102 protein-coding genes and 5 tRNA genes (2 of these 107 running past the window's edge) are annotated in these 114,543 nt (G+C 59.9%); 64 read left to right on the forward strand and 43 right to left on the reverse strand.

The genetic code is table 11. The annotated features are described in order from the left end of the window. Positions 1-168, reverse strand: partial view of a 30S ribosomal protein S20 gene (rpsT, locus tag U367_RS0123235; protein ID WP_016976313.1) — the 5' portion only. Its footprint begins 111 nt before the window's first position; 168 of the gene's 279 nt are visible here — the first part of the coding sequence; the start codon lies at positions 166-168; the stop codon falls past the left edge of the window. A gap of 253 nt (positions 169-421) precedes the next feature. On the opposite strand from rpsT, the gene murJ reads away from it, so the two are divergent. From murJ to ispH, 6 genes are all read left to right on the forward strand, one after another. Continuing rightward, on the forward strand, positions 422-1,960 hold the full coding sequence (murJ, locus tag U367_RS0123240; RefSeq protein ID WP_028618777.1) for a murein biosynthesis integral membrane protein MurJ: 1,539 nt from the start codon (positions 422-424) through the stop codon (positions 1,958-1,960). 119 nt (positions 1,961-2,079) lie between these two features. After that, the gene (gene ribF / locus U367_RS0123245) at positions 2,080-3,018 is read left to right on the forward strand and encodes a bifunctional riboflavin kinase/FAD synthetase (protein ID WP_010213269.1); all 939 of its coding nucleotides are present in this window, start codon (positions 2,080-2,082) and stop codon (positions 3,016-3,018) included. Positions 3,019-3,032: 14 nt separating this feature from the next. Then, the gene (gene ileS, locus U367_RS0123250; protein WP_028618778.1) at positions 3,033-5,864 is read left to right on the forward strand and encodes an isoleucine--tRNA ligase; all 2,832 of its coding nucleotides are present in this window, start codon (positions 3,033-3,035) and stop codon (positions 5,862-5,864) included. Continuing rightward, positions 5,857-6,366: a signal peptidase II gene (lspA, locus tag U367_RS0123255; RefSeq protein WP_028618779.1), complete on the forward strand. Its 510-nt coding sequence runs from the start codon at positions 5,857-5,859 to the stop codon at positions 6,364-6,366. Before ileS ends, lspA begins: the two co-directional genes overlap by 8 nt. 7 nt (positions 6,367-6,373) lie before the next feature. Continuing rightward, positions 6,374-6,811, forward strand: coding sequence for an FKBP-type peptidyl-prolyl cis-trans isomerase (gene fkpB, locus U367_RS0123260; protein ID WP_173390393.1), 438 nt, complete (start codon positions 6,374-6,376; stop codon positions 6,809-6,811). Between the two features lie 185 nt (positions 6,812-6,996). After that, positions 6,997-7,944, forward strand: a complete 948-nt coding sequence (gene ispH, locus U367_RS0123265) for a 4-hydroxy-3-methylbut-2-enyl diphosphate reductase (RefSeq protein ID WP_016976308.1) — start codon at positions 6,997-6,999, stop codon at positions 7,942-7,944. Here the strand turns inward: ispH and U367_RS0123270 are convergent. Beyond that, positions 7,898-8,479 (reverse strand): GspH/FimT family pseudopilin, encoded by a 582-nt coding sequence (locus tag U367_RS0123270; protein WP_028618780.1) that lies wholly within the window; start codon positions 8,477-8,479, stop codon positions 7,898-7,900. The two genes, ispH and U367_RS0123270, sit on opposite strands and share 47 nt — an antisense overlap. A gap of 192 nt (positions 8,480-8,671) precedes the next feature. Here U367_RS0123270 and pilV point away from each other — a divergent pair, with 192 nt between their 5' ends. From pilV to thiO, 5 genes are all read left to right on the forward strand, one after another. Further along, a complete protein-coding gene (gene pilV / locus U367_RS0123275; protein WP_028618781.1) occupies positions 8,672-9,157 on the forward strand; it encodes a type IV pilus modification protein PilV in 486 nt (161 codons plus the stop codon). Then, positions 9,154-9,861 carry a PilW family protein gene (locus U367_RS0123280; protein ID WP_028618782.1) on the forward strand — a complete coding sequence of 236 codons (708 nt, stop codon included), beginning with the start codon at positions 9,154-9,156 and terminating at the stop codon, positions 9,859-9,861. The genes pilV and U367_RS0123280 overlap by 4 nt, the downstream gene beginning before the upstream one ends. Positions 9,862-9,868: 7 nt before the next feature. Then, complete coding sequence (locus U367_RS0123285) at positions 9,869-10,399, forward strand: pilus assembly PilX family protein (protein WP_028618783.1); 531 nt, start codon at positions 9,869-9,871, stop codon at positions 10,397-10,399. A gap of 11 nt (positions 10,400-10,410) precedes the next feature. Next, complete coding sequence (locus U367_RS0123290) at positions 10,411-10,812, forward strand: type IV pilin protein (protein WP_028618784.1); 402 nt, start codon at positions 10,411-10,413, stop codon at positions 10,810-10,812. A gap of 62 nt (positions 10,813-10,874) precedes the next feature. Then, entirely contained in the window at positions 10,875-11,984 is a 1,110-nt protein-coding gene (gene thiO, locus U367_RS0123295; protein WP_028618785.1) for a glycine oxidase ThiO, read from the forward strand. On the opposite strand, the gene U367_RS0123300 is transcribed toward thiO, so the two are convergent. Together U367_RS0123300 and U367_RS0123305 are read right to left on the reverse strand one after the other, a co-directional pair. Next, positions 11,971-12,204, reverse strand: coding sequence for a PP0621 family protein (locus U367_RS0123300; RefSeq protein WP_028618786.1), 234 nt, complete (start codon positions 12,202-12,204; stop codon positions 11,971-11,973). The genes thiO and U367_RS0123300 overlap by 14 nt on opposite strands. 125 nt (positions 12,205-12,329) lie before the next feature. Then, positions 12,330-13,355, reverse strand: coding sequence for an outer membrane protein assembly factor BamD (locus tag U367_RS0123305; RefSeq protein WP_028618787.1), 1,026 nt, complete (start codon positions 13,353-13,355; stop codon positions 12,330-12,332). A 149-nt stretch (positions 13,356-13,504) separates the two neighbouring features. Between U367_RS0123305 and rluD the strand changes: the two genes are divergently transcribed. The 7 genes from rluD to U367_RS0123340 all read left to right on the forward strand — a co-directional run bounded on the left by rluD (position 13,505) and on the right by U367_RS0123340 (position 18,600). Beyond that, a complete protein-coding gene (gene rluD, locus U367_RS0123310; RefSeq protein ID WP_016976299.1) occupies positions 13,505-14,467 on the forward strand; it encodes a 23S rRNA pseudouridine(1911/1915/1917) synthase RluD in 963 nt (320 codons plus the stop codon). Continuing rightward, on the forward strand, positions 14,464-15,189 hold the full coding sequence (pgeF, locus tag U367_RS0123315) for a peptidoglycan editing factor PgeF (RefSeq protein WP_028618788.1): 726 nt from the start codon (positions 14,464-14,466) through the stop codon (positions 15,187-15,189). The genes rluD and pgeF overlap by 4 nt, the downstream gene beginning before the upstream one ends. Before the next feature lie 130 nt (positions 15,190-15,319). Beyond that, positions 15,320-17,884: an ATP-dependent chaperone ClpB gene (gene clpB / locus U367_RS0123320; RefSeq protein ID WP_028618789.1), complete on the forward strand. Its 2,565-nt coding sequence runs from the start codon at positions 15,320-15,322 to the stop codon at positions 17,882-17,884. Positions 17,885-18,185: 301 nt separating this feature from the next. Continuing rightward, a tRNA-Asn gene (locus U367_RS0123325) sits at positions 18,186-18,261 on the forward strand. A 10-nt stretch (positions 18,262-18,271) separates the two neighbouring features. Continuing rightward, positions 18,272-18,348 (forward strand) — tRNA-Pro (locus U367_RS0123330). Positions 18,349-18,353: 5 nt separating this feature from the next. Beyond that, a tRNA-Lys gene (locus U367_RS0123335) sits at positions 18,354-18,429 on the forward strand. Between the two features lie 94 nt (positions 18,430-18,523). Then, positions 18,524-18,600: transfer RNA gene (locus U367_RS0123340), tRNA-Pro, on the forward strand. Positions 18,601-18,791: 191 nt separating this feature from the next. Here the strand turns inward: U367_RS0123340 and U367_RS0123345 are convergent. Genes U367_RS0123345 through U367_RS0123355 form a run of 3 tightly spaced genes read right to left on the reverse strand, consistent with a single transcriptional unit; the run spans position 18,792 to position 21,008 of the window. Next, positions 18,792-20,090 carry an NAD(P)/FAD-dependent oxidoreductase gene (locus U367_RS0123345; RefSeq protein WP_028618790.1) on the reverse strand — a complete coding sequence of 433 codons (1,299 nt, stop codon included), beginning with the start codon at positions 20,088-20,090 and terminating at the stop codon, positions 18,792-18,794. Between the two features lie 60 nt (positions 20,091-20,150). Beyond that, positions 20,151-20,324: a DUF3094 family protein gene (locus tag U367_RS01000000130270; RefSeq protein WP_016976295.1), complete on the reverse strand. Its 174-nt coding sequence runs from the start codon at positions 20,322-20,324 to the stop codon at positions 20,151-20,153. 54 nt (positions 20,325-20,378) lie between these two features. Beyond that, on the reverse strand, positions 20,379-21,008 hold the full coding sequence (locus tag U367_RS0123355) for a DUF1780 domain-containing protein (RefSeq protein ID WP_010213242.1): 630 nt from the start codon (positions 21,006-21,008) through the stop codon (positions 20,379-20,381). 103 nt (positions 21,009-21,111) lie between these two features. On the opposite strand from U367_RS0123355, the gene U367_RS0123360 reads away from it, so the two are divergent. Both U367_RS0123360 and U367_RS0123365 read left to right on the forward strand, forming a co-directional pair. Beyond that, positions 21,112-21,801: an energy-coupling factor ABC transporter permease gene (locus U367_RS0123360; protein ID WP_028618791.1), complete on the forward strand. Its 690-nt coding sequence runs from the start codon at positions 21,112-21,114 to the stop codon at positions 21,799-21,801. Between the two features lie 65 nt (positions 21,802-21,866). Continuing rightward, positions 21,867-22,082 carry a hypothetical protein gene (locus tag U367_RS0123365; RefSeq protein WP_003171680.1) on the forward strand — a complete coding sequence of 72 codons (216 nt, stop codon included), beginning with the start codon at positions 21,867-21,869 and terminating at the stop codon, positions 22,080-22,082. On the opposite strand, the gene yacG is transcribed toward U367_RS0123365, so the two are convergent. From yacG to U367_RS0123385, 4 genes are read right to left on the reverse strand one after another with little or no spacing between them, the layout of a single operon-like run. Then, positions 22,079-22,279 (reverse strand): DNA gyrase inhibitor YacG, encoded by a 201-nt coding sequence (gene yacG, locus U367_RS0123370; protein ID WP_028618792.1) that lies wholly within the window; start codon positions 22,277-22,279, stop codon positions 22,079-22,081. The genes U367_RS0123365 and yacG overlap by 4 nt on opposite strands. After that, entirely contained in the window at positions 22,276-22,899 is a 624-nt protein-coding gene (gene coaE / locus U367_RS0123375) for a dephospho-CoA kinase (protein ID WP_028618793.1), read from the reverse strand. Before coaE ends, yacG begins: the two co-directional genes overlap by 4 nt. Beyond that, on the reverse strand, positions 22,896-23,762 hold the full coding sequence (locus U367_RS0123380) for a prepilin peptidase (protein WP_028618794.1): 867 nt from the start codon (positions 23,760-23,762) through the stop codon (positions 22,896-22,898). The genes coaE and U367_RS0123380 overlap by 4 nt, the downstream gene beginning before the upstream one ends. Continuing rightward, entirely contained in the window at positions 23,759-24,967 is a 1,209-nt protein-coding gene (locus tag U367_RS0123385) for a type II secretion system F family protein (RefSeq protein WP_028618795.1), read from the reverse strand. Before U367_RS0123385 ends, U367_RS0123380 begins: the two co-directional genes overlap by 4 nt. Before the next feature lie 202 nt (positions 24,968-25,169). Here U367_RS0123385 and U367_RS0123390 point away from each other — a divergent pair, with 202 nt between their 5' ends. The 4 genes from U367_RS0123390 to U367_RS0123405 all read left to right on the forward strand — a co-directional run bounded on the left by U367_RS0123390 (position 25,170) and on the right by U367_RS0123405 (position 27,591). Beyond that, the gene (locus U367_RS0123390) at positions 25,170-25,583 is read left to right on the forward strand and encodes a pilin (protein WP_028618796.1); all 414 of its coding nucleotides are present in this window, start codon (positions 25,170-25,172) and stop codon (positions 25,581-25,583) included. 35 nt (positions 25,584-25,618) lie between these two features. Continuing rightward, entirely contained in the window at positions 25,619-27,019 is a 1,401-nt protein-coding gene (locus tag U367_RS0123395; protein ID WP_028618797.1) for an O-antigen ligase family protein, read from the forward strand. A 48-nt stretch (positions 27,020-27,067) separates the two neighbouring features. After that, positions 27,068-27,140: transfer RNA gene (locus tag U367_RS0123400), tRNA-Thr, on the forward strand. Positions 27,141-27,285: 145 nt separating this feature from the next. Continuing rightward, on the forward strand, positions 27,286-27,591 hold the full coding sequence (locus tag U367_RS0123405) for a DUF6388 family protein (RefSeq protein ID WP_028618798.1): 306 nt from the start codon (positions 27,286-27,288) through the stop codon (positions 27,589-27,591). A 150-nt stretch (positions 27,592-27,741) separates the two neighbouring features. On the opposite strand, the gene nadC is transcribed toward U367_RS0123405, so the two are convergent. Next, positions 27,742-28,590, reverse strand: coding sequence for a carboxylating nicotinate-nucleotide diphosphorylase (nadC, locus tag U367_RS0123410; RefSeq protein ID WP_028618799.1), 849 nt, complete (start codon positions 28,588-28,590; stop codon positions 27,742-27,744). 191 nt (positions 28,591-28,781) lie between these two features. Between nadC and U367_RS0123415 the strand changes: the two genes are divergently transcribed. The 5 genes from U367_RS0123415 (at position 28,782) to U367_RS0123435 (ending at position 35,062) form a co-directional block, all read left to right on the forward strand. Beyond that, positions 28,782-30,905 (forward strand): DUF1631 domain-containing protein, encoded by a 2,124-nt coding sequence (locus U367_RS0123415; protein WP_028618800.1) that lies wholly within the window; start codon positions 28,782-28,784, stop codon positions 30,903-30,905. A 61-nt stretch (positions 30,906-30,966) separates the two neighbouring features. Further along, on the forward strand, positions 30,967-31,530 hold the full coding sequence (ampD, locus tag U367_RS0123420) for a 1,6-anhydro-N-acetylmuramyl-L-alanine amidase AmpD (RefSeq protein WP_028618801.1): 564 nt from the start codon (positions 30,967-30,969) through the stop codon (positions 31,528-31,530). Further along, complete coding sequence (ampE, locus tag U367_RS0123425; protein ID WP_028618802.1) at positions 31,527-32,363, forward strand: regulatory signaling modulator protein AmpE; 837 nt, start codon at positions 31,527-31,529, stop codon at positions 32,361-32,363. The genes ampD and ampE overlap by 4 nt, the downstream gene beginning before the upstream one ends. Before the next feature lie 1,439 nt (positions 32,364-33,802). Continuing rightward, positions 33,803-34,507, forward strand: a complete 705-nt coding sequence (locus tag U367_RS1000000132810) for a methyl-accepting chemotaxis protein (RefSeq protein WP_370468605.1) — start codon at positions 33,803-33,805, stop codon at positions 34,505-34,507. A 126-nt stretch (positions 34,508-34,633) separates the two neighbouring features. Then, complete coding sequence (locus U367_RS0123435) at positions 34,634-35,062, forward strand: hypothetical protein (RefSeq protein ID WP_028618804.1); 429 nt, start codon at positions 34,634-34,636, stop codon at positions 35,060-35,062. Here U367_RS0123435 and U367_RS0123440 read toward each other — a convergent pair. Together U367_RS0123440 and cra are read right to left on the reverse strand one after the other, a co-directional pair. Beyond that, on the reverse strand, positions 35,012-35,788 hold the full coding sequence (locus tag U367_RS0123440) for a TatD family hydrolase (RefSeq protein ID WP_028618805.1): 777 nt from the start codon (positions 35,786-35,788) through the stop codon (positions 35,012-35,014). The genes U367_RS0123435 and U367_RS0123440 overlap by 51 nt on opposite strands. Positions 35,789-35,790: 2 nt before the next feature. Next, positions 35,791-36,786: a catabolite repressor/activator gene (gene cra / locus U367_RS0123445; RefSeq protein WP_028618806.1), complete on the reverse strand. Its 996-nt coding sequence runs from the start codon at positions 36,784-36,786 to the stop codon at positions 35,791-35,793. Positions 36,787-37,079: 293 nt separating this feature from the next. On the opposite strand from cra, the gene ptsP reads away from it, so the two are divergent. The 4 genes from ptsP to U367_RS0123465 all read left to right on the forward strand — a co-directional run bounded on the left by ptsP (position 37,080) and on the right by U367_RS0123465 (position 44,218). After that, positions 37,080-39,938: a phosphoenolpyruvate--protein phosphotransferase gene (gene ptsP, locus U367_RS0123450; RefSeq protein ID WP_028618807.1), complete on the forward strand. Its 2,859-nt coding sequence runs from the start codon at positions 37,080-37,082 to the stop codon at positions 39,936-39,938. Then, positions 39,939-40,859: a 1-phosphofructokinase gene (gene pfkB, locus U367_RS0123455; protein WP_028618808.1), complete on the forward strand. Its 921-nt coding sequence runs from the start codon at positions 39,939-39,941 to the stop codon at positions 40,857-40,859. A gap of 11 nt (positions 40,860-40,870) precedes the next feature. Then, positions 40,871-42,577: a PTS fructose-like transporter subunit IIB gene (locus U367_RS0123460; protein ID WP_028618809.1), complete on the forward strand. Its 1,707-nt coding sequence runs from the start codon at positions 40,871-40,873 to the stop codon at positions 42,575-42,577. A gap of 99 nt (positions 42,578-42,676) precedes the next feature. Further along, positions 42,677-44,218 (forward strand): alkaline phosphatase D family protein, encoded by a 1,542-nt coding sequence (locus U367_RS0123465; RefSeq protein WP_028618810.1) that lies wholly within the window; start codon positions 42,677-42,679, stop codon positions 44,216-44,218. A gap of 53 nt (positions 44,219-44,271) precedes the next feature. Here U367_RS0123465 and U367_RS0123470 read toward each other — a convergent pair whose 3' ends face one another. Both U367_RS0123470 and U367_RS0123475 read right to left on the reverse strand, forming a co-directional pair. Further along, entirely contained in the window at positions 44,272-46,797 is a 2,526-nt protein-coding gene (locus tag U367_RS0123470; RefSeq protein WP_028618811.1) for a PepSY domain-containing protein, read from the reverse strand. 136 nt (positions 46,798-46,933) lie between these two features. Continuing rightward, entirely contained in the window at positions 46,934-49,219 is a 2,286-nt protein-coding gene (locus U367_RS0123475; RefSeq protein WP_028618812.1) for a TonB-dependent receptor, read from the reverse strand. A 205-nt stretch (positions 49,220-49,424) separates the two neighbouring features. Here U367_RS0123475 and U367_RS0123480 point away from each other — a divergent pair, with 205 nt between their 5' ends. Next, complete coding sequence (locus tag U367_RS0123480) at positions 49,425-50,105, forward strand: Fe2+-dependent dioxygenase (protein ID WP_028618813.1); 681 nt, start codon at positions 49,425-49,427, stop codon at positions 50,103-50,105. A gap of 1 nt (position 50,106) precedes the next feature. Continuing rightward, positions 50,107-50,859: a tetratricopeptide repeat protein gene (locus U367_RS0123485; protein WP_028618814.1), complete on the forward strand. Its 753-nt coding sequence runs from the start codon at positions 50,107-50,109 to the stop codon at positions 50,857-50,859. An 88-nt stretch (positions 50,860-50,947) separates the two neighbouring features. Here the strand turns inward: U367_RS0123485 and U367_RS0123490 are convergent, their stop codons facing one another. The 5 genes from U367_RS0123490 to U367_RS0123510 all read right to left on the reverse strand — a co-directional run bounded on the left by U367_RS0123490 (position 50,948) and on the right by U367_RS0123510 (position 55,976). Then, positions 50,948-52,111: a type III PLP-dependent enzyme gene (locus U367_RS0123490; RefSeq protein ID WP_010213203.1), complete on the reverse strand. Its 1,164-nt coding sequence runs from the start codon at positions 52,109-52,111 to the stop codon at positions 50,948-50,950. A gap of 412 nt (positions 52,112-52,523) precedes the next feature. Then, the gene (locus U367_RS0123495) at positions 52,524-53,681 is read right to left on the reverse strand and encodes an osmoprotectant ABC transporter ATP-binding protein OsmV (RefSeq protein ID WP_028618815.1); all 1,158 of its coding nucleotides are present in this window, start codon (positions 53,679-53,681) and stop codon (positions 52,524-52,526) included. Next, the gene (locus U367_RS0123500) at positions 53,678-54,331 is read right to left on the reverse strand and encodes an ABC transporter permease (RefSeq protein WP_010213201.1); all 654 of its coding nucleotides are present in this window, start codon (positions 54,329-54,331) and stop codon (positions 53,678-53,680) included. Before U367_RS0123500 ends, U367_RS0123495 begins: the two co-directional genes overlap by 4 nt. Positions 54,332-54,345: 14 nt before the next feature. Next, complete coding sequence (locus U367_RS0123505; RefSeq protein ID WP_028618816.1) at positions 54,346-55,239, reverse strand: glycine betaine ABC transporter substrate-binding protein; 894 nt, start codon at positions 55,237-55,239, stop codon at positions 54,346-54,348. A gap of 20 nt (positions 55,240-55,259) precedes the next feature. Then, positions 55,260-55,976, reverse strand: a complete 717-nt coding sequence (locus tag U367_RS0123510) for an ABC transporter permease (RefSeq protein ID WP_028618817.1) — start codon at positions 55,974-55,976, stop codon at positions 55,260-55,262. A 331-nt stretch (positions 55,977-56,307) separates the two neighbouring features. On the opposite strand from U367_RS0123510, the gene U367_RS0123515 reads away from it, so the two are divergent. The 3 genes from U367_RS0123515 (at position 56,308) to U367_RS0123525 (ending at position 58,611) form a co-directional block, all read left to right on the forward strand. Beyond that, on the forward strand, positions 56,308-57,891 hold the full coding sequence (locus U367_RS0123515; protein WP_010213196.1) for a peptide chain release factor 3: 1,584 nt from the start codon (positions 56,308-56,310) through the stop codon (positions 57,889-57,891). A gap of 123 nt (positions 57,892-58,014) precedes the next feature. Continuing rightward, on the forward strand, positions 58,015-58,260 hold the full coding sequence (locus U367_RS0123520; RefSeq protein WP_028618818.1) for a hypothetical protein: 246 nt from the start codon (positions 58,015-58,017) through the stop codon (positions 58,258-58,260). A 96-nt stretch (positions 58,261-58,356) separates the two neighbouring features. Next, entirely contained in the window at positions 58,357-58,611 is a 255-nt protein-coding gene (locus tag U367_RS0123525; RefSeq protein ID WP_028618819.1) for a hypothetical protein, read from the forward strand. Positions 58,612-58,677: 66 nt separating this feature from the next. Here the strand turns inward: U367_RS0123525 and U367_RS0123530 are convergent, their stop codons facing one another. The 12 genes from U367_RS0123530 to U367_RS0123585 form a co-directional block, all read right to left on the reverse strand. Continuing rightward, positions 58,678-60,936, reverse strand: coding sequence for a TonB-dependent siderophore receptor (locus tag U367_RS0123530; protein WP_028618820.1), 2,259 nt, complete (start codon positions 60,934-60,936; stop codon positions 58,678-58,680). Positions 60,937-61,294: 358 nt separating this feature from the next. Continuing rightward, complete coding sequence (locus U367_RS0123535; protein ID WP_028618821.1) at positions 61,295-62,266, reverse strand: peptide ABC transporter ATP-binding protein; 972 nt, start codon at positions 62,264-62,266, stop codon at positions 61,295-61,297. Further along, positions 62,266-63,234, reverse strand: coding sequence for an ABC transporter ATP-binding protein (locus U367_RS0123540; protein WP_028618822.1), 969 nt, complete (start codon positions 63,232-63,234; stop codon positions 62,266-62,268). The genes U367_RS0123535 and U367_RS0123540 overlap by 1 nt, the downstream gene beginning before the upstream one ends. A 10-nt stretch (positions 63,235-63,244) precedes the next feature. Next, positions 63,245-64,156, reverse strand: coding sequence for an ABC transporter permease subunit (locus U367_RS0123545; RefSeq protein WP_003188486.1), 912 nt, complete (start codon positions 64,154-64,156; stop codon positions 63,245-63,247). A 10-nt stretch (positions 64,157-64,166) separates the two neighbouring features. Next, entirely contained in the window at positions 64,167-65,177 is a 1,011-nt protein-coding gene (locus U367_RS0123550) for an ABC transporter permease subunit (RefSeq protein WP_017739471.1), read from the reverse strand. Between the two features lie 76 nt (positions 65,178-65,253). Further along, positions 65,254-66,852, reverse strand: coding sequence for an ABC transporter substrate-binding protein (locus tag U367_RS0123555; protein WP_028618823.1), 1,599 nt, complete (start codon positions 66,850-66,852; stop codon positions 65,254-65,256). Positions 66,853-66,932: 80 nt separating this feature from the next. After that, the gene (locus tag U367_RS0123560) at positions 66,933-68,327 is read right to left on the reverse strand and encodes an OprD family outer membrane porin (protein ID WP_028618824.1); all 1,395 of its coding nucleotides are present in this window, start codon (positions 68,325-68,327) and stop codon (positions 66,933-66,935) included. A 170-nt stretch (positions 68,328-68,497) separates the two neighbouring features. Beyond that, a complete protein-coding gene (locus tag U367_RS0123565) occupies positions 68,498-70,102 on the reverse strand; it encodes an ABC transporter substrate-binding protein (protein WP_028618825.1) in 1,605 nt (534 codons plus the stop codon). A gap of 304 nt (positions 70,103-70,406) precedes the next feature. Next, positions 70,407-72,035, reverse strand: a complete 1,629-nt coding sequence (locus U367_RS0123570; RefSeq protein WP_028618826.1) for an ABC transporter substrate-binding protein — start codon at positions 72,033-72,035, stop codon at positions 70,407-70,409. A gap of 258 nt (positions 72,036-72,293) precedes the next feature. After that, positions 72,294-73,895 (reverse strand): ABC transporter substrate-binding protein, encoded by a 1,602-nt coding sequence (locus tag U367_RS0123575; RefSeq protein WP_028618827.1) that lies wholly within the window; start codon positions 73,893-73,895, stop codon positions 72,294-72,296. 145 nt (positions 73,896-74,040) lie between these two features. Beyond that, complete coding sequence (locus U367_RS0123580; RefSeq protein WP_236639989.1) at positions 74,041-76,737, reverse strand: hypothetical protein; 2,697 nt, start codon at positions 76,735-76,737, stop codon at positions 74,041-74,043. 1,145 nt (positions 76,738-77,882) lie between these two features. Beyond that, positions 77,883-78,593 carry an SIMPL domain-containing protein gene (locus tag U367_RS0123585; RefSeq protein ID WP_028618829.1) on the reverse strand — a complete coding sequence of 237 codons (711 nt, stop codon included), beginning with the start codon at positions 78,591-78,593 and terminating at the stop codon, positions 77,883-77,885. Between the two features lie 205 nt (positions 78,594-78,798). Between U367_RS0123585 and U367_RS0123590 the strand changes: the two genes are divergently transcribed. The 3 genes from U367_RS0123590 (at position 78,799) to U367_RS0123600 (ending at position 82,449) form a co-directional block, all read left to right on the forward strand. Beyond that, on the forward strand, positions 78,799-80,061 hold the full coding sequence (locus tag U367_RS0123590) for an ATP-binding protein (protein ID WP_016976240.1): 1,263 nt from the start codon (positions 78,799-78,801) through the stop codon (positions 80,059-80,061). Continuing rightward, positions 80,054-80,614 carry a response regulator transcription factor gene (locus U367_RS0123595; RefSeq protein ID WP_003171731.1) on the forward strand — a complete coding sequence of 187 codons (561 nt, stop codon included), beginning with the start codon at positions 80,054-80,056 and terminating at the stop codon, positions 80,612-80,614. Before U367_RS0123590 ends, U367_RS0123595 begins: the two co-directional genes overlap by 8 nt. 110 nt (positions 80,615-80,724) lie before the next feature. Further along, positions 80,725-82,449, forward strand: a complete 1,725-nt coding sequence (locus tag U367_RS0123600) for an ABC transporter ATP-binding protein/permease (protein WP_028618830.1) — start codon at positions 80,725-80,727, stop codon at positions 82,447-82,449. A gap of 104 nt (positions 82,450-82,553) precedes the next feature. Here U367_RS0123600 and U367_RS0123605 read toward each other — a convergent pair whose 3' ends face one another. After that, positions 82,554-82,991, reverse strand: coding sequence for a YhcB family protein (locus U367_RS0123605; protein ID WP_003171734.1), 438 nt, complete (start codon positions 82,989-82,991; stop codon positions 82,554-82,556). Positions 82,992-83,138: 147 nt separating this feature from the next. Here U367_RS0123605 and U367_RS0123610 point away from each other — a divergent pair, with 147 nt between their 5' ends. The 3 genes from U367_RS0123610 (at position 83,139) to zapE (ending at position 86,322) form a co-directional block, all read left to right on the forward strand. Continuing rightward, complete coding sequence (locus U367_RS0123610; RefSeq protein WP_028618831.1) at positions 83,139-83,768, forward strand: alpha/beta hydrolase; 630 nt, start codon at positions 83,139-83,141, stop codon at positions 83,766-83,768. Between the two features lie 24 nt (positions 83,769-83,792). Then, the gene (locus U367_RS0123615) at positions 83,793-85,148 is read left to right on the forward strand and encodes a tryptophan--tRNA ligase (RefSeq protein ID WP_028618832.1); all 1,356 of its coding nucleotides are present in this window, start codon (positions 83,793-83,795) and stop codon (positions 85,146-85,148) included. 79 nt (positions 85,149-85,227) lie between these two features. Continuing rightward, positions 85,228-86,322 carry a cell division protein ZapE gene (gene zapE, locus U367_RS0123620; RefSeq protein ID WP_016976236.1) on the forward strand — a complete coding sequence of 365 codons (1,095 nt, stop codon included), beginning with the start codon at positions 85,228-85,230 and terminating at the stop codon, positions 86,320-86,322. Between the two features lie 68 nt (positions 86,323-86,390). Here the strand turns inward: zapE and U367_RS0123625 are convergent, their stop codons facing one another. Then, a complete protein-coding gene (locus U367_RS0123625) occupies positions 86,391-87,311 on the reverse strand; it encodes a GlxA family transcriptional regulator (RefSeq protein WP_174890977.1) in 921 nt (306 codons plus the stop codon). 220 nt (positions 87,312-87,531) lie between these two features. Here U367_RS0123625 and U367_RS0123630 point away from each other — a divergent pair, with 220 nt between their 5' ends. Then, positions 87,532-88,668 carry an acyl-CoA dehydrogenase family protein gene (locus U367_RS0123630; RefSeq protein ID WP_028618834.1) on the forward strand — a complete coding sequence of 379 codons (1,137 nt, stop codon included), beginning with the start codon at positions 87,532-87,534 and terminating at the stop codon, positions 88,666-88,668. 123 nt (positions 88,669-88,791) lie between these two features. Here the strand turns inward: U367_RS0123630 and U367_RS0123635 are convergent, their stop codons facing one another. Beyond that, complete coding sequence (locus U367_RS0123635; protein WP_028618835.1) at positions 88,792-89,832, reverse strand: NADP(H)-dependent aldo-keto reductase; 1,041 nt, start codon at positions 89,830-89,832, stop codon at positions 88,792-88,794. 248 nt (positions 89,833-90,080) lie between these two features. Between U367_RS0123635 and rplM the strand changes: the two genes are divergently transcribed. The 8 genes from rplM to U367_RS0123675 all read left to right on the forward strand — a co-directional run bounded on the left by rplM (position 90,081) and on the right by U367_RS0123675 (position 95,878). After that, on the forward strand, positions 90,081-90,509 hold the full coding sequence (gene rplM, locus U367_RS0123640) for a 50S ribosomal protein L13 (RefSeq protein WP_003188508.1): 429 nt from the start codon (positions 90,081-90,083) through the stop codon (positions 90,507-90,509). 14 nt (positions 90,510-90,523) lie between these two features. Next, on the forward strand, positions 90,524-90,916 hold the full coding sequence (gene rpsI, locus U367_RS0123645) for a 30S ribosomal protein S9 (RefSeq protein WP_002555064.1): 393 nt from the start codon (positions 90,524-90,526) through the stop codon (positions 90,914-90,916). Positions 90,917-91,182: 266 nt separating this feature from the next. Continuing rightward, a complete protein-coding gene (gene petA / locus U367_RS0123650) occupies positions 91,183-91,776 on the forward strand; it encodes a ubiquinol-cytochrome c reductase iron-sulfur subunit (RefSeq protein ID WP_016976232.1) in 594 nt (197 codons plus the stop codon). After that, a complete protein-coding gene (locus tag U367_RS0123655) occupies positions 91,776-92,987 on the forward strand; it encodes a cytochrome b (RefSeq protein WP_003171746.1) in 1,212 nt (403 codons plus the stop codon). Before petA ends, U367_RS0123655 begins: the two co-directional genes overlap by 1 nt. Further along, the gene (locus U367_RS0123660; protein WP_010213166.1) at positions 92,987-93,766 is read left to right on the forward strand and encodes a cytochrome c1; all 780 of its coding nucleotides are present in this window, start codon (positions 92,987-92,989) and stop codon (positions 93,764-93,766) included. Before U367_RS0123655 ends, U367_RS0123660 begins: the two co-directional genes overlap by 1 nt. 149 nt (positions 93,767-93,915) lie before the next feature. Further along, entirely contained in the window at positions 93,916-94,533 is a 618-nt protein-coding gene (locus tag U367_RS0123665; RefSeq protein ID WP_016971566.1) for a glutathione S-transferase N-terminal domain-containing protein, read from the forward strand. Positions 94,534-94,550: 17 nt separating this feature from the next. Further along, positions 94,551-94,970, forward strand: a complete 420-nt coding sequence (locus tag U367_RS0123670; protein ID WP_016976231.1) for a ClpXP protease specificity-enhancing factor — start codon at positions 94,551-94,553, stop codon at positions 94,968-94,970. A gap of 158 nt (positions 94,971-95,128) precedes the next feature. Continuing rightward, complete coding sequence (locus tag U367_RS0123675) at positions 95,129-95,878, forward strand: FadR/GntR family transcriptional regulator (RefSeq protein ID WP_016976230.1); 750 nt, start codon at positions 95,129-95,131, stop codon at positions 95,876-95,878. An 86-nt stretch (positions 95,879-95,964) separates the two neighbouring features. Here the strand turns inward: U367_RS0123675 and U367_RS0123680 are convergent, their stop codons facing one another. Then, positions 95,965-97,122, reverse strand: a complete 1,158-nt coding sequence (locus U367_RS0123680) for a phosphatidylcholine-hydrolyzing phospholipase (protein ID WP_028618836.1) — start codon at positions 97,120-97,122, stop codon at positions 95,965-95,967. A gap of 234 nt (positions 97,123-97,356) precedes the next feature. On the opposite strand from U367_RS0123680, the gene kdgD reads away from it, so the two are divergent. The 5 genes from kdgD to U367_RS0123705 all read left to right on the forward strand — a co-directional run bounded on the left by kdgD (position 97,357) and on the right by U367_RS0123705 (position 103,958). Next, complete coding sequence (kdgD, locus tag U367_RS0123685; RefSeq protein ID WP_016976228.1) at positions 97,357-98,268, forward strand: 5-dehydro-4-deoxyglucarate dehydratase; 912 nt, start codon at positions 97,357-97,359, stop codon at positions 98,266-98,268. Positions 98,269-98,322: 54 nt separating this feature from the next. Further along, on the forward strand, positions 98,323-99,768 hold the full coding sequence (locus U367_RS0123690) for an aldehyde dehydrogenase family protein (protein WP_028618837.1): 1,446 nt from the start codon (positions 98,323-98,325) through the stop codon (positions 99,766-99,768). A 167-nt stretch (positions 99,769-99,935) separates the two neighbouring features. Further along, the gene (locus tag U367_RS0123695) at positions 99,936-101,300 is read left to right on the forward strand and encodes an MFS transporter (protein ID WP_028618838.1); all 1,365 of its coding nucleotides are present in this window, start codon (positions 99,936-99,938) and stop codon (positions 101,298-101,300) included. Positions 101,301-101,311: 11 nt separating this feature from the next. Then, on the forward strand, positions 101,312-102,865 hold the full coding sequence (garD, locus tag U367_RS0123700; protein ID WP_028618839.1) for a galactarate dehydratase: 1,554 nt from the start codon (positions 101,312-101,314) through the stop codon (positions 102,863-102,865). Positions 102,866-103,016: 151 nt separating this feature from the next. After that, complete coding sequence (locus U367_RS0123705) at positions 103,017-103,958, forward strand: AEC family transporter (RefSeq protein WP_028618840.1); 942 nt, start codon at positions 103,017-103,019, stop codon at positions 103,956-103,958. Between the two features lie 43 nt (positions 103,959-104,001). Here U367_RS0123705 and U367_RS0123710 read toward each other — a convergent pair whose 3' ends face one another. From U367_RS0123710 to gatC, 6 genes are all read right to left on the reverse strand, one after another. Then, positions 104,002-104,379: a carboxymuconolactone decarboxylase family protein gene (locus U367_RS0123710; protein WP_028618841.1), complete on the reverse strand. Its 378-nt coding sequence runs from the start codon at positions 104,377-104,379 to the stop codon at positions 104,002-104,004. Continuing rightward, the gene (locus tag U367_RS0123715) at positions 104,376-105,422 is read right to left on the reverse strand and encodes a calcium/sodium antiporter (protein ID WP_028618842.1); all 1,047 of its coding nucleotides are present in this window, start codon (positions 105,420-105,422) and stop codon (positions 104,376-104,378) included. The genes U367_RS0123710 and U367_RS0123715 overlap by 4 nt, the downstream gene beginning before the upstream one ends. A gap of 58 nt (positions 105,423-105,480) precedes the next feature. After that, positions 105,481-105,852 (reverse strand): septal ring lytic transglycosylase RlpA family protein, encoded by a 372-nt coding sequence (locus tag U367_RS0123720; protein ID WP_028618843.1) that lies wholly within the window; start codon positions 105,850-105,852, stop codon positions 105,481-105,483. 144 nt (positions 105,853-105,996) lie between these two features. Then, positions 105,997-107,442 carry an Asp-tRNA(Asn)/Glu-tRNA(Gln) amidotransferase subunit GatB gene (gene gatB / locus U367_RS0123725; RefSeq protein ID WP_028618844.1) on the reverse strand — a complete coding sequence of 482 codons (1,446 nt, stop codon included), beginning with the start codon at positions 107,440-107,442 and terminating at the stop codon, positions 105,997-105,999. 10 nt (positions 107,443-107,452) lie between these two features. Further along, the gene (gene gatA / locus U367_RS0123730) at positions 107,453-108,904 is read right to left on the reverse strand and encodes an Asp-tRNA(Asn)/Glu-tRNA(Gln) amidotransferase subunit GatA (protein WP_028618845.1); all 1,452 of its coding nucleotides are present in this window, start codon (positions 108,902-108,904) and stop codon (positions 107,453-107,455) included. Positions 108,905-108,920: 16 nt separating this feature from the next. After that, positions 108,921-109,208: an Asp-tRNA(Asn)/Glu-tRNA(Gln) amidotransferase subunit GatC gene (gatC, locus tag U367_RS0123735; RefSeq protein ID WP_010213142.1), complete on the reverse strand. Its 288-nt coding sequence runs from the start codon at positions 109,206-109,208 to the stop codon at positions 108,921-108,923. Positions 109,209-109,418: 210 nt separating this feature from the next. Between gatC and mreB the strand changes: the two genes are divergently transcribed. The 6 genes from mreB to U367_RS0123765 form a co-directional block, all read left to right on the forward strand. Next, positions 109,419-110,456: a rod shape-determining protein MreB gene (mreB, locus tag U367_RS0123740; RefSeq protein WP_002555108.1), complete on the forward strand. Its 1,038-nt coding sequence runs from the start codon at positions 109,419-109,421 to the stop codon at positions 110,454-110,456. Positions 110,457-110,596: 140 nt separating this feature from the next. Further along, positions 110,597-111,697, forward strand: a complete 1,101-nt coding sequence (gene mreC / locus U367_RS0123745; RefSeq protein WP_073860064.1) for a rod shape-determining protein MreC — start codon at positions 110,597-110,599, stop codon at positions 111,695-111,697. Next, positions 111,697-112,185: a rod shape-determining protein MreD gene (mreD, locus tag U367_RS0123750; protein WP_016976217.1), complete on the forward strand. Its 489-nt coding sequence runs from the start codon at positions 111,697-111,699 to the stop codon at positions 112,183-112,185. Before mreC ends, mreD begins: the two co-directional genes overlap by 1 nt. A 50-nt stretch (positions 112,186-112,235) precedes the next feature. After that, on the forward strand, positions 112,236-112,832 hold the full coding sequence (locus U367_RS0123755) for a Maf family protein (RefSeq protein ID WP_028618847.1): 597 nt from the start codon (positions 112,236-112,238) through the stop codon (positions 112,830-112,832). Positions 112,833-112,902: 70 nt separating this feature from the next. Beyond that, positions 112,903-114,360, forward strand: coding sequence for a ribonuclease G (gene rng, locus U367_RS0123760; RefSeq protein ID WP_010213134.1), 1,458 nt, complete (start codon positions 112,903-112,905; stop codon positions 114,358-114,360). Positions 114,361-114,436: 76 nt separating this feature from the next. Beyond that, positions 114,437-114,543 carry the start of a YhdP family protein gene (locus U367_RS0123765; RefSeq protein WP_028618848.1) on the forward strand. It continues 3,709 nt past the right edge of the window, so 107 of the gene's 3,816 nt are visible here — the first part of the coding sequence; the start codon lies at positions 114,437-114,439; its stop codon lies beyond the right edge, outside the window.

A 114,543-nucleotide genomic window follows, 5' to 3' on the forward strand; every position in this document is an offset into this window, starting at 1 on the left:
TGGCACAGCCAGAACGTAAGCTGCTTGAGCTTTTTCAGCGTCTTTGGTGTCGATGGCTTTAACTACATTCTTGATGTAGGTACGAACCATGGAACGCAGGCTGGCGTTGTGGCTGCGACGCTTCTCAGCCTGTTTTGCACGTTTTTTGGCGGAAGGTGTGTTGGCCACCGTCGAGCTCCTCGAAAGACTTTTTAGGAAATAGCAAACAAAATAGGCCGCGAATCATGCCGATGACTTGACGTGTTGTCAAGGGCGGCTGATGCGAACTGCTGAGTGGTCGATCTGAAGAGGCGGGTGATTTATTTCCGGCGCTTGACCTGTAAACTCGCGAGCTTTGGCTCTGTGCTGTTGCAGGCGCGCAGTATCGCATAAGTAGGCGCTTTGTTCGCCTGCTCTTTATCTAAAGGCGCAAACTCTTTCAATGAATCTGCTCAAATCGTTGGCCGCCGTCAGCTCTATCACAATGATCTCCCGGGTTCTGGGGTTTGTACGCGACACGCTGCTGGCGCGCATTTTCGGCGCCAGCATGGCCACGGATGCCTTCTTTATCGCCTTTAAACTGCCCAACCTGCTGCGGCGGATCTTTGCCGAAGGTGCGTTTTCCCAGGCCTTCGTGCCGATCCTGGCCGAATACAAGACCCAGCAGGGCGAGGAAGCCACCCGCACCTTTATTGCCTATGTTTCGGGCCTGTTGACCCTGGTGTTGATGTTGGTGACCGTGCTCGGCATGCTCGCCGCCCCCTGGGTGATCTGGGCCACGGCGCCCGGTTTTGCCAATACCCCGGAAAAATTCGCGCTGACCACCGACCTGTTGCGCGTGACCTTTCCTTATATATTGCTGATCTCCCTCTCATCCCTGGCCGGGGCGATCCTCAATACCTGGAACCGTTTCTCGGTGCCGGCCTTCGTGCCGACCCTGCTGAACGTCAGCATGATTATTTTCGCGCTGTTCCTTACGCCATACTTTGATCCACCGGTGATGGCCCTGGGCTGGGCGGTACTGGCCGGCGGCCTGGCGCAATTGCTCTATCAACTACCGCACCTGAAAAAGATTGGCATGCTTGTCTTGCCGCGCCTGAACCTCAAGGACACCGGCGTATGGCGCGTGATGCGCAATATGCTGCCAGCGATCCTCGGTGTGTCGGTCAGTCAGATTTCCCTGATCATCAATACCGCGTTCGCCTCGCTGCTGGTCTCAGGCTCGGTGTCGTGGATGTACTACGCCGACCGCCTCATGGAATTGCCGTCCGGCGTGCTGGGCGTGGCGCTGGGCACGATTCTGCTGCCAACCCTGGCGCGCACTTACGCCAGCAAGGATCGCCAGGAGTATTCGCGCATCCTCGATTGGGGGTTGCGCCTGTGCTTTGTGCTGGTGCTGCCATGTGCGCTGGCGCTGGGGATCCTGGCCGAACCGTTGACCGTGTCGCTGTTTCAATACGGTCAGTTCGATGCCCATGACGCCTTGATGACCCAGCACGCGCTGGTCGCCTATTCCGTCGGGCTGCTCGGCATCATCGTGATCAAAGTGCTGGCTCCCGGCTTCTATGCCCAGCAAAACATCCGTACGCCGGTGAAAATCGCGATATTCACGCTAATCGTCACGCAACTGCTCAACCTGGTGTTTATCGGCCCGCTGGCCCACGCCGGCCTTGCCCTGGCGATCAGTGCCGGTGCTTGCATCAACGCCGGGCTGTTGTTTTACCAATTGCGTAAGCAGCAGATGTTCCAGCCGCAGCCAGGCTGGGGCCTGTTTGCCCTCAAGTTGCTGGTGGCGGTGGCCATGATGTCGGCCGTGCTGTTGGGCCTGATGCACTTCATGCCGGCGTGGGAGGAAGGTCATATGCTGGAGCGCTTCATGCGTCTTGGCGTGTTGGTCGTCGCGGGTGTGGTGGTGTACTTCGGGATGTTGCTGCTGCAAGGCTTCCGCCTGAGGGATTTCAATCGCAAGTCCCTGGGTTAGAGAGTTTGCCGCGATAAAACGGTTGTTTTATCGATTCGATCCATTTGGCCTGTGCTGTTGCCTGTCGTCCGGGGCCGGGTGTGGTTATAATCGACCACTTTATGAGCAAGAAGCGCGTTATGCAGCTGGTTCGAGGTCTCCACAACCTGCGCCCCGAGCATCGGGGCTGCGTCGCCACTATTGGCAACTTTGACGGTGTTCACCGTGGCCACCAGGCTATCCTGGCTCGGCTGCGCGAACGCGCGGTCGAGTTGGGCGTGCCCAGCTGCGTGGTGATTTTCGAGCCACAGCCGCGGGAATACTTTACCCCCGAGACCGCGCCGGCCCGCCTGGCCCGCCTGCGGGACAAGCTGCAATTGCTGGCAGAAGAGGGCGTGGACCGTGTCCTCTGCCTGGCCTTCAACCAGCGTTTGCAAAGCCTGAGCGCCGCCGAGTTCGTCGACCGCATCCTGGTTGATGGCCTGGGCGTGCAGCATTTGGAGGTCGGTGACGACTTCCGCTTTGGTTGCGACCGCGTCGGGGATTTCGATTTCCTGCAGCATGCGGGCGTCAACCAGGGGTTTACCGTCGAAGCCGCACAAACCGTCGAACTGGACGGCCTGCGCGTGAGCAGTACCCAGGTGCGTAATGCCCTGGCCGCTGCCGACTTCGCCTTGGCCGAGCGTTTGCTCGGTCGCCCGTTCCGCATTGCCGGAAGGGTCCTGCACGGCCAGAAGCTGGCGCGCCAATTGGGCACGCCAACCGCCAACGTGCAACTCAAGCGCCGTCGTGTGCCGCTGACCGGGGTTTACCTCGTCAGCGTCGACATCGACGGCCAATCGTGGCCCGGAGTCGCCAACATAGGCGTCAGGCCCACGGTTGCAGGTGATGGCAAGGCCCACCTGGAAGTACATCTGTTGGATTTTGCCGGTGATCTGTATGACCGGCGTTTGACGGTGGTTTTCCACCAGAAGCTGCGTGAAGAGCAGCGTTTCGCCTCCCTTGAGGCGTTGAAAACGGCGATCAATGCGGATGTCGCCGCCGCCCGTGCACTAGCCGCACCTAGCGCCCATCGCTAACCGAAGAGCCTTAAATGACCGACTATAAAGCCACGCTAAACCTTCCGGACACCGCCTTCCCAATGAAGGCCGGCCTGCCACAGCGCGAACCGCAGATCCTGCAGCGCTGGGACAGTATTGGCCTGTACGGAAAGTTGCGCGAGATTGGCAAGGATCGTCCGAAATTCGTCCTGCACGACGGCCCTCCTTATGCCAATGGCACGATTCACATCGGTCATGCGCTGAACAAGATTCTCAAGGACATGATCCTGCGCTCGAAAACCCTATCGGGCTTCGACGCGCCGTATGTTCCGGGTTGGGACTGCCACGGCCTGCCGATCGAACACAAAGTCGAAGTGACCTACGGCAAGAACCTGGGCGCGGATAAAACCCGCGAACTGTGCCGTGCCTACGCCACGGAGCAAATCGAAGGGCAGAAGTCCGAATTCATCCGCCTGGGCGTGCTCGGCGAGTGGGACAACCCGTACAAGACCATGAACTTCAAGAACGAGGCCGGGGAAATCCGTGCCTTGGCCGAAATCGTCAAGGGCGGTTTCGTGTTCAAGGGCCTCAAGCCCGTGAACTGGTGCTTCGACTGTGGTTCGGCCCTGGCCGAAGCGGAAGTCGAGTACGAAGACAAGAAGTCCTCGACCATCGACGTGGCCTTCCCGATCGCCGACGAGGCCAAGCTGGCCGAGGCCTTTGGCCTGGCTTCGCTGGCCAAGCCAGCCGCCATCGTGATCTGGACCACCACCCCGTGGACCATCCCGGCCAACCAGGCGCTGAACGTGCACCCGGAATTCACCTACGCCCTGGTGGACGTCGGTGACCGCCTATTGGTGCTGGCCGAGGAAATGGTCGAGGCCTGCCTGGCCCGCTACGAGCTGCAAGGTTCGGTCATCGCCACCACCACCGGCTCCGCGCTGGAACTGATCAACTTCCGCCACCCGTTCTATGACCGTCTGTCGCCGGTGTACCTGGCTGACTACGTTGAACTGGGCTCGGGCACCGGTATCGTTCACTGCTCGCCTGCCTATGGCGTAGACGACTTTGTGATCTGCAAGAAGTACGGCCTGGTCAACGACGACATCATCAACCCGGTGCAAAGCAACGGTGTTTACGTGCCGTCGCTGGAGTTCTTCGGCGGCCAGTTCATCTTCAAGGCCGATCAGCCGATCATCGAAAAACTGCGCGAAGTCGGTGCGCTGATGCAAACCGCCACCATCCAGCACAGCTACATGCACTGCTGGCGCCACAAGACCCCGCTGATCTACCGCGCCACCGCGCAGTGGTTCATCGGCATGGACAAAGAGCCAACCAGCGGCGACACGCTGCGTGTCCGCTCGCTCAAAGCCATCGAAGACACCCAGTTCGTCCCGGCCTGGGGCCAGGCGCGCCTGCACTCGATGATCGCCAACCGTCCGGACTGGTGCATCTCCCGCCAGCGTAACTGGGGCGTGCCGATCCCGTTCTTCCTGAACAAGGAAAGCGGCGAGCTGCACCCACGTACCGTCGAACTGATGGAGCAGGTGGCCCAACGCGTTGAACAGGAAGGCATCGAGGCCTGGTTCAAGCTGGACGCCGCCGAACTGCTGGGCGACGAAGCGCCGCAGTACGACAAGATCAGCGACACCCTGGACGTGTGGTTCGACTCCGGCACCACTCACTGGCACGTGCTGCGCGGCTCGCACCCGATGGGTCACGAAACCGGTCCGCGTGCCGACCTGTACCTGGAAGGCTCGGACCAACACCGTGGCTGGTTCCACTCGTCGTTGCTGACCGGTTGCGCCATCGACAACCACGCGCCGTACCGCGAACTGCTGACTCACGGTTTTACCGTCGACGAGACGGGCCGCAAAATGTCCAAGTCGCTGAAGAACGTGATCGAGCCGAAGAAGATCAACGACACCCTGGGCGCCGACATCATGCGTCTGTGGGTTGCGTCGACCGACTATTCGGGCGAAATCGCCGTGTCGGACCAGATCCTGGCCCGCAGCGCCGATGCCTACCGCCGTATCCGCAATACCGCACGTTTCCTGCTGTCGAACCTGACCGGTTTCAACCCGGCCACCGACATCCTGGCGGCTGAGGACATGCTCGCCCTCGACCGTTGGGCCGTGGACCGTACCCTGTTGCTGCAACGCGAGTTGCAGGAAAACTACGGCGAGTATCGCTTCTGGAACGTGTACTCGAAGATCCACAACTTCTGCGTGCAGGAACTGGGTGGTTTCTACCTCGACATCATCAAGGACCGCCAGTACACCACCGGCGCCAACAGCAAGGCGCGCCGCTCGGCGCAGACCGCGCTGTTCCACATCTCCGAAGCGCTGGTGCGCTGGATCGCGCCGATCCTGGCCTTCACCGCCGACGAACTGTGGGAATACCTGCCGGGCGAGCGCAACGAGTCCGTGATGCTCAACACCTGGTACGAAGGCCTGACCGAACTGCCGGCCGACTTCGAACTGGGCCGCGAGTACTGGGAAGGCGTGATGGCCGTGAAGGTTGCGGTGAACAAGGAGCTGGAAGTGCAACGTGCGGCCAAGGCCGTCGGTGGCAACCTGCAAGCCGAAGTCACCCTGTTTGCCGAGGAAGGCCTGACCGCCGACCTGGCCAAGCTGAGCAACGAACTGCGCTTCGTGCTGATCACCTCTACCGCGAGCCTGGCGCCATTCGCCCAGGCCCCGGCGGACGCGGTCGCCACCGAAGTGCCGGGCCTCAAGCTCAAAGTGGTCAAGTCGGCCTTCCCTAAATGCGCCCGTTGCTGGCACTGCCGTGAAGATGTTGGCGTGAACCCTGAGCATCCGGAAATCTGTGGTCGTTGCGTCGACAACATCTCGGGTGCTGGTGAGGTTCGCCACTATGCCTGATACCAGTCGTTTCGGACGTCTGGGCTGGCTCGTACTGAGTCTGCTGGTCCTGGTCATCGACCAGGTCAGCAAGGCTCATTTCGAAGGCTCCCTGCAGATGTTCCAGCAGATCGTGGTGATCCCGGATTACTTCAGCTGGACCCTGGCCTACAACACTGGCGCCGCGTTCAGCTTTTTGGCGGATAGCGGCGGCTGGCAGCGCTGGCTGTTCGCCTTGATCGCCGTGGTCGTCAGTGCGGTGCTGGTGGTGTGGCTCAAGCGTCTTGGCCGTGATGACACCTGGCTGGCGATCGCCTTGGCGCTGGTATTGGGCGGTGCGCTGGGCAATCTTTACGACCGCATTGCCCTCGGCCATGTGATCGACTTTATCCTGGTGCATTGGCAGAACCGCTGGTACTTCCCGGCGTTCAACTTTGCCGACAGCGCCATCACCGTCGGTGCAATCATGCTGGCGTTGGACATGTTCAAAAGTAAGAAAACCGGAGAGACCGTCAATGACTGATCAGGTATTGGCTGAGCAACGCATCGGCCAGAACACGGAAGTCACCTTGCATTTCGCACTGCGCCTGGAGAATGGCGATACGGTCGACAGCACGTTCGACAAAGCCCCGGCCACCTTCAAGGTCGGCGATGGCAACCTGCTGCCGGGTTTCGAAGCGGCCCTGTTCGGCTTCAAGGCTGGCGACAAGCGCACCCTGCAGATCCTGCCGGAAAACGCCTTTGGCCAGCCCAACCCGCAAAACGTGCAGATCATCCCGCGTTCGCAGTTCCAGGACATGGACCTGTCGGAAGGCTTGTTGGTGATCTTCAACGATGCGGCGAATACCGAACTGCCTGGTGTGGTAAAAACCTTCGATGACGCGCAAGTGACCATCGACTTCAACCACCCGTTGGCCGGTAAAACCTTGACCTTTGATGTTGAAATCATCGACGTTAAAGCGATCTAACAGATGAAACCGGCGCCTGCGAGCGCTGGCCTGTGTAGGAGCCGGCTTGCCGGCGATGCAGACGCCTCGGTGTATCGTCGACACCGCGGTGATGTTATCGCCGGCAAGCCGGCTCCTACAGGACTCGGCGCTCGCAAGGGCCCGAGTTGATCCATTTTCTTGCCCTGCAAGACACGAGGCACAGCATGCAAATCAAACTCGCCAACCCCCGTGGCTTCTGCGCCGGCGTGGACCGGGCGATCGAAATCGTCAACCGCGCCCTGGAAGTCTTCGGGCCGCCGATTTACGTGCGTCATGAAGTCGTCCACAACAAATTCGTGGTCGAAGACCTGCGCGCGCGCGGCGCCATCTTTGTCGAAGAGCTGGACCAGGTGCCGGACGACGTCATTGTCATCTTCAGCGCCCACGGTGTTTCCCAGGCCGTGCGTACCGAAGCGGCAGGCCGTGGCCTCAAAGTCTTCGATGCGACCTGCCCGCTGGTCACCAAGGTGCATATCGAAGTGGCGCGCTACAGCCGTGACGGTCGAGAGTGCATCCTGATTGGCCATGCCGGCCACCCGGAAGTCGAAGGCACCATGGGCCAGTATGACGCCAGCAATGGCGGGGCGATTTACCTGGTGGAAGACGAAAAAGATGTCGCCAGCCTGCAGGTGCACAACCCCGAGCGCCTGGCATTCGTGACCCAGACTACCTTGTCCATGGATGACACCAGCCGCGTGATCGACGCGCTGCGCAGCCGCTTCCCGGCGATTGGCGGCCCACGCAAGGACGACATCTGCTACGCCACTCAAAACCGGCAGGACGCGGTCAAGCAACTGGCCGATGAATGCGATGTGGTTTTGGTTGTCGGCAGCCCTAACAGCTCAAACTCCAACCGCCTGCGTGAGTTGGCTGAACGCATGGCAACGCCGGCGTACCTGATCGATGGCGCCGAAGACATGCAACGCAGCTGGTTCGATGGCGTCGAGCGTATCGGTATCACGGCGGGCGCTTCGGCCCCGGAAGTGCTGGTGCGCGGCGTTATCCAGCAGTTGCATGCCTGGGGCGCCACTGGTGCCGATGAGCTGGCTGGCCGTGAAGAGAACATCACCTTCTCCATGCCCAAGGAGCTGCGGGTTCGCTCGCTGCTCTGAGTACCTGTGTGCCGGAGTAGCTCCGGCACAACGCCTGCTCGGCACGCTCGCTGCGCAGGCTGATGCGCCCGCTGGGCGCCAGTACGACCTGATACAGGCTCTGCGCCTGATCTGTGGCGCATACGTGCACGGTGCCAGCGCGAAAACCTCCTCCTGAAAACACCGGTTCGCCTAGTCCGCTGAAGCGCACCTGATTCTTGACAGGCCCATTGCCAACGATCGCCACGCCGCCATTGTCCTGGTGCTCCAGCAGTACTGGGTTGTCGTCATCCAGATAGCCGCGTCCGCTCACATCCACAATGACCCGCCAGCCCTGGCTCCAGTCGTCTTTCCGCGCATGAATCACCACCGGTTGGTTACGGGCGATGGCTTCAGTCCGGGCGTAGCGCAGGCCTGTGGCCAAGGATTGCGCGACGCCCTGTCGCTGCTGTGATTCCAGCAAACCCTTGAAGCTGGGGGTGGCCAGGCTGGCCAGGATGCCGCTCACGATCAGCCCGAGCAGCAGTTCGATCAGGGTGAAGCCTTGTTGGCGCATGTCTCGTCCGTCCTTGGATTCAGGTGAAGCACTAGGTATAGCGCCCAGTACGTTGCGCCGAATGATGGCCTTCATGTCCAAAGTATTTCCCTTTGTTCCGGGAGCAGCGCGAGCGAAAAACCGACGCTAGTCTTGGGTCGTACAGCAGATTTCTCCTGCTTTTTTCGGACCTCGACACGGATGACGACGGTAATGCTTGCTTGCCCCAACAGCGGTTTCCCCGAGGATTTTTCTAGGCGCCAAATCGGCATGACGCTGATCGAGGTGCTGGTTGCAGTGTTGATTCTCGCCATTGGCCTGCTGGGTGCGGCGGTGATCCAGCTCAATGCGCTCAAGTACACCGACAGTTCCAGGATGACCAGCCAGGCGAGTTTCATTGCCTACGACATGCTCGACCGAATCCGTGCCAATTCCGCTGTCGACTACTCCTGGGGGCGGGCCGAGCGTGATCCTGCCAGCAGTGCGTCAGCCAGCGTGCGCGACCTGGATTTGCATGATTTCGAGGCCAATATCCTCGGTTTTGCCGGGGCGAGCGCCAAAGGCTCGGTGTCGGTCAGTGCAGGCGAGGTGACGGTCAGCATCAGTTGGGACGATAGCCGGGGCGCAAACAGACCGGGTGCCCGGGAAACATTCACCCTGACCAGCCGCATCGATGATGAGTCGAGGGGCGCGCAATGAGGTGGAGTGTTAGGGGATTCAGCTTGGTGGAATTGCTACTGGCGTTGGCCATGGGCTTGGTAGTGGTGCTTGGGGTCACCCAAGTGCTGATCAGTTCCAGAGCCACTCACGCCAGCCAGCAGGCCGCCATGTTGCTGCAGGACGATGCACGGTTCTCACTGGGCAAGATGACCCAGGATATTCGCCAGGCGGGCATGTTTGGCTGTTTGGCCACGGCGTCTATCGACAATGCCCCATCCGCTTTTGATCAGCCTGTCAGTTGGAAGGCCGAGGCGGGGGTGAAGTCGCTGTCGCTGGTGACAACTGATGTCGGTCTGGAAAGTGGCAAGCCTGACTGGACCGTATTGTCCGACTGCACGGGGACCGCCCAAGCGTATGTTGGCAGTGCGCCAGCGCCTGCCCCCGGACAGATCCGCTTTGCGCTGCGCCAGATCACCTACACCTTCGAAGCCGGCCAATTGAAAGTCAGTACGCCTGCGGCGCCTGCCAAGGCCGTGCTGGTGGATAACGTGCAGGCTTTCGATATCAGCTTTGGCGTGGCTGCCAAACCTTCGTCGACGGAGGTGGCGCGTTACGACGCGAGTCCGGCGGACCTTGCCTTGATACGCAGTGTGCGCATCCTGATGACGCTGCAAGACCCAGCCGGGCGCGTGAAGGATCAAACCTACAGCGTCGTGGCGGCGCTGCGAAACCGGCTGGGGTAGGGGGGCCATGATGCTTAAAGAGCCTATTCGTCTGCGGCAGGCGGGCATGGTGCTGCTGATCAGCCTGGTGTTGTTGTTGCTGTTGTCGCTGATCGGGCTGTCATCCCAGCAAGGGGCGGTGAGCCAGCAAAAGGTCACCGCTAGCCTCTGGCACCGCAATCAGTCGCTGCAAAGCGCCGAGAGTGGCTTGCGGCGTGGTGAGTCAGTCGTAAAGCGATCATTTGCGATGCTGCCGCCTTGCCGGTCGGTTGTCACCTGCGCACCGCCGGCCGCCGCCTATTCGGTGGCTGGGGCGGGGCTGGACCCTGTTTCGGGGATCACTTGGACTGCACTGGACGGCGGTCTATACGGCATTCAATCCCTGGGACCCTCGGTGGGGCTGGCGCATTTGCCACCACGCACCGTGGCCGACGCGTATCGAGTGACGGCTGTCGGGTTGAGCGGCCAATTGCGCACGGTGCTGGAGAGCGTCTATGCGCATGTAGAAGAGGAGGGCGGCTTGCGTTTCCGGCGGGTGGCCTGGCGGCAACTTCAATAAGGAGCGTTGAAATGGGCATGGACAGCCAGGGCTTTACCCTGATTGAGTTACTGATCGCCGTGGCGATCATTGCGGTGCTGGCCGGGATTGCTTACCCCGGCTACACCAGCCATATGAAAAAAGTCTATCGCGTGGAAATCGTCGCGTTATTGACCGATCAGGCTCAGCATCTGGAGCGTTTTTATACAAGGAACGGTACTTTTATTGATGCAAGCGGCGTCAGCGAGGGCAATGATCGCTATAGAATCACCGCAGCATTGAACCCTCAGGATTTCCAGCTGGTGGCTACGCCTGGCGTCCGCTCGGTGATGACCGGCGATCTTTGCGGCGACTTCAGCCTGGCCAGTACCGGTGCGCGGACCAATCCGGGCGCGGCACCTGAAATGTCGCGCAAGCTGTGCTGGGGGCAATGATGAGGGTGCTGGATGACTGGGCGCCAAGTGCGCGTGTTCCTATTTATCGGCTGGATCAAATGATGGCAGAGCAACAGCAGGTAGTGATTGTCGGTGGCGGGGTCATCGGCTTGTTGACAGCGTTCAACCTGGCGACCCAAGGGCAAGCCGTAGTGCTGCTGGAGCGCGCGGGGTTGGGGCGGGAGTCCTCCTGGGCGGGCGGCGGTATTGTCTCGCCGCTGTATCCCTGGCGCTACAGCCCGGCCGTCACCGCACTGGCCCATTGGTCCCAAGACTTTTATCCTCAGTTGGCACAGCGCCTGTTTGCCCAGACCGGTGTCGACCCGGAGGTGCATACCACGGGCCTGTACTGGCTGGACCTGGACGACGAAGCCGAAGCCCTGGCCTGGGCTGCGCGAGAAGGCCGCCCCTTGAGCAAAGTGGATGTCTCGGCTGCCCATGATGCCGTTCCGGTGCTGGGCGGCGGGTACTCCAGCGCGGTCTACATGGCTGACGTCGCCAATGTGCGCAACCCGCGCCTGGTCAAATCCCTCAAGGCGGCACTGCTCGCGTTGCCCGGCGTGACCCTCCACGAGCAGTGTGAAGTGACCGGATTTGTTCTGGATGCGGGCAATGTCGTGGGTGTGAACACAGCTGGTGGGCCGATCTTCGGTGATCAGGTTGTACTGGCGGCCGGGGCGTGGAGTGGTGAACTGCTGGGTACTTTGGGCCTGTCGCTGCCGGTCGAGCCGGTCAAAGGCCAGATGATCCTGTACAAATGCGCCTCGGACTTCCTGTCGAGCATGGTCCTGGCCAAGGGGCGTTATGCGATCCCGCGGCGTGACGGGCACATCTTGATCGGCAGTACCCTGGAGCATGAAGGCTTCGACAAGACCCCTACCGACACGGCGCTGCAAAGCCTCAAGGCATCAGCGGTGGAGTTGATTCCCGCCTTGGCGGACGCCGAGGTGGTTGGGCACTGGGCCGGATTGCGCCCTGGTTCGCCGGAAGGCATCCCCTATATTGGCCAAGTGCCGGGCTTCAAAGGCTTGTGGCTCAACTGCGGCCATTACCGCAATGGCCTGGTGCTTGCGCCGGCATCCTGCCAGTTGTTTACCGACTTGCTGCTGGCGCGTACGCCGATCATCGACCCCGCGCCTTATGCGCCCGAAGGTCGGATCAACGCTGGATAGACTTCGGTCCTTGTTCCAGATGCGCCTGGGTGCAATACCACTCCTGGCGCGAGCTCAGGGCGCGATCCTGTGGCAGGTGTACGCCGCAGTGGGCGCAGCGCACCATCAGGGCAGCGTCAGGCTCGCTGGTACGTTGCTGCTTGGCGGCCGGGCTTTTGAATTTGCGCCAGAACCATACTGCGGCGGCAATGACGGCAATCCAGAACAATAGACGAAGCATGATGGGCAGTTTCTCGACAAGGAATGCGCCAGTTTAGCCAAGGACGTGCCAGGCGCACAGCGCAATAAATATCACCCACAAAAAAGGAGCCTCGAAAGGCTCCTTCTTGATGACGCCGGGTGCAATCAGTCGAACACACCGAAGGTCATGTAGCTGAACCACGAACGGTCCTGGTTGTTGCCCAGGGCCTGCGGCTCTTCTTCTTCGATCACGTCGCCGTTCTCGTCATGCGGCTTGAGCTCCGAAGGAATGGCGTCCTTGGCGTCCTGGTACTGCTTGATCACGTCCTGGTTGGCGCGGGTTTCGCCCGGCGGCAGCGGTGGACGGGATTCGATCAGGCCCAGGGTGTACTTGCTCAGCCACGAACGGTTGTCCGCTTCAGCAACCTGAGGCACGAACTGGCCGTCTTTCAGGCTTGGGTGATCCGGGTAGTTGAGCTTCAGGGTTTCCAGGCTGGTGCTGGCCAGCTCGTCCAGGTGCAGACGCTGGTAAGCCTCGGTCATCACCGCCAGGCCGTCACCCACAGAAGGGGTTTCCTGGAAGTTTTCTACCACATAACGACCACGGTTGGCGGCGGCTACGTAGGCCTGACGGGTCAGGTAGTAATGCGCCACGTGGATCTCGTAGGACGCCAGCAGGTTGCGCAGGTAGATCATGCGCTGCTTGGCATCCGGTGCGTAGCGGCTATTGGGGTAGCGGCTGGTCAACTGGGCGAACTCGTTGTAGGAGTCGCGGGCAGCACCCGGGTCACGCTTGGTCATGTCCAGCGGGAGGAAGCGCGCCAGCAGGCCGACGTCCTGGTCGAACGAGGTCAGGCCCTTCATGTAGTAGGCGTAGTCGACGTTCGGGTGCTGCGGATGCAGGCGGATGAAACGCTCGGCGGCGGACTTGGCAGCTTCCGGCTCGGCGTTCTTGTAGTTGGCGTAGATCAACTCGAGCTGGGCCTGGTCGGCATAGCGCCCGAACGGATAACGCGACTCCAGTGCCTTCAGCTTCGCTGTGGCGCTGGTGAAGCTATTATTGTCCAAGTCTTTCTGAGCCAGTTGGTACAACTCGACTTCGCTCAGGTTTTCGTCGACGACTTCCTTTGTTGACGAGCAAGCAGCAGTCATGGCGAGGATGGCGATCAGCAGCAGGTGTTTCACTTGCATGGCGGCTTGCGTCCCTATGACGGCCGCTGTCTTGGGCGGGGCCGTCCTGTTATGATGAGCGCCCCGTTGAAAGCCTCGGGGCAAAAGACGCCGTATTTAACCACAAGCGCGCAGCCGAAACCAAAGGCTACGCCACGCCTAGTCTGAGCATGTCCGATAAAATTGAACTTCGCGCAGAGGTGCCGTCCGAATTGGGCGGCCAACGCCTCGATCAAGTCGCCGCACAATTATTCGCTGAGCACTCGCGCTCGCGCCTTTCCGCCTGGATCAAAGACGGCCGCCTGACTGTGGATGGAGCGGTTATCCGCCCGCGAGACATAGTCCATGGCGGTGCGATTCTTGAGCTGACTGCCGAGCAGGAAGCCCAGGGAGAATGGGTCGCCCAGGACATCGAGCTGGATATCGTCTATGAAGACGACGACATCCTGGTCATCAACAAACCCGCAGGCCTGGTGGTTCACCCGGCGGCCGGGCACGCTGATGGCACCTTGCTCAATGCCCTGCTGCACCACGTGCCGGACATCATCAATGTCCCGCGCTGCGGCATCGTGCACCGTCTGGACAAGGACACCACCGGTTTGATGGTGGTGGCCAAGACCATTCAGGCGCAGACGCAGTTGGTCACACAATTGCAAAGCCGCAGCGTCAGCCGGATCTACGAGTGCATCGTGATCGGCGTGGTGGTAGCGGGTGGCAAGATCAACGCCCCAATCGGTCGCCACGGCCAGCAGCGCCAGCGTATGGCGGTGATGGAAGGCGGCAAGCAGGCCGTTAGCCACTATCGTGTGCTGGAGCGTTTCCGTTCCCACACTCACGTGCGGGTCAAGCTGGAAACCGGCCGTACCCACCAGATTCGCGTGCACATGGCGCACATCAACTTCCCGTTGGTCGGAGATCCGGCCTACGGCGGTCGCTTCCGTATTCCGCCTGCGGCCAGCCAGACCATGGTTGAATCGTTGAAAACCTTCCCGCGCCAGGCCTTGCACGCACGTTTCCTGGAGCTGGACCATCCGACGAGCGGTAAACGGATGAGCTGGGAATCGCCGCTGCCGGACGATCTGGTCTGGCTGCTGTCGCTGCTCAAGCAGGATCGCGAGGCGTTTATCGGATGAGTGACTGGCTGATTCCTGACTGGCCTGCGCCGGCTCAGGTGAAAGCCTGCGTCACCACCCGTGCGGGCGGCGTCAGCCTGACGCCGTTCGACAGCCTCAACCTGGGCGATCACGTCGAGGACAGCCTGGAGGCCGTCCTTGAGAATCGCCGTCGTCTTAGCGATGCCTTCAATATTCAGCCGGCTTGGCTGCGTCAGGTTCATGGTGTGACTGTGGTCGAAGCCGACCCAAATCGCACCGCCGAAGCGGATGGCAGTTGGACCAGCACCCCTGGCATTGCCTGCACCTCCATGACCGCCGATTGCCTGCCTGCGTTGTTCTGCAATCGCGCCGGCACCCATGTGGCGGCGGCCCATGCCGGTTGGCGTGGACTGGCGGCGGGCGTGCTGGAAGCTGCCTTTGAAAGCCTGGATACCGATCCGTGTGAAGTGCTGGTCTGGCTTGGCCCGGCGATTGGTCCGCAAGCCTTTGAAGTCGGCCCGGAAGTGCGTGAAGCCTTCATGCAGCAATTGCCGATCACCGCTGAAGCCTTCGTGCCCAGCCGTAATCCTGGCAAGTTCATGGCCGACATCTATAAGCTGGCCCGTTTGCGCCTGGCCGCACGTGGCGTCACTGCTGTTTATGGTGGGGGGTTCTGCACCGTGACCGACCCGCGCTTCTTTTCTTACCGCCGTAGCCCACGCACCGGTCGGTTTGCCTCCCTTATCTGGCTGGAACGCTAGACTCATCTGATCTGCGTCAACTGTCCGTAGCTTGAATCTCCCAGAATCCACCCCATCTATAAGGGTATCTGGCAGGTTTCTTCATTCAGGATGTTTTATAGCTCCGGCCTGCTCAAAAGGAAGGTGACTAATGCGTATAGATCGTTTAACCAGCAAATTGCAGTTGGCGTTATCTGATTCTCAATCCCTGGCGGTGGGCCTCGACCACCCAGCCATCGAGCCTGCACACTTGATGCAGGCGCTCCTGGAACAGCAAGGTGGTTCTATCAAGCCCTTGCTGATGCAGGTGGGCTTCGACGTCAACAGCCTGCGCAAGGAGTTGAGCAAGGAGCTCGACCAACTGCCGAAAATCCAAAACCCTACCGGCGACGTGAATATGTCCCAGGACTTGGCGCGCCTGCTTAACCAAGCGGACCGCTTGGCCCAGCAAAAGGGCGACCAGTTCATCTCCAGCGAACTGGTGCTGCTCGCTGCCATGGACGAAAACAGCAAGCTCGGCAAGTTGTTGCTGGGCCAGGGCGTGAGCAAGAAAGCCCTGGAAAACGCCATCAACAACCTGCGTGGCGGCGACGCGGTGAACGACCCCAACCATGAGGAGTCGCGCCAAGCCCTTGATAAATACACCGTCGACCTGACCAAGCGCGCTGAAGAAGGCAAGCTTGATCCGGTGATCGGCCGTGACGATGAAATCCGTCGCACCATCCAGGTCCTGCAACGTCGCACCAAGAACAACCCGGTGCTTATCGGTGAGCCTGGCGTGGGTAAAACCGCGATTGCCGAGGGCCTGGCCCAGCGCATCATCAATGGTGAAGTGCCGGACGGCCTCAAAGGCAAACGCCTGCTGTCCTTGGACATGGGGTCGCTGATTGCCGGCGCCAAGTTCCGTGGCGAGTTCGAAGAACGCCTGAAATCCCTGCTTAATGAACTGTCGAAGCAGGAAGGGCAGATCATTCTGTTTATAGACGAACTGCACACCATGGTCGGCGCCGGTAAAGGCGAAGGCTCCATGGATGCGGGCAACATGCTCAAGCCAGCCTTGGCGCGGGGCGAGTTGCATTGCGTCGGTGCCACGACGCTCAACGAATATCGCCAGTACATTGAAAAGGACGCGGCCCTTGAGCGTCGCTTCCAGAAAGTGCTGGTGGAAGAGCCGAGCGAAGAGGACACCATTGCGATCCTGCGTGGCCTGAAAGAGCGTTATGAGGTCCACCATAAGGTGGCGATCACTGACGGTGCGATCATTGCGGCGGCGAAATTGAGCCACCGCTATATCACTGATCGTCAGTTGCCTGACAAGGCCATCGACTTGATCGACGAAGCGGCCAGCCGCATCCGCATGGAGATCGACTCCAAGCCGGAAGTGCTCGACCGTCTGGATCGGCGCCTGATTCAACTGAAAGTTGAGTCCCAGGCCCTGAAGAAAGAAGAAGACGACGCGGCGAAAAAACGCCTGGAAAAACTCCAGGAAGAAATCGTCCGTCTGGAGCGCGAGTATTCGGACCTGGAAGAAATCTGGACCTCGGAAAAAGCCGAAGTGCAGGGCTCTGCGCAGATCCAGCAAAAGATCGAGCAGTCCCGCCAGGAGCTGGAAGCCGCGCGCCGTAAAGGCGACCTGAACCGCATGGCCGAGTTGCAGTACGGGGTGATCCCCGACCTGGAGCGCAGCCTGCAGATGGTCGACCAGCACGGCAAGCCTGAAAACCAGTTGCTGCGCAGCAAGGTGACCGAGGAAGAAATCGCCGAAGTCGTCTCGAAGTGGACCGGCATTCCGGTGTCGAAAATGCTCGAAGGCGAGCGCGACAAGCTGCTGAAGATGGAAAGCCTGTTGCACCAACGTGTGATTGGCCAGGAAGAGGCCGTGGTCGCGGTGTCCAACGCGGTACGGCGTTCGCGGGCCGGTTTGTCCGACCCGAACCGTCCGAGCGGCTCGTTCATGTTCCTCGGCCCGACCGGTGTGGGTAAGACCGAACTGTGCAAGGCCTTGGCCGAGTTCCTCTTTGATACCGAAGAGGCCATGGTGCGGATCGATATGTCCGAATTCATGGAGAAACACTCGGTGGCTCGCTTGATCGGTGCACCACCAGGCTATGTGGGCTACGAAGAGGGTGGTTACCTGACAGAAGCCGTGCGGCGCAAGCCTTACTCGGTGATCCTGCTGGATGAGGTCGAGAAGGCGCACCCGGATGTGTTCAACATCCTGCTGCAAGTGCTGGAAGATGGACGCCTGACGGACAGCCACGGGCGTACCGTGGACTTCCGCAACACGGTGATCGTGATGACCTCCAACCTGGGCTCGGCACAGATCCAGGAGTTGGTGGGTGATCGTGAAGGCCAGCGCGCTGCCGTGATGGATGCGCTGACCAGCCACTTCCGTCCGGAGTTCATCAACCGGGTCGACGAAGTGGTGATCTTCGAGCCTCTGGCACGGGATCAGATCGCCGGCATCACTGAGATCCAGTTGGGCCGCCTACGTGGGCGCCTGGCAGAGCGCGAGCTGGACCTGGTGTTGAGCGGCGAGGCGTTGGACAAGCTGATCGCGGTCGGTTACGACCCGGTGTATGGCGCACGGCCTCTGAAACGTGCGATCCAGCGCTGGATCGAGAACCCGCTGGCCCAGCTGATCCTGTCCGGCAGCTTCATGCCGGGCACCAGCGTCGAGGCGACGGTGGAAAACGACGAAATTGTCTTCCACTGATCCCCGTCTGTTGGGTAATAAGAGAAGGCCCCGCATTGCGGGGCCTTTTTTTTTCGATAGGGCGTTGAACTGTAAGGCAAAGGCTTGTAAAGTGCGCCCCGCAGCAACGTCAGCCCACGGGTTTCTTCTCCCCAAGAAGAAATCAGAAACAAGCGCAAATCATTGTCTTAAAAGCAATTTAAAGGGTTGACAGGGGTTTTTAAGATTGTAGAATAGCGCGCCTCAGAGACATGAACGTAGCGATACGGACAAGTCGAAGAGAAGGTAGTAAGCAACAACGCAGTACTTTGAAATATGTAGTTCCGTGATAGCTCAGTCGGTAGAGCAAATGACTGTTAATCATTGGGTCCCAGGTTCGAGTCCTGGTCACGGAGCCAATTTCAATATCGGGGTATAGCGCAGTCCGGTAGCGCGCCTGCTTTGGGAGCAGGATGTCGGGAGTTCGAATCCCCCTACCCCGACCATATTTGGGTCGTTAGCTCAGTTGGTAGAGCAGTTGGCTTTTAACCAATTGGTCGTAGGTTCGAATCCCACACGACCCACCATTTTTGAGACCAGTTAACGCTGGAATCGAATCTTAAGATCAGAGGCCAAAAGCGCTGATCGAAGAAGGCGACTGAAAGGTCGCCTTTTTTTTACCGGGGTATAGCGCAGTCCGGTAGCGCGCCTGCTTTGGGAGCAGGATGTCAGGAGTTCGAATCCCCTTACCCCGACCATATTAAAAATCCCCGTATCGAAAGATACGGGGATTTTTTTTGTGCACGCAAATCTGACTCACCGCAAAACGAATGTGGGAGCGGGCTTGCTCGCGAAAGCGGTGGTTCAGTGCCAGATGTACTGACTGATACACCGCTTTCGCGAGCAAGCCCGCTCCCACATTGACCAAGTCCCCTCCGGGACCTTGTTGTTAGTGCAGTTTCAGGCGCGGCTCGGTTCCACGCCCAATCTTGCTCCCCAGCATCAACATCGCCGTGCGGAAGACCCCATACAGCGCCATCTGGTGCATGCGGTACAGCGACACATAGAACATCCGCGCGAGCCAGCCTTCGAGCATCACACTGCCGGTGAGGTTGCCCATCAAGTTACCCACCGCCGAGAAGCGCGACAGCGAGATCAGCGAGCCATAGTCGGTGTACTTGTAGCTCGGCAGGTCCTTGCCCTCGATACGCAGCTTCAGCGACTTGGCCAGCAGCGATGCTTGCTGGTGAGCGGCCTGGGCCCGTGGCGGTACATTGCGGTCGGTGCCCGGTTGCGGGCAGGCGGCGCAGTCGCCAAAGGCGAAGATGTTTTCGTCGCGGGTGGTTTGCAGTGTCGGCAGTACTTGCAGTTGATTGATGCGGTTGGTTTCCAGGCCGTCGATGTCCTTGAGGAAACCAGGCGCGCGAATCCCCGCGGCCCAGACCTTGAGGCTGGCGGGAATCACCTGGCCACTGCTGGTGATCAGCGCATCGGCCGTCACTTCGCTGACCGCCGAATTGGTCAGCACCGTCACCCCAAGTTTCTCCAGGGTTTTATGCACAGGCCCGCCGATACGCTCCGGCAGGGCTGGCAGCACCCGTGGGCCGGCTTCGATCAGGGTGATGTGCATGTTTTCCGGCTTGATGCGGTCCAGGCCGTAGGCGGCCAGCTCGTGGGCGGCGTTGTGCAGTTCGGCGGCCAGCTCGACCCCGGTTGCCCCCGCGCCGACGATGGCGACGCTGATCTTTTCCACCACATCCGTCTGCCCGGCATGGGCGCGCAGGTAGTGGTTGAGCAGTTGCTGGTGGAAGCGCTCGGCCTGCTTGCGGGTGTCGAGGAACAGGCAGTGTTGCGCCGCGCCTTCGGTGCCGAAGTCATTGGTGGTGCTGCCAACAGCAATCACCAGGCTGTCGTAGCCCAGCACGCGCGCGGGCACCAGCTCACGACCTTCTTCGTCGAGGGTGGCGGCCAGCTGGATCTTCTTCTGTTCACGGTCGAGCCCGCTCATGCGCCCCAGTTGGAACTCGAAGTGGTTCCATTTGGCTTGGGCGACATAATTGAGTTCGTCTTCCGAAGAGTTCAGCGAACCGGCGGCCACTTCGTGCAGCAAGGGCTTCCAGATGTGGGTCAGGTTGGCGTCTACCAGCGTGATGCTGGCGGTGCCGCGCTTGCCCAGAGTCTTACCCAGGCGGGTAGCCAACTCCAGGCCGCCGGCGCCGCCGCCGACGATAATAATACGATGGGTCATGGGGATATCTCGCAAGGCTAAAAGAAATCGGAGCAGTTACCCCCGCGAGCGCCAGGCAGCTCATAGCGTCAGGTAACTCAAAAGTCGGCTCAGCAAGCCCAGGCCGATCACCACAACAAGCACCACACCCAGGAGCAGCCACGGCCGGAAAGGCTTGCGCTCGACTCGGTTTTGGGAGAGTTGCAGGTACTCTTCGACATGCTGTTGGTCATCGGGGTTCAGGCGGCTGGTCATAAAGGCCTCGTCAGGTAGACGTTGCAAAAGGGCGCCACGTTACAGTCCGGGGGATCAGAGGCTGATGCCCACATCGAACACTATGCTGCGGCCCAGGTTGTTGCGCAAGAAATCCGGTGCGTCGGGGTGAGCGAACAAAACCCGTGCAAAGGTCGGCCCCACCAGCGACAACGAGCGCCAGCCCTGGCGCAGGTATTCGGTCGGCGGCGGAAAATGACTGTTGAGGTCGAGTACTTCGCGCTTGAGGCTGGTGAAGGCGACGATATCCAGCTCCCCCAGGTCCATCCCGCGTTCTTTATAGTTATGCGCCTTCTTGCGCAGTGTAGGTGCCAGGCGCAATAAAAATTCGTGGGCCGGAATGCGCCGCGGCTTGGCTTCGCGCCGCACCAATTGGCTCAGGGAGAAGGCGCTGCGCCGACGCAGCAACTCGTCGCGCCATTCGTCGTTCAGGCGGCGGCCCTCATCCAGTACGAAAAACACCTCGAAGCTGGCATCGCGAAACAGTACGTCCGGCGGCTCTTGCCCGGCGGCATGAAACTCTTCGGCTCGGTAGGGCACGTTCAAGCCTTGCAGCAGGCGCTGGCAGACCCAACGCTCACGCTCCCATTTGCGGGCATTGGACAGGAACGCGTTGGCTTGTTCGGCTGCTACGGTGAGCAGGCGCAAGTAATCTGAGTCATCCATAGCTAGCAGCTTAGCGCTCAAATGATGACCGCAGGAAGTCCCGCTATAAAACGTCGGTGTAGACTGACAATCCGACTGATTTTCCAACATGGAGCGTGCTGCCGTGATCAGTGCCGCGATGCTGGCGCCGACAACCCTGGGCGTCGGCTGGCTGTTGTATGCCCCCGTTGTGCTATGGGCGGTCATACGGTCACCTTGGGTCGAATTGTTTGCCGACCGTCGACGCCAACATTTGCTGTTCGGCACCGTGTTCGCGTTGTTCATACTGTGGCTGGTGCGGCGGGATTTTGATACCGGCGTGTCCTACCACTTCATCGGCATGACCGCCGTGACCCTGCTGCTGGATTGGCCCCTCGCAATCGTCGGCGGCTTTGCCGCCCAGGTTGGCTTGATGGTGTTGGGTCGCCAGGACTTGGCCGCCCTTGGCATCAACGGCCTGTTGCTGATCGGGCTGCCGGTGCTGGTCACCGAGGCCTGCGCGTTGCTGGTGGAGCGAGCGCAACCGCGCAATCCCTTTGTGTATATCTTCTGTTCCGGTTTTTTTGCTGCTGCTCTGTCGGCGCTGCTTTGCCTGCTGTTCGGGCTTGGGCTGCTCTGGTTCGACGGTCGTTTCGCCATGCCGGAATGGCTGGAAGATTTCATCGGCTACCTGTGGCTGATCATTTTCCCCGAAGCCTTTATCAACGGCATGGTCATCAGCGCCCTGGTGGTGTTTTGCCCTGAATGGCTGGAGACCTTCAACCGCACGCGCTACCTCTCGGCACCTTGGAAGGATGAAGATTCGCAGCGTTGACCCAGATCAAATCCAGCGCACGCAGCCAGGCCCATGCTCTGCAGAATTTTTCAGGAGCATGAAACATGAGTGTGTACGAGTGGGCACGGCAGGAGTTGCGCAGAAGCCAGGATGCGGCACAGGAAATCGGTTTTGACCCAGGCCTGACCCTGCGCGCCATGCTCAGCGCAGTGGTGCAGCAGAGCAAGGGTGTGCGCAGTTTCGAAGACCTGGCCGACGAGCTGCAATACCTTGCAGAGAACCTCGACGACCAGCAGGAATACGCCTTTATGCGCCCTTAGTGGCGTGGCGGCAGGTCTTCGGAAAACAGCTCGTCTTCGGCCTCCGGGGCCACGGGGATCTTGTGTTCCTCAGCGGCCCAGGCGCCCAGGTCAATGAGTTTGCAGCGGTCCGAGCAGAACGGCCGGTTGAGGTTGGTCGCTTTCCATTCCACGGGTGCGCCGCAGGTTGGGCAGTCGACGGTCAAGGGTTGGCTCATGATCGGCCTCCACGCAAAGTAAGGTAAAAGTGGTGCAGTCGCTCGACCTCGCTGTGCAGCCAGGCGAGGTCCTGGTCATTGACCAGTACGTCATCGGCATGTTTCAGGCGGTCTTCACGGCTGGACTGCGCCTTGAGAATCGCCTGCACCTGCTGTTCGTTGATGCCGTCGCGTTGCAGGGTACGCTGAATCTGCAGCGATTGCGGCACGTCGATCACCAGGATGCGCTGGGTCATGCTGTACTGGCCCGACTCGATCAGCAGTGGCGACACCAGAATCGCGTAAGGTGACGTCGCGCGCGCCAGGTGGCTGCGGATCTCTTCGCCAATCAACGGGTGCAGCAGGGCTTCGAGCCAGCGGCGCTCTTCGGGGACTTCAAAGATCAGCGTGCGCAAGGCGGCGCGGTCCAACTGGCCGTCAGGTTGCAACACGCCGGCACCAAAGTGCTCAGCGATGCGTACCAATGCCGGGCGGCCAGGCTCGACCACCCAGCGGGCGGCGTGATCAGCGTCCACCAGGTCGATACCCAGGTCGATAAAGTGCTGCGCCGCCGCGCTTTTGCCGCTGCCGATACCGCCGGTGAGGCCGAGAATCCAGGGTGTTGCAACAGAAGTGGTCATCTGAAACCGACAGACTGCAAATAGAAGTCGGTTATTTGACCACCCCAGAGCAATGCAATCCAGCCGGCAATTGCCAGATACGGACCAAACGGCATTGGTGCCGACGCCTGGGCCTTGCGCAGGCGCATCAGGATCAAGCCGACGAACACGCCGACCAACGACGACATCAACAGCGTCATCGGCAGGATCTGCCAGCCGCCCCAGGCACCGAGCAGTGCGAGTAACTTGAAGTCGCCGTGGCCCATACCGTCCTTGCCGGTAGCCAGCTTGAACAGCCAGAACACGCTCCACAGGCTCATGTACCCGAACACCGCGCCCCACAGGGCGTCGGGCAATGTCGTCAGCAGGCCGAACCCGTTGACGATCAGCCCCAGCCACAGCAGTGGCATCACCAGCACATCCGGCAACAGTTGATGGTCGGCATCGATCAGGCTCATCGCCAACAAACCCCAGCTCAGCACCAGCACTGCGCCCGCTTGCCAGCCAAAGCCGAAATGCCAGGCGACCCAGGCCGAGATCAGTCCACACGCCAGTTCAGTAAGCGGATAGCGGGCGCTGATGGCACCTTGGCAATGGGCACAGCGACCTCGCAGGAACAGGTAGCTGAGCAGTGGGATATTTTCCCACGGCCGTATCGGATGGTTGCAGTGCGGGCAGCAGGAATTGGGGTGCATCAGGTTGTAGGTCGGCCCAGCGGGATCGGCGGGTAGACCGAGGACTTCATGGGCCTGGGCGCGCCATTCCCGTTCGAGCATTTTTGGCAGGCGCCATGCCAGCACGTTAAGGAAACTGCCGACGATCAGCCCCAGTACACCCGCCATCACGACAAAAGCCCACGGATGCGCAACCAGTAACAGGCTCAAAACGCGCTCCCCAGCTGGAAGACCGGCAAGTACATGGCGATTACCAGCGCACCGACAATGCTCCCCAGGATCACCATGATCAGCGGCTCCATCAGGCTGGTGAGGTTGTCGACCAGGTTGTCCACGTCGGCCTCGTAATGGTTGGCGACCTTTTCCAGCATGCGGTCCAGTGTGCCTGACTCCTCGCCGATGGCAGTCATCTGGATTGCCATACGAGGAAACAGACCGCTGGCGACCATGGATTGATTCAATGCCATGCCGGTGGATACGTCATGTCGCATATGTTCGATTGCCTGTTTGAACGGCCCTGAACCAACGGCGCCGGCCACTGAATCCAATGCCTGAGCCAATGGAACACCCGCTGCGAAGGTCGTGGACAGTGTGCGTGCGTAGCGGGCCACGGCCGATTTTGTCAGCAGTTTGCCTGCGAGTGGGGTTTTCAACAAACCGGCGTCCAGCCAGCGTCGAAATGCAGGGACGGCGCGATAGAAGTGGCGCAATCCCATGCCTCCCGCGAGAACGCCAAGCGCTACGATCCACCAGGCCTTCTGCATGAGCTCGGACAGAGCGATCACCTGCAAGGTAAAGCCGGGCAGCGTGCCGTCGACGCCGGCAAACAGATTCTGGAATTGCGGCACGACGTGGATCAACAAGACGCCAGTGACAAGACAGGCCACCGCCAGCACCGCGATCGGATAGGTCATGGCTTTTTTGATCCTGGCCCTTAACTGCTCACTCTTTTCCCGATGAATCGCCACGCGCTCCAGCAGGGTTTCCAGTGCTCCGGCCTGTTCGCCAGCGGCCACCAGGTTGCAAAACAGCTCATCGAAGCAGCGAGGCTTTTTGCGCAAGGCGTCGGACAGGCTGGAACCTGCGGCAATCGCTTGTTTCAGTCCTTGCACCAGCTCACGCACAGCGCGGTGTTCGAAGCCTTCGCCGATGATGTCGAAGGCTTGCAGCAGGGGAATTCCGGCCTTCAGCAGCGTCGCAAGTTGGCGAGTGAGCAGGGTGATATCCGTCGATTTGATCGGCGGTGTGAGTCCCCGTAGAGCGGAGGATTTCTTGCGCACATGGCCTGGGCTGATGCCCTGTTGGCGCAACTGGGCCCTGACCCAGGCAAGATTGTGCCCCGTGGTTTGCCCACACACCCTGCGTCCTTTGCGATTGATGCCTTCCCAGGCGTACAGCGTTAAAGCGTCGTCCATGTCAGCGTTCCGCACAGAGGTCGTCGAAGATTTATAGCTTAGTCAGGTGACGGATTCGGGCTGGCGGGTGCAGCAGGATAAAATGTCAGAATGTGCGACTTGTACGCGATTGAGCGGCTGCGCATGAGTACACTGGCGCCGCTGCACAACACGGGGCGCAGGACGCGCCTTGTCATGAGTTCTATCCTGGAGAGTGAATGTGATACGTCAAAAAGGTTTTACCCTGATCGAGTTGTTGATCGTCGTGGCAATCATCGGCATTTTGGCCACCATCGGCCTGCCCATGTACACCACCCACCAGGCCAAGGCCAAATTCACCGCCGGCCTGGCTGAAATCACCGCGTTGAAGCCAGGGTATGAAGACACCCTCAACCAGGGCACGGTTCCTACGCTGGCATTGATCGGCGGCACCAGCCCGACAGCCAACTGCAAGATTGGCGTGGCTGGGGACGTTGCCACAGGCGCAGGCTCGATCAGTTGCGAAATAATTGATGCGCCGGCACCGGTGCTGGGCAAGACCATTAGCCTGACGCGCGATGCCACCGCCGGTTGGAAATGCACCACCACCGCTGACGCAAAATATGTCGCCAAAGGCTGCGGCGCCGACGGCGCTTAACTGCTAAACCCTCCACAGGGAAGTTGAGGTGGCCGATGGTGTTATCCCTAGAGCAGCGTGGCAGTATTTTCCTGGTGGCGGTGGTGTGCCTGCTGGTTGTCGGGATCTGTGCTCCCTTCAGTGGACATGATCTGCAGCGGGTGATGCAGATTGCCATCGGTGCTTGCGCGGTGCTGTATGGGCTGTCGGTCACCCGCGTTGAACGGCTGGTTGACCGGCCCACAGCCTTGGGCCTGATGCTCATCATCGGGTTGGGACTGGTGTCTTCAATGCGGGCTCGCCAACCGCTGTGGGCACTTGTCGAAGTGGCATTATTCATCAGCTGCGGCGCGATTGCCGTAGCATTTGCCTTGGCGCGGCGTCAGGGCGGTCAGTCTTTGGATCGCGCCTTGATTGTGTTCGTGGTGCTGCTGTGCCTGATCAAGTCGATTCAATACACCTACGCCGGTGCTCTAGCGTTCATCAGCGCGGAGGGGAGGCTGGATCCCGACTTGTTGCTGTCTGGCTTTTCCAACAAGCGTTTCTACGGCCAGTTCCAGACACTTACCTTGCCGCTGCTGGCGCTTCCTTTGTTGATCCCCACGCTTTCTCGCCCACTCAAGGCCGCGGTGTTTGCGCTGCTGTGCGTATGGTGGCTGATTGCAGTGGGTGGCGGCACGCGTGGCACCTGGCTTGGCATGGGCGCGACGGGCGTGGTGCTGGCGGTGCTAGGACCATGGGGCCGGCGCTGGCTGGGTTGGCAATTGGCCGCAATGCTGGGGGGACTGTTGTTGTATTGGCTGGTGTTCAAGGTGTTGGCGGATTACCTGGGGATCGAAATCGCCAATGCCGCCAGCGATCGCCTCACAACCACGTTGTCGGGACGTGGTCCGATTTGGTGGCAGGCCTGGCATATGCTCGTCGAACGGCCTTTGCTGGGGTTCGGGCCAATGCAGTTCGCCGATATCGCCAACAGTATTGCCGCTCACCCTCATCAGGCCATTTTGCAATGGGCCAGTGAGTGGGGTGTGCCATCGGCGTTGTGCGTCGCCGTGTTGGCATGGCGTGCAGGTTGGGCCACGCTCGGTGTATTGCGTGAGCGTGCACAGAGCACGGAGTGGGCAGACCTGCTGCGGCTCTGTCTGTTTGCGGCGTTGGTCGGTGCATTAGTGCAGTCCATGGTCGACGGCGTGATCGTGATGCCCAACTCCCAGGTCTGGCTGGCGTTGGTGGTGGGCTGGCTGATGGCGCTGCATGTCTGGCGAACTCCGCAAACCGGCCAACTGCCATTGGCCTGGGGCGCTTGGAAAACCCTGGGGCTGCTGGCCGTTGGTCTGTTGATCGTTATCGCCGTGCGTGACGTGCCTCACATCGCGCGCGCCCAGCAGCAGTACCTGAGCAGCCATGACAACATGCTGCAACCACGCTTTTGGGCTCAAGGCGTGATTGCCCGCTGACGGCGGCAAGTTGCCGGACTCCCGATGCGGTGCTAGCTTTAGCCCACCGCCCGTGTAGCTCAGCCGGTAGAGCAGCGCACTCGTAACGCGAAGGTCGCAGGTTCGATTCCTGTCTCGGGCAAAAAGGCAACATCGGCAGCACTGTTTTCCGTTGATCCCAGAATGGTTCTGAAGGCCAGACGAGCTGGCATTTGCGCCCGCTCTTTTGTATCTGCGCAACCTTGATGACCCAGATGCATCCCCATTCCTCGATCTAAGAGAACGACATGACCACGACTGAAATGACCCAGGACGCTCGGCACGAAGAAGCACTCAAGAAGTACCTTGAGGACACGCCGCAGCTTAAAGAAGAGATCAAGGACCTGAGCGCCGATGATCAGCGCGACCAGATCCAGTGGGCATTTGAGGACGAGGCCGAGAGCCAGGGCTACCAGCCTTGGGAGCTGACCCTCAAGTACACCTCGACCCCGGAAGAGTTCGAAGCGGCGCGGCTGGCCTTGCACAAAGAGGCGGCCGAGGTGCTGGGTGTCGAATGGGAAGAGTACTGCGAGATGAACGCCCTGGTCGTCTGAAGTTTGTAGTGAGCGGGCTTGCCCCGCGCTGGGTGGCGTAGCCGCCCAAAAATCTACCGCCGCGTTCTAATTGATATAACGCTGTGGTTTTATTGGGGCGGCTACGCCACCCAGCGCGGGGCAAGCCCGCTCACTACTGCTTGCAACGGTTTAGATGCTCAGGCGCATCGACAGATCCACCGCCTTCACATCCTTGGTCATCGCACCAATCGAGATGTAATCCACCCCGGTCTCAGCGATGGGCAGCAGGGTGCTTTCATTGATCCCGCCGCTGGCCTCCAGCTTCGCTTTGCCGCCGTTCAGGCGCACGGCTTCACGCATATCGTCCAGGCTCAGCTCATCGAGCATGATGATGTCCGCGCCCGCCGCCAAGGCTTCGCGCAGTTCATCCAGGCTTTCCACTTCGATTTCCACCGGCTTGCCGGGCGCGATCTTGTGGGCGGCGGTGATCGCCTGAGCAATGCCGCCACAGGCAGCGATATGGTTTTCCTTGATCAGGAACGCGTCATACAAACCGATACGGTGGTTGTGGCATCCGCCGCAGGTCACGGCGTACTTCTGCGCCAGGCGCAGCCCCGGCAAGGTTTTGCGGGTGTCCAGCAGCTTGACCTGGGTACTGGCGACAAAATCCGCCAGGAATTGCGCGCGCGTAGCGACCCCGGACAGCAGTTGCAGGAAATTCAACGCACAGCGTTCGCCGCTCAGCAGCGAGCGTGCCGGGCCTTCAAGGTGGAACAGCACCTGGTTGGGGCTGACGCGTTCACCGTCGGCCACCTGCCAATGCACCGCGACCCGTGGGTCCAACTGGCGGAACACCGCATCCACCCATGCCGTACCGGCGATAACAGCCGTGTCACGGGTAATGATGGTGGCCGTGGCCAGCCGTTCGGCCGGTATCAATTGCGCAGTAATGTCGCCGCTGCCGATGTCTTCCAGCAGTGCGCGGCGCACGTTGGCTTCGATTTCGGCGGTGAGGTCGGCAAGACGGAGATTCGGCATAACAGGCTCCACAGACAAAGTGCCCCGATTATAGGGGCAGCGAGCGTTCGAACCCAGGCTCACCACTCATTTACCGCGCAAAGTCAGAGTTTGCTGGCGCAACCCCCCTCATTTGCAAGATAATCTCGCGCCTTGCAATTGGCGTCATAGCTTTGACGTTCAGACCAATACCGCCGTTTCAGGAGGCCAGGATGCACAATGACGGAAAGGTGGTGCCCTTCAACAAGGCGCCCGCCACGCCATCGCCGCTCGCCCGACTGCCGGTGGTGTTACTGCAGGTCCGCGACAAGGCGGCGCAACAGTTGCAGCAAGGGCTGCAGGACTTGTTCGATAACGCCGACGACACCTTGTTCGAAATGGCCGACAAGGCGCGTAACAACCTGGATCACCATATTTTCTTCGAGGCCATGCGCGACCTGCGCCTCAAGCGCAAGAATTTCGAGCGTGTGTTCATGGAACGCCTGTTTGAAGCCTTCGCCAGCCTGGGTCAGGCAGGGCGCGGGGAATTGCAGTTGGTGCCGGTGGTTTCCTACGACGCAGCACCAGGTTCATCCAAGGATGACCTGGAAAAAGCCGTGGCGCTTGAAGCCATGCTGGGTCGGGTGCGGCACCGTGATGGCTTGGCCTTGGCGCAACTCACGGCGCGCTTGAGCGCGTTGCTCGGCAATCGCCTGGATGATCGTGAAAACCCACTGGGGCCTGCACTGTTGTGTGAGTTCTTCCTGCGGGCGGGGCGCAGCCTGGGCGTGGAAATTCGCGTCAAACTGATCATGCTCAAGTTGTTTGAAAAGTACGTGCTCAGTGACGCCGACCAACTGTACGGCGAAGCCAATCAATTGCTGGTCGCGACGGGTGTTTTGCCTGAGCTGAAGGCCGTACCGTCCCGTCGGATCGAGGCGCGTGAGTCCCGTGAACTTGCGCGCGAGGAAACCTTGCCGCCTGTCGACGAAAATGGCCAGGAAGCCTTCGCCGCGCTCCAGCCGTTGCTCACCGCAGTCCGCGGTAGCGTGGCGCCGACCCTTGAAGCCAGCGCCGAAACCTTGCCCATTGCTACCCGTGACCTGCTGCGCTTGCTCTCCCATTTGCAGCAGTACGTGCCGGAGCCTGAGGTCGAGGATGATTTTGACCTGCGCAACCAGCTTGAGCAGTTGCTCACTCGCGTCAGCGTCAAGAGTGGTAAATCGCGTGTGGTTGAGGATGCGGACGAAGATGTGATCAACCTGATCGCGCTGCTGTTTGAGTTCATCCTCAACGACCGCGCTGTGCCCGATGCCTTCAAGGCCTTGATCGGTCGCCTGCAGATTCCGATGCTGAAAGTGGCGGTGCTGGACAAGAGCCTCTTCAGTCGCACCAGCCACCCGGCGCGGCGTCTGCTCAATGAAATTGCGGCGGCTGGCATGGGCGGCGGCCAGCGCGACCATCTGTACCTGCGCATTGAACAGGTGGTGCAGCGCTTGCTTAACGAGTTTGTCGAAGACCCGACGATTTTTTCCCAGTTACTTACTGAGTTCAGTGCGTTTACCGCGGATGAGCGGCGGCGCAGCGACTTGCTTGAACAACACACCCGCGATGCCGAGGCCGGGCGCGTGCGCACTGAAGCGGCCCGCCAGCGCGTGGCCGATGTGCTGAACAAGCGGTTGTTGGGCAAGACCCTGCCGCGTCCGGTCGTGCAGTTCCTGCAGCAGGCCTGGAGCCAGGTACTGTTGCTGGCCAGTCTCAAGCATGGCGAGCAGTCGGTGCAGTGGCAGGCGGGGCTGCGCACCATGGACGAACTGATCTGGAGCGTCGGCCTGCAGCAAGACACCGAAGCCGGGCGTCATTTGCTGGAGCAACTGCCGGGCTTGCTCAAGGCCTTGCGTGACGGGTTGACCAGTGCCGCGTTCGACCCCTTCAGCACCCGCGAATTCTTCGTGCGTTTGCAGGCCCTGCATGTCCAGGCAGCTGAGGGTGTCGACGAGTGGATCGAAGTGCTTGAACCCTTTGTGTTGACCTCGGCCTCACTCGATCCGGTCCACGACCTCCCGGACAACGACCCCGACCTGCTGAAAGCCCGACAACTCAAGGTGGGTGGCTGGGTGGTATTCGAGGAAGACGAAGCCACTACGCTGCGCTGCCGGCTGACGGCGATCATGGCGCCGGCCGACACCTATATCTTCACCAGTCGCACAGGGCTCAAGGTGTTGGAGAGAAGCGCGGGCCAACTGGCGTTGGCGTTCAAGGGGGGGGCGCTGCATACCCTGGAGGACGGCCCCTTGTTCGAGCGCGCCTTGACCGCCGTGGTGGGCAAGCTGCGTCAACTCAATCGCGGCAAGTGATCGCAACCGGAGGGTCGAACGCGGCATACTGGTCAAACGTTGTCTCGTTCAAGGAACCGGTATGCAGTTGGACCCCATCAGCGGTTGGTGCAAGGGCATTCGTCATTGCCCTTCGCCCAACTTCAACGAGCGCCCCGCAGGCGAAATCTCACTGTTGGTGGTGCATAACATCAGCTTGCCACCGGCGCAGTTCGCCACCGGAAAAGTGCAGGAATTTTTCCAGAACCGCTTGGATGTCACGGAACATCCCTACTTTGCAGGGATCGCTGACCTACGGGTGTCTGCGCATTTTCTGATTGAGCGCGATGGTGCGGTGACGCAGTTTGTGTCCTGTCTCGACCGGGCCTGGCATGCCGGGATCTCGCAATTCGAGGGTCGGGAAACCTGCAATGACTTTTCCCTGGGGGTGGAGCTTGAAGGTACGGATGACCAGCCGTTCACTGACGCTCAATATGTGTCATTGATCGATCTGACCCGCCAGTTGCTGGTGGCTTACCCCGGCATTACGCCCCAGCGTATTTGTGGTCACAGCGATATCGCTCCGGGTCGCAAGACCGATCCCGGCCCGGCTTTTGATTGGACGCGCTTTCGCAGCGCCCTGCAGGATGGAGGACACGCACGATGAGTTTCCTGGTGTTGGTGTTGGCCGTATGGATCGAGAAGTTCTCGGCCCTGCGCCAGCGGTTGCAGCGTGATGGCGGTTGGCTGCGTGAACTGGCCAAGCTGGAATCGAGCCCGCGCATGGGCAAGCAACCCTGGCTGATCCTGGCATTGCTGGTGTTGTTGCCGGTGGCATTGCTGGCGTTGCTGCTGCTGGTGTTGGAGCCGGTGGCTTACGGGCTGTTGGCACTGCCGGTGCACCTGCTGGTGGTGATCTACAGCCTGGGCCGTGGTGATCTGCTCGCCGGACTCGGCCCCTTCCGCGATGCCTGGCGACGTGGCGATCTGCAAGCCGCCGAGCATGTGGCCGAGCGTGACCTGAACCTGAGCGCCGACAGTGGCGAACAACTGCTCGAACGCGTCCAGGGCCATCTGTTGTGGCAGGCCTACCAGAGCTTTTTCGCGGTGATTTTCTGGTACTTCCTGTTGGGCCCGGTTGCCGCGCTGGCTTATCGCCTGCTCGCACTGGCCAGTGAACATAGCAAGAACCCTTTGGTGGCTGAGCGGGCCGGGCAACTGCGCCACGCATTTGACTGGCTTCCGGTGCGTCTGCTGGCGGCCAGTTTTGCCCTGGTGGGCAACTTCGTCGCCGTTGGCCGTGTGATGCTGCACGAACTGCTGAGTTGGGACATCAGCGCTGCCCAACTGGTGGAGAAAGTCGGCCTGGTTGCCGCGGAAATCCCGCCACCGGCGGTCGGTCCCGATGGTATCAACAGCCTGGACCGGCTGTGGGAACTGCTGCTGCGCGCAGCGGTGCTGTGGTATGCCGGGTTTGCGATCTGGACGGTGCTGCCCTAACGCCTCAACTCATTAACCTTAAGTTACAAAACTCCCTTTCAAATTGAGCTATACAGATGCTGGCTAACTGCCGCCCTGCGCCTCAATAAAAATAAAAGAAAGGGAGTTCACCTGTGAAGAGCTTGCTCTATCCCGCCGTCGCGCTGATGAATCGCCTGAGCTTCGGCATGAAGTTCAGCTTGATCAGCGTGTTGTTCCTGCTGCCGATGCTGGCGACCAACTATTACCTGGTGCGTGATTCGTGGCGTGAATTCCAGGGCACACGCGTGGAGCTGCAAAGCCTCGACTTGCTTGGGAGCAGCCTGGCCCTGCGCCGCGATCTGGAAACCCTCAACAACCAGGTGCAGATCAACGCCACGCTAGGCCAGTCCGGTAAGGCGGGCGACCTTGAGGGCAAGATCAGCGCCTTGGAACAAAGCGTGTTGAGTCGCCTGCAAAGCCTCAACGCCATGACGACCGAGCCCGAGCAAATTGCCGCGTTTGACGCCAAGCGCGACGAGTTGATCGCCGCCTTCAAGGCCCAGCAGCAGGAAACGTCGCTGCTGAGCAAAAGTGCGCTGATCGGCAAATTGCTCAACAAGGCTCAGATGCTCAGCCAGATCATCGCCAGCCAATCCGGTTTAAGCCGCGATTCCCAAGGCGATCTGCGCCAACTTAGTGAGCTGATCACCAGCGTGACCCCGCAGGTCACCCAGACATTGGGCGAAGGCCGGGCAATGGGCGCTTATTCTCTGGGCCAAGGCTTTCTCAATTCGTCGTCCAGCACACGCTTTGACGAACTGTTGCAGCAATTGGAAAAACTCCAGGCCGAATATGGCCTGAAGTTGCAGGATGCCTTGGGCGCGAGCAAAGCCGCGCATGCGGCCCTCGACAGCCTGGCCAGTACCAGCAACGCCAGCCTCAAGCAAGGCAGCGAGTTATTCGAAGAACAGGTGGTGATGGCCGAAACCCTCGACGCGCCTTGGCAGGATTTCTACGACGGGGTCAGCCGGTTGATGGCCCAGACCTATCAGTTGGATGACGCCACGCTGACCTTTCTCGGGCAGCAGTTGGAACAACGCCTGGCACAGAACCGCACGCACATGGTGGTGTTGGTCGTGGCCCTGAGCGCGGTGTTCCTGTTGATTTTCTACTTGTATGCAGGCTTCTACGCCTCAACGCGTACCACGTTAAGCCGTCTGGGCGCGATGATGCATAAGGTCGCGGCCGGTGACATGACTGTCACCTTTGTTGCGCATAGCCGCGATGAGCTGGGTGACCTGGGCCAGGTGTTCAACGGCACCGTGGCGAAGATCCATGATTTGATCGAGCACGTCGGGCACACCGTCAGCCAGGTCGAGTTGCAGGCCGGGCAGGTGGAGACGGTCTCGGCCCAGAGCAATCAGGCGGTTTCCGGGCAGCGTACGCAGATCGAGCAGGTCGCGACCGCGATGAACCAGATGTCGTCCACCGCCCAAGAGGTCGCGCGAAGCGCGGCAGCGGCGGTCAGCAGTGCACACAGCGTGAACGCCGAAACCGTCAGCGGCCGTGGCCTGGTGCAGTCTCAGCAGGGCAGCATTGCGCGGCTCGCCACGGAAATCGATCAGTCGGTGCGGGTGATCAACCAACTGGCCACCGACAGCCAGTCCATCAGCAGCGTGCTGGAAGTGATCAAAAGCATTGCCGAGCAAACCAACCTGCTGGCCCTTAACGCGGCCATCGAAGCCGCGCGCGCCGGCGAGCAAGGGCGTGGGTTTGCGGTGGTGGCCGATGAGGTGCGCACCCTGGCGCGACGCACCCAGCATTCCACCGAAGAAATCGAACAGATGATCAGCCGCTTGCACAGCGGCGTAGCGGCGGCCGTGAAGGCCATGGGCAGCAGCCATGAAATGGCCAGTGGCACCGTGGAACAGTCGGAAAAAGTCCAGCAAGCCCTGGAAAATATACTCGGTGCCGTCGGGATGATCGTCGATCAGAACCAGCAGATTGCCGCCGCGGTGGAGCAACAAACCGCCGTCGCCCACGATATCGACCAGAACATCGTTGCAATCAATCGAGCTGGTGAACATGCCGCCGAAGGCGCGCATCAGACCGAAGCGGCGAGTCGCCAGTTGTCGCTGCAGGTGATTGAGCTGAAACAATTGATCGGCGCGTTTCGTGTGTGAGTTCGGAATGTAGGATTTGTCGTTTGCTGGCGTGGTGCTTGTCCTGATATCGCTGCGTCTCTTTTCAGGAGTTTTGAATGAGTGAAAATTGTTTCATTCGATTTAATGTCCTAAGGAGGCACAGCGATGAACGCTGTAATCGGCATCAAGGGGCACTGCGCTCACTGTGATATCACTTTTAATCTCAAGCCTTGGCAACTGAATGCCATCGCCATCGAAGAACCGTTCGATTGTCCTTACTGTCAGTGGATCTTGCAGTTGAACTGCCCTCGACAGTTGCGTCAATTCAGGTCTCTGGATCATTGGGCACTGGTGCGTCCGAGCATGGTGATGTTGACCTGCACGGTAATGATCGTTGCGCTGGTGGCAGAGTGGGTGGGTCTGATGAGTGTGATCGGCCAATTCAACATCTCGCTGGTGGTGTTGCTCGTGCATTTCCTGGTGTTGCGATACGCCCGTTACCGCCAGCGCATGACGTTGAATCTGCAGTTGGTCACGCCCGCGCTACCAATCGAACAGCTCGCACGCATTGCGTGTGCTCGCCTCAGCCAGTAATAGAGGGCTGGTATCCATCAGTTCGGCAAGCGCTGTGCAGATAGCCGGCAGGTGTTCGGGGCTGTTGCGTTGGCCGGGATACATGGCGGGCGCCATATCCGGTGAGTCGGTTTCCAGTACCACCGCATCCAACGGCAGGTGGGCCAGCACCTTGTGCATGCGCAGGGCCTGAGGCCAGGTGGCGGCGCCGCCCAAGCCCAGTTTGAAGCCGAGCTTGATGTATTCACGGGCTTCTTCGCGGCTACCGGCAAACGCGTGGATGATGCCGCCGCGGGGCAGGCGAATGCGCTTGAGGGTCGCGATGACGGCGGCGTGGCTGCGACGCACGTGCAGCAGCGCTGGCAATTGGAAGTCCACCGCCAGTTTCAGCTGCGCTTCAAACAGGCTCTGCTGGCGTTCGCGGTCCAGTTGTTCGAGGAAGTAATCCAGGCCGATTTCGCCCACGGCGCACAGTTGCCGGTGGCCGTGCAGGCGAGTCAGCCAGTCGCCCAGTTCCGTCAGGTCGGCGGGGCGATGGTCATCGAGGTACACCGGGTGCAGGCCAAAGGCAGCGAACAAGCCTTCATCCGCTTGCACCAGGTCCCATAACCGCTGCCAATTCTGCTGATACACCCCCAACACCACCATGCGTTGCACGCCCAAGGCTCGGCTGTGGGCGAGGACTTCCCGGCGATCGCTGTCGAAATCCGGGAAGTCCAAATGGGTGTGGGTGTCGATCAGCTCCACGCTCAAGCCTCGCGAATGCGTTGCTTGAACGTCCGGCCGATGGCATGCACGCCGGGTTGGTACTGCTCGTCTTCTACCGCGGCCAGGGCCAGGCGCAGCGCGGTCTCGGCGATCATTTGATGTTGCTGGGCCATGGCGTTGACCGGCAGCGGCAGGAAATCCAGCAACTGGGTATCACCAAAGGTGCCCAGGCGCAGCGGCCGTGATTTGAGCGGGAAATCATGCAGTGCGTCGAACACGCCTTGCAGCAGCACGTAGGACGTGGTCACCAGTGCGTCAGGCAAATGCCCCAGTTGCTGCAGAAGTTGCTCCATCAACTGTCGGCCACAGTCGCGACTGAAGGCTTCGCCGTGTTCGACGATCACTTCGCCGGTGAACCCGCGCAGCGCCTCGCGGAAACCGGCGGCACGTTCCTGGCTGATGCTTAGCTCGGGCCGAGCGCCGATCAGCACGATCTGCTTGGGCAGGGGTTGCAACAGGCTGCTGGTCAATTGCTGGCACGCCTGGCGGTCGTCGCTGACTACCGAGCAGAAATGATCTGCGCCCATCACCCGGTCGATAGCGATCACTGGCAGCCCCTTGGCCTGCAACTCGCGGTAACTGTCATCGCTGGCCGGCAAGCAGCTGGCGACAAACAACGCATCACAACGACGGGCGCGGAACAGTTGCAGCAGTTGGCGTTCGCTGTCGGCGTCATCGTCGGAGCTGGCGATCAGCAGTTGATAACCGCGTGCCCGTGCGCCTTGCTCCAAGAGCTTGGCGATGCGCGCATAGCTGGGGTTTTCCAGGTCGGGCAGGATAAAGCCCAAGGTGCGCGTGTGCCGACTGCGCAGCCCGGCGGCCTGGGGGTTGGGCGTAAAGCCATGGGCTTCGACCACGGCACGCACCCGTTCGACGGTGGCACTGCTGATGCGTTGCTGTTCAGCCTTGCCATTGATGACGTAGCTGGCGGTGGTCACGGACACACCGGCAAGACGCGCGATATCACTGAGTTTCAAACCGGGATTTCCTTGTTTTCTGGAGCTTGCCCCGACATTTTCTCCAATCGTAACCGATTCCTGTACACGACCAATGTCCTGGCTCAAGCGCCGAGTGGTTCTTCAAGGATGCGCAATTAACGCGTAGTCTTCCATAAGATCTAGATTAAACGTTTCAGCCAGCGTATTTTTACGACGTTCGCGACGGAGTGGCTACTGCCAATTGACTGCTCAGTCAGTAATTCTTGAACACCCTTTACACTGTTTGTTTAAAACAATACCTAGTGCGCCACCGCACTAACTAGGAGAACGGCATGCTTGAGCTCACTGTAGAGCAGATTTCCATGGGCCAGGTGGCCGTGGACAAATCTGCTGCCTTGCACCTGCTCGCTGAAAAACTGGTGGCCGACGGCCTGGTCGCCGAGGGTTACCTCAGTGGTTTGCAAGCCCGTGAAGCCCAAGGCTCGACCTTCCTTGGCCAAGGTATCGCCATCCCCCACGGCACCCCCGAAACCCGTGACCAGGTGTTCTCCACCGGTGTGCGCCTGTTGCAGTTCCCCGAAGGGGTGGACTGGGGCGATGGCCAGATCGTGTACCTGGCCATCGGCATCGCCGCCAAATCCGACGAACATCTGCGCCTGTTGCAACTGCTCACCCGCGCCCTCGGCGAAACCGATCTGGGCCAGGCCCTGCGCCGTGCCGGCAGCGCCGAAGCGCTGTTGAAACTGCTGCAAGGTGCGCCGCAGGAACTGGCGCTGGATGCGCAGATGATCAGCCTGGGCGTGTCCGCCGACGATTTCGAAGAGCTGGTATGGCGCGGCGCACGCCTGTTACGTCAGGCCGATTGTGTGAGCAATGGTTTCGCCGCGGTGTTGCAGCAGGTGGATGCGCTGCCCCTGGGCGATGGCCTGTGGTGGTTGCACAGCGAGCAGACCGTCAAGCGCCCAGGGCTGGCGTTTGTCACCCCGGACAAACCCATGCGTTACCTCGGTCAGCCGCTCAACGGCCTGTTCTGCCTGGCCAGCCTGGGCGAAGCCCACCAGACGTTGCTCGAACGCCTATGTGCCTTGCTGATCGAAGGTCGCGGCCAGGAACTCGGCCGCGCCACCAGCAGCCGCGCCGTGCTTGAAGTGCTCGGCGGTGAATTGCCTCCAGATTGGCCCACTGCGCGCATCACCCTGGCCAACGCCCACGGCCTGCATGCGCGCCCGGCGAAGATCCTTGCGCAGTTGGCGAAAAATTTTGAGGGCGACCTCCGAGTGCGCATCGTCGATGGCCCGGTCGGCGCCGTGTCGGTGAAAAGCCTGAGCAAACTGCTGAGCCTCGGTGCGCGTCGCGGCCAGGTGCTGGAGTTTGTCGCCGAGCCGACCATTGCCGGCGACGCGCTGCCCGCGCTGTTGGCGGCGGTGGAAGAAGGCCTGGGTGAAGAGGTCGAGCCGCTGCCGACTGTGAACATCCAGCCTGAAGTCGTCGATCTCGAGCCAGTGCTCAGCGCACCCTTGGCCGGCAGCCAGATCCAGGCCATCGCCGCCGCGCCGGGCATTGCCATCGGCCCAGCGCAGATCCAGGTTCAGCAGGTCTTCGATTACCCACTGCGTGGCGAATCCTCGGCCATCGAGCGCCAGCGCCTGCACAGCGCCTTGGGTGATGTGCGTCGTGATATCCAAGGCCTGATCGAACGCAACCCGTCCAAGGCGATCCGCGAGATTTTCATCACCCATCAGGAAATGCTCGACGACCCGGAACTCACCGACGAAGTCGACACCCGCCTCAAGCAAGGCGAAAGCGCTGAAGCGGCGTGGATGAGTGTGATCGAGGCGGCCGCCAAGCAGCAGGAGTCGTTGCAGGATGCTTTGCTCGCCGAGCGTGCCGCCGACCTGCGTGACATTGGTCGCCGCGTGCTGGCGCAACTGTGTGGCGTCGAAACCGCCCAGGAGCCGAGCGAACCTTACATTCTGGTGATGGATGAAGTCGGTCCGTCCGATGTGGCGCGCCTGGACCCGGCGCGCGTCGCCGGCATCCTCACTGCCCGTGGCGGCGCGACGGCCCACAGCGCCATTGTCGCTCGTGCGCTGGGTATTCCGGCGTTGGTTGGTGCCGGTCCGACGGTGTTGCTGCTGGCCGCCGGTACGCCGTTATTGCTGGATGGCCAGCGCGGCCGCCTGCATGTGGACGCCGACGCCGCTACCCTGCAGCGCGCAACGGTCGAGCGCGACACCCGCGAACAACGCTTGCAAGCCGCCTCGGCGCAGCGCCATGAACCGGCCCTGACCCGCGACGGGCATGCCGTGGAGGTGTTTGCCAATATCGGCGAAAGCGCCGGGGTTGCCAGCGCGGTGGAGCAGGGCGCCGAAGGCATTGGCTTGCTGCGCACCGAACTGATTTTCATGGCCCACCCGCAAGCGCCGGACGAGGCCACCCAGGAAGCCGAATACCGTCGCGTCCTCGACGGCCTCGCCGGTCGCCCGTTGGTGGTGCGCACCCTCGATGTCGGCGGCGACAAACCGCTGCCGTATTGGCCAATCGCCGAGGAAGAAAACCCCTTCCTCGGCGTGCGCGGTATTCGTCTGACCCTGCAGCGCCCGCAGATCATGGAAGCGCAGTTACGTGCGCTGCTGCGCTCTGCGGATAACCGCCCGCTGCGCATCATGTTTCCCATGGTCGGCAGCGTCGATGAATGGCGCGCAGCCCGCGACATGACCGAGCGCCTGCGCCTGGAGATCCCGGTGTCGGACTTGCAACTGGGCATCATGATCGAAGTGCCGTCGGCGGCACTGCTCGCGCCGGTGCTGGCCAAGGAGGTGGACTTCTTCAGTGTCGGCACCAACGACCTGACCCAGTACACCCTGGCCATCGACCGTGGCCACCCGACCCTGTCGGCCCAGGCCGATGGCCTGCACCCGGCGGTGTTGCAACTGATCGACATCACCGTGCGCGCCGCCCATGCCCATGGCAAATGGGTCGGCGTGTGCGGCGAGCTGGCTGCGGACCCGTTGGCCGTGCCGGTGCTGATCGGCCTGGGCGTTGATGAGCTGAGCGTGTCGGCTCGCAGCATTCCCGAAGTGAAGGCGCGTGTACGCGAATTCAGTCTGAGCGAGGCCCAGGGCCTGGCGCAACAAGCACTGGCGGTGGGCTCGCCCGCCGAAGTGCGAGCCCTAGTGGAGGCCGTGTAGATGGCAAGGATTCTGACCCTGACGCTGAACCCGGCGTTGGACCTGACGGTACGCCTGGCGCGCCTGGAACCGGGTGAAGTCAATCGCAGCGAAACCCTGCTGACCCATGCCGCCGGCAAGGGTGTGAATGTGGCGCAGGTGCTGGCCGATCTTGGCCATGAACTGACTGTGGGCGGCTTCCTCGGCGACGGCAACCCGCAGGCCTTCGAAGCGCTGATTGCACAGCGTGGTTTTACTGATGCGTTTATCCGCGTGACCGGTGAAACCCGCAGCAATATCAAGATTGCCGAGCAGGATGGCCGGGTCACCGACATCAATGCACCGGGGCCGCAGGTGACGGAGCAGGCGCAGAGCGCGTTGCTGGAAAAACTGGCGCAGATTGCCCCCGACTTTGATGCCGTGGTGGTGGCCGGCAGCTTGCCGCGCGGTGTTAGCCCGCAGTGGTTTCAAGCGCTGTTGGAACAGTTGAAACGCTGTGGCTTGAAAGTCGCCCTGGACACCAGCGGCGAAGCGCTGCGCGCCGGTTTGAAAGCCGGCCCGTGGCTGGTCAAACCCAATACCGAAGAACTGGCCGATGCACTGGGTAATGCCCCGGATGCCATCAGCCAATTGCATCAACAAGGCGTGGAACACGTAGTGGTTTCCGACGGTGCCGCAGGCGTGAGCTGGTACAGCCCAGGCGCTTCGTTGCACGCCACACCGCCCAAGGTCGTGGTCGCCAGCACCGTCGGCGCCGGCGACTCGCTACTGGCCGGGATGCTCCACGGTCTGCTCACGGGTGATACGCCGGAGCAAACCTTGCGCCGCGCCACGGCGATTGCCGCGATGGCGGTGACGCAGATCGGTTTTGGCATCAGCGATCACGCGCAGTTGGCGCGCCTCGAAAGCGGCGTCCACGTGCGCGCGCTGACAGAACAATAAGAGGGTTTGTGATGAAGTTAGCCATTGTTACCGCCTGCCCGAACGGCATGGTCACCAGTGTGCTGTGCGCCCGCTTGTTGGACGCCGCCGCACAGCGCCAGGGCTGGAGCACCAGCGTTGAAGTGGTGGATGTGCAGCGCCCGGAACGCCAGTTGTCCCAAGCCACGATCGACGACGCCGAATGGGTGTTGCTGGTCAGCAGCACCCCGGTGGCTATGCAGCGGTTTGTCGGCAAGCGCGTGTTCCAGAGCACGCCGGCCCAGGCGCTGGCGGATGTCGACGCCGTATTGCGGCGCGGCGCCGAAGAGGCGCAGGTGCATGTCGCCACCGAACACGCGGCCAAAAAAGCGCCGCGTATTGTTGCGATCACCGCTTGCCCGACGGGCGTCGCCCACACCTTCATGGCGGCCGAGGCCTTGCAGCAGACCGCCAAGCGTCTGGGCTACGACTTGCAGGTCGAGACCCAAGGCTCGGTCGGTGCCCGTACACCCTTGAGCCCGCAGTCCATCGCTGATGCAGACGTGGTGTTGCTGGCCGCCGATATTGAAGTCGCCACCGAGCGCTTCGCCGGCAAGAAGATCTACCGTTGCGGCACCGGCATTGCCCTCAAGCAATCCGAAGCCACCCTTAACAAAGCCCTTGCTGAAGGCTCGGTGGAAAGCGCGGCCAGCGGTACCGTGGCCAAGAAGGAAAAAACCGGCGTCTACAAACACCTGCTCACCGGGGTGTCGTTCATGTTGCCGATGGTGGTGGCGGGTGGATTGTTGACCGCCTTGTCATTCATGTTCGGCATCACGGCGTTTGAAGAGCAAGGCACCCTTGCCGCCGCGTTGAAAACGGTGGGTAACCAGGCCTTCATGTTGATGGTGCCGCTGCTGGCGGGCTATATCGCCTACTCCATTGCCGACCGTCCCGCCCTGGCCCCCGGCATGATTGGCGGGCTGCTGGCGACGACCCTGGGTGCAGGCTTCATCGGCGGGATATTCGCCGGTTTCCTCGCCGGCTACTGCGTCAAGCTGATCAGCCGCGCGGTGCAACTGCCGCAGAGCCTGGATGCGCTCAAACCGATCCTGATCATCCCGTTGCTGGCGAGCCTGTTCACCGGCCTTGCGATGATCTATCTGGTCGGGCCGCCGGTGGCGCGGATGCTGGTGGGCCTGACGGGATTCCTCAACACCATGGGCACCGCCAACGCCGTGCTGCTGGGCGTTCTGTTGGGCGGCATGATGTGCGTCGACCTTGGCGGGCCGATCAACAAGGCCGCCTACGCGTTCTCGGTCGGCATGCTCGCCGAGCACAGTGGCGCGCCGATAGCCGCGGTGATGGCCGCGGGCATGGTGCCGCCCATCGGCATGGGCATCGCCACGTTCCTGGCGCGCCGCAAGTTCGCCCAGACGGAGCGGGAAGCTGGCAAGGCCGCGATCATTCTCGGGATGGTGTTCATTTCCGAAGGTGCGATTCCCTTTGCGGCTAAAGATCCGCTGCGCGTGATCCCGGCCAGCATCGCCGGTGGCGCGTTGGCCGGTGCCTTGTCGATGTACTTTGGTTGCAAACTGGCAGCGCCCCACGGCGGGCTGGCGGTGCTGGTGATCCCGAACGCGATGAACCATGCGTTGCTGTATTTGCTGGCAATCGTTGCCGGTAGCCTGCTGACGGGGTTGGTGTACGCGCTGATCAAACGCCCCGAAGCGCAAGAGCTGGCCGTCGCCCCAGCCTGACCCTGTAGGAGCCGGCAAGCCGGCTCCTACAGAGGGTGTCATCTGGCTTTCATCCCGACGTGGTTAAGTTTCCCTTTTGATACTCAAGAGGGCACCTGCATGAGCCACTTCGATCTTGGCCGCCGCCGCGTTATGCAAGCCGTCGGCGCCGGCCTGTTGTTGCCGGGCCTGGCCCCGGCGGTGATTGCCTCGGTCAAGGACCGACCGCAACTCACCGACGGCGTGCAGTCCGGCGACCTGCTCGGTGATCGCGCCATGATCTGGAGCCGCAGCGACCGCCCGGCCCGCATGGTGGTGGAGTGGGACACCCGCAGCGTATTCAGCAACCCGCGTCGATTTGTTTCGCCCTTGGCCGATAACCGCACCGACTTTACCTCCCGCGTCGAACTCACCGGGCTGCCCGCCGACCAGGCGATTTTCTACCGCGTGCACTTCGAAGATGCCCAGACCGGCATCGCCAGCGAACCCTGGTTTGGCCACCTGCGCAGCGTGCCGCAACAACGCCGCGATATCCGTTTTGTGTGGAGCGGCGACACCGTCGGCCAGGGCTTCGGCATCAACCCGGACATTGGCGGCATGCGTATCTATGAAGCCATGCGCCTGCGCTTGCCGGATTTCTTTATCCACAGCGGCGACACCATCTACGCCGACGGTCCGGTGCCGGCACAGCTTACGGTCGAAAACGGGCGCATCTGGCGCAACATCACCACCGAAGCCAAGAGCAAGGTTGCCGAAACCCTGGATGAGTATCGCGGCAATTACCGCTACAACCTGATGGATGAAAACGTCCGTCGCTTCAACGCCGAAGTGCCGCAGATCTGGCAGTGGGACGACCATGAAGTGGTGAACAACTGGTCTCCAAGCAAGCAGTTGGATGAGCGTTACCAGGTCAAGGACATCAACACCTTGGTCGGCCGTGCGCGCCAGGCCTGGCTGGAATATTCACCGATGCGCCGGCAGAGCGCCGACGGCGGCGGACGGATTTATCGCAAGCTCAGTTATGGTCCGCTGCTGGATGTGTTCGTGCTGGACATGCGTAGCTATCGCGGACCGAACGATGACAACCTGGGTGGTGAAAAACCCTTCCTCGGCCGCGAGCAATTGGACTGGCTCAAGCGTGAGCTCAAAGGTTCGCAGGCGCAGTGGAAAGTCATCGCGGCTGACATGCCGATTGGCCTGGGTGTACCCGATGGTGAAGTGAGCCCTGGCGTACCGCGTTGGGAAGCGATTGCCAATAGTGACCCAGGCGCACCGCAAGGACGTGAGTTGGAAATTGCCGAACTGCTGGGCTTTTTAAGGGCGCACAAGGTGCGCAATCACGTGTGGCTGACGGCAGATGTGCACTACTGCGCCGCGCACCACTATCACCCGGATCGCGCGGCGTTCCAGGATTTCGAGCCGTTCTGGGAGTTTGTCGCCGGGCCGTTGAATGCGGGGAGTTTCGGGCCCAACCCACTGGATAAAACCTTTGGCCCCGAAGTGGTGTTCGAGAAGGCTCCGCCGGCACAGAACACCTCGCCGTTCGCGGGTTTTCAGTTTTTTGGTGAGGTGCAGATTGATGGGCAGACGGCGGAGTTGACCGTAATCCTGCGCGACCTGGATGGTGTCTCAGTGTTCGAACAAAAGCTACAACCCGCCTAAATCCCGCTCCCTGCAGGAGCCGGCAAGCCGGCTCCTGCAGTAAAGGGGGAAGGTCAGTAGACATCGCGCCGGTAGCGGCCTTGCTCGATCAAGCGCTCCACGGCCTCACTGCCGAGGATGTCCACCAGCGCCTGGTCCACTCCAGCCGCCATTCCCTGCAAACTCCCGCACACATAAATCGCCGCGCCGTCGCTTAGCCATCTACGCAGCACCTCGGCGGACTCGCGCAGACGATCCTGCACGTAGATTTTTTCCTCCTGATCGCGGGAAAAAGCCAGGTCCAGCAACGCCAGGTCACCACTGGCTAGCCAGCCTTGCAGCTCGTCCTGACAGAGGAAGTCGTGCTTGATATTGCGTTCACCGAACAGCAGCCAGTTGCGCTGCTGACCATCGGCAATGCGCGCCTTGAGCAAGCTGCGCAGGCCGGCCAGGCCGGTGCCGTTGCCCAGCAGGATCAGTGGCACGGGTACATCTGGTAGATGGAAGCCACTGTTGCGGCGCAGGCGCAGGCTGATGCTTGAGCCGAGGGCGGCATGTTCGGTGAGCCAGCCTGAACCGAGACCCAGGCTACCGTCGGGGTGGCGTTCCTGGCGCACGATCAATTCGAGTACGCCATCGCTGGCAATCGAGGCGATGGAGTATTCGCGCATGCCCAGCGGTACCAGCGCGTCCACCAGCGCCTGGGCATGCAGGCCGACCAGGTGGGCGCGATGCGTCGGCAATTGGCGAGTGGCCAGGGCTTGATCGAGGGTGTGCACCATGCCGTCGATCAGCACGCCGTCACTGCCGGCCAGGCCCAGGCCTTCGAGGAAGTGCTCGATGGCCCAGGGGCAGTTGCGCGGCAATACTTCCACCAGGTCGCCGGCCTGCCAGCTTTGCGGTGAAGGCGAGGTGAGGCCCAGCAAATAAACATCCGAGCCCGCGCTGTCGCGGTTAAGCAGGGAGCGTTGGCTCAGCGTCCAGTTTTCGTACTGGGCGGTCGGCCAAGCGGCCGCCGGGGCGTGGCCTGTCAGCTGGCCCAGTTGTTGTTGCCAGTGCAGCAGGGCGGTGGTGTCGCCGCTGTCGACTTCCACCGGGGCAAACAGTGCGTTGCCGCCCTGGTTGGTCAGCCAGAAGTGCAGGCGGCGTGCAAAGCCGCAGAAGTGTTCGTATTGACGGTCGCCCAGGGCCAGGACCGAGTAGTTCAAACCTTTCAGGGACAGGTCTTGGCCGAGCACACTGCGCTCGAAACCGCGGGCACTGTCGGGCGCTTCACCGTCGCCGAAGGTGCTGACCACGAACAGCGCATTTTCCGACTGGCGCAGATCATCCTGGCTGACGCTGCCCAGGGACTGCACCTTCACCGGCAAACCAGCCGCCTGCAATTGGCCTGCTGTTTGCCACGCAAGCTGCTCGGCAAAACCGCTCTGGCTGGCGAAGCCGATCAGCCAGGCTGGCGCATCGCTGGCGTTGGCCGAGAGGCCTTTACGCGCGTCACGCACCTGGCGTTTCTTGCGACGACGGTCCAGGTAAAGCAGCCAACCGGTGATGAAGAACAGCGGCATCAGCACCGAGCTGAGCGTGAGGATGATCCGCCCCGCCAGGCCAAAGTAACTGCCGGTGTGCAGCGCGTAGACGCTGGTCAGCAGTTGTGAGCCGAAGGTCTTGCTGGCGTAGCGGTCATGGGATTTCACCTCGCCGGTCGCCGGGTCCAGGTTGATCTGGTTCAGCGCGCGGTCATGGGGCGAATCGTCCAGCAGGTAGTAGACGGTGGCCGGTTGCCCGGCGACGGCCGGCATGCGGATGTTGTAAGCACTCAAGCCTGGGCCGGCGTTGCTGTAGATGCTGCTCCAGATCGCATCGTAATTGGCTACGGGCGCCGGGCCTTCGGGGGCCGGGCCGCGTTTGCGCACCCGTTCATTCTGTGGGGCGTCGGACAGCAGCTTGGTCAGGCCCTGGCTGTACCAGTCGTAGGACCAATACAGTCCGGTCAGCGCCGACAGCAGATAGGCCAGCAAGCACCAGGTGCCGAATACCGAGTGCAGGTCCCAGTTGAAGGCGCGGCCCTTTTTGCGCCAGTCCAGGGTCAGCCAGGCACGCCAGCTTGCCACTTGGCGCGGCCAGCGCAGGTAGATACCGGACAGGCAGAAGAACACCAGGATCAGTGTGCAGGCGCCGGTGATATTGCGCCCGGTATCGCCCATCACCAGGAAACGGTGAAATTGCAGCAGGAAGCCGAAAACCTCCTGGCCGACCACGTCGCCCATGTAGTCGCCGGTGTAGGGGTCGAAATAGCGCAATTGCCCACGGCGTTCACCGGGTGGCGGGGTGAAGAACACGCGGGCGGCGTTGCCGCTCTCGCTCTCCACGAACAGCATGGCCACGGTCTGGCCTTCGGTGGCTTCCAGCTTGCGCACCAGCTCGGCGGGCGGCAGGACGCCGGCTTCGCGTTTTCCCACGGTCAGTACGCTGGGGTTGAGCGCCCGCAGTATTTCATCCTGAAACGAGACCGCAGCCCCGGTGATCCCCATCAAGGCCAGCACCAGCCCGGCGGTAATGCCGAAGAACCAGTGCAACTGGAATAGGGTTTTCTTCAACACGTCTGACCGCCTCGTTTATCCGGATATGTAGGGCACGGCGCGCATTATGCCGTGGCTTGTCGAGAAACATTCTGTTTGACACGCAAAAGCCCCACGCATCCGATGCGTGGGGCTTTTTACTGCGTGGTGTTGCTGCTTAGAAGTGGAAGCTGGTGGTCAACAGCGCCGTGCGACCGGCCGCCTGGTTGGCGAAGTGTGTCGAGAAGGCCTTGTCGTAATACAGCTTGTCCGTCAGGTTTTGCACGTTCAATTGCAAGTCGACGTTCTTGGTCAGCTTGTAACTGGCCATGGCGTCGTAACGGGTATAGGACGGTACATAAACGGTGTTGCCCGCATCGCCATAAACCTGGTCGACGTAGAACGCGCCGCCACCGATGGTGAGCTTGGAGGTGACGTCGTAGGTGGTCCACAGGCTGAAGGTGTTCTTCGGCGTGTTGGGCATTTGATTGCCTTTGTTCGAACCCGAACTGACCACGCCGTTGCGACCGTTCAGGCCGGATTTGACCAACTCGCTGTCGAGGTAGCTGTAGCCGGCGAACACCTGCCATTGGTCGGTGATCTTGCCGCTGGCCGACAATTCCACGCCGTCGACTTGGGACTCACCGGCGTTCTGATAGGTCAGGGCATCGACCAGGATGCGCGTGTTTTTCTTCTCGGTACGGAACACCGCAGCGGTCAGGGATAGGCGATCATGGAACAGATCCCACTTGGTGCCCAGTTCGTAGTTGACGGTTTCTTCCGGCTGCAGGTCGCTGGTGGCGGCGCCGGCTGACAGTGGGTTGCCGTCCGAACCTTCACCGACCAGGCCGCCGGCTGGCGTCGCCGACGTGGCATAGGACGCATAGATGCTGGCGTTTTCGACCGGCTTCCAGACCAGGCCGGCCTGCCAGTTGAAGAATTGGCTGTCTTCTTTGATTTTGCTGCGGCCGGTCGCGGAATCGGTGTTGGCAACGGTGTCAAAGGTGTCGTAGCGCAGGCCGACGTTCAGCAACCATTTCGGGTCCAGCTCAATGGTGTCGAACACGTAGGCGCCACGGCTGGTGGCCTTGGTGGTGGTGCCGTAATAGTTGCGCGCGATGCTGCCGGTCCAGGCGTCATCCGGGTTCGGGTTGCTCAGGGAGGTGCACTGGCCGCCCAGGCTGCCTTTGGCCACGGTACAGATCGGGTTGGCGTTGGGGCTGATGGTGTAGCTGCTGACGCGGGTTTCTTCACCGGTGAATTCCAGGCCGGTGGAGTAGCTGTGCTTGAAGCCCAGGGCCTGGAAGCTGCCGAACAGGTCGGTCTGGTTGGTGGTAGTGGTTGTGGTCGAGACCCGGCTGTTGGCGCGACGCCACACGGTGCCGAACCGGTTGACGTTGAATTTGCTGTCGTCCGGCTGCGTCAGGATGTAATCCTGCCCGGTGCTGCCGTGACGCAGGGTGTTTTTCAGCGTCATGGTGTCGTTCAGGTCGTGCTCGATGGAGAACGTGCTGATATCGGCGCGGGTCTTGCGGAAGTCGCGATCCTTGAGGCCGTAGAAGTTGTTGCTGTCGCCGCCGTCGTTGGGCTTGTCATGCACATGGGCCGTCGCGGTCGACGAGCCGTAACCGTAGGGAATCCCCGAGTCCGGCAGGTCATTGCTTTCCAGGTGGTAGTAGCTGAGGTTGACGCGGGTCGGGGTACCCAGGCCAAAGGTCAGCGACGGGGCGACACCCCAGCGGTCGTAATTCACCGCATCGCGACCGGCCACGTTCTGTTCGTGGCTCATCAGGTTCAGGCGGAACGCGGCGCTGTCGTCGAGGAACTGACGGTTCACGTCGAGTACATAGCGGCGAGTCTGATCGGAACCGTAGGTGAAGCCGCCGTTGGTGAAGTCCCGCGCTTGTGGGGTCTTGCTCACCAGGTTGAGGCTGCCACCGGCCGAACCACGACCGCCGAACGCAGAGTTCGGGCCTTTGCTGACTTCGATCGACTCGATGTCAAAGATCTCGCGGCTCTGGCCGCCCGTGTCGCGCACACCGTCCAGGTAGGTGTCGCCTTGGGCGTCAAAACCACGGATGAACGGACGGTCGCCCTGGGGGTTGCCGCCCTCGCCGGCACCAAACGTGATGCCCGGTACGGTGCGCAAGGCGTCCTGCAGCGAGGTGGCGGCGGTGTCCTTGAGCACTTGTTGCGGCACCACGGTGACCGAGCGCGGCGTGTCGACCAGCGGCGCGGTGTATTTCTGCGACGAGGCTTTTTCGACCTGGTAGGAGGTGTTGTCCTGTTCTTCGCCAGTAATGCTGGTGGCGCCGAGGGAGATGCTGTTGCGCTGGCCTTTTTGTTCAGTGTCTTCGGCAGCCTGCGCCAGATGGGCGACAGAGCTGGCGCTGAGGGCAACGCCGATGGCCGAAGCCAGCATGCGTGGTGAACTGGCAGGTATTTTTGTAGTGGTGCGCGACATGACGTGTCCTTTCCCCAAGGATGTGAGGCCGCGGAATATAGTGTTAACAAGTATTTCTATCAATTGCGATACATTGCTAATTGCACTGAATTTACATTCTTTACACTTTTTGCTTACGGTTTTTACGAACTCATACGTCTGCTGCGTTTTACAGGGCGGATAAGAATCAATACCATTGGCATCTCTCCGAATTCAGGTATTGCCCATGCTGCTGCACATCCCCGGCCTGTTCTCTCGTGAGGAAGTGCAGCGCATCCGCCAAGCCCTGGAAACTGCCGATTGGGCCGACGGTAAAATCACCGCCGGGCACCAGTCCGCCAAGGCCAAACACAACCTGCAATTGCCCGAAGGCCACCCGCTGGCCAAGGAAATCGGCGCAGCGATGCTCGAGCGTTTGTGGCAGAACCCGCTGTTTATGTCGGCGGCGTTACCGCACAAGGTCTTCCCGCCGTTGCTCAACTGCTACACCGCTGGTGGCAGTTTCGATTTTCACATCGACAACGCCGTACGCCAGCCCAAAGGCAGCCACGAGCGCGTGCGCACTGATTTGTCATCCACCGTGTTTTTCAGCGACCCCGATGAGTACGACGGCGGCGAACTGGAAATCCAGGACACCTTCGGCCTGCAGCGCGTGAAGTTACCGGCCGGCGACATGGTGCTGTACCCCGGTTCCAGCTTGCACAAAGTCAGCGCGGTGACTCGCGGCGCGCGCTACGCCTCTTTCTTCTGGACCCAAAGCCTGGTGCGCGAAGACAGCCAGCGCACCCTGCTGTTCGAAATGGACGGCGCGATCCAGCAACTGAGCGCAGACGTGCCCGACCACCCCGCGCTGATCCAGCTCACCGGCACCTACCACAACCTGTTGCGCCGCTGGGTCGAGGTCTGACATGGGTTTTTTGTTACGTCGTGAAGAAGTACTCAACGTCGAACAACTCCAATCCATGCTCGACGACTCCCCGGTGCGTGCAGCCCAGGCCATCCTGATCGCGGCCAAGGCAGGCGTGGTGGATGCCCAGGCGCTGCTCGGCCAAATCCTGCTGGAAGGGCGTGGCATTGAGCGCGATGAAGCCTTGGCGCTGCGCTGGTTCCAGATTGCGGCGCAGGGCGGGCACTTGATGGCGCGCAATATGGCCGGTCGCTGTTTGGAGCATGGTTGGGGTTGTGCGGCGGATGAAGCGGCAGCGGCGCGAGAATACCGTTTGGCCGCCGAGGCCGGTTTGGATTGGGCGCAATACAACTACGCCAATCTGCTGGCGACCGGGCGCGGTGTTACCGAGGACCAACCGCAAGCCCTGAGCCTATATCGCCAGGCTGCGGAACAAGGCCATGCCAAGTCGATGAACCTGTTGGGGCGTTATCTGGAAGACGGACAATGCTGCCCAAGAGATTTGGATGCCGCCGTGGAATGGTATCGACGCTCCGCCGAAGCCGGGGATTTTCGCGGGCAGTTCAGCTATGCGGCGGTGTTGGCTGACAGAGGTCAAATCGAAGCGGCGCTGGAGTGGTTGCGAGAGGCGTTGGCGGGCGGGAATTTGAAGTTTCTGCGCACGGCGCAGAAGGCGTTGGAGGCGGCTAACAATGCGCAAATCCGCGCGATGGCCGAAATATACAAAGGTCGCGCTATGCACCTAAACCCGTAGGAGCCGGCTTGCCGGCGATGGCGATCTTAAGGACGCCATCGCCGGCAAGCCGGCTCCTACAAAGGTTGATCGTTCCCGGGCGGGATGATCAGACGTAGAAGGATTTCAGTGGCGGAAAGCCATTGAACTCAACCGCGCTGTAACTGGTGGTGTAGGCACCGGTCGACAACCAGTACAGACGATCACCAATCGCCAGGTTCAGCGGCAGGCCGTACTTGTAGTTCTCGTACATGATGTCGGCGCTGTCGCAGGTCGGGCCGGCGATGACCACTTCTTCCATCTCGCCTTTCTTCTCGGTCCAGATCGGGAACTTGATGGCTTCGTCCATGGTTTCGATCAGGCCGGAGAACTTGCCCACATCCGTGTACACCCAACGCTCGACGGCGGTACGGGATTTACGCGCCACCAGCACCACTTCGCTGACCAGGATACCGGCGTTGGCAATCAACGAACGGCCCGGCTCCAGGATGATTTCCGGCAGGTCGTCGCCGAAATCTTCCTTGAGGAAGCGGATGATTTCTTCAGCGTAGGTTTCCAGACTGTTGGTGCGGGTGATGTAGTTGGCCGGGAAGCCGCCACCCATGTTGATCAGCTTGAGGTGGATGCCGTCTTCTTCCTTCAGGCGCTCGAAGATCACTTTGACCTTGGCGATCGCTGCGTCCCACACGCTGATGTCACGCTGTTGCGAACCCACGTGGAACGAGATGCCGTACGGCACCAGGCCCAGGTCACGGGCGAGGATCAGCAGGTCCATGGCCATGTCGGTCTGGCAGCCGAATTTGCGCGACAAAGGCCAGTCAGCCGTGGTCGAGCCCTCGGTGAGAATACGTACATACACTTTCGAGCCTGGCGCGGCCTTGGCGATGTTGCGCAGGTCGGCTTCGGAGTCGGTGGAGAACAGGCGCACGCCCTTCTCGTAGAAGTAGCGGATGTCCTTGGATTTCTTGATGGTGTTGCCGTAGCTGATACGGTCGGCGCTGACGCCACGGTCCATCACTTTGTCCAGCTCGTAGATCGAGGCGATGTCGAAGCTCGAACCCTTTTCTTTGAGCAGGTCAATGATCTCGACAGCCGGGTTGGCCTTGACCGCGTAATAGACTTTGGCGAATTCGAAACCGGCGCGCAGGTCATCGTAGGCCTGGCTGATCATCGCGGTGTCGATCACCACGAACGGGGTTTCTTGCTTGTCGGCGAACGCCTTCATTTTGTCAAAAGTGGCGCGCGCGAAATAATCTTCGACGTTGATCGACATGCTGGGAACTCCTAAGGGCAAACTGTATTGATCAATGGGTGCAAATGAACGTCCTCCGTATCCCCACTTTGGTTCGCCTACTTCCCAAGGCATGTCGCCGAAAGCAAAAAGGCCATGAGAATAACCGCTTCCCTTGGCCTTGCTGTCTCGTCGTCAGTACTTGAGCCGGATGGATCGTTTCCAGCATGGACGTTCGGCGCGAACTTTAGGACGTGAGGGGCCATAGATCAACTAAAAATGTCGCGTTTTTGCACGCGTTCGTCGCGGAGCCACGTGCAGCTACTTATGTAACCGACAGGTGTGACGGAATGATGTTCCCCGGAGGGGGCAATTTGAGGTGTTTCAGGCACTGTGAAGATCCAATGTGGGAGCGAGCAAGCCCGCTCCCACATGTTGAACGGAGCGCGTCAGGTCATGCGAGCGCCGTCTCGGCAGGGGAGACGATGCTGGTCTTGCCCCCACGCGACTTACCAGAGCTCAGGTACTCGGCAATCGACTCCTGCGTCACTTCCCCGAGGAACACCCGCTCCGCATCCATCACCGGCAACCACGAGCGGTTGAACTCGTACATGCGCGACAGCAGGATGCGCAAATGCTCGTCGTACGCCGCCGTGGCGTTGAACTGGCGCAGATACTGGCCGCAGGTGCCGGTCTGACGGTGCAGGTCGCGACGTCGTACATACCCCAGCGCCTTGTTCTCGGAACAGGTGACCACCACGTAGCGGCGGTCGGTTTCGTCCATCAGTTCCAGGGCATCGGCCACCGGGGTCTCCGGGCTCACCGACGGGGCGTTGTCTGCCGCGTCTTCGGCTTTCACCAGCAGCAGGCGCTTGAGGGTGCTGTCCTGGCCCACGAAATTGCTGACGAATTCGTCGGCCGGGTGCGCCAGCAGCGTGTCCGGATGGTCGATCTGCAACAGCTTGCCAGCGCGGAAAATCGCGATCTTGTCGCCCAGCTTGATCGCCTCGTCGATGTCATGGCTGACCATGATCACGGTCTTGTTCAGCGCGCGCTGCATCTCGAAGAATTCGTTCTGGATCATCTCGCGGTTGATCGGGTCGACCGCGCCGAACGGTTCGTCCATCAGCAGCAACGGCGCATCGGCCGCCAGTGCACGGATCACGCCGATACGCTGTTGCTGGCCACCGGACAGCTCACGCGGGTAGCGATGCAGGTACTGCTTGGGCTCCAGCTTGATCATGCTCATCAACTCGCGGGCGCGGTCATGGCATTTCTGTTTGTCCCAGCCAAGCAGCTTGGGCACCACCACGATGTTTTCCTCGATGGTCATGTTGGGGAACAGGCCGATCTGCTGGATCACGTAGCCGATGTTGCGACGCAGGGTCACTTCGTCGAGGTCGGTGGTGTCTTCGCCATTGATCAGGATCTTGCCCGAAGTGGGCTTGATCAGGCGGTTGATCATCTTCAGCGTGGTGCTTTTGCCGCAACCGGATGGGCCGAGGAACACGCAAATCTCGCCTTCATTGACGGTCAGGCTTACATCGTTCACGGCGGTGACAGTCTTGCCGTTGCTTTGGAAGGTCTTGGACAGGTTTTGAAGTTCGATCATTTGAGCAATCCTTTTGGAGTCAGCGAGCGTTGCAGCCATTGCAAGAGCAGGTCGGCGAAGATGGCCAGGAGACTGACCAGCACGGCGCCAACGATCAGCATCGACATGTCGCTGCGGCTGATGGAAGCCAGAATAAGTACACCCAGGCCACCGGCACCGATGGTGGCGGCGATGGTCATGACACCGATATTCATCACCACGGCGGTGCGCACACCGGCGAGGATAACCGGCACGGCGATGGGTAACTCGACCATGCGCAGGCGCTGGCCGAAGGTCATGCCGATGCCGCGTGCGGCTTCGCGAATACCCGGTTCCACGCCGGTGAGGGCAAGGTAGGTGTTACGCATGATCGGCAGCAGGGAGTAGAGGAACACGGCGGTGATCGCCGGCATTGGCCCCAGGCCCTGGCCGAACTTGGAGTAGAACGGCAACAGCAGGCCGAACAGGGCGATGGACGGCACGGTCAGCAGCACCGTGGCGCTCGCTTGCAGCGGACCGGCAAGCGTCGGGAAGCGCGTCATCAGGATGCCCAGGGGCACACCGATCAGGATCGCGAGGATCACGGCGATACCGACCAGGGTGATGTGCTGCCCGGTCAGTTGTAGGACTTGGGCCCAATCAAGATGGGAAAAGGCGTTCAGGAATTCCATGTCTTCTCCTCTTATTAATTGATCGGATGTTGGCGCAGGAAGTCGGCGGCAACCGCGGAGGGGCTTTCATGGTCGACGTCGACCCGCGCGTTCAACTGGCGCATGGTTTCGTCGTCGAACAGATCGGCCAATGGCTTGAGGTCAGCGGCCAGTTCCGGGTGAGCGTCGAGATACACCTGACGCACCACGGGGGCGGCGGTGTAGTCCGGGAAGTAATGCTTGTCGTCTTCCAGCAGCTTCAGTTTGAAGGCGTTCAGGCGACCGTCGGTGGTGTAGACCAGACCGGCAAACACCTGGCCATTACGCAGAGCGGTGTAGACCAGGCCGGCGTCCATCTGCCGGGTGTTTTTGCGCGTGAGGTTCATGTCATACAGCTTGACCATGCCGCCCATGCCGTCGGAACGGTTGGCGAACTCGGTGTCCAGGGCCACCAGGCGCGTGCCTTTGGTTTTCTCTGCCAGCGCTTGGGTAAGGTCGCTGATGCTGGTGATCTGCGGGAACTCCTTGGCCACATTCTCGGGCAGCGCCAGGGCGTAGGTGTTGCTGAAACGCGAGGGCGAGAGCCAGACCAGGCCTTTTTTCGCGTCGAGTTCTTTTACCCGTGCGTAGGACTGTTCGCTGTCGAGCTTTTCGTCGACATGGTTGTAGGCCACCAGCGACACGCCGGTGTATTCCCAGATGAGATCCAGTTGCCCGCTTTCCTGGGCACTGCGCGCCAGGTTGCTGCCCAGGCCGCCGGTCACACGGGCGTCATAGCCCTTGGTGCGCAGGTACTGGGACGTGATTTCGGCCAGCAGGGTCTGTTCGGTGAACACCCGGGCGCCGATGCGGATCACCGGTTTTTCGGCAGCTTGCGCAATACCTGCAAGCAGCAGAACGCAGCTCAATATCAGGGTCAGTCTTTTCATGTGATTTCCTTTGCCAAGCCTTAAGACGGACGCAACCCGCGTTCCAGCCAGAGGCGGCTGGCCATGGTCACCAGACCGTCGAGCAGCAATGCCAGCAACGCGGTGCACGCGGCGCCAAGCAGCAATTGCGGCTGATTGTTCAGGGCGATGCCGGGGAAGATCAGGCTGCCCAGGCTGTTGGCGCCGATCAGGAAAGCCAGCGGGGCGGTCCCCACGTTGATCGCCAGGGCCACGCGCACACCGCCGATGATGATCGGTACGGCGTTGGGCAATTCCACGCGAAACAGCACCTGGCGCGGCGTCATGCCGATGCCGGTGGCGGCTTCTTTCAGTGAGCCTTGAACGTTTTTGAGGCCTTCGTAGGTGTTGCGCACAATGGGCAGCAACGAGGCGAGGAACAGCGCGAAGATCGCCGGGCCACTGCCAATGCCGAGGACGCCGAGGGCGATGGCCAGTACGGCCAGGGGAGGGACGGTGTTGCCGATGTTGAAGATTTGCATGAAGCGTTCTGCGCGCCCGACCATGTGCGGTCGGCTGAGCAGGATACCGGCGGGGATGCCCACAATGAGGGCGGCCAGCATGGAGACAAGAACGAGGATCAGATGAGCTTGCAGGTAAAACAACAAATCGTCGCGGTACAGTTCGATCGTGTTGATGCCGATCCAGTGGACCAGCAGGGCCAAGAGGGCGACGACAACCGCTCCTCCTATCAGCCCTTTGCCATAGCGAATAGCCACAGGCGGACTCCTTTTTTCTTTTGTCGGCGAACACATTTCCGAGCGGCAATGCCATTCCTGGCTGTCGGCGAATGAGTTCGCGAAAAGCAGCTCGCCGATACCGGCAACGCGGTATGCGATCGAGCCATGAGCGCAGCCTCGTCAGGCTAACTTGCTGATTTATCAGCCCCTGTTCCGAGTGCGGCAGCAGGGGAGTGGACGTCTCTACCTTTTAAAAGGTTCCACACTTGGCAGCAATTAGCCACCCCCAATCGGGTGAACGGTGGTCCGGCCCCTGGGGTTTGCGCTATACTCGCCGCCCTTTTTTGACTCACCTGCCAGGCGATTTCCCATGACCCACCAGGCCGCCGAAGTCGCGAAACGCCGCACTTTCGCCATTATTTCCCACCCCGATGCCGGTAAAACCACCATCACCGAGAAGCTCTTGCTGATGGGCAAGGCAATCGCGGTGGCCGGCACGGTGAAATCCCGCAAATCCGACCGCCATGCCACCTCCGACTGGATGGAAATGGAAAAACAACGGGGTATCTCCATTACCACGTCGGTCATGCAGTTCCCGTATCGCGACCACATGGTCAACCTGCTTGATACCCCGGGCCACGAAGACTTCTCCGAAGACACCTACCGCACCCTGACCGCGGTGGACTCGGCGTTGATGGTCCTCGACGGCGGTAAAGGCGTCGAGCCACGTACCATTGCGCTGATGGACGTGTGCCGTCTGCGTGACACGCCCATCGTCAGCTTCATCAACAAACTCGACCGCGACATCCGCGACCCGATCGAACTGTTGGACGAAATCGAAGCCGTCCTGAAGATCAAGGCTGCGCCTATCACCTGGCCGATCGGTTGCTATCGCGACTTCAAGGGCGTGTACCACCTGGCCGACGACTACATCATTGTCTACACCGCCGGCCACGGTCATGAGCGCACCGAAACCAAGATCATCGAGAAACTCGACTCCGACGAAGCCCGCGCCCACCTGGGTGACGAGTACGACCGCTTTGTCGATCAGCTGGAACTGGTGCAGGGCGCCTGTCATGAGTTCAACCAGCAGGAATTCCTCGACGGCCAGTTGACCCCGGTGTTCTTTGGTACGGCCCTGGGCAACTTCGGTGTCGACCATGTGCTGGACGCCGTGGTGGATTGGGCTCCACGCCCATTGGCCCGTGTCGCCAACGAGCGCACCGTAGAACCGGTCGAAGAGAAATTCACCGGCTTCGTGTTCAAGATCCAAGCGAACATGGACCCAAAACACCGCGACCGTATCGCCTTCATGCGCATCTGCTCCGGCAAATACGAAAAAGGCATGAAGATGCGCCACGTGCGTACCGGCAAGGACGTACGCATCGGCGACGCCTTGACGTTCTTCTCCTCCGAGCGTGAACAGCTCGAAGAAGCCTACGCCGGCGACATCATCGGCCTGCACAACCATGGCACCATCCAGATCGGCGACACCTTCACCGAAGGCGAAGCCCTGGGCTTCACCGGTATCCCGCACTTCGCCCCGGAACTGTTCCGTCGCGTTCGCCTGCGCGACCCGCTGAAATCCAAGCAACTGCGCCAGGGCCTGCAGCAATTGGCGGAAGAGGGGGCCACCCAAGTGTTCTTCCCGGAGCGCAGCAACGACATCATCCTCGGCGCCGTCGGCGTGCTGCAGTTCGACGTGGTCGCCAGCCGCTTGAAAGAGGAATACAAGGTTGAGTGCTCGTATGAGCCGATCACCGTGTACTCCGCACGCTGGATCGATTGCAGCGATAAGAAGAAGTTGGAAGAGTTCTCCAACAAGGCTGTGGAAAACCTCGCGGTCGACGGCGGTGGTCATCTGACTTACCTGGCGCCGACGCGGGTGAACCTGGCGTTGATGGAAGAGCGCTGGCCGGATGTGAAATTCCGTGCGACCCGTGAGCACCATTAAGGTCTGAGCGGTAAAGAAAAGGGCGAAGCTGTTATGGCTTCGCCCTTTTTTGTGGCGAGAGTGGCGTATCGGGTCTAGTTTTTTGGGGGCAGGATTTATCCACTGACTGAAAAGGAAAGCGCTGTGCCTAGTGTCAAACGCGTCATCTGCTGGATGCTGTTAGCTGGTATGGGGCTGTCCACGATCCCGGCACTGGCGGGCGCTGGAACTGCGCAATGGAAAGACACCGGCCCGGTCACCAAGAAAAAGCAACAAGAGGTCAACTCCGGCAGTTGGAAACCCCAAGCCCAGCCCGCGCCGAAGGAAGACCAGGAAAACCCCTACAACGAGGGTGAGGACAGTGAAACCTACGACGACGGCGAAACCTGACGTCTGGCGCAAACCCGGCATTGGGACTAGCGTCAAGGCTGGCAGCGGTAAACGGCTGTCGCGTGGGATCTACCTACTGACTGGACGGAATCAACCATGAGTATTTTTCAACGTGTAGTGCTGTTGATAAAGGTGCTGGTGCTGTTGTCGTTGGGGATGTCGTCGGCCTGGGCGCATAACCCGGTGAAGAGCGGTGTTGTGTCGTCGGGGCATAGCCAGGATTTGCAACTGGCCAAGTCCGAGGCGGAGCCTGGCGACAAGGGTCAGGGTGGCAGTGAGGACGACGATGACTCCACCACCGACGAACCGGACAGCGATGATCCGGACGCTGAAGGCGACAGCCAGACGTAGTCACAGCCAGAAACGAAACCGCCCGGTTAGCCGGGCGGAGTCAGTTATGTGCTCGCTGTGTTTCGATCAGAACGATGTAGTGACCGAGGCGAAGTAAGCGCGGCCGGGTTCGTTGTAGGTCTGGGCACCTGCGTCCTCGGCATTGCCTTTGCGATACAGGCGCTTGTCCAGCAGGTTGTTGATACCGATGCGTACGCTGAGGTTTTTGTTGAACTCATAACCGCTGCTCAAGCCCATCAACCCGTACGGGTCGACATCCTGTTGGGCGCTGCGATCGTAGCTGCTGGCGCTGCGTGAGTTGAGCGTCGGAGATTCCTGCTTGCCGTAATAGGTACCGCTGACCTGGAACGAAAGTTTGTCGGTGGCTTGCCAGTCCAGCGTGGTGTTGACGGTGTACTTGGGAATGATGCTCAGCGGCTCGCCGGTGTCTTTGTCCTTGGAATCAATCATGTAGGTCAGGTTGGTGTTCCAGTCCAGATCGTTGCGCAGGCTCACGAACAGGTTGCCCTCGACCCCCTGCACCAGAGCCGGCCCGCTGTTTTCCCATTGCAGGACGCGACGGCCATTGGCCAGGCGGAACGCCGCCTCGTTGCTGGCATTGATCTTGTTCTTGTAGTCATTGCGGAAGTAGGTCGCGCTGGTGCGCCAGGTGCCCTTGTCGTAGGCCAGGCCGATTTCCTTGTTGACGCTGATTTCCGGCTTCAGGTCCCGATTACCCACCAGGTAGCAGCCCCCCAGGTTGGCTTCGCTGGCGTTGCATCCGTTGCCACGGCTGTACAGCAAGTAGTTCGGGTTCGACTGGTACAGGTTGGGCGTCTTGTACGCCCGGGCGATACCGCCCTTGAGGCTCAACTCGTCGGTCAACTGGTGCGAGGCGTTGAGGCTGGGGCTCCAGTTGCCGCCAAACTCTTCGTGATCGTCGAAGCGCAGGCCGGGGGTGACGATGGTCTTGCTGCCCAACTCGATGTTGTCCTCGGCAAACAGTGCGTAGCTCGACGCGGTGGTCTTGGTGCTGTTGCGACTGACACCGGGGATGCCAGGCACGCCGCCGGTGCCCGGGTCATAGGTTTGCGGGCGCAACGAGCCCGGATCGTTCATCGACTCATAGAGGTATTCACTGCCCAGCGTCAGCACCTGCTCGGCGCCAAAGCTCAGTGGCAGGTTGACCTCTGCCGTAGCCCGGGTGTTGCGCAGGCGCGATTCGAAACGGCCTGCCGTGGCGGAAGGCGCGCCTTCGCCGGAGCCGGCCAAGCCTTCATTGAGACGCTCGTTGCGGGTCAGGTCGTGAGTCAACGAGGCGAGGGTGGAACCCCAGTCAAATTCGCCGCGGTGAGTGGCGGAAAAGCTGCTGCGTTGGATCACACTGGTTTCCTTGCCCACCAAGCTGTCCACGAAGGTGCCACCGCCGTTGAGCATGGTGTCGCCGGCGAAGATGTTGCCCTGGCGGCTGTAGCTGGCTTCCAGGTCGAGGGTTTGCTCCGAGGTGAATTGCCAACTCAACAAGCCGTTGACGTCTTTGTTGCGCACGCCTTCGCGGCCGGCCACCAGCGAATCGGCCGTCGCTTGCTCGGTGCGGTTGATGTCGGAATCGTCGGCGTCGGTCTTGCTCAGGCCGCCGTAGACGCGAAACGCCAGGGAGTCGGTCAACGGGCCGCTGAGGTTGAAGTTGGTGCGCTTGCTCGCGCCTTCGGCGTCGTCTTCGGGAAATGAGGTGTAGGCGGTCAGCGAGCCGTGCAATTGGTCGGTCGGTCGCTTGGTGATGATGTTGACCACCCCGCCCATGGCGCCCGAGCCGTAACGGGCGGCGGCCGGACCGCGCAGGATTTCGATGCGTTCGACTTCTTCGGCCGGCACCCAGTTGGTTTCGCCACGGGTGTCGCGGTCACCGCTCCAGCCGTAACGCACGGCGTTGCGTGAGGTCGACGGCTTGCCATCGATCAGGATCAGGGTGTTTTCCGGGCCCATGCCGCGCAGGTCGATCTGACGGTTGTTGCCACGGCTGCCGCTGGAACTGTTGCCGGTCAGGTTGACGCCCGGCTCGCGACGGATGATGTCCGACAGGTCATTGGTGGGCGGGCGCTTCTTGATGTCCTCGGCGGTGATGATCGACACGCCGGGGGCTTGTTTGAGTTCTTCTGCCGCCGTCCCGAGTACGCGGGTGACTTCCAGCTCCAAGGCCTGTGGCGTGCCGTCTACGGGGAGGTCTGTCGCTTCGATCGGTACTTTGTCGCGTTCTCTTTCCACGGTATCCGCCAGCAGGGCAGGCGAGGAGAAGGCAGCGATAAACGCCAGGGAGAAATGGCTGAGCCTGAATCGAGACGACATGTCCACAAAGTCCTTTAGGGAGGGGCAGTTGAACGAGATGCGCCTGAGTCGCCGTCTTGCAGCGAACGTGTCTTCAGGCGCTCTCCATGCGCCGGAATGGTATTGATTCTCAAATAAAAGTAAATTGCATTTACAATCTATACACTTTCAAAATAGTGTTTTTCTCATGTTTTCAAGGCGCAAGCCCCCTAGAACCAAGGGATTTGAATGTGTGTTTTTTGTTACAAATTGATCGTTGAGCCGCTGCGACCGCCCCTGCCTGACGCTCTGTTTGCGCCCCACAAAAACGAAAAAGCCCCTCCGGCCAGACTGATGCGCAATCTGGCGGGAAGGGCTGTGGAACGCTGTGAAACTGAGCTTAAGCCACGAACTGCTCCGCATAGTGGCAAGCCACCTGACGGTTATCCAACGCACGCAGCTGCGGCTCTTCGCTGCTGCACCGCGCGGTCGCATACGGGCAGCGCTTATGGAAGGCGCAGCCAGGCGGCGGGTTCATCGGGTTGGGCAGTTCGCCGACAATCTTGATCTTCGGCTTGTTCGGGTCCGGGTGGATGGTCGGGGTGGCCGACAGCAGCGCCTGGGTATAGGGGTGCAGCGGGCGTGCGTAGATGTCTTCCTTGGGGCCCACTTCCACCGGGCGGCCGAGGTACATCACCATCACGTCATCGGCGACGTGCTGCACCACCGCCAGGTTGTGGGAGATGAACACGTAGGCCGTGTTGAACTCCTGCTGCAGGTCCATGAACAGGTTGAGCACCTGGGCCTGGATCGACACGTCCAGTGCGGAGGTGGGTTCATCCGCCACCAGCACTTTGGGTTGCAGCATCATGGCGCGGGCCAGGGCGATTCGCTGGCGCTGGCCACCGGAGAACATGTGCGGGTAGCGCTGATAGTGCTCGGGGCGCAGGCCCACTTGCTTCATCATCGCCTGCACTTTCTCGCGGCGCTCGGCGGCGGACAGGTTGGTGTTGATCAGCAGCGGCTCGCCGAGTTGATCACCGACTTTCTGGCGTGGGTTCAGCGAGGCGTACGGGCTCTGGAACACCATCTGCACGTCTTTGCGCAGTTGCTTGCGCTGGGCCTTGTCGGCGCCGGCCACTTCCTGGCCGGCGATTTTCAAGGAGCCGGAAGACGGCTCTTCAATCAATGTGAGCGCACGGGCCAAGGTGGATTTGCCGCAACCCGACTCGCCTACCACTGCGAGGGTCTTGCCGGCTTCCAGCTCAAAGGACACGCCGTTGAGTGCACGCACCAAAGCGTGGCCCTTGAACAGGCCACGGGACACTTCGTAGTGACGGGTCAGGTCGCGGGCGGTAAGAACGACGGCCATTACGCCACCTCCTGGTTCAAGGGGTAGAAGCAGCGCGCAAGGCTGTTGGTTTTTGGATCAAGCCCCGGACGCTGGGCACGGCAGGAATCCTGCACATACGGGCAGCGCGGTGACAGCAGGCAACCCTGCGGGCGGTCATAACGACCTGGAACGATACCTGGCAGCGTCGCCAAACGCGTGGCGCCGAGGCTGTGCTCGGGGATCGCCTTGAGCAGCGCTTCGCTGTACGGGTGCGCCGGAATGTCGAACAGTTGCGGCACCTGGCCGACCTCAACCGCCTGGCCTGCGTACATCACGCACACACGCTGGGCGGTTTCCGCCACGACTGCAAGGTCGTGAGTGATCAGCACCAGGCCCATGTTCTGTTCTTTCTGCAACGCCAGCAGCAGTTCCATGATCTGCGCCTGGATGGTGACGTCCAGCGCCGTGGTCGGTTCGTCCGCGATCAGCAGTTTCGGCTCGCCGGCAATCGCCATGGCGATTGCCACACGCTGGCTCATGCCGCCGGACAGTTGGTGCGGGTAGGCATCCATACGGCTGGCAGCGCCTGGGATCTCCACTTTTTCCAACAGTTCGATGGCACGCTTGCGCGCTTGTTTGCCGGACATTTTCAGGTGCAGGCGCAGCACTTCTTCAATCTGGAAACCCACGGTGTAGCTGGGGTTCAGCGCGGTCATCGGGTCCTGGAACACCATCGCCAGGTCTTTGCCGACGATCTGGCGGCGCTGGCGGTTGCTCAGCTTGAGCATGTCCTTGCCGTCGAAGTTCAGCGCGTCGGCGGTGACGATGCCGGGATGCTCGATCAGGCCCATCAGCGCCATCATGGTCACGGATTTACCCGAACCCGACTCGCCAACGATCGCCAGTACTTCGCCTTTGTCGACCGAAATGTCGAGGCCATCGACCACCGGAACGGCGGTCTTGTCGCCGAAGCGCACGTTGAGATTCTTGATTTCTAACAGTGACATGGGAATCTCCTCAGGCGGCGTTCTTGAGTTTCGGGTCCAGCGCATCGCGCAGGCCGTCGCCCATCAAGTTGATTGCCAGCACGCTGAGCAAAATGGTCAAACCAGGCAGGCTCACCACCCACCAGGCGCGTTCGATGTAGTCACGGGCCGAGGCCAGCATGGTGCCCCACTCCGGGGTTGGCGGTTGTACGCCAAGGCCGAGGAAGCCCAGGGCCGCGGCATCGAGGATCGCCGAGGAGAAGCTCAAGGTGGCCTGTACGATCAGCGGCGCCATGCAGTTGGGCAGCACGGTGATGAACATCAGGCGTGGCAGGCCGGCGCCGGCGAGGCGGGCGGCGGTCACGTAGTCACGGTTCAGTTCGCCCATCACCGCAGCGCGGGTGAGACGGACGTAGGACGGCAGCGATACGATGGCGATGGCAATCACGGTGTTGATCAGGCCAGGGCCGAGGATCGCGACAATGGCGACAGCCAGCAGCAGCGACGGCAGGGCCAGCATGATGTCCATCAGGCGCATGATGGTCGGACCGAGCAGGCGCGGGAAGAACCCGGCGAACAGACCCAGCAGGATCCCCGGAATCAGCGACATCACCACCGACGACAAACCGATCAGCAACGACAGGCGCGAGCCCTGGATCAGGCGCGACAGCAAGTCACGGCCCAGTTCGTCGGTGCCGAGCAGGAATTGCATCTGCCCACCCTCCAGCCAGGCCGGCGGGGTCAGCAGGAAGTCGCGGTACTGCTCGCTTGGGTTATGCGGTGCAACCCACGGGGCAAAGATCGCGCAGAACACGATCAGCAACATGAACAGTAGGCCGGCAACCGCGCCTTTGTTCTTGGAGAAGGCTTGCCAGAATTCTTTGTACGGGGACGGGTACAGCAGGCTTTGATCGACTGCTGACACTTGAGTAGGTGTGGTCATGGTCATGATCTCAGCGCTGGTGACGGATGCGTGGGTTGGCGAAGCCGTAGAGGATATCCACCACGAAGTTCACCAGGATCACCAGGCAGGCGATCAGCAGGATGCCGTTCTGCACCACCGGGTAGTCCCGCGCGCCAATGGCTTCGATCAGCCATTTGCCGATGCCGGGCCAGGAGAAGATGGTTTCGGTCAAAACCGCGCCGGCCAGCAGGGTGCCGACTTGCAGGCCAACCACGGTCAATACCGGAATCAGCGCGTTACGCAGGCCGTGCACGAACACCACACGCGCCGGCGACAGGCCCTTGGCCTTGGCGGTGCGGATGTAGTCTTCGCGCAGTACTTCGAGCATCGACGAACGGGTCATTCGCGCGATCACCGCCAGCGGGATGGTGCCCAGCACGATGGCCGGCAGGATCAGGTGGTGCAGGGCGTCGAAGAAGGCGTCCGGCTCGTCAGCCAACAGGGTGTCGATCAGCATGAAGCCGGTGCGTGGCTCGATGTCGTAGAGCAGGTCGATCCGCCCGGAAACCGGGGTCCAACCCAGGCTGACCGAGAAGAACATGATCAGGATCAGGCCCCACCAGAAGATCGGCATCGAATATCCCGCCAGGGAGATGCCCATCACCCCATGGTCGAACAGGGATCCTCGCTTGAGTGCCGCGATCACCCCGGCCAACAGGCCCAGGATACCGGCGAACAACAGGGCGGCCATGGACAGTTCCAGGGTCGCGGGGAAGAGGGCGGTGAATTCAGTCCACACGCTGGTGCGGGTACGCAGTGATTCGCCAAGGTCGCCCTGGGCAAGTTTGCCGACGTAATCCAGGTATTGCGCATACAGCGGCTTGTTAAGGCCAAGGCGTTCCATTGCCTGTGCGTGCATCTCGGGGTCGACGCGCCGCTCGCCCATCATGACTTCGACGGGGTCGCCAGGGATCATGCGAATCAACGCAAACGTGAGCAACGTTATGCCGAAAAACGTGGGGATCAGTAACCCCAGTCGGCGGGCAATAAAGCTAAACATCTTGTCGTGTACCTCAATCAGCCGGTTAGGCAGGTTCGGCACCGTCAGTGTCGACGGTGCCGAGCGTTTTTCTTATTTACTTCACCTGGGTGGTGGCGAAGTTATTTGTAGTCAGAGGGCTTTGGGTATAACCCTCGACGTTTTTACGCATGGCGGTGAACATTTTCGGGTAAGCCATGGGAATCCACGGTTGGTCCTTGTCGAAAACGTCCATTGCTTGTTCATAGAGTGCAGCGCGCTGGGTGGGTTCAGCGATGGCGCGCGCCTTGTCGATCAAGTCTTGAAACTCCTTGTTACACCAGCGGGCGTAGTTTTCGCCGTTTTTCGCCGCATCGCAACTCAAGTTAGGGGTGAGGAAGTTATCCGGGTCCCCGTTATCCCCCGCCCAGCCGGCGGAGACCATGTCATGTTCGCCATTCTTGGCGCGCTTGAGCATTTCGCCCCATTCCATGACTTTGATGTTCACTTTCAGGCCGATTTGCGCCAGGTCCGCCTGCATTCTCTGGGCGCCGAGCATCGGGTTGGGGTTGGTCGGGCCGCCGCCGTTGCGGGTGAACAGGGTGAACTCGGTGCCTTCCGGTACGCCGGCTTCCTTGAGCAGGGCACGGGCCTTGTCCAGGTCACGGGGCGGGTTCTTCAGCTTGTCACTGAAGCCCAGCAGGGTTGGCGGGTAAGGCCCGGTGGCGTCGATCGCGTTGCCTTTGCCGTACAGGGATTCGTTGTAGCCTTTCTTGTCGAACGCGATGTTGATCGCGTGACGCACCCGCGCGTCGCTCATGTACTTGTGGGTGGTGTTCAGGGCGGTATAGGCGGTGGTCATGGCTGCCAGTTCCGCCACCTTCAGGTTCGGGTCGGCCTTCATGCTCGGCACGTCATCCGGTTTCGGATACAGCGCGATCTGGCATTCGTTAGCCTTGAGCTTTTGCAGGCGCACGTTGTTGTCGGTGGTGATGGCCAGAATCAGCGGGTCTGCCGGCGGCTTGCCACGGAAGTAGTCCGGGTTGGCCTTGAAGCGCACCTGGGCGTCTTTCTGGTAGCGGGTGAAGATGAACGGGCCGGTGCCGATGGGCTTGGCGTTCAGGTCATCGGTCTTGCCGGACTTGAGCAACTGGTCGGCGTATTCGGCGGAGTGAATCGAGGAAAACGCCATGGCCAGGTCGGCCAGGAACGGTGCTTCAGGGCGGGTCAGGGTGAAGACCACGGTGTGGTCATCGGTCTTCTCTACGCTCTTGAGCAGTTCCTTGAAACCCATGCTTTCAAAGTACGGGTAGCCCACGTTGGACTTGTTGTGCCACGGGTGGTTCGGGTCCAGCTGGCGCTGGAAGCTCCAAAGTACGTCGTCGGCATTCAGGTTGCGCGTGGGTTTGAAGTAGTCGGTGGTGTGGAACTTGATGTCGTCACGCAGGTGGAAGGTGTAGGTCAGGCCATCGGCGCTGATCTCGGGCAGGCCTTTGGCCAGCGCGGGGATCACTTCGGTGGTGCCGGGCTTGAAGTCCACCAGGCGGTTGAACATGGTCTCGGCGGCGGCGTCAGCGGTCACGGCCGTGGTGTACAGGACCGGGTCAAAACCTTCCGGGCTGGCTTCGGTGCAGACCACCAGTGGTTTGGCCGAAACGCCGATCGCCACGCTCAACAGCGCGGCAGCCATGGCGGCTTGTAGTGGGAGCAATTTCATTCGGAGCCCTCTGCAATCGATGGGACCAGACAAGCGTAAACGGCGAGCTCGTCCTGAGCCCGCCGTCTAGCTGGCGCTAATTAAAGGATGTTGAACGGAACAGTGGTCACCAGACGGAACTCTTTGATGCTGCCGTCCGATTGGAACTCGCTGCCACGGTGCTCAACATACGTTGCGCGCACGGTAGTGGCCTTGAGCGGGCCGCTCTGGATGGCGTAAGAGCCACCGATACCGTATTCCTGGTGTTTTTCACCGTCTTGTTTCTGGATGCCGTCGTAGGCGAACTTGGCCCGGCCATTGTTGCCGGTGTAGTGAGTACCGTCGATGTCCCAGCCGCGCGCCGAGTAGATGTTGAACTTGAGGCCTGGCACGCCGTATTCGGCCATGTTGATGCCGTAGGCAACCTGGAAGGATTTCTCGTTCGGACCGTTGAAGTCAGAGGTCAGGGAGTTGGCCAGGTAGATGCCGTTGGTTTCGTGCAGGTAGTCGAAGTACTCGTTACCGTTCACTTGCTGGTAGGAGAAGGTCAGGCTGTGAGCCTGGTGGGCCAGGCCCAGGGACAGGGAGAAGGTATCGTTGTCGATTTCCCCCATCTCTTTTTTGCCTTCATCGACCGTCTTGTAGTAGTTGAAGCCGGTGGTCAGCGCCAGTTGCTGTGCATCACCCAGTTCGTGGGTTGCGCCGAAGTAGTACTGGTTCCAGAAGTCCTTCACGTTGGCGCCGAAGACGCTGACTTTCAGGCTTTTCAGCGGCTGGTAGTTCAGGCCCAGGGTGGACACCTTGTCGGTTTCCGCGCCATTGCCGTATTCGCTACGGAATTTCGACAGGCTCTGTTCGCTACGTGGCGAAACGCGGTCAAACACGCCGCCCTGGAACGACAGGTTGCTGAACTCTTCGCTGTTGAAGCTCACACCTTCAAAGCTCGAAGGCAGCGCACGGTTGCCGATGGTGTCGACGATGCCGCTGCTGAAGTTCTGACGACCGGCGGTCAACGTGGTGTTCGACACACGGAACTGCACGTTGGCCAGGCCCAGTTTGCTCCATTGGCCGACTGCATCACCGTCGGAGTCCGCCAGGGTACGGTTGGAACCGCCTTTGATATCACGCTTGCTACGGTCTAGGACCAGTGCGTTGTAGACCGCCAGTTCCGTCTTGACGCCTACGGTGCCCTGGGTAAAACCCGAGCTGGCGTTGATGATGGTGCCTTGCACCCAGTTGGTACGGTTACGGTCGGTCAGGGTTTGGCCGTGCTTCTTGTACTCGAAGGTGCCGCCACGGTATTTGCTTTCGTGGGAGTACCAGTTGCGGGTAGTGCCGCCCAGGCTGAAGTCTTCGATAAAGCCTTTGGCTTCGCTTTGCGCGCTGGTGCCGGCCAGTGTGGTCGGCACGAAGTCCTGGCTGACGGATTCAGCGTAGGCGGTGGCCGTGATGCTGCTGATGGCCAGGGCCAGAAGCGCTTTGCTGCTCAGTTTCATTGATGAAGCTCCTTTGGTTCTCTTTTTAATGCCGGTCTTTTTTGGTGATCCGGCTATTGGGTGTGTAACTCGTTCAAGCTCATGCAAACGTTTGGCGTAGGGAAAATCCCAACAAAAGGCCGCGCGTTTGCAGCAAGGCGGGGGTCGCCCTGCGCAATCCGGTTATTTTCTTATGGGGTGATACTGACGCCCGAGAACACGTTGCGGCCGAAGGGGCTGACCTTGAAACCTTCGACTTTGGCGCTTAACGGCTGGTTGACCGTCGAGTGGGCGACTGGCGTGATCGGCACCTGCTGCTTGAGCAGTTGCTGCGCCTGTTTGTAGAGAACAGTCCTTTGTTCGCGGTCGGTCACGACCTTGGCTTGCTTGATCAGCTTGTCGTACGCCGGGTCACACCACATGGAGTAGTTGTTCCCGCCAATGGCGTCACAGCTGTAGAGGGTGCCCAGCCAGTTGTCCGGGTCACCGTTGTCACCGGTCCAGCCGATCAGGCTTACATCGTGCTCACCGTTCTTGGTGCGCTTGATGTACTCGCCCCACTCGTAGCTGACGATCTTGACCTTGAGGCCGATCTTGGCCCAGTCGCTTTGCAGCATCTCGGCCATCAGCTTGGCGTTGGGGTTGTACGGACGTTGTACCGGCATCGCCCACAGGGTGATTTCGGTGCCTTCTTTCACGCCGGCGGCCTTGAGCAGTTCCTTGGCTTTTTCCGGGTTGTAGGCGGCGTCCTTGATGCTGTCGTCGTAGGACCACTGCGTCGGTGGCATGGCGTTGACCGCCAATTGCCCCGCGCCCTGGTACACGGCGTTCAGGATGCTCTGCTTGTTCACCGCCATGTCCAGCGCCTGGCGCACTTCGAGCTGGTCGAAGGGCTTGTGGCGCACGTTGTAGGCGATGTAGCCCAAGTTGAAGCCGGGCTTGGTCAGCAGTTGCAGGTTCGGGTCGGCCTTGAGGGCATCGACGTCAGCCGGGCGCGGATGCAGGGTCACCTGGCATTCGCCGGCCTTGAGCTTTTGCACTCGCACCGAAGCGTCGGTGTTGATGGCGAAGATCAGTTGGTCCAGTTTGACCTTGCTCGGGTCCCAGTACTGTTTGTTGGCCACATAGCGGATCTGTGAATCTTTCTGATAGCGCTGGAACACGAAGGGGCCAGTGCCGATCGGCTTCTGGTTGATATCACTCGGTTTGCCATCCTTGAGCAACTGCTCGGCGTATTCGGCCGAGAGGATCGCGGCGAAGCTCATGGCGATGTTCTGGATAAACGCGGCGTCGACCGTGTTCAGGGTCATCACCACGGTGTGCGGGTCGGTTTTCTCGACCTTGGCAATGTTCTTGTTCAGGCTCATCCCGTTGAAGTACGGAAACTCGGTGGGGTAGGCCTTGCGAAACGGATGGTCGGCGTCAAGCATGCGGTTGAAGGTGAACAGCACGTCGTCGGCGTTGAAATCCCGCGTTGGCTTGAATTCCTTGTTGCTGTGGAATTTCACCCCTTCGCGCAGGTGAAAGGTGTAGGTCAGGCCATCTGGCGAAATATCCCACTTGGTTGCCAGCGCAGGTACGACACCGGTCTCGCCCTTTTCAAACTCAACCAGGCGGTTGTACAGCGGTTCGGCCGCATCGTTATCGGTGGCGGTGGTGTATTGCGCGGTGTCAAAGCCTGCCGGGCTGCCTTCCGAGCAGAACACCAGGCTCTTTTTGTCGGCGGCATAGCCCATCGTGGCCGCAGCCAACAGGCTGGTGCCAAAAATTGCGGATAGAACGGTGGTATGGCGCATGACGATCCCGATCCTTGTTTGTAATTGTCATCAGCGAGCAACCCCCCTGGCGTACGGCCAGGGGAACATCACTGATCCCACACGCAGCAAGTGCCTTTCCGTGTTAGCAGCCTCTGCTGTCCTACGACGTTATGGGTCTCGGACTTCGCAGTAAATGCGCCAAATCGGATTGACCTTGTAGGCAACGGCGTCGCGCTTCGCAGTTCATTGCTGTAGGACGCAACGATTACGGGCGTGGTCTGTTTCCTACGGTCCAGGCGGATGCAATAACGGCGACGTTAGGAAACGTCGCCGTCAATGATCCTTACTTGCCGCTGACGCTCACGCCGTAGAAGGAGTTCAAGCCAAACGGGCTGATCTTGAAGTCCTGCACGGTGGAACGCATGGGTTGATACACCGTCGAGTGCGCGATAGGTGTCATCGGGACAGCATCTTTGAGGATGTGTTGCGCCTGCTTATACAGCTCGGTGCGTTTGGCGACGTCCGACGTAGCCTTGGCTTCTTTTACGATGCCGTCGAATTTCTTGTCGCACCATTTGGAGAAGTTGTTACCAGACAGCGAATCACAGCCGAACAGCACGTTCAGCCAGTTGTCCGGGTCACCATTGTCACCGCTCCAGCCAATGATCATGGCCTGGTTCTCGCCACCTTTGGAGCGTTTGATGTACTCGCCCCACTCGTAGCTGGTGATCTTCACGTTGAGACCGATCTTCTTCCAGTCGTTCTGCAGCATTTCAGCCATCAGCTTGGCGTTCGGGTTGTACGGACGCTGAACCGGCATGGCCCACAGAACGATTTCGGTCCCTTCCTTGACGCCGGCTTCCTTGAGCAGCGACTTGGCTTTCTCAGGGTCGTACTTGGCGTCCTTGATGGTGGTGTCATACGACCATTGGGTCGGTGGCATGGCGTTGACGGCCAGTTGGCCGGCGCCCTGGTAGACGGAGTCGATGATTTGCTGCTTGTTCACCGACATGTCCAGCGCCTGGCGTACGCGCAGGTCAGCCAGTGGGTTTGGCTGGTCGCTGCCCTTGATCTTGTCCATGACGTTGTAGGCGATGTAGCCCAGGTTGAAACCGGCTTGGTGCGGCAGTTTCAGGTCCTTGTCATCGCCCAGCGCCTTGAGGTCGGCTGGACGTGGGAACAGGGTGATCTGGCATTCGTTTTTCTTCAGCTTCTGGATACGCACCGACGGGTCGGTGGTGATGGCGAAGATCAGGTTGTCGATCTTCACGTCGTCAGGTTTCCAGTAGTCCTTGTTGCCGGTGTAACGGATGTTCGAGTCTTTCTGGTAGCTCTTGAACACGAACGGGCCAGTGCCGATCGGCTTCTGGTTGATGTCGGCAGGCTTGCCTTCCTTGAGCAGTTGGGCGGCGTATTCAGCCGACTGGATCGACGCGAAGCTCATCGCCAGGTTCTGGATGAAAGCGGCGTCCACGGTACCAAGGGTGAACTTGACGGTGTGTTCGTCGACTTTTTCGATGTTCTTGATGTTGGTGTCCATCCCCATGTCCGTGAAGTACGGGAACTCGGTGGGGTAGGCTTTGCGGAACGGATCGTCTTTGTTGATCATGCGGTTGAACGTGAACAGCACGTCATCGGCATTGAAGGTACGGGTCGGCTTGAAGTACGAGGTGGTGTGGAACTTGACGCCATCACGCAGGTGGAAGGTGTAGGTCAAGCCATCCGGGGACACGTCCCAGCTGGTGGCCAGCCCAGGAATCACAGCGGTGCCGCCGCGTTCGAACTGGGTCAGGCGGTTGAACATGGTTTCGGCCGAGGCATCGAAGTCTGTTCCGGTGGTGTACTGGCCTGGGTCGAAACCGGCCGGGCTCCCTTCGGAGCAGAACACCAGGTTAGTCGCCGCTTGGGCGAAAGGAGCTGCGGCCATAAGGCCAGCGCTAACAATTAACGGAATGACTGCGTGTTTAAGCATGTTGGCCTCATGATTTGTTGTCATTTTTGGTGGTGAGGGCGACCTCGTGAGTCGGCCTGCGGATACTTATGCAGGCGCCATACCCATTGCAAGATGCTGAACCGTTGCGAGGGTGAAACAGTGGTACGAACGTACAGGAATGTCGCAATTATGAAAGTTTGTACATATTTGCGCATATTTCGAGGGTTTTTTCGGTGCAGAAGGCGCACCAAAAATGACCAACCGAGGCGTCTAGCGCACTCGGTTGGGGCGTTGCTGTTACTTATCTAGACTCACGCCGTAGAACGGTGTCAGCCCAAAGGGGCTGATCTTGAAGTCTTTCACTTCCTTACGCAGCGGCTGGAAAACCGTCGAGTTCGCAATAGGCGTTATAGGTACTTGTTCCTTAAGGATTTTCTGAGCCTGTTGATACCACTTGATGCGCTGCTCGCGGTCATTGCTGACCTTGGCTTGCTGCACCAGCTTGTCGTAGGCCGGGTTACACCATTTGGCGTAGTTGCTGCCCTTGACCGCAGCACAACTGTAGAGCACGCCGAGCCAGTTATCCGGGTCACCATTGTCGCCGGTCCAACCATAAATCATGGCGTCATGCTCACCGTTTTTGGCCCGCTTGATGTACTCGCCCCATTCATAGCTGACGATATTGGCCTTGATGCCAATCTTTTCCCAATCCTGCTGGATCATCTGTGCCGACATCCGCGCGTTCGGGTTGGAGGCGCGTTGCACGGTCATGGCCCACAGGTTAATGGTAGTGCCGGGTGCAACCCCTGCTTCTTTTAGTAGCGCTTTGGCCTTTGTCGGGTCGTAGGGCGCGTCCTTAATGCTAGGGTCATAAGACCACTGCGCAGGCGGCAATGCGTTTTGCGCCAATTGTCCGGCGCTCTGGTACACGGCCTTGATGATTGCCGGCTTGTCGATCGCCATGTCCAGCGCCTGGCGCACCTTGAGCTGGTCCAACGGCGGATGGGTCACGTTGTAGGCCAGGAAACCCAGGTTGAAACCGGCTTGTTGCAGTACACGCAGGTTCGGGTCCTGTTTCATCACCTCGATATCCGCAGGGCGCGGGTAGCCGCTGACCTGGCATTCGCCGGCCTTGAGCTTTTGCAGGCGCGACGCCGCATCTGGCGTGATGGCGAACACCAGGTTGTCGAGCTTCACATCTTCGGGTTTCCAATACTGTTTATTGGCCACGTAGCGGATCTGCGAATCCTTCTGGTAGCGCTTGAACACAAACGGCCCGGTGCCTACCGGTTTCTGGTTGATCTCTTCGGCCTTGCCTTGCTTGAGCAGTTGCGCGGCGTATTCGGCGGACTGCACCGAGGCGAAGCTCATGGCCAGGTTCTGCACAAACGACGCATCGACGTTGTTCAGGTTGAAGCGCACGGTGTGTTCGTCGAGTTTGTCGACGCGCTTGATCGTGGTGTTCAAGCCCATGTCGGTGAAGTACGGCGACTCGGAAGGGTAGGCCTGGCGAAACGGGCTTTGCGCATCCAGCAGGCGATTGAAGGTAAACAGCACATCATCCGCGTTGAAGTCGCGGGTAGGGGTGAAGAAATCGGTGGTGTGGAACTTGACGCCATCGCGCAGGTGGAAGGTGTAGGTGAGGCCGTCTTGGGAGATGTCCCAGCTCGTCGCCAGGCCAGGTTCGACTTCGGTGCCGCCGCGCTTGAACTGGGTCAGGCGGTTGAACACGGTTTCGGCCGAGGCATCGAAGTCGGTGCCGCTGGTGTACTGGCTGGGGTCGAAACCGGCAGGGCTGGCTTCGGAGCAATAGACCAGGGTGCTGGCGGCGTGGGCCATTGGCATAAAAGCCAGTAGACCCGCGGCGAGGAGGAGCGGTTTTAAGGCGATTCTTTCCATGGAGACCCCTGAAGTGGCAGGCCTGTATAAACGGCCCAAACGAAAACGGCGGTCACGCAGGTTACCGCCGTTCTGGTTTGTCAGGTAGGGGGAGTTCTCACTTGCGATGTCGGTCTCCTCCCACTCAATGCAGTCCAGTATGTGTTCATATATGTGTTGGAGTAGTTATTTCTAGTTGGGTGGGGGCGGATCTGTCGATTGTGTAAGCATTACCCTGCAACTCATTACTTTCACGTATTGTGAATATTCGCGTGCTGGTTATATCTAAATCCCGATTGGGAACCATGCCGTCTTCTGTTTGGAGTTTAAGCACCCATTGGGTAGTGGCCTTGACAGTGTGAGTATTGAGTGCCGGATCATATTCTATCGTAAAATATTTTCTGCCTGCAGAAACGCTGTAGTCCTCTTTCAACGTGGGTGGTGTTAGTTCTACGAAGGCCGGGAACGAAGCCCCTTGGTGAGCAACTTCTGATATACGGGCTCTAAGCTCAGCGTCCGGAATCGTCTCTTCAAATCTTTCAAGCCTTCTTTTTATGGTTTCATCCGCTGACGCTGATTTAAAATCCAGTTCAATTCGTACGGTATTGCCGTTTTCTCTTTTTATGATCGAGTACGTTTCTCGATTCAAGTCAGGCGCAAAGCTTGTAGAGTACCCAGTGTCGGGTTGGGCTTTCTCACCTTCTGTAACGGCGAAATTACCGTCATCGATAACCCAGGAAATGCTGAGCTTTCTTTTTATTTTTGAACCTTCCTCATATACGTCGTCGTTGAATGCATATTGTTTGTTTTCATCTAAATTCAAGTAGTCGTCAAACTTTTCGGCACCGGAAATTTTCGAGCCTTTGGAATCAATAAAGCGTTCTGAGAACTTTGGAGTTTTTGTTGATTCATGACTGGGAGTTGGCGAAGCAGTGTGTTGCCATGGCCATCTCGCTCCACCTTCTTCCCCTCTTCTATTCCATACACCCATTTTGTCAGGTTTGGCAATAATAGTGCTGCTCACCAACTTTGATCGGTCTTGCGGGTCTGGTACACGAAGCAAGAAATGCTCCCCGTCCCCACCATCAGGCTCATAGGCGGCCAAATACGTTTTCCCTTTATACTGCACTTCTTGCATCCCTGGATAGAATGCAGAGGGGGTGGGAGTAGGATCTACTTTAGGCACGTCCTGCGTTCCGACTGACGCGGCATCGGTATCGTTCGACGTTTTGGGCGCGTGTGCGAGCTCAAAGTCGCGCGTCTCTGAATTGTAATTCCAGCGGTAGTTCTTAGCGGTGGCAGAGGCGGTGGGTGGTTCGCCTATCCCAGCCTCTACCCCAACAGGTGCAAGTTCATGCGCCAATTGCAAGCCTGATATCACCGCTGCGGCATTGCCGCCGACGCGATCATTGGCGGTCATGCCATAGATGGAATAATGGATACCGAAGACAAGATTTCCCGTGTTGCCGACGAGGGGTATGTAACCAAAGGTATTGCCCCACAAGTCCTTCGCGAACTTCCAGTTTTGTTGCGATGAACCAAATACCTCGGTCTGGTCGGACCATACTGCGTTTTTGGCATTCACTTCCTGATATTTGCCTTCAAGACCGGAGCCCAGATTGCCGAATTTCAACAGATAAGCGCTACCTCGCGACTCAGTATAGTTAAATGTCTCCCTCACTGGCACCGCTTTATCGGCGAGGAGGCTGGAGCGTCCTTGGTAGGTGGCATGTGGGTCTACAATTAAATTATTGAGAACATCACAGGCCTTTGGCCAATGAACATCGTGGCCGCCTTGCCTGTCTCTGGCGTTAAAACTGCGCTGCAAATTATCTCGGTTGTTTTTTGCCCAGTTGGCAAAATCGCTGTCACCCTGTATCTCATGGGCTGCGCCGTTCTTCAAATCCAGCATCACGCCCTTATTGGGTCTATGTTCATCATTACCATCAAAGGGGGTGTAGGGAATAAATGCATAGCCTGACAGCGGGTAGCCATAGATATTGGGGATAATGACTTGTCCACTCGTTTGCAGTGTGTGCTTTACGGCCTGTTGCCCAGCAGAACTTAGCTTTTCAAAACTATCTTTATTATTTGCCAGGCTCTGCAGAATTCCACGTACAACATAGGCGTCTGCTTGCCCCGAGCGTTTCGTCAGTGCTCCCGAATCGTCCCGCATGGGCTTTGATACTTCATTTTCCCATTGATTTTGAAGGTTCTTACCCTGCGCCTCCAAGTCCGCGACCTTGCTCCGGTCTTTATTCTCAATTTCCATAAACTGGAAGTCGATCGGTCCCCCTCGCTCTACTTTGTCGTGTGCAAGAGCACCCGCCGCAATTTCCCATGCAAAGTAAGTGCGTTTGTCGGTGTTTGTCAGTGTTTCGGGTTTTCCCTTCCCTACGTAGGAAGTGAAGGTGACCGTGATTTTTTCATGCGGGTCGTATCCAGCCGCCAGCAACCCGCCGCTAAAGTAACCAGCAGGTTCGAGGAACTGACGAACCTTCTGGAATTTGATATTGCGTTCGCCTTCGCTACCGCTTTCTATGTTATTGATCTGTGATACAACACGACCGGAATAGGCATCAATACGCTGCGTCCGTTCCTGTTGTGTATAGTTCGGTGTGGGCGCGGAAGTGGTGGCCGATCCATAAATGACCTCCTTGGAGAAATCAAGTTCGTTCTCCGGTGCAGGGGCTGCAATCGGTTTTCGATCCACTGAAACGCTCGCCGCTATCGAATGAGTATTTTTTGCTAAAGGCGAGGCATCAACTTGCCACTTGTAACGATTATGTGCGGGAGCGAGGGTGGTTGGTATTGGAGTGCTGGTGACTGCAAGTGGCGGTAGGGATGATAGATGATTATTCATTATCGGCTCATTAAATTATGGGTTTCATGAGGTTAAATATTTGGCGCGTTGTATCATGATGCGTTGGTTTATTTTGCGATTGCGCCATCCATAGCCATAGTTGCGTCAAGCCGAATGTTATTTTCGTATTCAGCCAAGGCTGTTTGGATTTATTGGTGACTTTGATTTATGAGTGGATTCTTAATGGTTGGGTGGTTGCGTAAGTAGTAATGGTTCCGCTTTATGCCTTTGATAAAAACGGGAATTTCATTCCTGATATGTATAATGCCGGATGTGACGTACCGACAGTAATAAAAAAAGGCGCAAGCCCGTGGGGGCGCCTTTGCCCTGTTTAAAAAAGGTGCTGTAATATTTTGATCACGCCGTCGATGCTCAGGGAGATGCAGTCTCCGGTCGCCTCTACTCATAAATATAGTTTCAAGGCTGAGGGGTGAATGTCACAGGCTTATAGGTGAAGGCCCACCACTTAAGTGGGTTCCGATAGGGGGTGGTCTTCGCCGGTCTGAAACGTGCAATTTTTTCATCTCATTAATGACATATTTCTCAGTCTCGACTTTAGCGAATTTTGTGTTAGTAGAATTAAGTGAGGTGCCTTGGCTTTGCAGGGTTTGGTTATAAGTTTTTCTACTTTGTCAGTGGTGGCTGATTACCAACTGTTCGAGTTGTGCGGCGGTGGGCATAAAATTAGTGGTGGGAGGTGGCAGCACAAGGGGCTTATGGTCACGCGAGGCTCGCTTTATCATCGAGTGTTCAAGGTTTTTGACTGGGTGCGAGCTAAAAGGACTGACAATGAGTGCGTCTTCGCACAACTTGAATAATGAGTTTGATGAACGTTGCTGCATCATGGTTTATTGTTTTGGTGGGGTGCGAAATTTATATAAGTGAGGCGTAAACCAATATTGGTGGCAGGTTTGCTTAGTGGGGTGTTTCTACATTCATGTCGTTAGGCTTGTGTAGCATTACATGCACTTGGGTGGCCGTAGGCGTGCAGGCAGTTCCATTATGTGTTTATGCTCTCTACAATAAATAGTGTGAAAAAATGCAACCTGCAGTGAGGGCGTGACTTGAATCGAGAGTTAGTTCAGGCGGGTTATAAAAAACGGCGCCAGCTTTCAAGGCTGCGCCGTTTTTTGTCTCCAGGAACGTTACTGGAGCACTTCAATGACGCCATCGGCGCTCATGCTGACTTGGCTGGTGCCGGCTTCGACTTCAGGCGTCGGTGCCGAATCTGCCATGGCTGCTTTCATCATCATGCCGCCACGAGCGTAAGGCATCGGGTAGCCATTGGTGTTGAAGTTCAGATTAACGATCTTGTACCCCTTGCCGCCCAGTGCATCGGTGGCCAGTTGTGCGCGTGCTTTAAACGCGGCGACCGCGTCCTTGAGCAATGCGTCTTCGCTGGCCTTGCGCGTGGCGTCGGCGATGGCGAAGTCCATGCTGTCCATCTTCAGAGTGTTCAACAGCTCGCCGGTGAGCTTGGAGAGTGCCGGGAAGTCTGCGCTTTCCAGGCGCAGTTCAGCGCGCTCACGCCAGCCGGTGATCTTCTGGTTTTTGCTGTCGTAGATCGGGTAGCTGTTGCGGCTGCCTTGGCGCAGGGTCACGCCTTTGACTTCGCGCGCCTGGCCGAGCGCCTTGTTCATGGTGGTGGTGATTTCAGCGGCGAGCTTGGCTGGGTCGCTGTTCTGGGATTCGGTGTACAGCGTCACGATCATCTTGTCGCGGGCCACCTCCTGGCTGACCTCGGCGCGCAGGGAAATCTGGTTGTAGTTCAGTGCCTCAGCGGCCAGTGCTGGCAGGCTGACCAGCGTGCCGACGCTAAGGGTGAGGGCGGCTGCACTGCGAGTGAAACGAGACATGGAAGCTCCTTGAGATAGTCGTGTTGGGTATGACTGTAGACGGTGGCATCGGGTTCTTCGGGTTTACACATTAGCTACAAGTTGTGATGAGGCCGACGAACGGTCATTGGTCCGGCCTGCGGCAAAGAGCCACACACGCCGTGCCAGCCGGCCTGCTTCGTTTATACTCCTGCCGATCCGCCTGCAGCGCTCACCGGGAGAGCACATGCTCGCCGCCGTAAAACTGACTTCCGCCACTCGCCAGAACCTCTGGCGCCTGACGTTCATCCGTACCCTGGTCCTGGCCGCACAGGCTGGCTCCGTCGGGCTCGCCTATTGGTTCGACCTGCTGCCGCTGCCGTGGCTGCAACTGGGCGTGACCCTCGGTTTCTCCACCGTGCTTTGTGTGTTTACCGCGATCCGATTGCGTACCACCTGGCCAGTCACCGAGCTGGAATACGCCCTGCAATTGGCCTGCGACCTGTTTATCCATAGTGTGTTGCTGTATTTCTCCGGTGGTTCTACCAATCCGTTTGTTTCGTATTACCTGGTGCCACTGACCATCGCTGCCGTGACGTTGCCGTGGCGCTACTCGGTGGTGCTGTCGGGTATCGCCTTGACCCTCTACACCCTGCTGCTGGCGCGGTTCTACCCGCTGCAAACCTTCCCGATCGCTCGGGAAAACCTGCAGATCTACGGGATGTGGCTGAGTTTTGCGCTGTCCGCTGCGGTAATCACCTTCTTCGCCGCCCGCATGGCCGAAGAACTGCGCCGCCAGGAAGAACTGCGCGCCATTCGCCGTGAAGAAGGCCTGCGCGACCAGCAACTGTTGGCCGTCGCCACCCAAGCCGCCGGCGCCGCCCATGAGTTGGGCACACCCTTGGCCACCATGAGCGTGCTGCTCAACGAAATGACCCAGGACCACCACGACCCGGCACTGCAAGAAGACCTCGGTGTGCTGCGTGAACAGGTCAAGCAGTGCAAGCAGACCTTGCAGCAACTGGTGCGCGCCGCCGAAGCCAATCGCCGCCTGGCGGTGGAAATGCAGGACGTGACCCAGTGGCTCGACGAAGCCCTGAATCGCTGGCACCTGATGCGCCCCGAAGCCAGCTACCGCTTCCACCTGCTAGGCCAGGGCAGCGTGCCGCGCATGGCGCCGCCACCGGACCTGACCCAGGCCCTGCTCAACCTGCTGAACAACGCCGCCGACGCCTGCCCTGAAGGCCTGGGCGTACAGTTGGATTGGGACGCCGAAGACGTGACCATCAGTATTCGAGACCACGGCGCGGGCGTACCGTTGGCCATTGCCGAGCAGATCGGCAAACCCTTCTTTACCACCAAAGGCAAAGGCTTCGGCCTCGGCCTGTTTTTGAGCAAGGCCAGCGTGACCCGCGCGGGCGGCTCAGTGAAGCTCTATAGTCATGAGGAAGGTGGCACGCTCACCGAGCTGCGCCTGCCCCGTGTCGCACGAGGAGATATCGATGAGTGACGAGATCCAAGTCGAAGGCGAAGAACTGCCGCACCTGTTGCTGGTAGATGACGACGCCACCTTTACCCGCGTGATGGCGCGCGCCATGAGCCGTCGCGGTTTCCGCGTCAGCACCGCAGGGTCGGCCGAGGAAGGCCTGACCATCGCCCAGGCCGACCTGCCGGACTACGCCGCGCTCGACCTGAAGATGGACGGCGACTCCGGCCTGGTGCTGCTGCCCAAGCTGCTGGAACTCGACCCGGAAATGCGCGTGGTGATCCTCACCGGTTACTCCAGCATCGCCACCGCCGTCGAGGCGATCAAGCGCGGCGCCTGTAACTACCTGTGTAAGCCGGCGGATGCCGATGACGTACTGGCCGCCTTGCTCTCCGAGCACGCCGACCTGGACACCCTGGTGCCGGAAAACCCAATGTCGGTGGACCGACTGCAGTGGGAACACATCCAGCGCGTGCTGACTGAGCACGAAGGCAACATCTCCGCCACTGCCCGCGCCCTGGGCATGCACCGCCGTACCTTGCAGCGCAAGTTGCAGAAGCGCCCGGTACGCCGCTGAGGCTGATCTGAACAACAGCTGAACAATCTGCTTCAGGCCGCACGGAGCCTCGAACCGATCAACTATGATCGGTTCGAACGCCTGTCACATTTTCTTACAGAGCCTGAACGATGAATCAGAACGCTGAGTATTCCGCGGTCAACGACGCGGTGCGTGGGCAATTTTTACGGCGGGTGTGGGGGTTGATCACGCCTTACTGGCGCAGCGAAGAAAAGGCCAAGGCCTGGCTGCTGCTGTTGGTAGTGCTGGGGTTGTCGCTGTTCAGTGTCGCCGTGTCGGTGTGGTTCAACAGCTGGAACCGTGATTTCTACAACGCGCTGGAAAACAAGGACTACGACGCCTTTACCCATCTGCTGATGTACTTCAGCGTGATTGCGGTGGTGTCGATCGTGACCGGCGTGTTCACCTCCTACCTGCAACAGATGCTCACCATCCGCTGGCGCCGCTGGCTGACGGAAACCTATTTCGCCCAGTGGCTGGGCCACAAGAATTACTACCACCTGGAATACGGCGGCTACACCGACAACCCCGACCAGCGTATCTCCGAAGACCTCAATGCCTTTACCAGTAGCACCCTCACGTTGGGCTTGGGCTTTATCGCCAACCTGGTGAGCCTGGTGTCGTTCTCGGTGATCCTGTGGGGCGTGTCTGGCAGCATCGAAATCTGGGGCATTACCATTCCCGGCTACATGTTCTGGGCGGCGCTGATCTACGCGGTGATTGGCAGTTGGTTGACCCACTTGATCGGTCGAAAACTGATCGGCTTGAGCAATCGCCAACAACGCTTTGAGGCTGACTTGCGTTTCAGCCTGGTGCGTGTGCGGGAGAATGCGGAAAGCATCGCGCTGTTCAATGGCGAGCCCAACGAACATCAGCAATTGAGCGCACGGTTCGGACGGGTGTGGAGCAACTTCTGGAACATCATGCAGCTCAAGAAGCGCCTGAATTTTTTTACTAGCGGTTACTCCCAGATTGCGATCATCTTTCCCTTTGTGGTCGCGGCGCCACGTTACTTTTCCGGCAAGATCGAATTGGGCGTGCTCATGCAGGTGGCCCAGGCGTTTGGCAGTGTGCAGGGCAGCCTGAGCTGGTTTGTCGACGCCTATACGCTGTTGGCCAGTTGGCGCGCTACGTGTGATCGTCTGCTGAGTTTCGGCCAGGCTATGCAGGACAACGAAAGCCGCACCATGGGCATTGGTTTGCAGCATCAGGGCGACGATTTGCAGGTCAAGGACCTGAGCCTGGACCTGGCGGACGGTCGGCATTTGTTGCAAGGCGCCGACCTGACGGTGGCGGAAGGCGAGCGTCTGATGCTCAGTGGGCGTTCCGGCAGTGGTAAGTCGACCTTGCTACGCGCCATGGGCAACCTGTGGCCCAACGGCCACGGCAATATCCGCCTGCCGGCCGAACGTTATCTGTTCCTGCCGCAAAAACCTTACCTGCCGATTGGCACGCTAAAGGCGGTATTGAGTTATCCACAGGCCGACAGCGTTTACCCGGCCGAACGTTATGCACAGGTCCTGGAAACCTGCCGCCTGCCGCATCTGGTGGGCCGGCTGGAGGAGGCCAATCACTGGCAACGCATGCTCTCGCCGGGCGAACAGCAACGCCTGGCCTTTGCCCGCGCGTTGCTGTTCGCGCCGCAATGGCTGTACATGGACGAAGCCACGTCGGCCATGGATGAAGAGGATGAAGCGACGCTGTATCAGGCGCTGATCGATCAGTTGCCGGGGCTGAGCATCGTCAGCGTCGGCCATCGCAGCAGCCTCAAGCGCTTCCATGGGCGGCATGTGCGGATCGAGGGTGGGATGTTGCAAGAACAGCCGCTGGCCTGACGCGGTCCCTGTAGGAGCCGGCTGCGGTGTATGAGGGATCGTGACCCAACAAAAAGCCCGGCTGATCATCGATCAGCCGGGCTTTTTAGTGTTTGAAGAGTGAGTTACTTCTTCAAACCGTAATGCTCATCCAGCATGCCGGGGGCGTTCGGCGTCTTTGGCGCGTAGTCCCGTGGTGGCTCCTGGTTTTCCCGGGGTGGGGTCAGGCGTTCCCGTGGGGTTTGCGGTGCATCGGAATGCAACGCGGCCAGCAGGCGCTGGCGGGTGATGTCGTCGAGGGCCAGGCGGTTGGCGCCATCGGCGAGGTGATCCTGTACTTCCTGGTAGCTCTGGGTGAGCTTCTTGACCAGGGTCGCGGTGCTGTTGAAGTGGGTAACAACCTCGTTCTGATAACTGTCAAAACGTTCCTGAATGTCGTCCAACTGACGCTGCGTGCGGTTAGGCGCGGCATTCGGCAGCAAGCGAGCAACCAGGAAACCAATGGCGACACCGGCAACCAGGGCAAGAGTCGGCAACAACCAAACTAAGAGCGAGTGTTCCACGAGTCCTTCCTCTATAAACGGCTTTGCTTTACGTTAACGGCTCAAACCTGCGCTGTATACCGCGATTAAGCTCGCAATGATGCCAAGCACAGACTTTTAGCTAGACGAGTCGACCCTTTGTGAGGTCACGGAGTTCATTCCTTGCTCATGCGTGAAACCCCCGTTTTGATCGATGGCCCGGTAGGCCAACTGGAAGCCCTGTACCTGGATCACCCCGAGCCACGTGGCCTGGCGCTGATCTGCCACCCGAACCCGGTGCAGGGTGGGACCATGCTCAATAAAGTAGTATCGACCCTGCAACGCACCGCCCGCGATGCCGGTTTGGTTACCTTGCGTTTCAATTACCGTGGTGTTGGCGCGAGTGCCGGCACCCACGACATGAGCACCGGTGAAGTGGATGACGCCGAAGCGGCCGCCACCTGGCTGCGGGAAAAACACCCGGACTTGCCGATCACCTTGCTCGGCTTTTCCTTCGGTGGTTACGTCGCTGCCAGTCTCGGCGGTCGCTTGGAAGCCAAGGGTGAAAAACTGTCACATTTGTTCATGGTTGCCGCAGCGGTGATGCGTCTGCGCGATACCGATGCGCTGCCACTGGGTTGCCCACTGACCCTGATCCAACCGGAAACCGACGAAGTGGTCGACCCACAGACCGTCTACGACTGGTCTGCAGCCCTGAAACGCCCCCATGAGCTGCTGAAAGTGGCAGAATGCGGACACTTTTTTCACGGCAAGCTCACCGATCTGAAGGATCTGGTGCTGCCGCGACTTTCGAATTGATAGCAGTCTGATAAGCGATTACCCATGACGACTCGTACCCGTATCCTCACCGGCATCACCACCACCGGCACGCCGCACCTGGGCAACTACGCCGGTGCGATCCGCCCGGCGATCCTCGCCAGCCAGGACGCCAATGCCGACTCCTTCTACTTCCTGGCCGACTACCACGCCCTGATCAAGTGCGATGACCCGCAGCGCATCCAGCGCTCGCGCATGGAAATCGCCGCGACCTGGCTCGCCGGTGGCCTGGATGTGAACCGGGTGACCTTCTACCGCCAGTCGGACATCCCGGAAATCCCCGAGCTGACCTGGCTGCTCACCTGCGTTGCCGCCAAGGGCCTGCTCAACCGCGCCCATGCGTACAAGGCCTCGGTGGACAAGAACGTGGAAGCCGGCGAAGACCCGGATGCGGGCATCAGCATGGGCCTGTACAGCTACCCGGTGCTGATGGCGGCGGACATCCTGATGTTCAACGCACACAAGGTGCCGGTCGGTCGCGACCAGATCCAGCACGTGGAAATGGCCCGCGACATCGGCCAACGCTTCAACCACCTGTTCGGTAACGGTAAAGAATTCTTCACCATGCCCGAGGCGTTGATCGAAGAAAGCGTCGCTACCTTGCCAGGCCTGGATGGCCGCAAGATGTCGAAAAGCTACGACAACACCATCCCGTTGTTCACCAGCGCCAAGGACATGAAGGACGCGATTTCGCGCATCGTCACCGACTCCCGCGCGCCGGGCGAAGCCAAGGACCCGGACAATTCGCACCTGTTCACCCTGTACCAGGCGTTTGCCAGCAAGGCCCAGGAAGAAGAGTTCCGCGCCGAGCTGCTGCAAGGGCTGGGCTGGGGCGAGGCGAAAAACCGTCTGTTCCAACTGTTGGATGGCCAACTGGGCGAAGCCCGCGAGCGCTACCATCAATTGATGTCGCGCCCATCCGACATGGAAGACCTGCTGCTGATCGGCGCCAAGAAAGCGCGTGCGGTGGCCGCGCCGTTCCTGGCTGAACTGCGTGAGGCGGTGGGCCTGCGTTCGTTCGTCAATCAAGCCGCAGCGCCAGTCGCGACCAAGAAGAAAGCCGCAAAAGCCGCGCGCTTCGTGAGCTTCCGCGAGGACGACGGCAGCTTCCGCTTCCGCCTGCTGGCGGCCGATGGTGAGCAACTGTTGTTGTCGCGCAATTTTGCCGACGGCAAGGCGGCGGGTGCGGTAACCAAGCAACTGCAAAACGGCGACGCCCTGGACGTACGCACCGAAGCCTTGGGCTTCAGCGTTTGGCTGGACGGTGCCGTGGTAGCCGACAGCGCCGAGTTCGTTGACGCCGCTTCCCGCGACGCGGCCATCGAAGCCTTGCGCGTTGCGTTGACCCCCCTCGAGGATTAACCCGACCAAGGGTTGATTGCCATTATCCGGGGCCGTCGTTACAGTGACGGCCCGTTTTTGTTGCCTTGCTAACGAAATTATGACGCCCCTAGAACGATATCAAGCTGATCTGAAACGCCCTGAATTCTTCCATGACGCGGCCCAGGAAAATGCGGTGCGTCATTTGCAGCGCCTGTACGACGACCTGCTCGCGGCCTCGCAAAGCAAGCCAGGGATGTTCAGCAAGCTGTTTGGCAAGAAAGACCACACCCCGGTCAAAGGCCTGTACTTCTGGGGCGGTGTAGGGCGCGGCAAGACTTATTTGGTCGACACCTTCTTCGAAGCGCTGCCGTTCAAGGAAAAGGTGCGGACGCACTTTCACCGCTTCATGAAGCGCGTGCACGAAGAGATGAAGACCCTGCCGGGCGAGAAAAACCCGCTGACCATCATCGCCAAGCGTTTCTCCGAAGAGGCGCGGGTGATCTGCTTCGATGAATTCTTCGTCTCCGACATCACCGACGCCATGATCCTCGGCACCCTGATGGAAGAGCTGTTCAAGAACGGCGTGACCCTGGTCGCCACCTCGAACATCGTGCCCGACGGCTTGTACAAGGACGGCCTGCAACGCGCGCGCTTCCTGCCGGCCATCGCGCTGATCAAGCAGAACACCGAAATCGTCAACGTCGACAGTGGCGTCGACTACCGCCTGCGCCATCTGGAGCAAGCGGAGCTGTTCCACTTCCCGCTGAACGAAGCGGCCCACGAAAGCCTGAAAAAGAGCTTCCGCGCCCTCACGCCGGAATGTACCCAGGCGGTGGAAAACGACAAGCTGATGATCGAGAATCGCGAAATCATCGCGTTGCGTACTTGCGATGACGTGGCCTGGTTCGAATTCCGCCAACTGTGCGACGGCCCGCGTAGCCAGAACGACTACATCGAGCTGGGCAAGATCTTTCACGCGGTGATCTTGAGCGGTGTGGAGCAGATGAGCGTCACCACCGACGACATCGCGCGCCGCTTCATCAACATGGTCGACGAGTTCTACGACCGTAACGTGAAGCTGATCATCTCGGCGGAAGTCGAGTTGAAGGACCTGTACACCGGCGGGCGCCTGAACTTCGAGTTCCAGCGCACCTTGAGCCGGTTGCTGGAAATGCAGTCCCACGAATTCCTGTCGCGTGGGCACAAGCCGTAAGAACGATGTAGATCAAATGTGGGAGCGAGCAAGCCCGCTCCCACATTTTTTACCGCGTTCAACCTTATCTATGCGGCCTGCTGAAACTGCTGGCGATACTGGTTCGGTGACAACTCCGTGTGCTGCCGGAACAGCCGCGCAAAGAAACTCGCATCGTCGTAACCCACCTCATAACTGATGGTCTTGATGCTCTTGCGGCTGCCCGAGAGCAGGCCCTTTGCCGTCTCGATGCGCAGCCGTTGCAGGTAATGTAGCGGCTTGTCACCGGTAGCGGTCTGGAAGCGGCGCATGAAGTTGCGGATGCTCATGCCGTGTTCCCGGGCCACGTCTTCGAAGCGGAATTTGTCGGCGAAGTGTTCTTCGAGCCAGTGCTGGATCTGCAGGATGATCACATCCTGGTGCAGCTTCTGCCCGCCAAACCCGATGCGTCCCGGTGAATAGCTGCGCTGCACTTCATAGAGGATATCGCGGGCCACGGCCTGGGCGATGTTGGCGCCGCAGAAACGTTCGATCAGGTAGATATAGAGGTCGCACGCCGAGGTGGTGCCGCCGGCGCAATACAGGTTGTCGGCGTCGGTGAGGTGCTTGTCCTGGTTGAGTTGGACCTTGGGGAAGCGTTCGCTGAAGGCGTTGAAGAAGCGCCAGTAGGTGGTCGCTTCCTTGCCGTCGAGCAGGCCGGCTTCGGCCAGCCAGAACACCCCGGTGGCTTCGCCGCACAATACGGCGCCGCGTGCGTGTTGCTCACGCAACCATGGCAGCACTTGTGGGTAGCGAGTGCACAAGGCGTCGAAGTCATCCCAGAAGGCCGGTAGCACGATGATGTCGGCGTCTTCCAGGCCGCCGTCCACCGGCATGATTACATCACTGAAGCTGCGTACCGATTGCCCGTCGGGGCTGACCAGGCGCGATTCGAACGCGGGAGTCAGGCCCAATCCTTGTTGCTTGCCGTAACGCAGGCTGGCGAGGTGGAAGAAATCCTTGGCTTGCATGAGGGTTGAAGCGAATACCCGATCAATGGCCAAAATGCTGACGCGCCGCAACGGCGTGGAGATTTGGTTAGACATAATTTCATTTATTCTTATAGGGGAAAGTGGTCACCAGACGGCTGGATCGTCTTATTTTTTGTCGCATGTGTCCAGTGTCCCGTGCTGCCTTCGGGGCATAGTCTCTGTGGGCTCGTCCTTGTCCGACAATCCACGCAGGTGACCCATGATTCCCAGAACCTTGTTCAGCACGGAACACGAACTCTTCCGCGAGAGCGTGCGCACCTTCCTCGAAAAAGACGCCGCGCCGTTCCATGGGCAGTGGGAGAAACAGGGCTACATCGACCGCAGCTTATGGAGCAAGGCGGGGGAGGCGGGGATGCTGTGTTCCCACCTGCCAGAAGAATATGGCGGGCTGGGCGCGGACTTTTTGTACAGCGCGGTGGTGATCGAGGAGATCAGCCGGCTGGGGCTGACCGGCATCGGTTTTTCCCTGCATTCGGATATTGTTGCGCCATATATCCTGCATTACGGCAGTGAGGCGTTGAAACACAAATACCTGCCCAAGCTGATCTCCGGTGAAATGGTCACGGCCATTGCCATGACCGAGCCGGGCGCTGGTTCCGACCTGCAAGGGGTGAAAACCACGGCAGTGCTGGACGGCGATGACTACGTGATCAATGGCTCCAAAACCTTCATCACGAACGGCTATCTGGCCGAGCTGGTGATCGTGGTGGCCAAGACCGATCCCAAGGCGGGCGCCAAGGGCACCAGCCTGTTCCTCGTGGAAGCCGACACGCCGGGCTTCGACAAGGGCAAGCGCTTGGAAAAGGTGGGCATGAAGGCCCAAGACACCTCGGAGCTGTTCTTCCAGGATGTGCGGGTGCCCAAGGAAAACCTGCTGGGCCAGGCGGGCATGGGCTTCGCTTACCTGATGCAGGAGTTGCCGCAGGAGCGGCTGACGGTTGCGATTGGTGCCTTGTCGTCAGCCGAGGCGGCGCTGGAGTGGACCCTGACCTACACCCGCGAGCGCAAGGCGTTCGGCAAGGCGATCGCGGACTTCCAAAACACCCGGTTCAAGCTGGCGGAGATGGCCACCGAGGTTCAGATCGGCCGCGTATTCGTCGACAAATGCATGGCGCTGCATCTGGAAGGCAAGCTGGATGTGCCCACGGCGGCGATGGCCAAGTACTGGGCCACGGACCTGCAATGCAAGGTGCTCGATGAGTGCGTGCAGTTGCACGGCGGCTACGGCTTTATGTGGGAATACCCGATTGCACGGGCGTGGGCGGATGCACGGGTGCAGCGCATTTATGCGGGGACCAACGAGATCATGAAGGAAATTATTGCGCGGGCGCTGTAATCTGCGGTGCTGCTGATGGCCGCCTTCGCGAGCAAGCCCGCTCCCACGGTTGACCGCATTCTCATGCTGGAACTCGGTCAACCGTGGGAGCGGGCTTGCTCGCGAAAGCGGCTTGAAGATCAATCAAGGCGCTGGGTTCGGATGATCCTTTTGAATCGCCTCAATCCCGTCCAACACCTCTTTCGACAATTTCAGCTCGGCACTGGCAATGTTGCTATCCAGTTGCTCCAGCGACGTGGCTCCAATGATATTGCTGGTCACAAACGGCTGCTGCGTCACAAACGCCAATGCCATCTGCGCCGGGTCCAGGCCGTGCTCCCGTGCCAACGCCACATAACGGCTGCATGCCGCTTCCGACTGCGGGTTGAAGTAACGGCTGAAGCGGCTGTATTCGGTCAGCCGTGCCTTGGCCGGACGCGCACCGTTTTCATACTTGCCGCTGAGCATGCCGAACGCCAGTGGCGAATACGCCAGCAAACCGCACTGTTCACGGATCGCGACTTCCGCCAGGCCCACTTCAAAGCTGCGGTTGAGCAGGTTGTAGGGGTTCTGGATCGACACTGCGCGGGTCCAGCCACGGGCTTCAGCCAGGGCCAGGAATTTCATGGTGCCCCACGGCGTTTCGTTGGACAGGCCGATGTGGCGGATCTTGCCGGCCTTCACTTGTTCGTCCAGCGCTTCGAGGGTTTCTTCCAGCGGGGTGAGGTCGTCTTCGTCCTTGTGCTTGTAGCTCAGTTGGCCGAAGAAGTTGGTGCTGCGTTCCGGCCAGTGCAGTTGGTAGAGGTCGATCCAGTCGGTCTGCAGACGTTTGAGGCTGGCATCCAGGGCGTCGACGATGTGCTTGCGGTTGTGGCGCAGGTGGCCATCGCGGATGTAGTCGATGGTGTTGCCGGGGCCGGCGATCTTGCTGGCCAGGATCCAGTCGGCACGGTCGCCACGGCTTTTGAAGTAATTGCCGATGTAGCGCTCGGTGGTGGCATAGGTGTCGGCCTTGGGCGGCACCGGGTACATTTCGGCCGTGTCGAGGAAGTTGATCCCCGCACCCTTGGCCCGCTCGATCTGCGCGAAGGCCTCTGCCTCGCTGTTCTGCTCGCCCCAGGTCATGGTGCCCAAGGCTATCGCGCTCACGTTCAGATCCGTACGGCCCAGCTGTCGATAATCCATCGGGTACTCCTTCAGGGAAAACAATCATAAAAGCAGGTTGAATTTTTTTTCGCAATCTGCATAATTGCCCACCTCTTTCTGCAGTGGAAGTGATGCGCCGCCTGCCGAAGAATCTTGCCGTTGAACGGACGCGCCGACCCGAGCCCCCGATAGCGTCTGTATCCGGCTGCCTTTGACTTGTCAAAGTACGCACTATTCAGTAAGATCCGCCGTCTAATTTACAGGGCGGCCCCTGAGGCTATTAAAGAATGACAACTTTTACTGCAAAACCGGAAACAGTTCAGCGCGACTGGTTTGTCGTCGACGCCGCTGGTCAGACCCTGGGTCGTCTGGCCACTGAAGTCGCCAGCCGTCTGCGTGGCAAGCACAAGCCTGAGTACACCCCTCACGTTGATACCGGTGACTACATTGTCATCATCAACGCTGAGCAGGTTCGTGTAACCGGCAACAAAGCAAGCGACAAAATGTACTACCGTCACTCCGGTTTCCCAGGCGGTATCAAGTCTTCCAACTTCGAAGGCCTGATTGCCAAGAAGCCTGAAGCCCCGATCGAAATCGCGGTCAAAGGCATGCTGCCTAAGGGCCCACTGGGTCGCGATATGTTTCGCAAGCTGAAAGTCTATGCGGGCGCTGTACACCCTCATGCTGCTCAGCAGCCCCAAGAACTGAAGTTTTAACGGAATAGTTCATTATGTCGGCGACTCAAAATTACGGCACTGGCCGTCGCAAAACCGCAACCGCTCGCGTTTTCCTGCGTCCGGGTACTGGTAACATCTCGATCAACAACCGCTCCCTGGACAACTTCTTCGGCCGCGAAACTGCCCGCATGGTAGTTCGTCAGCCGCTGGAACTGACCGAGACCGTTGAAAAGTTCGACATCTACGTCACCGTTATCGGTGGCGGTGTAAGTGGTCAAGCTGGCGCAATCCGCCACGGTATCACTCGCGCTCTGATGCAGTACGACGAAACCCTGCGTGGCGCTCTGCGCAAAGCTGGCTTCGTGACTCGCGATGCCCGTGAAGTTGAACGTAAGAAAGTCGGTCTGCGTAAAGCGCGTAAGCGTCCGCAGTACTCGAAGCGTTAATTCGCTTTACGTTCCACAAAAACGCCCAGCCTCCTCACGGAGCTGGGCGTTTTTTATTGCCTGCGATTTATGCATAAAAATCGCCGTGACAACTTGCCACATCCGTAGACCCCCTATACTACAAGGCCTGGAGGCTGAGCCCCCGGCAATTCCCTTGTCAGACGTGGGGCTTTTCATTACCATTCGGCAAAATTTTTATAAGTAAAGATTCAACACTTAGTAGACGCCTGATTTAACAGGCCAAAAAGCTGATGGGAGAGGACTGAATGAGCAATGACGGCGTGAATGCAGGCCGGCGTCGCTTCTTGGTAGCAGCCACATCCGTGGTGGGTGCTGCAGGAGCGGTGGGGGCTGCGGTCCCGTTCGTGGGGTCATGGTTTCCCAGTGCCAAGGCGAAAGCCGCAGGTGCACCGGTGAAGGTGAATATCAGCAAGATCGAGCCAGGGCAGCAGATGATTGCTGAATGGCGCGGCCAGCCGGTCTTCATTGTTCGTCGTACTGAGGAAATCCTGGGGAATCTCAAAAAGATTGAAGGCCAGTTGTCTGACCCCAAATCCGAGAAGTCCGACCAACCCGCCTACGCCAAGAACGAAGTGCGTTCGATCAAGCCGGAGATCCTGCTGCTGGTCGGTCTCTGTACTCACCTGGGGTGCTCGCCTACGTTCCGCCCGGAAGTGGCCCCTGTCGATCTGGGCAAGGATTGGGTCGGCGGTTATTTCTGTCCGTGCCACGGCTCGCACTACGACCTTGCTGGTCGCGTCTACAAGTCCCAGCCCGCTCCCCTGAACCTGCCGGTTCCTCCGCACACCTACGAAACTGACGACCTCATTGTCATTGGCCTCGATAAGGAGAACGCGTGATGAGCAAGTTCATGGATTGGGTGGATGCGCGCTTCCCCGCCACTAAAATGTGGGAAGACCATCTCAGCAAATATTACGCGCCGAAAAACTTCAACTTCTTCTACTTCTTCGGCTCCCTGGCGCTGCTGGTGCTGGTCAACCAGATCGTCACCGGCGTTTGGTTGACGATGAGCTACACCCCGTCGGCGGAAGAGGCGTTTGCCTCCGTCGAGTACATCATGCGGGACGTAGAGTACGGCTCGATCCTGCGCCTGTTGCACTCTACCGGCGCCTCGGCGTTCTTTATCGTCGTCTACCTGCACATGTTCCGGGGCCTGCTCTACGGCTCCTACCAGAAGCCTCGTGAGCTGGTGTGGGTGTTCGGCATGCTGATCTACCTGGCGCTGATGGCCGAAGCCTTCATGGGTTACCTGCTGCCGTGGGGCCAGATGTCGTACTGGGGCGCCCAGGTGATCATCTCGCTGTTCGGTGCGATTCCGGTGATCGGCAACGACCTGACGCAGTGGATCCGTGGTGACTACCTGATCTCGGGCATCACCCTGAACCGCTTCTTCGCCCTGCACGTGGTGGCCTTGCCGATCGTGATCCTGGGCCTGGTGGTACTGCACATCCTGGCGCTGCACGAAGTGGGTTCCAACAACCCGGATGGCGTGGACATCAAGAAGCACAAGGACGAAAACGGCATCCCGCTGGATGGCATTCCGTTCCACCCTTACTACACCGTGAAAGACATTGTCGGCGTGGTGGTGTTCCTGTTCGTGTTCTGCTCGATCGTGTTCTTTTTCCCGGAGATGGGCGGGTATTTCCTGGAGAAGCCTAACTTCGAACAGGCCAACGCCTTCAAGACACCTGAGCACATTGCCCCAGTCTGGTACTTCACGCCGTTCTACGCGATCTTGCGGGCGATCCCGGACAAGCTCATGGGCGTGATCGCCATGGGCGCGGCCATCGCGGTGCTGTTCGTGCTGCCTTGGCTCGACCGAAGCCCGGTCAAGTCCATGCGCTACAAGGGCTGGCTGAGCAAGATCTGGCTGTGGGTGTTCTGCATTGCGTTCGTGATCCTGGGTGTGCTGGGCGTACTGGCGCCGACCCCTGAGCGTACGTTGCTGTCGCAGGTCTGCACCTTCCTGTACTTCGCCTACTTCATTCTGATGCCGTTCTACACCCGGCTCGAGAAGACCAAACCGGTTCCGGAAAGGGTGACTGGCTGATGAAAAAGTTATTCGTTGCATTGATGCTTGCGGCCTTGCCGCTACTGTCCTTCGCTGCCGAGCACGGCGGACCGGAACTGGAAAAAGTCGATATCGACGTATCGGACAAGGCTGCCATGCAAGACGGCGCACGCACGTTCGCCAACTACTGCATGGGCTGTCACAGCGCCAAGTTCCAGCGTTACGAGCGGGTTGCCGATGACCTCGGCATCCCCCATGAAATGATGCTCGAGAAGCTGGTGTTCACCGGCGCCAAGATCGGCGACCACATGACCATCGGCATGAAGCCTGCGGACGCCAAGACCTGGTTCGGCGCAGCACCGCCTGACTTGACCCTGGTGGCTCGTGTACGCGGCACCGACTGGCTCTATGGCTACCTGAAATCCTTCTACGAAGACCCGGCACGTCCGTATGGCGTGAACAACCGTGTGTTCCCGAACGTCGGCATGCCTAACGTTCTGGTCGGCCTGCAAGGCAAGCAAGTGGTAGGATGCAAGCAGATCCAGGTCGTTGAAGACGGCAAGAAGCAATACGATCCGTTGACCGGCACGCCTTTGACTCATGAAGCGTGCGATCAACTGAAGATAGAAACCCCAGGTTCGTTGACAGACGAGCAGTTCGACGAGAAGGTCAAGAACCTTGTGACCTTCCTGGCCTACTCGGCCAACCCGGTCAAACTGGAGCATCAGCGCATCGGCACCTATGTGTTGCTGTACCTGGCCTTCTTCTTCGTATTCGCCTATCTGCTCAAACGCGAATACTGGAAGGATGTGCATTGATCCAACCGTAAGCAATTGCTGTTAATCTTGCGCGCCCAGCGGCATCTCTGAATACGTAGCGACCTGGTTGAACCGGTTGTTACAGAGATGCTCTCTGGGCGCGCTCGTTTTTGAGCTTTCGATAATTTCAACAAGCGAGGAGGACCGCCATGGGCGTGACCAATCGGTTGGCCTGTTACTCCGACCCCGCCGACCACTATTCCCACCGAGTACGCATCGTGCTCGCAGAGAAGGGTGTCAGCGCCGAGATCATCAGTGTGGAGGCGGGCCGTCAGCCGCCAAAACTGATCGAAGTGAACCCTTACGGCAGCTTGCCCACCCTGGTCGATCGTGACTTGGCGTTGTGGGAGTCAACCGTGGTGATGGAATACCTGGATGAGCGTTACCCGCATCCGCCTTTGCTGCCGGTGTACCCGGTGGCGCGTGCCAACAGCCGCCTGCTGATCCATCGGATCCAGCGTGACTGGTGCGGGCTGGTGGATGTGATTCTGGATTCGCGTACAAAAGAAGCGGTTCGGGTGCAGGCGCGTAAGGAATTGCGCGAGAGCCTGACCGGCGTTTCGCCATTGTTCGCCGATAAGCCTTTTTTCCTCAGTGAGGAACAAAGTTTGGTGGATTGCTGCCTATTACCGATACTCTGGCGCTTGCCGATTCTCGGTATTGAACTGCCGCGGCCTGCCAAGCCGCTGCTTGATTACATGGAGCGCCAGTTTGCGCGTGAGGCTTTCCAGGCAAGTCTGTCTGGTGTCGAACGCGATATGCGCTAAGGCTTAAGGAGCCGCTGATGAACTCCAGTCGACCCTACTTGGTCCGCGCGCTCTATGAGTGGATTGTGGACAACGATTGCACCCCGCACATGCTGGTCAATTCCGAGTTTCCTGCGGTTCAGGTACCGGAGGGTTTTGCCAGTGATGGGCAAATTGTGTTGAACGTATCGCCGAGTGCCGTGCGCCACCTGCACATGGACAACGAAGCCGTGAGCTTCGAAGGGCGTTTTGGCGGCGTGCCGCATACGCTGTTCGTGCCGATTGGCGCCATCCTCGGCATCTATGCCCGGGAGAACGGCCAAGGCATGGTGTTCGATCTGGAGTCGCCTTTCGAGGGTGACGAATCGATCGAAAACGAAGACGGCGATGACCAGCCGCCACCGGATTCCGAGCCACCGCGCCCTAGCGGTCGGCCGAGTCTTAAAGTGGTGAAGTAATGAGCTTCCCCTCTGGGGCGAGCTGAAAAAATACCTCGACGTGTGTCGGGGTATTTTTTTGCGCGAAGGATAGGGATGAAAGTCGCGCCTGGACGGTGATCGTACAACCACCATGGGCTATGATGCGTGCTCAAGCTCACCGAGAAAGATGATCCATCATGGAAAACGCCAACACCGCCCCTCGTCTTCCCCGCAAGCGCCGCAGCCTTGCCCAGGAATTGGTCACGGTGTTGTCCGAGCAGATCCGCGACGGCCAGCTCAAGCGAGGCGACAAGTTGCCCACCGAGTCGGCGATCATGGACGCCCACGGGGTGAGCCGAACCGTAGTGCGAGAAGCGATCTCGCGCTTGCAGGCGGCGGGGCAGGTGGAAACCCGCCATGGCATCGGCACCTTTGTGCTGGACACGCCAAGCCCGAGCGGTTTCCGTATCGACCCGGCCACCGTGGTGACCCTGCGTGATGTGCTGGCGATTCTGGAGTTGCGGATCAGCCTGGAAGTTGAGTCCGCAGGTCTGGCCGCGTTGCGCCGCAGCGACGAGCAACTGGCCGCCATGCGTGCGGCGCTCGATGCCCTGAATGAAAGCGCAGCTCACGCCGGTGACGCGGTGGCCTCCGACTTTGCATTCCACCTGGAAATTGCCCTGTCCACCGGCAACCGCTACTTCACTGACATCATGACCCACCTGGGCACCAGCATCATTCCACGCACCCGCCTGAATTCGGCGCGCCTGGCCCATGATGACCAGCAGCACTATATGGGGCGCTTGAGTCGTGAGCATGAAGAGATTTATGAAGCGATTGCGCGTCAGGATTCGGATGCGGCGCGGGCGGCCATGAGGTTGCATTTGACCAATAGCCGCGAGCGGCTGCGCCATGCCCATGAAGAGGCAGAAGCGCAGCGCGGTTGAAGGCTGCACCGACCCTGTAGGAGCCCGGCTTGCCGGCGATAGCGTCCAAAAGATCGTCATCGCCGGCAAGCCGGGCTCCTACTGCGTCAGTTGGCGGGTTGGTTTGGCTTGTAGTCCTTGAGCAGCAGGTAAGTGCTCCACCCCCACCAATCATTCGTCCAGTGCTTGTCGTTCAGGTCATTCACGTCCTTGCGACGCAGCACCTTGTCGCCCTCCATTTTGAACAACGGCGAGAAGTTGTTCGCCGGGTTCTGCGCAGCATTCAAATCCGGCACATACAACGGCGCCTTGAAATTGGCCGGGGAGGGCGCGACACCACTGATAAAGGTGTCGAAAATCTCATCCGCCGAAGCTTGCACAGCGCGTTTGACTTGCACGCGGTTGTCCGCATCGATGGCGTCGAAGTAGCGTTTGTCTCCATACGCGTGCCATTGATCGCCCATGGCGTTACGCACCTTGAGCCCGAACTTGCTGTCTTCGTCATGCATGAAGCGGCTGATCAGCGAGCCCAGCTCACCTGGCGTCACCACAGCTGCCAGTTGTTTACGCGGTACACGCAGATGGCCGGCCGAGAACAGATCGGTCAAAAAGTGATCAGCAAAACTGTTCATGGCGTACGCCAGTTCCAGCGCTTGGTCGGTGCCGGTCTGGTGAGCCACGACGGCTTGTTGCAGCGCCGCCGTATGCCCCGCCAGATAGGCCGACAGCGCCCATTCGCCAAAGTGGTCGGCATTGTCCGCTGCCAGTTTCAGGTAACGTCCCAACGGAATCAGCGCCGAAACTGCGCTGCCACCGCCGGTGATGCGATTCCATTCCTCGGACAACGTATCACCCAAGGCGTCGTAGGCTTCATGAGCTTGTTTGCCATCCTTGATCGCCTGCTTGACCGCATTGATCTCCTTTTGCATCACCGCGAGGATCTTGTGCGCTTCTTCCCGCGAGGCGGGCAGTACGGCGAGCGTATTGAAGGCCGCGGTAAAGCGTTGCACACGCTCGGCGGGGGAGGCGCCATCGCTGATCGGTTGACCGGGGATGCCATAGAAATCACCCCCTAGGGCGATTACTTGGCCATAGGTCAGCGCCAGCCCATTGGGCAGGTGCAGCTCGACTTGGTGTGCGGGAATCGCGGGGGCATCCTTGACGAAGCGCAACAGGGTTTCATCGCCGATGGCAGTGTGTTCACCGCCTTCGAAGCGCAAGATAGGTGGGTTCTTTTCGGGTGCTGCGAGTTCAAGACCTGACATGTTAGCTCCTTGCTATGTCGTAGGAATCTTTCGTAATGACTGTATGCATATACAGTTAAATCGAGAATAGAGGAAAAATTCCCTACGTCAAGAAGGTGCGCATTCAAAGCGGCCACAATGAAGTCTGATGAATTGCAGTTGACGAATCTTTTTATAGTTGTACGATGACGTACGACATCACCAAAACCAACAACAACCTTTCAATAGAAAGTCTTCGCCCAGGGTGTTCGAATAATGAATCCACAAGAACTGAAGTCCATCCTTTCCCACGGTCTGCTGTCTTTCCCGGTGACCGATTTCAACGCCCAGGGTGACTTTCACCAGGCGGGTTACATCAAGCGTCTGGAATGGCTGGCCCCTTACGGCGCCACCGCCTTGTTCGCGGCCGGCGGTACTGGTGAGTTTTTCTCCCTCGCTGCCAGTGAATACTCCCAGGTGGTGAAAACCGCCGTTGATACCTGCGCCACCAGCGTGCCGATCCTGGCCGGAGTCGGTGGTTCGACCCGCCAAGCCATCGAGTACGCCCAGGAAGCTGAACGTCTCGGCGCCAAAGGCCTGCTGCTGCTGCCGCACTACCTTACCGAAGCCAGCCAGGACGGGGTTGCCGCCCACGTTGAAGCCGTATGCAAATCGGTCAAGATTGGTGTGGTGGTCTACAACCGTAACGTCTGCCGCTTGACCGCGCCGCTGCTGGAACGCCTGGCCGAGCGCTGCCCGAACCTGATCGGCTACAAGGATGGCCTGGGTGATATCGAGTTGATGGTGTCGATCCGTCGCCGCCTCGGTGATCGTTTCAGTTACCTCGGCGGCCTGCCGACTGCAGAGGTTTACGCCGCTGCCTACAAGGCCCTGGGCGTACCGGTGTACTCCTCGGCGGTGTTCAACTTCATCCCTAAAACTGCGATGGACTTCTACCACGCGATTGCCAAGGACGATCACGCCACCGTTTCCAAGATCATCGACGACTTCTTCCTGCCGTACCTGGACATCCGTAACCGCAAGGCCGGGTATGCCGTGAGCATCGTCAAGGCCGGTGCAAAAATCGCCGGCTACGACGCAGGCCCGGTGCGTACGCCGCTGACCGACCTGCTGCCGGAAGAATATGAAGCCCTGGCCGCGCTGATCGACAAGCAAGGCGCGCAATAACCCATTTACAAGGCCGCTGAGAAATCAGCGGCCTTTTGCGTCAGGAGAAGATTCGTGTCCCAAGCCCAACGTTTTGACAACTACATTAATGGCCAGTGGGTGGCCGGTGCCGACTACTGCGTCAACCTCAACCCGTCGGAGTTGTCCGATGTCATTGGCGAATACGCCAAGGCGGATGTTGCCCAAGTCCACGCCGCTATCGACGCAGCCCGCGCAGCATTCCCGGCCTGGTCCACTTCCGGGATCCAGGCGCGCCATGACGCGCTGGATAAAGTCGGCAGCGAAATCCTCGCGCGCCGCGAAGAACTCGGCACCCTGCTGGCCCGTGAAGAGGGCAAGACCCTGCCCGAAGCCATCGGCGAAGTAACCCGCGCCGGTAACATCTTCAAGTTCTTTGCCGGTGAGTGCCTGCGCCTGTCCGGCGACTACGTGCCGTCGGTTCGTCCGGGAGTCAACGTCGAAGTCACCCGTGAAGCCCTGGGGGTGGTCGGCCTGATCACGCCGTGGAACTTCCCGATAGCCATCCCCGCCTGGAAAATCGCCCCGGCCCTGGCCTACGGCAACTGCGTCGTGATCAAGCCGGCTGAACTGGTGCCGGGCTGCGCTTGGGCACTGGCGGAAATCATTTCCCGTGCGGGCTTCCCAGCCGGCGTGTTCAACCTGGTAATGGGCAGCGGTCGCGTGGTTGGCGACGTGCTGGTCAACAGCCCAAAAGTTGATGGCATCAGCTTCACCGGTTCTGTCGGTGTCGGTCGTCAGATCGCCGTCAGCTGTGTGTCGCGCCAGGCCAAAGTGCAGTTGGAAATGGGCGGCAAGAACCCGCAGATCATCCTCGATGACGCCGACCTCAAGCAGGCTGTCGAGCTCTCGGTACAGAGCGCGTTCTACTCCACCGGCCAGCGTTGCACGGCCTCCAGCCGCTTGATCGTCACCGCCGGTATCCACGACCAGTTCGTCGCGGCCATGGCCGAACGCATGAAGTCGATCAAGGTCGGCCACGCGCTGAAAAGCGGCACCGACATCGGCCCAGTGGTTTCCCAGGCGCAGTTGGATCAAGACCTCAAGTACATCGACATCGGCCAGAGCGAAGGTGCGCGGTTGGTCAGCGGTGGCGGCCTGGTCACCTGTGACACCGAAGGCTACTACCTGGCGCCGACGCTGTTTGCCGACAGCGAAGCGGCCATGCGCATCAGCCGTGAAGAGATCTTCGGGCCGGTGGCCAACGTTGTGCGTGTGGCGGACTACGAAGCGGCGCTTGCCATGGCCAACGACACCGAGTTCGGGTTGTCGGCGGGCATTGCCACCACGTCGCTCAAGTACGCCAACCACTTCAAGCGCCACTCCCAGGCTGGGATGGTAATGGTCAACTTGCCGACTGCCGGTGTGGACTATCACGTTCCGTTCGGTGGCCGTAAGGGCTCATCCTATGGGTCGCGCGAGCAAGGTCGCTATGCGCAAGAGTTCTACACCGTGGTGAAGACCAGCTACATCGGTTCGTAATACGGCGCACCTAACTCCTGTAGGAGCCGGCTTGCTGGCGATGGAATCAACGCGGTGTTTCTGAACCGCCGCAGTGATGCCATCGCTGGCAAGCCAGCTCCTACAGAGGCGCCGAGCAACAGACAAAAATTACCCGCAAAAAAAATAATTAGTGGGAGTACTTCTTCATGCAAGCGACCAAGCCGACCCATGTCCGCTATTTGATCCTGCTCATGCTGTTCCTGGTGACCACGATCAATTACGCCGACCGGGCCACCATCGCCATCGCAGGCTCCAGCCTGCAAAAAGACCTCGGCATCGACGCGGTCACCCTCGGTTACATCTTCTCTGCATTCGGTTGGGCCTACGTGGCCGGGCAAATTCCCGGTGGCTGGCTGCTGGACCGGTTCGGCTCCAAGAAAGTCTATGCGCTGAGCATCTTCACCTGGTCACTGTTCACCGTGCTGCAAGGCTATGTCGGTGAGTTTGGTGTCTCCACCGCCGTGGTGGCGCTGTTTATGCTGCGCTTTATGGTCGGTCTGGCCGAAGCGCCTTCGTTTCCCGGAAATGCCCGGATTGTCGCGGCGTGGTTTCCTACGGCTGAGCGCGGTACGGCTTCAGCGATCTTCAACTCGGCGCAGTACTTCGCCACGGTGCTGTTTGCGCCGCTGATGGGCTGGATTGTCTACAGCTTCGGCTGGCAGCACGTGTTTATCGTGATGGGTGTGATCGGCATCATTTTCTCGCTGATCTGGCTGAAAGTTATCCACAGCCCGCGCCAGCACCCGATGATCAACGAAGCCGAGTTCAATCACATCGCCGCCAATGGCGCGATGGTCGATATGGATCAGGACAAAGGCAAGGGTAAGAAAACCGACGGTCCGAAGTGGGATTACATCCGCCAGTTGCTGACCAACCGCATGATGCTCGGCGTGTACCTGGGCCAGTATTGCATCAACGGTATCACCTACTTTTTCCTCACCTGGTTCCCGGTGTACCTGGTGCAGGACCGTGGCATGACCATCCTCAAGGCCGGTTTCATCGCTTCGTTGCCGGCGATCTGCGGGTTTATCGGCGGCGTGCTAGGCGGGGTGATTTCGGATTATCTGCTGCGCAAGGGGCATTCCCTGACCTTCGCCCGCAAGGCGCCGATCATTGGGGGCCTGCTGATTTCCAGCAGTATCGTGGCCTGCAACTACGTGGATATCGAGTGGATGGTGGTGGGCTTCATGGCCTTGGCCTTCTTCGGTAAAGGCGTTGGCGCACTGGGCTGGGCGGTAGTCTCCGACACCTCGCCGAAACAAATCGCCGGCCTCAGTGGCGGCTTGTTCAACACCTTCGGTAACCTCGCGTCGATCACTACCCCTATTGTGATCGGCTACATCATCAGCACCACCGGCTCGTTCAAATGGGCCCTGGTGTTCGTCGGCGCCAATGCGCTGGTGGCGGTGTTCAGCTACCTGGTCATCGTTGGGCCGATCAAACGTGTAGTCCTCAAAGAGCCGCCTGCCAAGGGGCCTGAGTTGACCAACCTAACCGAAGCGCATTCCTGAGGGGCCGTGTGATGCAGTTGATTGAACATGCCGACTCGCCGCGCTCGATTCGTTTGCACGAACGCGACAACGTGGTGATCGTGGTCAATGACCAAGGCGTACCGGCCGGAACCGAATTCCCGGATGGCCTGGTGACCGTGGATTTCATCCCTCAGAGTCACAAGGTGACCCTGGAAGATATCCCCGAGGGCGGCCAGATTATTCGCTATGGCCAGACCATCGGATACGCCCTGGCGCCGATTCCGCGTGGTAGTTGGGTGCAGGAAGATCAACTGCGCATGCCCACCGCGCCGCCGTTGGACAGCTTGCCGCTGTCCACCGAGGTGCCTGAGGCCCAGGCGCCCTTGGAAGGGTTTACCTTCGAGGGTTACCGCAACGCGGATGGCACTGTGGGTACGCGCAATATCCTTGGCATCACCACCACGGTGCAGTGCGTCACCGGCGTACTGGACCATGCGGTCAAGCGCATCAAGGACGAATTGCTACCCAAGTACCCACACGTTGACGACGTGGTAGCGCTGACCCACAGCTACGGCTGTGGTGTGGCGATCACTGCGACCGATGCCTACATCCCGATCCGCACGGTACGCAACCTGGCGCGCAATCCGAACCTGGGCGGCGAAGCCCTGGTGATCAGCCTGGGCTGCGAGAAACTGCAGGCCGGGCAGGTGATGCACGACAACGACAGCTCGGTCGACCTGAGTGAGCCCTGGCTGTATCGGCTGCAGGATTCCAGCCACGGCTTTACCGAGATGATCGAGCAGATCATGGAATTGGCCGAGACGCGCCTGAAGAAACTCGACCAGCGCCGCCGGGAAACCGTGCCGGCGTCGGAGTTGATCCTGGGCATGCAGTGCGGCGGCAGTGATGCGTTTTCCGGTATCACCGCCAACCCGGCGCTGGGCTATGCCTCGGATCTGTTGCTGCGGGCTGGGGCGACGGTGATGTTTTCCGAAGTGACCGAAGTTCGCGATGCGATTTACCTGCTGACCTCTCGCGCTGAAAGCGAAGCCGTTGCCCAGGAACTGGTCCGGGAAATGGATTGGTACGATCGCTACCTGGCCAAGGGCGAGGCGGACCGCAGCGCCAACACCACGCCGGGAAACAAGAAGGGCGGCTTGTCGAACATTGTCGAGAAGTCCTTGGGCTCCATCGTCAAATCCGGCAGCAGCGCGATCAATGGCGTGCTGGGTCCGGGTGAGCGCTTCAAGAGTAAGGGCCTGATCTTTTGCGCAACCCCGGCCAGTGACTTTGTGTGCGGCACGTTGCAACTGGCGGCAGGGATGAACCTGCATGTGTTCACCACCGGACGCGGCACACCTTACGGGCTGGCGATGGCGCCAGTGGTGAAGGTGTCGACGCGTACGGAGCTGGCACAGCGTTGGCCGGACCTGATCGATATCGACGCTGGGCGTATTGCGACTGGGCGGGCGAGCATCGAGGAATTGGGGTGGGAGTTGTTTCACTTCTACCTGGATGTGGCCAGCGGCAAGAAGCAGACGTGGGCGGAGCACCACAAGCTGCACAACGACATCACCTTGTTCAACCCGGCGCCCATTACCTGACTGTGGTGAGCGGGCTTGTCGGATCGCCGCATCGCCCGCGTTGGGTGGCGATCCGACAAGCCCGCTCACTACAAGGATCTAGACCAGACGAAGCGGCCTACACTGGCTTATCATTAGCCACCTAACGACGCTCACCAAGGTTTTCCCCGGCATGCTGGCAATTTTCCTCACGACCCTGACCATCACTGCGCCGGTGTTTGCCATGCTGTTCCTGGGTGTGTTGCTCAAGCGCATCAACTGGATCAACGACAACTTCATCCACACGGCCTCGTCCCTGGTGTTCAACGTCACCATGCCGGCGCTGCTGTTCCTCGGCATCCTGCATGCCGACCTGCACTCGGCGCTCAAGCCAAGCCTTCTGATCTACTTTGCCGTCGCCACCTTGCTCAGCTTCGCCCTGGCCTGGGGTTGGGCAATCTTTAGTTGCCCGCGTGAAGACCGGGGTATCTACACGCAAGGCGCGTTTCGCGGCAATAACGGCGTGATCGGCCTGGCGCTGGCCGCCAGCATGTACGGCGATTACGGCATCTCCCTCGGCGCGATTCTCGCGGCGTTGGTGATCCTGTTCTACAACACCCTGTCGACCATCGTGTTGGCGGTGTACAGCCCGGTGATCAAGTCCGATCCGTGGAGCATTTGCAAAAGTGTGGTGGCCAACCCGCTGATCATCAGCGTGATCGTGGCGGCGCCGTTCGCTTATTTTCAGATTGGCCTGCCTGGCTGGTTGGAAAAATCCATGCAGTATCTGGCGGATACCACCTTGCCGTTGGCCTTGATCTGCATTGGCGGCACCTTGTCCCTGGCAGCGTTGCGCAAGAGCGGCAACAGGGCGCTGAGCGCGAGCTTGATGAAGATGGTCTGGCTGCCAGTGGTGGCGACCTTAGGCGCGTGGTTGCTGGGCTTTCGCGGGCCGGAGCTGGGGATTCTGTTCCTGTATTTCGGTGCGCCGACCGCAGCCGCCAGTTTTGTGATGGCCAGGGCGGCCGAGGGTAATCATGAGCTGGCGGCGGCAATTATCGTGATCACCACCTTGATGGCGGCGGTGACCACGAATATCGGGATCTTCGTGTTGCAGGCAGGAGGTTGGATCTGAGGGTTGTGGTGTCTGTGAGGGCCAATCGCCGGCAAGCCGGCTCCTACGGTGCCTCGTAGGTATCGATCACTTCCTGCGCCGCACGGAACGCATCAATCGCCGCCGGCACACCGGCATACACCGCGCAATGCAGCAACGCCTCGCGGATCTCTTCCACGGTGCAACCATTGTTCAGCGCACCGCGCACATGGCCTTTGAGCTCCTGCGGGCATTTGAGCGCGGTAAGGGCGGCGAGGGTGATCAGGCTGCGGGTTTTCAGCGGCAATCCTTCGCGGTTCCACACACTGCCCCAGGCATGTTCATTGACGAAATCCTGTAGCGGCTGGGTGAACTCGGTGGCATTGCCCAAGGCGCGGTCGACGAACACATCGCCCATGACCTGGCGACGCATATCAACCCCGGGCTTTTTCTGATCGGTCATTGCGATTCCCTCTTGTGTTGGCGGCGCCAGGCTCGCAGCGTGCTGAACAACAGAAAAGCCACCAGCACTGGCAGGACGTAGTACAGCATCAGTTGTTCAAGCTTGGTGGCCAGGGGCATGCCCGTGGTGAACGCCATTACATGCAGCCCGTACGCCAGGTACAGGCCCAGCAGCACCAGGCCTTCGGCGCGTGTCACGCGGTAGCCGGTGTAGAACACCGGCAGGCACAGCACGACTACGCCGAGCATCACCGGCAGGTCGAAATCCAGGGCATTGGGCGATACCGACAGCGGCGAGGGCGCGAGCAGGGCGGTCAGCCCCAACACGCCGAGCAGGTTGAACAGGTTGCTGCCGATCACGTTGCCCACGGCAATTTCCCGCTCGCCGCGCAGCGCGGCAATCAGCGAGGTCGCCAGGCATGGCAGCGAGGTGCCCACGCCGATCAGGGTCAGGCCGATCACACGTTCCGACAGACCCAGGTCGCCTGCCACATCCACTGCGGCACCCAGCAGTAAATGCCCGGCCAGCACCAGGATCAGTAGCCCACCAACCATCAGCAACACGCTGCTCAGCCAGGGCGCGCGGGCCACGGTGTCCAGCGTGCGTGGGCGACGGGAGTGGCGCGTCTGGTAGTGCAACATGCCGAGGTAGGCGACCAGGGCAACCAGCAGCACCAGGCCGTCAATGGGTGTGAGCTCTTCATTGGCGGCGAGGGTGAACACCAGCAGTGCGGCCAGGATCATCACCGGAATATCCAGGCGCACCAGTTGGCGCGAAACCCGCAGCGGAATGATCAGCGCCGACAGGCCCAGGGTCACCAGGATGTTGAAGATGCTGCTGCCGATCACGCTACCCACGGCGATATCGGTGTTACCGGCCAGAGTGGCTTGCAGGCTGACAGTCATCTGCGGCGCGCTGCTGCCGAAGGCCACGATCGTCAGGCCGATGATCAGCGGACGCACCTTGAGGCTCGCGGCCAGGCGCACGGCGGCGCGCACCAGGATCTCGGCGCCGATGATCAGCAGCACCAGGCCGCTGACCAATTCCAGCAGGCTCCAGGGCGAGAGGGCGGTTAATCCGAAAATGGCGAGGGCTCCGTCTTCAGTTGCTCAAGGCTTGCACGCGAACCCGTGCGGTACCGCTGCCGATCATACCCAGCTGCTCGGCCGCCTTGCGTGAAAGATCGATCAGGCGCCCACGGGTATGCGGACCGCGATCATTGATGCGGACAACCACCGATTTGTCGTTGTCGAGATTGGTGACCTTGACCTGGGTGCCGAACGGCAATTGCCGGTGGGCGGCGGTCAGGGCGTTCTGATTGAAGGGTTCACCGCTGGCGGTCTTTTTGCCATGGTGCCGGGCGCCGTAATAGGAGGCGGTGCCGGTTTCGTCGTAGCCGTTGGGGTTGATGATGCCGCTGGCACAGCCGGTCAAAAGGGAGAACAAGGCCAGGAGGCCGAGTAGACGCTTCATGCAAGGAGTCCCATTACAAATGTTGGAGTTGGCTCGTGTGGGAGCTGGCTTGCCTGCGATGGCTTCACCTCGGTGTCACTGATGCACCGAGGCGCCTGCATCGCGGGCAAGCCCGGCTCCCACAGAAGCCGGGTCCTGCACGTGTCAGCCTTCGAGCTTGCTTTTCAGCAGTTCGTTCACCTGTTGCGGGTTGGCCTTGCCTTTGGAGGCTTTCATCGCCTGGCCCACAAAGAAGCCGAACATCTTGCCGCGCTTGGCTTCGTCTGCCGCACGGTATTGCTCGACCTGCTCGGCGTTGGCCGCGAGCATTTCATCCAATACAGCCGAGATCGCGCCGCTGTCGGTGACCTGCTTGAGGCCACGCTTCTCGATGATCTCGTCCGCGCTGCCTTCGCCTGCGGCCATGGCTTCGAACACGGTCTTGGCGATCTTGCCGGAGATGGTGTTGTCCTTGATGCGCAGCAGCATGCCGCCCAATTGCTCGGCAGTGACTGGGGCTTCGTCGATCTCCAGGCCTTGCTTGTTCAACAGGCTGCCCAACTCGACCATCACCCAGTTGGCCGCCAGTTTGGCGTCGCCGGCAATGCTCACGACTTTTTCGAAGTAGTTGGCTTGTTCACGGCTGGAGGCCAAGACGCTGGCATCGTAGACCGACAGGCCGAACTGCGCCTGGAAGCGCTCGCGTTTCTGCTGCGGCAGCTCCGGCAGGGTGGCGCGGATGTCATTGAGGAACGAGTCCTCAAGCACCACCGGCAACAGGTCCGGGTCGGGGAAGTAACGGTAGTCGTTGGCTTCCTCTTTGCTGCGCATGGCGCGGGTTTCGTCTTTGTTCGGGTCGTACAGGCGGGTCTGCTGGATGACCTTGCCGCCGTCTTCGATCAGCTCGATCTGGCGACGCACTTCGCTGTTGATCGCCTTCTCGATGAAGCGGAACGAGTTGACGTTCTTGATCTCGCAGCGGGTGCCGAACTCGACTTGGCCCTTGGGACGGATCGACACGTTGCAGTCGCAACGCAGCGAACCTTCTGCCATGTTGCCGTCGCAGATGCCCAGGTAGCGCACCAGTGCGTGGATGGTCTTGACGTAGGCCACGGCTTCCTTGGCGCTGCGCATGTCCGGCTCGGAAACGATCTCCAGCAGCGGCGTGCCGGCACGGTTCAGGTCGATACCGGTCGCGCCCGGGAATTCTTCGTGCAGGCTCTTGCCGGCATCTTCTTCCAGGTGCGCGCGGGTGACGCCGACGCGCTTGATGGTGCCGTCTTCCAGGGGGATGTCCAGGTGGCCTTTGCCAACGATCGGCAGTTCCATCTGGCTGATCTGGTAGCCCTTGGGCAGGTCAGGGTAGAAGTAGTTCTTGCGCGCGAACACGTTGTGCTGGCCGATCTCGGCGTCAATCGCCAGGCCGAACATCACCGCCATGCGCACCGCTTCCTGGTTCAGCACTGGCAGTACGCCGGGCATGCCCAGGTCGACTAGGCTGGCCTGCGTGTTCGGCTCGGAGCCGAACGTGGTGGCGCTACCGGAGAAAATCTTCGATTGGGTGGCGAGCTGGGTATGAATCTCCAGCCCGATCACAACTTCCCATTGCATAGTGTTCTCCTCAGAAGCCGGTAGGGGTGCGAGTGTGCCAGTCGGTGTTCAACTGGTACTGGTGCGCCACATTGAGCAGGCGGCCTTCCTGGAAATACGGGGCGAGCAGTTGCACGCCGACCGGCAGGCCATCGACGAAACCGGCAGGCATGGACAAGCCCGGCAGGCCCGCGAGGTTGGCGGTGATGGTGTACAGGTCTTCGAGGTACGCAGCCACCGGGTCGCCGTTCTTGGCGCCGAGCTTCCAGGCCGGGTTCGGCGTGGTTGGGCCGAGGATCACGTCGACCTGTTCAAAGGCGGCCATGAAGTCGTTCTTCACCAAGCGACGGATTTTCTGCGCCTTGAGGTAGTAGGCGTCGTAGTAACCGGCCGACAGGGCGTAGGCACCGACCATGATCCGGCGCTGAACTTCGGCGCCGAAACCTTCGCCACGGGAGCGTTTGTACAGGTCGGTGAGGTCTTTCGGGTTTTCGCAGCGGTAGCCGAAGCGCACGCCGTCGAAACGCGACAGGTTGGAGGAAGCCTCTGCCGGTGCGATCACGTAGTACGCCGGAATCGCGTGCTGGTTGTTCGGCAGGCTGATTTCCTTGATCACCGCGCCGAGGCCTTCCAGCGTCTTGACGCTGTTGTGCACCAACTCGGCAATGCGCGGGTCGAGGCCGGCGCTGAAGTATTCCTTCGGCACGCCGATGCGCAGGCCCTTGAGCGAGGTGTTCAGGCTGGCGCTGTAGTCCGGCACGGGCTCGTCGATGCTGGTGGAGTCCTGTTTGTCGAAGCCTGCCATGCCTTGTAACAAAATTGCGCAGTCCTCAGCGGTGCGCGCCAGAGGGCCGCCCTGATCGAGACTGGAGGCGTAAGCGATCATGCCCCAACGGGAAACGCGACCGTAGGTCGGCTTCAGGCCGGTGAGGTTGGTGAAGGCCGCAGGCTGGCGGATCGAGCCGCCGGTATCGGTGGCTGTAGCGGCAGGCAGGAAGCGTGCGGCAACTGCGGCGGCCGAACCGCCAGACGAACCGCCGGGCACGTGCTCCAGGTTCCACGGGTTTTTCACCGCGCCGTAGTAGCTCGACTCGTTGGCCGACCCCATGGCGAATTCGTCCATGTTGGTCTTGCCCAGGGTCACGGCCCCGGCGGCAGCCAGCTTGGACACCACGGTGGCGTCATAGGGTGCTTTGAAGTTGTCGAGCATCTTCGAGCCGCAACTGGTGCGAATGCCCTGGGTGCAGAACAGGTCCTTGTGGGCGATTGGAGCGCCCAGCAGTGCGCCATTTTCACCGTTGGCGCGACGTGCGTCGGCGGCCTTGGCCTGGCTCAGGGCCAGCTCTTCGGTGAGGCTGATGAAGCTGTTGACCTTTGGATCGTGCTCGGCGATGCGCGCCAGCAGGGTCTTGGTCAGCTCTTCGGAAGAAAACTTTTTGTCGGCGAGACCGCGAGCGATCTCGGCCAGAGTCATGTGATGCATTGCAGGCTCTTTCCCTTTAGTCGATGACTTTCGGAACCAGGTACAGGCCGTTTTCGACCGCTGGTGCGATGGACTGGTAGGCCTCGCGATTATTACTCTCGGTCACGACGTCTGCGCGCAGGCGCTGGCTGGCTTCCAGCGGGTGAGCCAGGGGCTCGATACCGTCGGTATTCACGGCCTGCATTTGGTCGACCAGCCCGAGAATGCTGTTCAGGGCTGCGGTGGTCTGTGGAAGATCGGCATCATTGAGGCCAAGCGAGGCCAGGTGCGCGATTTTTTCCACGTCGGAGCGTTCAAGCGTCATGGGAATCTCCAGTGGAAAACAGAACGGAGGCTGTCCGTGTGTTAGATTGTCGGAACACTACCGCATTTCTACGGTCTTACGGCCGCGATTGTGGGGTTAGGTGCACAGAAAGTCGGCCAATTTAGCACATTGGCGCCTTGCCCAAAATCCCTGTCGTTGTTAGAGTTTGCCGCACTTTTTTACCCACGCGTTGCCTAGGGTCCCTTTCCCATGTTCAAGAAACTGCGTGGCATGTTTTCCAGCGATCTTTCCATTGACCTGGGCACTGCCAACACCCTTATTTACGTGCGCGAGCGCGGTATCGTCCTGAATGAGCCATCGGTTGTGGCTATTCGGACGCACGGTAACCAGAAAAGTGTCGTTGCCGTCGGCACCGAGGCCAAGCGCATGCTTGGCCGTACACCCGGCAATATTGCCGCCATTCGTCCGATGAAAGATGGCGTGATCGCCGACTTCAGCGTCTGCGAGAAGATGCTGCAGTACTTCATCAACAAAGTTCACGAAAACAGTTTCCTGCAGCCCAGCCCTCGTGTGCTGATCTGCGTTCCGTGCAAATCCACCCAGGTTGAGCGTCGTGCCATCCGTGAATCGGCCCTTGGCGCCGGTGCCCGTGAAGTGTTCCTGATCGAAGAGCCAATGGCTGCTGCGATCGGTGCCGGACTGCCGGTTGAAGAAGCACGCGGCTCGATGGTGGTGGATATCGGTGGTGGTACCACTGAAATCGCCCTGATCTCCCTGAACGGTGTGGTGTATGCCGAATCCGTACGCGTCGGCGGCGACCGCTTCGACGAAGCGATCATCACGTATGTACGTCGTAACTATGGCAGCCTGATCGGTGAGTCCACCGCTGAGCGCATCAAGCAGGAAATCGGCACCGCCTACCCAGGCGGCGAAGTGCGCGAAGTCGATGTGCGCGGTCGCAACCTGGCCGAAGGCGTTCCACGTGCTTTCACCCTGAACTCCAATGAAGTGCTGGAAGCTCTGCAAGAGTCCCTGGCCACCATCGTTCAGGCGGTGAAAAGCGCGCTGGAGCAATCGCCGCCGGAACTGGCTTCCGACATCGCCGAGCGTGGCCTGGTGCTGACCGGCGGTGGCGCCTTGCTGCGTGACCTCGACAAGCTGCTGGCCCAAGAGACTGGCCTGCCGGTGATCGTCGCCGAAGACCCGCTGACCTGCGTTGCCCGTGGCGGTGGTCGTGCACTGGAAATGATGGATAAACACACCATGGACCTGCTCTCCAGCGAATAAGTCATTGCTGGTTAGCCCATGTTTCGCCCGCAGGCAGCACTTTGCAGTGCTGCCTGTTGGCGTTTATCTTCTTCAATCTGCATCCAGGCCGGTTAGATGCCGTATGAATAAAGAGAACATTTGCCTGGGAGGAGCGGCTTATTAAACCGCTTTTCGCCAAAGGCCCCTCATTGGGCGTGCGCCTGTTGGTGCTGGTCGTGCTTTCGGTCGCGCTGATGGTGGTCGATGCCCGCTTTGCACTGCTCAAGCCCGTGCGCAGCCAAATGTCGCTGGTGTTGATGCAGACTTACTGGATCACCGACCTGCCGCAACGTCTGTACCAGGGCGTGGCCAGCCAATTTGGCAGCCGCACCGAACTGGTCGCCGAAAACGAAAAACTCAAGACCGAAAACCTGCTGTTGCAGGGGCGCATGCAAAAGCTCGCGGCCCTCACCGAGCAGAACGTTCGGCTGCGCGAGTTGCTCAATTCTTCCGCGCTGGTCAACGAAAAGGTCGAAGTGGCCGAGCTGATCGGCATGGACCCCAACCCCTTCACCCATCGCATCATCATCAACAAGGGTGAGCGCGACGGTGTGGTCTTGGGCCAGCCGGTGCTCGACGCCCGTGGCCTGATGGGCCAGGTGGTTGAGCTGATGCCCTACACCTCGCGGGTCTTGTTGCTGACGGACACCACCCACAGCATTCCGGTGCAGGTGAACCGCAACGGCTTGCGGGCGATTGCCAGCGGCACTGGTAACCCGGAACGCCTGGAGTTGCGCCACGTGGCGGACACCGCTGACATCAAGGAAGGCGACCTGCTGGTCAGCTCTGGCCTGGGTCAGCGTTTCCCGGCGGGTTACCCGGTGGCGACGGTGAAGGAAGTGATCCACGATTCCGGCCAGCCGTTCGCCATTGTGCGTGCGGTGCCGACTGCCGCCCTGAACCGCAGCCGGTACTTGCTGCTGGTGTTCAGCGACAACCGTACGCCGGAAGAGCGCGCCAACGACGCCGCTCAGGCCCAGGAAGCGGAAGACAAGCAAAACGGTACAGCGCCGATCGTTCCGGCGACTGTGCCCAAGCCGGCATTCGTAGGACCACCGGCACCGACGGCGGCTCCGGCAGCGTCTGTGGCCACTCCGGTCAAGCCGGCCGCTCACAACACGCGTCCCGTCAAGCCAACCGTGACTAAACCACCGGCCGCGACCCCGGCTGCCAAGCCTCCGGCGACTGTCCCGGCAACGACGCGGCAGAGGGAGGAATAATGGCCAGTACTCATTCGCGCAACGGCTGGATCGTCTGGCTGACCTTTGCTATCGGTATGCTGCTGAGCGTTTCGCCCTTGCCGCAGTTCATGGAAATTCTGCGCCCGCTTTGGCTGGCGCTGTTGCTGGCCTTCTGGTCGCTGAACCTGCCGCATAAAGTCGGCATGGTCACGGCGATGTTCCTGGGCTTGGCGGAGGATGTGCTCTATGGCACCTTGCTGGGTCAGAATGCGTTGATCCTGACCCTGATCACTTTCCTGGTGCTGTCGTTGCAGCAGCGCCTGCGGATGTTCCCCATGTGGCAGCAGTGCTTGGTGATCCTGGTGATCTTCGGCCTGGCACAGCTGGTTCAGCTGTGGCTGAGCGCCTTGACCGGTAACCGTCAGCCAACCCTGGCGCTGGTGCTACCGGCCCTGGTCAGTGCCTTGCTGTGGCCATGGATCAGCTTCGGTCTGCGTGGGTTGCGTCGTCGCTATAAAATCAATTGAATGGATTGCGAGGCTCTGCCTGGTTATCGAACCCTACAGGGAGAGTCTGCATGAATTCGCTTTACCTGGCCTCGGGCTCCCCGAGGCGGCGTGAATTGCTGACGCAGATCGGTGTGCCTTACACCGTGGTCAGCGCGGCTATTGATGAAACCCCTCTTACAAATGAATCCGCCGTTTCCTACGTCGAGCGCCTTGCGCGCGGCAAGGCAGCGGCGGGTTTCGCTGCGCTCGAGAATAGCTCCGGTGCCTGTGTGCTGGGTGCCGATACCGCCGTGATCGTCGATGGCAAAATCCTCGGCAAGCCCGTGGATCAGGCCGATGCCCTGGCAATGTTGATGGCGCTGGCGGGGCGTGAGCATGAAGTGCTGACCGCCATTGCCCTCACCGACGGCCAACGCTGTGAGACTGTTTGTGTAAGCAGTCGTGTACGGTTTCGCGGGATTTCCGTCGAGGAAGCGACCACCTACTGGCACAGCGGCGAACCCCAAGACAAGGCGGGCGGCTATGCTATCCAAGGGTTGGGCTCGGTCTTTGTCGCCGGGCTCAATGGCAGTTATTCCGCCGTGGTAGGCCTGCCGGTGTGCGAAACCGCGCAACTGCTCGGCCAATTCGGCATACCCTGTTGGCAAAACCTTACCGCGCGCTGAACGCCGTATTCCAGCGCCCAGCCTTAAGCGATCGGTCACTATTGTGAAAACGCCTGAACGAGACCCAGCCATGAGTGAAGAGATTCTGATCAATATCACGCCGATGGAATCGCGCGTGGCGGTGGTAGAGAACGGTGTTCTGCAAGAAGTGCACGTTGAGCGCACCCAGAAGCGCGGGATCGTCGGCAATATCTACAAAGGCAAGGTGGTGCGGGTTTTGCCGGGGATGCAGGCGGCATTCGTCGACATCGGCCTGGACCGTGCCGCGTTTATCCATGCTTCGGAAATTTCCCTGCGCGAAGGGCCAGCGGTAGAAAGCATCAGTGCCCTGGTGCACGAAGGGCAGAGCCTGGTGGTGCAAGTCACCAAGGACCCCATCGGCTCCAAAGGCGCGCGCCTGACCACTCAATTATCGATTCCGTCGCGTTACCTGGTGTACATGCCGCGCACCGCCCATGTCGGCATTTCCCTGAAGATCGAAGACGAAGCCGAGCGCGAGCGCCTGAAAAAGGTGGTCAGCGACTGCGTGGCGGCCGAAGGCATCAAGGAAGCGGGCGGCTTCATCCTGCGCACCGCCGCCGAAGGCGCCGGCGCCGATGAGATCCTTATGGACATCCGCTACCTGCGGCGCCTGTGGGACCAGATCGGTGCCCAGATCAAAACCATCGGCGCGCCCAGCGTGATCTACGAAGACCTCGGCCTGGCCCTGCGTACGCTGCGCGACCTGGTCAGTCCGAAGATTGAGAAAATTCGCATCGACTCGCGGGAAACATTCCAACGCACCACGCAATTTGTTGCCGAGCTGATGCCTGAAATTGCCGACCGCCTGGAACACTATCCTGGCGAGCGGCCGATCTTCGACCTGTATGGCGTTGAAGACGAAATCCAGAAAGCCTTGGAACGCAAGGTGCCGCTCAAGTCCGGTGGCTACCTGGTGGTGGACCCGGCGGAAGCCATGACCACCATCGATGTCAACACCGGCGCGTTCGTGGGCCATCGCAACCTCGAAGAAACCATCTTCAAGACCAACCTCGAAGCGGCCACCGCGATCGCGCGCCAACTGCGCCTGCGTAACCTGGGCGGCATCATCATCATCGACTTCATCGACATGGAAGATGAAGAACACCAGCGCCAGGTGCTGCGTACCCTGGAGAAACAGCTGGAACGCGATCACGCCAAGACCAACATCATCGGCATCACCGAGCTGGGCCTGGTGCAAATGACGCGCAAGCGCACCCGCGAAAGCCTGGAGCAAGTGCTGTGCGAGCCGTGCAGCAGTTGCCAGGGCCGCGGTAAATTGAAGACCCCGGAAACCGTTTGCTACGAGATTTTCCGCGAAATCCTGCGAGAAGCGCGAGCCTACCAGGCCGAAGGTTACAGAGTGCTCGCCAACCAGAAAGTGGTCGATCGGCTGCTGGACGAAGAATCCGGTAACGTTGCCGAGCTGGAGGGGTTTATCGGGCGCACGATACGCTTCCAGGTCGAAACCATGTATTCCCAGGAACAATACGACGTGGTGCTGCTCTGATCCCCAATCGTTTTCCTTTTATGGGACGAGCAGGCCTTGATCTGCCGTCCGACTACCGCCTTGAGGGTCGCCTGACATGGAGCGTCTGATACGCTTTTTTGCCGCTTTGACCCGTTGGGGCCTGGGCCTCTGTGCCTTGCTGCTGGTGCTGGCGGCGGTGTATGTGAGCCTGGGTCGTGAGTT

The organism is Pseudomonas canadensis, assembly GCF_000503215.1.
GTDB lineage: Bacteria > Pseudomonadota > Gammaproteobacteria > Pseudomonadales > Pseudomonadaceae > Aquipseudomonas > Aquipseudomonas canadensis.

Excerpts from the sequence above, each read along its gene's own strand:
- zapE (WP_016976236.1), top strand. The coding sequence starts at position 85,228 with ATGACGCCCCTAGAACGATATCAAGCTGATCTGAAACGCCCTGAATTC.
- ispH (WP_016976308.1), top strand. The coding sequence starts at position 6,997 with ATGCAAATCAAACTCGCCAACCCCCGTGGCTTCTGCGCCGGCGTGGAC.
- U367_RS0123755 (WP_028618847.1), top strand. The coding sequence starts at position 112,236 with ATGAATTCGCTTTACCTGGCCTCGGGCTCCCCGAGGCGGCGTGAATTG.
- gatC (WP_010213142.1), bottom strand. The coding sequence starts at position 109,208 with ATGACGCTTGAACGCTCCGACGTGGAAAAAATCGCGCACCTGGCCTCG.
- U367_RS0123610 (WP_028618831.1), top strand. The coding sequence starts at position 83,139 with ATGCGTGAAACCCCCGTTTTGATCGATGGCCCGGTAGGCCAACTGGAA.
- U367_RS0123345 (WP_028618790.1), bottom strand. The coding sequence starts at position 20,090 with ATGACCCATCGTATTATTATCGTCGGCGGCGGCGCCGGCGGCCTGGAG.
- U367_RS0123475 (WP_028618812.1), bottom strand. The coding sequence starts at position 49,219 with ATGTCGCGCACCACTACAAAAATACCTGCCAGTTCACCACGCATGCTG.
- U367_RS0123540 (WP_028618822.1), bottom strand. The coding sequence starts at position 63,234 with ATGTCACTGTTAGAAATCAAGAATCTCAACGTGCGCTTCGGCGACAAG.
- U367_RS1000000132810 (WP_370468605.1), top strand. The coding sequence starts at position 33,803 with ATGTCGTCCACCGCCCAAGAGGTCGCGCGAAGCGCGGCAGCGGCGGTC.
- rng (WP_010213134.1), top strand. The coding sequence starts at position 112,903 with ATGAGTGAAGAGATTCTGATCAATATCACGCCGATGGAATCGCGCGTG.
- U367_RS0123285 (WP_028618783.1), top strand. The coding sequence starts at position 9,869 with ATGATGCTTAAAGAGCCTATTCGTCTGCGGCAGGCGGGCATGGTGCTG.
- U367_RS0123270 (WP_028618780.1), bottom strand. The coding sequence starts at position 8,479 with ATGCGCCAACAAGGCTTCACCCTGATCGAACTGCTGCTCGGGCTGATC.
- U367_RS0123505 (WP_028618816.1), bottom strand. The coding sequence starts at position 55,239 with ATGAAAAGACTGACCCTGATATTGAGCTGCGTTCTGCTGCTTGCAGGT.
- rpsI (WP_002555064.1), top strand. The coding sequence starts at position 90,524 with ATGTCGGCGACTCAAAATTACGGCACTGGCCGTCGCAAAACCGCAACC.
- U367_RS0123560 (WP_028618824.1), bottom strand. The coding sequence starts at position 68,327 with ATGAAACTGAGCAGCAAAGCGCTTCTGGCCCTGGCCATCAGCAGCATC.
- U367_RS0123575 (WP_028618827.1), bottom strand. The coding sequence starts at position 73,895 with ATGGAAAGAATCGCCTTAAAACCGCTCCTCCTCGCCGCGGGTCTACTG.
- U367_RS0123595 (WP_003171731.1), top strand. The coding sequence starts at position 80,054 with ATGAGTGACGAGATCCAAGTCGAAGGCGAAGAACTGCCGCACCTGTTG.
- U367_RS0123630 (WP_028618834.1), top strand. The coding sequence starts at position 87,532 with ATGATTCCCAGAACCTTGTTCAGCACGGAACACGAACTCTTCCGCGAG.
- murJ (WP_028618777.1), top strand. The coding sequence starts at position 422 with ATGAATCTGCTCAAATCGTTGGCCGCCGTCAGCTCTATCACAATGATC.
- U367_RS0123300 (WP_028618786.1), bottom strand. The coding sequence starts at position 12,204 with ATGCTTCGTCTATTGTTCTGGATTGCCGTCATTGCCGCCGCAGTATGG.
- U367_RS0123625 (WP_174890977.1), bottom strand. The coding sequence starts at position 87,311 with ATGCAAGCCAAGGATTTCTTCCACCTCGCCAGCCTGCGTTACGGCAAG.
- U367_RS0123550 (WP_017739471.1), bottom strand. The coding sequence starts at position 65,177 with ATGTTTAGCTTTATTGCCCGCCGACTGGGGTTACTGATCCCCACGTTT.
- U367_RS0123580 (WP_236639989.1), bottom strand. The coding sequence starts at position 76,737 with ATGAATAATCATCTATCATCCCTACCGCCACTTGCAGTCACCAGCACT.
- U367_RS0123495 (WP_028618815.1), bottom strand. The coding sequence starts at position 53,681 with ATGATCGAACTTCAAAACCTGTCCAAGACCTTCCAAAGCAACGGCAAG.
- rplM (WP_003188508.1), top strand. The coding sequence starts at position 90,081 with ATGACAACTTTTACTGCAAAACCGGAAACAGTTCAGCGCGACTGGTTT.
- U367_RS0123635 (WP_028618835.1), bottom strand. The coding sequence starts at position 89,832 with ATGGATTATCGACAGCTGGGCCGTACGGATCTGAACGTGAGCGCGATA.
- U367_RS0123500 (WP_010213201.1), bottom strand. The coding sequence starts at position 54,331 with ATGGAATTCCTGAACGCCTTTTCCCATCTTGATTGGGCCCAAGTCCTA.
- petA (WP_016976232.1), top strand. The coding sequence starts at position 91,183 with ATGAGCAATGACGGCGTGAATGCAGGCCGGCGTCGCTTCTTGGTAGCA.
- U367_RS01000000130270 (WP_016976295.1), bottom strand. The coding sequence starts at position 20,324 with ATGACCAGCCGCCTGAACCCCGATGACCAACAGCATGTCGAAGAGTAC.
- U367_RS0123480 (WP_028618813.1), top strand. The coding sequence starts at position 49,425 with ATGCTGCTGCACATCCCCGGCCTGTTCTCTCGTGAGGAAGTGCAGCGC.
- coaE (WP_028618793.1), bottom strand. The coding sequence starts at position 22,899 with ATGACCACTTCTGTTGCAACACCCTGGATTCTCGGCCTCACCGGCGGT.
- gatB (WP_028618844.1), bottom strand. The coding sequence starts at position 107,442 with ATGCAATGGGAAGTTGTGATCGGGCTGGAGATTCATACCCAGCTCGCC.
- U367_RS0123615 (WP_028618832.1), top strand. The coding sequence starts at position 83,793 with ATGACGACTCGTACCCGTATCCTCACCGGCATCACCACCACCGGCACG.
- U367_RS0123365 (WP_003171680.1), top strand. The coding sequence starts at position 21,867 with ATGAGTGTGTACGAGTGGGCACGGCAGGAGTTGCGCAGAAGCCAGGAT.
- mreD (WP_016976217.1), top strand. The coding sequence starts at position 111,697 with ATGGCCAGTACTCATTCGCGCAACGGCTGGATCGTCTGGCTGACCTTT.
- pgeF (WP_028618788.1), top strand. The coding sequence starts at position 14,464 with ATGAGTGACTGGCTGATTCCTGACTGGCCTGCGCCGGCTCAGGTGAAA.
- U367_RS0123415 (WP_028618800.1), top strand. The coding sequence starts at position 28,782 with ATGCACAATGACGGAAAGGTGGTGCCCTTCAACAAGGCGCCCGCCACG.
- U367_RS0123710 (WP_028618841.1), bottom strand. The coding sequence starts at position 104,379 with ATGACCGATCAGAAAAAGCCCGGGGTTGATATGCGTCGCCAGGTCATG.
- U367_RS0123465 (WP_028618810.1), top strand. The coding sequence starts at position 42,677 with ATGAGCCACTTCGATCTTGGCCGCCGCCGCGTTATGCAAGCCGTCGGC.
- U367_RS0123535 (WP_028618821.1), bottom strand. The coding sequence starts at position 62,266 with ATGGCCGTCGTTCTTACCGCCCGCGACCTGACCCGTCACTACGAAGTG.
- U367_RS0123600 (WP_028618830.1), top strand. The coding sequence starts at position 80,725 with ATGAATCAGAACGCTGAGTATTCCGCGGTCAACGACGCGGTGCGTGGG.
- pilV (WP_028618781.1), top strand. The coding sequence starts at position 8,672 with ATGCTTGCTTGCCCCAACAGCGGTTTCCCCGAGGATTTTTCTAGGCGC.
- gatA (WP_028618845.1), bottom strand. The coding sequence starts at position 108,904 with ATGCATCACATGACTCTGGCCGAGATCGCTCGCGGTCTCGCCGACAAA.
- U367_RS0123355 (WP_010213242.1), bottom strand. The coding sequence starts at position 21,008 with ATGGATGACTCAGATTACTTGCGCCTGCTCACCGTAGCAGCCGAACAA.
- ampE (WP_028618802.1), top strand. The coding sequence starts at position 31,527 with ATGAGTTTCCTGGTGTTGGTGTTGGCCGTATGGATCGAGAAGTTCTCG.
- U367_RS0123585 (WP_028618829.1), bottom strand. The coding sequence starts at position 78,593 with ATGTCTCGTTTCACTCGCAGTGCAGCCGCCCTCACCCTTAGCGTCGGC.
- U367_RS0123660 (WP_010213166.1), top strand. The coding sequence starts at position 92,987 with ATGAAAAAGTTATTCGTTGCATTGATGCTTGCGGCCTTGCCGCTACTG.
- lspA (WP_028618779.1), top strand. The coding sequence starts at position 5,857 with ATGCCTGATACCAGTCGTTTCGGACGTCTGGGCTGGCTCGTACTGAGT.
- ileS (WP_028618778.1), top strand. The coding sequence starts at position 3,033 with ATGACCGACTATAAAGCCACGCTAAACCTTCCGGACACCGCCTTCCCA.
- clpB (WP_028618789.1), top strand. The coding sequence starts at position 15,320 with ATGCGTATAGATCGTTTAACCAGCAAATTGCAGTTGGCGTTATCTGAT.
- yacG (WP_028618792.1), bottom strand. The coding sequence starts at position 22,279 with ATGAGCCAACCCTTGACCGTCGACTGCCCAACCTGCGGCGCACCCGTG.
- U367_RS0123395 (WP_028618797.1), top strand. The coding sequence starts at position 25,619 with ATGGTGTTATCCCTAGAGCAGCGTGGCAGTATTTTCCTGGTGGCGGTG.
- mreB (WP_002555108.1), top strand. The coding sequence starts at position 109,419 with ATGTTCAAGAAACTGCGTGGCATGTTTTCCAGCGATCTTTCCATTGAC.
- U367_RS0123720 (WP_028618843.1), bottom strand. The coding sequence starts at position 105,852 with ATGAAGCGTCTACTCGGCCTCCTGGCCTTGTTCTCCCTTTTGACCGGC.
- U367_RS0123280 (WP_028618782.1), top strand. The coding sequence starts at position 9,154 with ATGAGGTGGAGTGTTAGGGGATTCAGCTTGGTGGAATTGCTACTGGCG.
- U367_RS0123675 (WP_016976230.1), top strand. The coding sequence starts at position 95,129 with ATGGAAAACGCCAACACCGCCCCTCGTCTTCCCCGCAAGCGCCGCAGC.
- U367_RS0123545 (WP_003188486.1), bottom strand. The coding sequence starts at position 64,156 with ATGACCACACCTACTCAAGTGTCAGCAGTCGATCAAAGCCTGCTGTAC.
- kdgD (WP_016976228.1), top strand. The coding sequence starts at position 97,357 with ATGAATCCACAAGAACTGAAGTCCATCCTTTCCCACGGTCTGCTGTCT.
- U367_RS0123305 (WP_028618787.1), bottom strand. The coding sequence starts at position 13,355 with ATGCAAGTGAAACACCTGCTGCTGATCGCCATCCTCGCCATGACTGCT.
- U367_RS0123670 (WP_016976231.1), top strand. The coding sequence starts at position 94,551 with ATGAACTCCAGTCGACCCTACTTGGTCCGCGCGCTCTATGAGTGGATT.
- garD (WP_028618839.1), top strand. The coding sequence starts at position 101,312 with ATGCAGTTGATTGAACATGCCGACTCGCCGCGCTCGATTCGTTTGCAC.
- U367_RS0123665 (WP_016971566.1), top strand. The coding sequence starts at position 93,916 with ATGGGCGTGACCAATCGGTTGGCCTGTTACTCCGACCCCGCCGACCAC.
- U367_RS0123695 (WP_028618838.1), top strand. The coding sequence starts at position 99,936 with ATGCAAGCGACCAAGCCGACCCATGTCCGCTATTTGATCCTGCTCATG.
- U367_RS0123570 (WP_028618826.1), bottom strand. The coding sequence starts at position 72,035 with ATGCTTAAACACGCAGTCATTCCGTTAATTGTTAGCGCTGGCCTTATG.
- ribF (WP_010213269.1), top strand. The coding sequence starts at position 2,080 with ATGCAGCTGGTTCGAGGTCTCCACAACCTGCGCCCCGAGCATCGGGGC.
- U367_RS0123590 (WP_016976240.1), top strand. The coding sequence starts at position 78,799 with ATGCTCGCCGCCGTAAAACTGACTTCCGCCACTCGCCAGAACCTCTGG.
- U367_RS0123515 (WP_010213196.1), top strand. The coding sequence starts at position 56,308 with ATGACCCACCAGGCCGCCGAAGTCGCGAAACGCCGCACTTTCGCCATT.
- ptsP (WP_028618807.1), top strand. The coding sequence starts at position 37,080 with ATGCTTGAGCTCACTGTAGAGCAGATTTCCATGGGCCAGGTGGCCGTG.
- U367_RS0123490 (WP_010213203.1), bottom strand. The coding sequence starts at position 52,111 with ATGTCGATCAACGTCGAAGATTATTTCGCGCGCGCCACTTTTGACAAA.
- U367_RS0123485 (WP_028618814.1), top strand. The coding sequence starts at position 50,107 with ATGGGTTTTTTGTTACGTCGTGAAGAAGTACTCAACGTCGAACAACTC.
- U367_RS0123680 (WP_028618836.1), bottom strand. The coding sequence starts at position 97,122 with ATGTCAGGTCTTGAACTCGCAGCACCCGAAAAGAACCCACCTATCTTG.
- U367_RS0123460 (WP_028618809.1), top strand. The coding sequence starts at position 40,871 with ATGAAGTTAGCCATTGTTACCGCCTGCCCGAACGGCATGGTCACCAGT.
- thiO (WP_028618785.1), top strand. The coding sequence starts at position 10,875 with ATGGCAGAGCAACAGCAGGTAGTGATTGTCGGTGGCGGGGTCATCGGC.
- U367_RS0123290 (WP_028618784.1), top strand. The coding sequence starts at position 10,411 with ATGGGCATGGACAGCCAGGGCTTTACCCTGATTGAGTTACTGATCGCC.
- pfkB (WP_028618808.1), top strand. The coding sequence starts at position 39,939 with ATGGCAAGGATTCTGACCCTGACGCTGAACCCGGCGTTGGACCTGACG.
- U367_RS0123555 (WP_028618823.1), bottom strand. The coding sequence starts at position 66,852 with ATGAAATTGCTCCCACTACAAGCCGCCATGGCTGCCGCGCTGTTGAGC.
- nadC (WP_028618799.1), bottom strand. The coding sequence starts at position 28,590 with ATGCCGAATCTCCGTCTTGCCGACCTCACCGCCGAAATCGAAGCCAAC.
- U367_RS0123405 (WP_028618798.1), top strand. The coding sequence starts at position 27,286 with ATGACCACGACTGAAATGACCCAGGACGCTCGGCACGAAGAAGCACTC.
- ampD (WP_028618801.1), top strand. The coding sequence starts at position 30,967 with ATGCAGTTGGACCCCATCAGCGGTTGGTGCAAGGGCATTCGTCATTGC.
- U367_RS0123565 (WP_028618825.1), bottom strand. The coding sequence starts at position 70,102 with ATGCGCCATACCACCGTTCTATCCGCAATTTTTGGCACCAGCCTGTTG.
- U367_RS0123525 (WP_028618819.1), top strand. The coding sequence starts at position 58,357 with ATGAGTATTTTTCAACGTGTAGTGCTGTTGATAAAGGTGCTGGTGCTG.
- U367_RS0123385 (WP_028618795.1), bottom strand. The coding sequence starts at position 24,967 with ATGGACGACGCTTTAACGCTGTACGCCTGGGAAGGCATCAATCGCAAA.
- U367_RS0123435 (WP_028618804.1), top strand. The coding sequence starts at position 34,634 with ATGAACGCTGTAATCGGCATCAAGGGGCACTGCGCTCACTGTGATATC.
- rluD (WP_016976299.1), top strand. The coding sequence starts at position 13,505 with ATGTCCGATAAAATTGAACTTCGCGCAGAGGTGCCGTCCGAATTGGGC.
- U367_RS0123705 (WP_028618840.1), top strand. The coding sequence starts at position 103,017 with ATGCTGGCAATTTTCCTCACGACCCTGACCATCACTGCGCCGGTGTTT.
- U367_RS0123655 (WP_003171746.1), top strand. The coding sequence starts at position 91,776 with ATGAGCAAGTTCATGGATTGGGTGGATGCGCGCTTCCCCGCCACTAAA.
- U367_RS0123530 (WP_028618820.1), bottom strand. The coding sequence starts at position 60,936 with ATGTCGTCTCGATTCAGGCTCAGCCATTTCTCCCTGGCGTTTATCGCT.